Genomic DNA, 87,324 nt, shown 5'->3' on the forward strand with positions numbered 1-87,324 from the left:
TTCAATCTTCTTCTTGCAAAACGGGTGGAGTCCATAGATACGGTTTCATGCGATACGATTAACCCAGCTGTTGCGGCAGTTCTTATCTCGCCGCCACCGCCGCTGGCGCAAACTCCCACTTCTTCCACGCCGACAGCACCGCGTTCGGATACTGCGGCTTGCCGCGGCTGCCGTTGTAGCGGCCGAGCGCGAGGTACAGATTGCCGCGCTCCATGTCGATGTACATGCGCAGAATCGCGCAGCCGTAGCGCAGATTGGTCTGCATGTGGAACAGCTTGCGGCGGTCGCTGTCGCCGATCACCTTGGTCCAGAACGGCATCACCTGCATGTAGCCGCGCGCGCCGGCGATCGACACCGCGTACTTGCGGTAGGCCGACTCCACCTGGATCAGCCCCAGCACCAGCCCCGGATCGAGCCCGGCGCGGGTGGATTCGTACCAGGCCGCCTCCAGGAATTCGGTGCGCGAAATATCGTCGGGGATGCGCTTCTTCAGCCTCCCCGACATCTCGTTGAACCACCCCTGGTAGCGCAGGCGGCCCACCTCGTCGCGAAACACGGGCTTGGGCGGACGCGCGTCGTTGATGGCGTTCGACAGCGCCAGGCGCACGGAATCGGCCAGCGCCTCTTCCTTCTGGTTGCCGGCGTGCGCAGCGCCAGCCACGGCGAGCGCCGCCGCCAGCACCACGCCAGCGGCAAACGCGCGCGCCCCGCCCTGTCCCGCCATCCGCATCACTGCGCGAATTTGGCCTTGATGAAGCCGACCATCTCGTCGACCGACACGGCCGTGGCTTCGGTATCGCGGCGGCCCTGGTATTCCAGCTTGCCTTCCTTCAGACCACGCTCGCCGATCACCACGCGGTGCGGCACGCCGATCAGTTCCCAGTCCGAGAACATGGCGCCCGGGCGCAGGCCGCGGTCGTCGACGATCACGTCCACACCGGCCGCCTGCAGCTCGGCATACAGCTTCTCGGTCTGTTCCTTGACCATCTCGCTGCGGTCCATGCCCATCGGGCACAGCACGATCTGGAATGGCGCCAATGCGTCCGGCCAGACGATGCCCTTGTCGTCGAAGTTCTGCTCGATCGCCGCGCCCAGGATACGGGTCACGCCGATGCCGTAGCAGCCCATCTGCAGCGGGGCAGGCTTGCCGTTTTCGTCGAGGAAGGTCGCTTGCATGGACTTCGAGTAAGCGGTGCCGAGCTGGAACACATGGCCCACTTCGATGCCGCGCTCGATGGCCAGCACGCCCTTGCCGTCCGGCGATGCGTCGCCTTCGACCACGTTGCGCAGGTCGGCAACCACCGGTTCCGGCAGGTCGCGGCCCCAGTTCACGCCGGTCAGGTGGGCGTCGGCTTCGTTCGCGCCGCAGACGAAGTCGGCCATGTTGGCCACCGTGCGGTCGGCAACGATGGTCACCGGCTGTTTCGGCGAGACCGGACCCAGGTAGCCCGGCACGGTGCCGTAGACTGCGGCGATCTCTTCTTCGGTCGAGAAGCGGTAGCTGCCCAGGCCAGGCACCTTGTTGACCTTGACTTCGTTCAGCTCGTGGTCGCCGCGCAGCAGCAGCATGAAGTATTGCTTGCTGACCTTGCCCACTTCGTCGGTTTCAACGGTCAGCGCAATGGTTTTCACCGTTTGCGACAGCGGCAAGCCGAGTTGTTCAGCCACCATCTCGCACTTGGTCTTGCCCGGAGTCGGCACCTTGGTCATCGCCTGCGTGGCCGCGCCGCGCTCGCCGATGGCCAGCGCTTCGGCCGCTTCCATGTTGGCGGCGTAGTCGGAGCTTGGGCAGTAGACCAGCGCATCTTCGCCGGTCGAGGCGATCACGTGGAATTCGTGCGAGCCGGTGCCGCCGATGGCGCCGTTGTCGGCTGCCACCGCGCGGAATTTCAGGCCGAAGCGGTTGAAGATGCGCACGTAGGCATCGAACATGATCCCATACGACTTTTGCATGCCTTCGACGTCGCGGTCGAACGAGTACGCATCCTTCATCGTGAACTCGCGGCCGCGCATCAGGCCGAAGCGTGGGCGGCGTTCGTCGCGGAACTTGGTCTGGATGTGGTAGAAGTTCAGCGGCAGCTGGCGGTAGGACTTGATCTCGCTGCGCACGACGTCGGTAACGACTTCTTCCGAGGTCGGCTGGATGGCGTAGTCGCGGCCGTGGCGGTCTTTCACGCGCATCAGTTCCGGACCCATCTTGTCCCAGCGGCCCGTCTCTTGCCACAGTTCGGCCGGCTGCACGACCGGCATCAGCAGTTCCAGCGCGCCCGACTTGTTCATCTCTTCGCGAATGATCGCTTCGACCTTGCGAATGACGCGCAGGCCGGTCGGCATGTAGGTGTAGATGCCCGAGCCGAGACGCTTGATCATCCCCGCCCGCATCATCAGCTTGTGGCTGACGATCTCGGCATCGGAAGGCGCTTCTTTAAGAGTTGAAATAAAAAATCGTGAGGCACGCATATCGATGAATTCTTTTTAAAAAGAGAGGGTTATAATCGACCTAATTTTAAAGGATTAGCTGGCTGATGCGTCCAAACTTTGTACAAATGGGTCCGGAACACGCAGCCGCCGCCGTTTTCGTGATCGAAAGGCATGGCTGACGCAGGGATTTGTAGGTAAAAACGCAAGGGAACTGAGGCCGGCAGAAAGTTTCGAGGTGCACTTATGCTCGATCGTGAAGGGTTCCGCCCCAACGTCGGCATCATCCTGCTGAACGCCAATAACGAGGTGTGGTGGGGCAAGCGGGTGCGCGAGCACTCATGGCAATTTCCGCAAGGGGGTATCAAATACGGCGAGACGCCGGAACAGGCGATGTACCGCGAACTGGAGGAAGAAATCGGGCTGCGCCAGGAGCACGTCAAGATCGTGGGCCGTACCCGCGACTGGCTGCGCTACGAGGTGCCGGATCACTTCATCAAGCGCGAGATCCGTGGCCATTACCGCGGCCAGAAGCAGATCTGGTTCCTGCTACGCATGGTGGCGCGCGACAACGACGTGAATTTGCGTCTGACCGACCATCCCGAGTTCGACGCCTGGCGCTGGCACGACTACTGGGTGCCGCTGGACGTGGTCATCGAGTTCAAGCGCGATGTCTACCAGCGCGCCCTGCAGGAGCTGTCGCGCTTCATCAGCTGGCCGGCCAACGGCGGGCACGGCGAGCGCCGCCACAGCGCGCGCTACCTGCGCCAGCCGCGCGGCCAGGGCGGCGCGCCGGGGAGCACGAACGGCGCCAAGCCTGTACCGCGGCCGCCACGCGAAGGCGCGGCTGAACCGCAGCTGGTGCTCACACCGGAAAAATAGTTGCGCCTGTAACTCAGCAGTTACAAGAATCAGGCAGCAGCATCGAGGCAAGCACACCACGAAGGTGGTGCAGCTTGCCTTTTCTTTTTTGATTGCCAAAAGAGAAATTTTCCACGTAGAATCTTTGGCATGATGCCGCCCCTTCCTCGCGCCCGTTTCCGCTCGCTGGCCGCCCTGCTGCTGGCCCTGCCGTTATCCCTGGCGCAGGCCGCCGAAGCGCCGCGCTGCCGTTATGTCACGGCCGGGAAATTACCCCTGCAATACACCGGCCCCAGCCTGCAGGTCACGACCGAGGGCGTCATCAACGGCACGCCGGCAACCATGTTGGTCGATACCGGCGCCTACGACAGCGTCTTGACCCGCACCGGCACCGAACGCCGTGGCATGAAGCTGAGCAACCTGGGGCGGGTAGCCCGCGGCGTCGGCGGCTATTCGTCGATCTACCAGACCCGGATCAAGGAATTCGTGGCCGGCCCGGCGCGCAGCGAACGCGGCCACATGCGGGTCATTTCGGACTTCGGCTTCACGCCTTCGTTCGACGCGATCCTCGGCGCGCCTTTCCTCCTGCAAACCGACCTGGAAATTTCCCTGGCGACGAAGGAAATCAAGTTCTTCCAGCCAGTCAATTGCGGCGACACCCACCTCGCCTACTGGGATGCGGACGCGCTCGTCATTCCCTTCGACACCAGTTCCGAAACGACGCCGAACCCGTATTTCACCGTTCTCGTGAACGGCGAGAAAATGCGCGCCATCATCGATACCGGTGCGGCGGCGACCACGATGTCGCTGGCTGCGGCCAAGCGCACCGGCCTGAAACTGGACGCGCCCGGCGTCACGCGCGCCGGCCACGTCGTCGGCGTGGGCGACGACAAGGTCGCCTTCTGGCATACGGCGTTCAAGACCTTCCAGATCGGCGAAGAAGTCATCCAGAACGCCGATATCGGCGTCATCGACCGCCAGGGCAGCGACGTCGACATCCTGTTCGGCGACGACTTCCTGCGTTCGCACCGGGTGCTGATTGCAATGAGCCAGCGCAAGATCTACTTCTCGTATGTCGGCGGCCAGCCTTTCGAACAGCGCCGCAAGCTCGAATCCTGGATCCAGGAAGAAGCCGACGCCGGCAATGGCGATGCCCAGATGCGGTTGGCCAACATATACGGCAGCGGCGACGGCGTGGCGCGCGACGCGCAAGCCTCCGGCAAATGGCTGGAAAAGGCGACCGCCAGCGGTAACGCCTACGCCAACCTGTACAGCGGCCGCTCGCTGCTGCGCCAGGGCCGCGCCAGCGACGCCGCCCCGCGCCTGCGCCTGGCCCTGGACAAGCTGCCGTCGAACCGCGACGCCGCCCTCTGGCTGCATCTGGCCCGCCTGCGCACGGCCCAGGCGGAACTCGGCCGCACCGAGCTGGCCACCGCCTTTGCGCGCAGCGAGGACGACGAGTGGCCGGCGCCGCTCGCCGCTTTCTACCTCGGCAAGATCAGCGCCGAACAGGTGTTGAAGCAGGCGGGGGAAGACCGCGAGCTGGGCGCAAAGCGGCGCTGCATGGCGATCAATTCGATGTCCGAACTGTACGAGGCGCAAGGCGACAGCGCCGGCGTGCAGGCCATGGCAGCGCCGCGCAAGCAGCATTGCAGCGGCGACAAGGACGACGCGGACGAAGACTGACACGGATAGCTGGCGGCAGCGAAGTGCGCGCCATCGCGTTAAAATAGCGTCCTTCCCACCGCCTGCCAGATCCCGCCATGTTCACCCCGTCCTCGCACGACGTGCGCCGCTTTTTCTGTGAAGCCTTCCGCAAGCAACGCGCCGGCGAAGTCCTCACGCCGATGGACGCCATCGCCGCCGACTGGATCGTCCAGCATCCCGAATACCACGAGGCCATGATGGACGCCGAGGAAGCCGTCGCGCGCAACTACTCGGTCGAAGGCGGACAGGCGAATCCCTTCCTGCATTTGTCGATGCACCTGTCGATTGCCGAACAGGTATCGATCGACCAGCCACGCGGCATCAAGGCTGCGCACGACCTGCTGGTGCGCAAGATCGGCGAGCACGACGCCCACCACGAGATCATGGAATGCCTGGGCGAGATGATCTGGAAGTCGCAGCGCAACGGCGTGCCGCCGGATACCGAGGCCTACATCGAGTGCGTGCGCAGCCGCGCGATGCGCTGAATGGTATGAACCAAAACAAAAGGCGACCGAGGTCGCCTTTGTTTTTATCGCTGGGTACTGTTAACCCAGCTTGTCGTCCGCCACGCGGTAGCGCGGATCTTCCAGCACATTCACCTCGATCATGTCCTGCGCCTTGCCGAGCAATTCGCGGCAGTCCGGGCTCAGGTGACGCAGGTGCAGGCGCTTGCCCAGCGCGCGGTATTTATCGGCCAGCGCATCGATGGCCTGGATCGCCGAATGGTCGACCACGCGCGCGTTGCGGAACTCGACCACCACATCCTGCGGATCGTCTTTTGGTGCGAACAGCTCGTTGAAGTTGGCCACCGAAGCAAAGAACAGCGTGCCCTGCAGCTCATAGACTTTCCAGCCCTGCGCATCCTGCGAGGTGGTCACCGCGATCTGCTTCGCATGCTGCCAGGCGAACACCAGCGCCGAGACGATCACGCCCACCAGCACCGCAATCGCCAGGTCGAAGACCAGGGTGATCGCGGCAACCAGCACCACCACCAGCGTATCCGCACGCGGCACCTTGCCGACCATGCGGAAGGTGCCCCACTCGAAGGTCTTTTCGCAGACCACGAACATCACGCCGATCAGCGCCGCCAGCGGAATCTGCTCGATCCAGCCCGAGCCGAACAGGATGAACGACAGCAGGAACAGCGAGGCCGAGATACCCGACAGGCGGCCGTAGGCGCCGTTGTTCACGTTGATCATGCTCTGCCCGATCATGGCGCAGCCACCCATGCCGCCGAAGAAGGCGGTGACCACGTTGGCCGCGCCCTGCGCCATGCATTCGCGGTTCGGCTGGCCGCGGGTTTCGGTGATTTCGTCCACCAAAGTCAGCGTCAGCAGCGACTCGATCAGGCCCACGCCGGCCAGCACCAGCGAGTACGGGAAGACGATCTTGAACGTCTCCCAGTTGAAGGGCACATCGGGAATCGCAAAGCTCGGCAAGCCGCCGGCAATCGAACCGAGTTCGCCCACGGTCTTCGACTCGATGCCGAGCAGTGCGGCGCCGACGGTCACGACCAGGATGCCGACCAGCGTCGCCGGCACGGCCTTGGTGATGCGCGGCGTGATGTAGATGACGGCCATCGTCGCGGCCACCAGGCCGAGCATGGTGAACAGCTGCCCATCCTGCATCCACTCGCCATTGCTCTTGAAGTGCCCGAACTGGGCGATGAAGATCACCAGCGCCAGGCCGTTCACGAAACCGAGCATGACCGGATACGGCACCATGCGGATGAATTTGCCGAGCCGGGCGACAGCGAACAGGATCTGTAATAAGCCCATCAGGACGATGGCCGCGAACAGGTACTGTACGCCGTGCTCGACCACGAGGGCGACCATGACCACGGCCAGTGCGCCAGCCGCACCCGAGATCATGCCAGGCCGGCCGCCGAAGGCCGAGGTGATGAAGGAGACCAGCACTGCAGCATACAGGCCGGTAAGCGGCGACACGTGGGCGACCAGCGCAAAGGCGATCGCTTCGGGAACCAGGGCCAGGGCGACGGTGAGGCCGCTGAGCAGGTTGGTTTTCAGGTAGGCAGGTGAGACGGACTGCAAGATGACACTCCAACAAAAAACGGACGTTAGCCGGAAAAACGAAATCCCCCGGAGCGGCGTGTGGACCGCTTCGGGGGATCAAATGGTGCCGTTATTATAGTCGGAGTCGCCTCAGCTTCGTGCCGCGGCAGTTGACCAACACCACCAGCACGAAACACGTAGGGTGGGCACTCCGTGCCCACGCGGAAGCGTGCGCGGTGTTGGCAGATGCCCGTGCCATGCCGGCAGCACAGCTGCGCCAGTATCAAGTGATCAGCTGCGCATTTGTCGAAGCCGCGTTCATGCCTGCGTTTCGATGGAACAGGGCCGCAGCGATGCAAGCTTCGGCGTGGGCACGGCGTGCCCACCGTACGGTCATGAACGCCGCGTCAGAGAAACGCGATCCAGCGTGTTCTTATTTGCTCACCACCAGCTGCGATGGCAAGCTATGCAAATACGCCCCGATATCCTGCATATCCTGGTTGGTCAGCGGCTTGGCAAACCCCGCCATGATCGGGTTGCTGCGCCCGTTCGCCTTGTCGCCGCCGCGTTTATAGGCCATCAGCGCATGCGCGATGTAGTCGGCATGCTGCCCCGCCAGCTTCGGATAGCTCGGGTCGATCGGCTTGTTGTAGTCCGCCCCGTGGCAGGAGGCGCAGTTGTACTTCTTGGCCAGCTCCTCGCCGCGTTTCACGTCGGCGGCAGAAGCACTCAGGGAAACCGCGCCGAGCACCAGCGCAATGATCAGTTTTTGCATGGCGGCGGTCCTCATTTGCGGTTCTGGGCGCTCTGCTGCGCGTAGTAGGCGGCGACGTCGGCAATGTCCTGGTCGGACAGGCTGGCGGCAATGCCGCGCATCGACGGGTGCTTGCGGTCGCCCTTTTTATAGGCATGCAGCGCGGCTTCGATGTACTTGGCCGATTGACCACCGATCATCGGCACCTGGTAGACCTCGGGGAAGGCCGATTTGTAGCCGGGGATGCCATGGCAGCCGATGCACATCTCGATCTTGGCCGGTGCCGCCTTCGGATTGCCGACAACGTCCGCGGCAGACGCGGCGCCGGCGCACGCGCCCAGAACGAGTACAGCTAAAAGTTTTTTCATGGTGGGAATCGCAAAAAAATTTGATCGAATACCGCTACCGCACGAAACTGAACAGCCGATAAAGCTGGCAAATCTACTAACAAGCGTCCGATTCTAGCCCAACAAAAGATTGCAGTCTACCAACGTCGCGCACCCGGACGGCCGCGCTCGCGACCGCATTCGGCTGTGCTCGGGCTTCTGGCATATACTCAGGATTTCCTCTCTCACCACACACGCCCATGCAAGCCCAAGACCGCTTCGAAGGATCCGACAACTACGTCGCCACCGACGACCTGAAACTGGCCGTCAACGCCGCCCTCACGCTGTCGCGCCCGCTCCTGATCAAGGGCGAACCGGGCACCGGCAAGACCATGCTGGCTGAGGAAGTGGCGGCCAGCCTGAACATGCCGCTGCTGCAATGGCACGTGAAGTCCACCACCAAGGCTCAGCAGGGCCTGTACGAATACGACGCCGTCTCGCGCCTGCGCGACTCGCAATTAGGGGATGAGCGCGTGCGCGACATCCACAACTACATCGTCAAGGGCGTGCTGTGGCAGGCATTCACGGCGCCGGAACCGGTGGTGCTGCTGATCGACGAGATCGACAAGGCCGACATCGAATTCCCGAACGATTTGCTGCGTGAACTCGACCGCATGGAATTCTATGTGTACGAGACGCGCGAGATGGTGGTGGCCAGGCACCGTCCGCTGGTGATCATCACCTCGAACAACGAGAAGGAACTGCCGGACGCTTTCCTGCGCCGCTGCTTCTTCCACTACATCAAATTCCCGGACCGCGAGACGATGGCCGACATCGTCAAGGTCCACTACCCGCGCCTGAAGCAGGAGCTGCTGGCCGCCGCCCTGCAAAGTTTTTACGAAGTGCGCGACGTCGCCGGCATCAAGAAAAAGCCGTCGACCTCGGAATTCCTCGATTGGCTGAAACTCCTGATGGCCGAGGACATCCCGGCCGAAGCCTTGCGCAGCAAGGATGCCAAGGCCATCGTGCCGCCGCTGCACGGCGCCCTGCTGAAGAACGAGCAGGACGTACATTTGTTCGAACGCCTGGTCTACATGTCGAGGACGAATCGATGATCCACGTTGCGCCGCTGACGCTGGACTTCAACGGCGTGCGGCTGGAACCACTGCACCTCGACCACGTCGACGGCCTGCGCGCCGCAGCGGCCGATGGCCAGCTGTGGAACATCCGCGTGACTTCGGTACCGGAACCGCACCGCACCCAGGCCTATGTGCACGCCGCCTTGGAGATGCAGGACCGCGTCGCCTTTGCCGTGGTCGACGCGGAATCGAACCGCGTGCTCGGCTCCACCAGCTACCACGACATCGTGCCCGAACTCGACCGCGTGGAGATCGGCTACACCTGGTATGCGCAAAGCGTGCAGCGCTCGCACGTGAACACCAGCTGCAAGTTGCTGCTGCTGTCGCACGCCTTCGATACCCTCGGCTGCGCGGTGGTCGGCCTGCGCACCGATAATTTTAATTTTGCCTCGCAAGCCGCCATCGAACGCCTCGGCGCCAGGAAGGATGGCGTGATCCGCCACCACGGCCTGCGCCGCGACGGCACCGTGCGCGACACCGTCATGTACAGCATCGTGCGCGGCGAGTGGCCGGAGATCAAGGCGCAACTGCACTACCGGCTGCAACGCCACGGACACACCCCATGCTGATCGACTTCTTTTTCGCGCTGCGCAATGCCAAGGTCCCGGTCTCGATCAAGGAATTCCTGACCCTGCTCGAAGCCCTGGAAAAAAGCGTCATTGCGCCGTCGCTCGACGCCTTCTATTACCTGGCGCGCCTGACCCTGGTAAAAGACGAAGCCCACTTCGACAAGTTCGACCGCGCCTTCGGTTCCTACTTCAAGGGCATCGAGGCGGTGTTCGACACGGCGAAAGGCGAGATCCCGCTCGACTGGCTGATCAAGCGCATGGAGCGCGAGCTGACGCCCGAGCAGAAGGCGGCGCTGGAAAAATTCGGCTACGACAAGCTGATGGATCGCCTGAACGAACTGCTGAAGGAGCAGAAGGAACGCCACGAAGGCGGCAACAAATGGATCGGCAGCGGCGGCACCTCGCCTTTCGGCCATGGCGGAACGAATCCGGAAGGCATCCGCATCGGCGGCCAGGGCCGGAATCGCACGGCGGTGAAGGTCTGGGAACAGCGTTCGTACAAGGACTACGACGACGAGCGCGAACTCGGCACGCGCAACATCAAGGTGGCGCTGCGCCGCCTGCGCCGCTTCGCCCGCCACGGCGCAGCGGACGAACTGGCGCTCGACGACACCATCCGCGCCACGGCCAGCAACGCCGGCTACCTCGACATCAAGATGCAACCCGAGCGCAAGAACCGCATCAAGGTGGTGATGCTGCTGGATGTGGGCGGCAGCATGGACGACCACATCGAGCGCACCGAGGAACTGTTCTCGGCGGCGCAGAGCGAGTTCAAGAACATGGAGTTCTACTACTTCCACAACTGCGTGTACGACTACCTGTGGAAGAGTAACCGGCGCCGCCATGCGGAGCGTTTCGAGACCTGGGACGTGCTGCGCAAATACCCGGCCGATACGCGCGTGATCTTCGTCGGCGATGCGACCATGAGCCCCTACGAGGTGCTGGCGCCGGGCGGGTCGGTCGAGTACAACAACGAGGAAGCCGGGGCCGAATGGCTGGCGCGCTTCTGCAAGGCTTTCCCCAAGTTCGCGTGGCTCAATCCCGAGCCGGAGAATTTGTGGCAGTACCGGCAGTCGATTGCGATCATCCGGCAGATGATGAACAACCGCATGTTCCCGATCACGCTGGAAGGGCTGGAGCGGGCGATGCGTTTGCTGAGCAAATAGTTATTTGGGCCACCGGCGTCAACCGTACGGTGGGGTCATTGATGCTGGGGGCATCGATGACGTGCCCACGCGGACGCTGGCATCTAGTTGGCTGATGAACGCGGCGGAGACGCCGGTGGTTCGATAATGCGTTCGCGGTGCATCCGGAACGCTGCCGCTAGCCCGTAACGATTCGGGGTGGAACGGCGCCAACACGGCGCATGCTTCCGCGTGGGCACAGAGTGCCCACCCTACGGATCAGGCCGCTGGCTCTGGCTGGCGCAACGCATTGCGCACAACGTACAGCCCCACCACTTCAATCGCCACGTGCACCAGCACCGCCGCCAGCAAGCCCACATATTGATAGACGAGCCCCAGCGCGACGCTGGCCCGGAACACGCCCGCTGCCTGCACCAGCGTCGCCTTGTCCAGCTTGCGGAACTGGTACACCGGCGTATGCTGGGAAGCGATCACGCAATGGCACTGCACTTTGTTAGTGCGAGCACGGACGGCTCTGCCGCAAACCGCGATAGTGACGCAAGACCTGCGCCAAACCGCCTCCAATCGTGCGCCGTGCGCCGGCCTGTAGTATCAAGCCGACTGTATGGACAACCCATTCGCCTCATTTCCTGGAGATTGCATGACCGAGCTGTTGCCGATCCTGAACAACCTTGCGTGGCCGGTTGCGATTGCCATTGCCTGGATCGCCGGGGAATTCGGCCAGCGCTATACCAACCTCCCCCGCATCAGCTTCTATGGCCTGGTCGGCTTTGCCCTCGGCGCGCCCCAGCTCGGCGTACTGCCGGTGCCCGATGCCGGCGCCATCCCGATGCTGGCCGACGTTGCCTTTGGCCTGATCCTGTTCGAGCTCGGCTACCGCATCAACTTGCGCTGGCTGCGCAACAACCCGTGGATAGGCGTAAGCGGCCTGGTCGAATCGATTGCCACCTTCATTGCCGTCTACTTCATCGCAGTGGCCTTCGGCACGCCCCAGCTCACCTCGCTGATGCTGGCCTCGCTGTCCATGGCCACCTCGCCCGCCACCGTGGTGCGTGTGATCAACGAGCAGCGCAGCTCGGGGCAAGTCACCGAACGCGTGCTGCATTTGTCGGCGCAAAACTGCGTGCTGGCCGTGTTCGCCTTCAATGCCGTGATCGGCTTCTGGATCTTCCGCACCTTCGAAGACCTGGGCGATGCGCTCTGGAACAGCCTGGTGCTGCTGGCGGTCTCGGCCCTCACCGGCGCCGTCTTCGGCCTGGTGGTGCCGGCCCTGCTGCGCGCGATCGGTAACCCGCGCCATGACGCCACCGTCGCATTCGCCATTGCCGTGATTTTGCTGGTGGCGATTTCCTACGCCGGCGGGCTGTCGCCGGTGGTGGCCTCGCTCGCCTTCGGGCTGGTGGCGCGCCATCGCCGCGTCGCCTTCAGCCAGGCCCAGCGCAACTTCGGCGCGCTGGGCGAACTGCTGACCATTTTGCTGTTCGTGTTTGCCGCCTCGACGCTGGACTGGGAAAAGGTCGCGGCCGGGATCTGGCTGGCCATCGCGGTCGTGATTGCGCGCCTGCTGACCAAGACCGCCGGCGTGACGGCCTTTGCCCATTTGTCCGGCGTGTCCTGGCGCAAGGGTTTCCTGGCCGGGGTGGCGCTGGCGCCGCTATCCGTGTTCGTGATCCTGCTGCTGGAGCATGCGCGCCTGGCCGGCGTGGTCGTGGTCGAGGAATTGCGCTCGGTGGCGGCGGTGACCATGCTGCTCGAGATATTCGGCCCCATCATCATCCAGCGCGCCCTGATATGGGCCAGGGAGACGCCGGACGCCCGGCCGGAAATCCGCTCGGAGAACCACCATGCCGCTTGAAGCCTTTACCGAATCCCAGCCGCTCACCTTCGGCGTCGAGCTCGAACTGCAGCTGGTCAGCCTGTCCGACTTCGATTTGACGGCCGCCAGCCCCGACCTGCTGCACCTGCTGTCGCGCAAACCCTTCCCCGGCAACGTGACGCCGGAGATCACCGAGAGCATGATCGAGATTAATTCGAGCGTGCATTCGGACTACAGCGCGCTGCTGGCCGAACTGGTGGAAATCCGCGATACGCTGGTGACGGCCGGCGACACCCTGAACATCGGCATTGCCGGCGGCGGCACCCACCCGTTCCAGCACTGGTCCGAGCAAAAGATTTTCGCCAAGCCACGCTTCGAGCACTTGTCTTCGCTGTACGGCTACCTCGCCAAGCAATTCACCGTATTCGGCCAGCACGTGCACATCGGCTGCGGGAATGGCGACAACGCGATGTACCTGCTGCATGCGCTGAACCGCTACATTCCGCATTTCATTGCCTTATCGGCGTCGTCACCGTTCGTGCAGGGGCACGACAGTTTGTTCGATTCGGCGCGGCTGAACTCGGTGTTTGCCTTTCCGATGAGCGGTCGCGCGCCGTTCACGCTGAGCTGGAGCGATTTCGAACACGCGTATTACGCCAAGATGGAGCGCACCGGCATCATCAAGAGCATGAAGGATTTCTACTGGGACCTGCGGCCAAAGCCGGAGTACGGCACCATCGAACTGCGCGTGTGCGATACGCCGTTGACGGTGCAGCGGGCGGCGGCGCTGGCGGCCTACCTGCAGGCGCTGTGCAGCTACCTGTTGCAGCGGACCGAAGAGCCACCGGTCGAGGACGATTACCTGGTCTACAACTACAACCGCTTCCAGGCTTGCCGCTTCGGGCTGGACGGGTCGATCACGCATCCGAAGACCTACGAGACGGTGTCGCTGCGCGAGGATATCCTGACGACGCTGCGCAAGATGGAGCCGCATGCACAGGCGCTGGGCAGCCTGGATGGCTTGCGGCACCTGGCGGATGCGGCGGCCGGGGGCAGCGATGCGTCGCTGCTGCGCCAGCAGTACGAGCGCGAAGGCAGTGTCGAAGCGATCGTGCATTCGGCGATCAACACCTTCCGGGGCGAGCGGCGGTTCTGGCGAAGGTGATGTATCGACGCGTGGGCGGCGCGCACAGCGGCGATTGATCGTCGGCCCGGAACCACCCTGCCGCAGCCAGCGAGGTTCAGGCCGCGCTGGGCCCGAGACGGCTGCCTCGCATGATGCGTTCCATGAAGGTCGGTTTCGCTACCGGGCGCGGCATGCCGTCGTCGACCAGGCCGGCCCATTTTTCGCACAATTGTTCGCAGGTGGCGCGCAGCACCGGATCAAGCTCGGGCAGGCGCGCGAGGGCGCACAGGTGGCGCTCGATCACCGAGGCCAGGCGCACGTAGGGACGGTCGTTTTCGTCGCGCGCGGTGTAGTGCGACATGAGGTGCAGCAGCGACGCGATCATCACCGCGTCGCGGTGGCGCATGTCGGGCGCCGGCAGGATGGATGGCTCGTTTGCTTGGTCTTTCATGACAGCCCCTTGTTCGGATAGACGGTGTAGTCTTGGTCAATGAATGAGAATCATTCTCATTCAATGGTAGTGGAGGGGCGGATGGGATGCAAGCGATTTCGCAAGCGTGTGCGGGATGTTTGATGTATTTCGGAATGGGGGTGGCGGATACGTTGGCGTGGCGCGCACGGTGAGCTGGTGGGTACAAGTACCCACCCTAACCAGGTGTAGGGTGGGTTCTCGAACCCACCATTTCACCAGCCGATCATCGGCAAACCCAACCTACAACCGCGTCTCTCGCGCCGCCCGCAAGAACTCATCCAGCACCGGCGTGCAATCGAGCAGATCCGTCCCGCCGGCCCGGTGGAATTCCGGATGCCACTGCAAGCCCATCACGAAATCCGCCTTGTCGTAGCGGATCGCCTCGACGATCCCGTCCGGATACGACACCGCCTCGATGCGCACGTCGCGCCCCAGCTCCTTCACCGCCTGGTGGTGGATCGAGTTCACCACCGGCCGCCCCGCTTTCGGAAACATCTTGCCCAGCGACGAGCCCGGCGGGAACTCGATCGCATGGCGGTGCGCATCGTAGTCGGTGTGCACGTGGGCCAGCGCCTCGGGCACGTTGGTCGCCACGTCCTGGTACAGCGAGCCGCCGAAGGCCACGTTGATCAGCTGGCAGCCGCGGCACACGCCCAGCACGGGTTTGCCGGCTTCGACGAATTCGTGCAGCAGTTCGAGTTCATACAAGTCGCGCGCACGGTCGCCGCTCCATTCGGGCCGGGTCGGGCTTTCGGAATAGGTTTGCGGCGAGACGTCCGCCCCGCCCTGCAGCACCAGCCCGTCCAGGTGGCGCGCGTAGTGGCGCAACGTGATGTTGCTGGGGTGGAGCAGCCCGTTGGTATTCACCGTCGGAATCATGAACACCAGCACGTCGCGCGACATCACCCACTGGGCGATCGACTCTTCCAGGTATTGCAAATTCTTGCTGCGCAGGCCGGTGGAGCCCGGTTCGGGATGGAAGATGCGGGCCGAGACGCCGATGCGCAGGGTGCGGCGCATGAAGTCGCGGCTGAAGCGGTCGCGCAGGGCGCGCCAGCGCGAGGACAAGACCCGGCCGGCCAGCGCGAAGGGCGTGTCGTCGGGACGATGGTAGCGCGGCGGGCCATCGGCCGAGCGGCGGTCGGGAACGCGTTCGGGTGCGTCGGGTCGGGTTTCGAGCGGCGGGCCGGGCGCCTCCTCAGGCCCTTTTGGATGATCGTCTGCCATGGCTTCAATATAGCCCTGCTACGGCCGCGCACGATTTGAAGTTGTAACAAAATCACACCGATGCGGTCACCAGCAGCACTCACCCTGTCATCGAGGTCAGGCGCATCAGCATCGCCACCAGGCTGCGGTCGCCCACCGGCTGGTCGAGCAGGCCGCGCACTCCGGCAGAGTGAGCGCGCGCCGTGTCGTAGCAGAAGGCACGCCCCACCAGGAACACCACCGCCGTGCGCCCCGCCCCTTCCTGCGCCTTGATCGCCTCGCACAGCGCATACGGGTCGATGCCCGGGGTCGAGGTGTTGATCATGGCCAGCGACACCGGCGTTTCGTCGCACAGGCGCACGGCGGCCGGGGCGCTGTCGGTCCAGGCCACCGCCAGGCGCTGCGCGCCGACCAATTGCGCCAGGTGGTCGCGGAAGGCGCCGCCGCCGTCAACGATCAAGACCTTGCCGTCGTGCGGCGGCTGGCGCAGCGCCTCGCCGTCGACGGCCAGTTCGCCGATGCCACGCTGGCGCCGGCGCCGTTCCGGCAGGGGCGGTTCGCCGCAGGCGCATTGGTGTTCGAGGGCGCGGCGGCGCTCGGCCACCAACTGTGCCAGCATCGCATGCAGGGACGCCGCCTCGAGCGGACGCGCGACCCGCTTCCAGCCATTGCCGCGCTCGGCGCCGCCGACCTGCAGGGCCAGCGGCGCGCTGCGCATGCCGATCAGGCGCAGCATGGCGCAGGCATTCTCACCATCGGCCAGGTAGACATCGGGTTCCTGCAGGCTGTCCTCGTGCAGGCAGGCATAGTTTGGCCCGCAAGACGGCGCCTCAGCCAGCAGCGAAGTGATGGCAGTCGCATCCGCCGGTTGGAAGCCGAGCAGGCGCACGGCGGTCGGGGTTTTCTTTGTTTGCATGATGATCATCCGGCACCGCGCAGGCAATGCCTGTTGTACGCCGGACTGCGGCGCGGCCGGGCTCTCCCCGCCCCTTGCACTATAATACTGTATGCCTGTACAGTATCGGTCTTGGCCAGCGCTTTCTTTTCGACGATTTCTCGCAGCCCCTATATGCTGGCAGGCTTGCGTATCAATCTAGTCACGTTCCATAACGTTGACAAGGAGATTCGGCCGCACGGCTCCTATTTTTGCCTGCCGACAAGATAGAATGCGCAGGAATTTCAAAAAACACACATCAGCATGGCAACCAAGAAACCCGCATCCGATTACAGCGAATCATCCATCCGCGTCCTGAAGGGACTCGAACCCGTGAAGCAGCGTCCAGGCATGTACACCCGGACCGAAAACCCGCTGCACATCATCCAGGAGGTGATCGACAACGCTTCGGACGAGGCGCTGGGCGGTTACTGCAACAACATCGGCGTCACCCTGAACGTCGATGGTTCGGTCACGGTCGAAGACGACGGCCGCGGCATCCCGGTCGGCATCCACCCGGAAGAAGGCGTCTCCACGGTCGAGATCGTCTTCACGCGCCTGCACGCCGGCGGCAAGTTCGACAAGGGCTCGGGCGGCGCCTATGCCTTCTCGGGCGGCCTGCACGGCGTCGGCGTCTCGGTGACCAACGCGCTGTCGACTCGCCTGGAAATCAATGTGTGGCGCAAGACCGACGACGGTAACGGCGTCCATCGCCTGGTGTTTGCGAATGGCGACGTGGTCGAGCCTTTGAGCTCCGCGCCGTTCGAGCGCGGCGGCAAGAAGAACGGCACCCGCGTCACCGCCTGGCCCGACCCGAAATACTTCGATTCGCCGAACATCCCGATGGCCGAACTGGTGCGCCTGCTGCGCTCGAAGGCCGTGCTGCTGCCAGGCGTCACCGTCACGCTCACCATCGCCAAGACCGGCGACGTCCAGACCTGGCGCTACGACGAAGGCCTGCGCGGCTACCTTACCGAAGCAATGGCCCAGACCTCGAGCGGCCAGACCCTGATTCCGCTGTTCGAAGGCGCGCAGTATGCCCCGGCCGGCGACGAAAGCTTTGCCGAAGGCGAAGGCGCGGCCTGGGTCGTGGCCTGGAACGAGGAAGGCGGCGTGGTGCGCGAGTCCTACGTCAACCTGATCCCGACGCCAAGCGGCGGCTCGCACGAGTCCGGCCTGCGCGACGGCCTGTTCGGCGCCGTGAAAGGCTTCGTCGAACTGCACGGCCTGCTGCCGAAAGGCGTGAAGCTGTTGCCGGAAGACGTGTTCGCACGCGTCTCGTTCGTGCTGTCGGCCAAGGTGCTGGACCCGCAATTCCAGGGCCAGACCAAGGAACGCCTGAACTCGCGCGACGCGGTGAAACTGGTGTCCACTTTCACCAAGCCGCCGCTCGAACTCTGGCTGAACCAGCACGTCGAATACGGCAAGAAACTCGCCGATTTGGTGATCAAGCAGGCGCAGTCGCGCATGCGCTCGCTGCAAAAGGTCGAGAAGAAAAAATCCTCGGGCGTGGCCGTGTTGCCGGGTAAACTCACCGATTGCGAATCGACCGACCTGACCCGCAACGAAATCTTCCTGGTCGAGGGCGACTCGGCCGGCGGTTCCGCAAAAATGGGCCGCGACAAGGAATACCAGGCGATTTTGCCGCTGCGCGGCAAGGTGCTGAATACCTGGGAGACCGACCGCGACCGCCTGTTCGCCAACAACGAAATCCACGACATCTCGGTGGCGATCGGTGTCGACCCGCACGCGCATGGCGATTCGCCTGATTTGAGCGGTCTGCGCTACGGCAAGATCTGCATCCTGTCCGACGCCGACGTCGACGGTTCGCACATCCAGGTTCTGCTGCTGACCCTGTTCTTCAAGCACTTCCCTGCCCTGTTCAAGCATGGCCATATCTGTGTGGCGCGTCCGCCGCTGTACCGCGTCGACGTACCGGCGCGCGGCAAGAAGCCGCTGCAAAAGCTGTATGCGCTCGACGACGGCGAACTGCTGGCCATCGAAGACAAGCTCAAGAAAGAAGGCCTGAAGGAAGGTTCGTGGAGCATCTCGCGCTTCAAGGGCCTGGGCGAGATGAACGCCGAGCAGCTGTGGGAAACCACGATGAACCCGGACACGCGCCGCCTGCTGCCGGTGTCGCTGGGCGACTTCGACCACAGCGAATCGAGTGCACGTTTCAATATGTTGATGGGTAAAGGGGAGGCCGCCGCACGGCGCGCCTGGATCGAAGAACACGGTAACGAAACCGAAGCGGACATCTGATCATGATCATTGGTATTGATTTGGGCACCACAAACAGCTTGGTAGCAGCCTGGCGTGACGGGCGCGCGCAGATCATTCCAAACGCACTCGGCGAGTACCTGACGCCGTCCTGCGTCGGCATCGACGACGACGGCACGGTGCTGGTGGGCGCGGCGGCGCGCTCGCGCCTCCAGACCCATCCCGACCTCTCCACCGCGCTGTTCAAGCGCTACATGGGCAGCGAGCGCGTGACCCAGCTCGGCAGGCAGCAATTCCGTCCGGAAGAGCTGTCTTCGCTGGTGCTGCGCGCACTGAAGGAAGACGCCGAAGCCTGGCTCGGCGACAAGGTGGAAGAAGCCATCATCACCGTGCCGGCCTACTTCAGCGACGCCCAGCGCAAAGCCACGCGCGCGGCGGGCCAATTGGCCGGCTTGAAGGTCGAGCGCCTGCTGAACGAACCGACCGCGGCCGCCCTGGCCTACGGCATCCAGGACAGCCAGCAGGAAACCAGGTTCCTCGTCTTCGACCTCGGCGGCGGCACCTTCGACGTCTCCATCCTCGATTTGTTCGAGGGCGTAATGGAAGTGCGTGCCTCGGCCGGCGACAATTTCCTTGGCGGCGAAGACTTCGTCGAGGTACTGGTCAAGACCTTCTACGAACGCAGCAGCTTGCGCAACGTGCTCGGCACCGCGGTGCTCAGCCGCGCCCAGACCCAGCGCCTGCGCGACGAAGCCGAACGCGCCAAGCGCGCGCTGTCGGACGCCAGCAGCACCGAGATGCGCTTCCAGCACGAGGGCCGCGAATTCACCTGGCGCCTGGACGAAGACACCCTCGCCCAGCTGTGCGAGCCGCTGCTGCAGCGCCTGCGCAAGCCGGTCGACCGCGCGCTGCGCGACTCCACCATCAAGGCCAGCGAACTCGACGCCGTGGTGCTGGCCGGCGGCGCCACCCGCATGCCGATCGTGCGCAAACTCGTGTCGCGCATGTTCGGCCGCTTCCCATCCGTCCACCTCGACCCCGACCACGCGATCGCACTCGGCGCGGCGGTGCAGGCCGGCCTGAAAATGCGCGACGCCGCGCTCGAGGAAGTGGTGATGACCGACGTCGCGCCCTACTCGCTCGGCATCAGCATCTCGCGCCAGATCGGGCCGAACAACTACGAGCCCGGCCACTACCTGCCCATCATCGAGCGCAATGCCACGGTGCCGGTGTCGCGCGTGCAGAACATCACCACCATCCGCGACGGCCAGCGCGAACTGCGCGTGCTGGTCTACCAGGGCGAGGCGCGCCTGGTGAAGGACAACGTGTATCTCGGCGCGATCGACTTCCCGATCCTGCCGAAAAAGGCCGGCGAGATCAGCGCCGACGTGCGTTTTACGTATGACATCAGCGGCGTGCTGGAAGCCGAAATCACCGTGCATCCAACCCAGGACAAGCACAAGCTGGTGATCACCGAGAATGCCGGCGTGATGACGCCCGAGCAGGTCGCGCAGCGCCTGGCGGAACTGGCCGAGCTGAAGATCCACCCGCGCGACCAGATCGAGAACCGCACCGTGGTGGCCGAGGCCGACCGCCTGTACCAGGAACTGCTGGGCGACGCCCGCGAATACCTGGCCCAGCACATCGCCGCCTTCCAGTCGGTGCTGGAACAGCAGGACCACCATGCGGCGGCGCGGGCGCGCGCCACGCTGCAGAAGGTGCTGGCCGAACTCGGCCGCGGCGGCCTGGAATGAGCGCCTGGGCCGTCCTCGGCATCGATCCCACGCCGGATGTGCGTGCGATCAAGCGCGCCTATGCGCGCAAGCTGAAAGTCACGCGGCCGGAAGACGATGCCGCGGGCTTCCAGGCGCTGAACGACGCCTACCAGGCAGCGCTGCAGATGGCGCCATACCTGGACAGCGACGAAGAGCAGGCCGAGCCGGAAGTGCTGGTTGCGGCAGCGCCGTCCGGGGCAACCGCGCCTGCAGCTGTGCATGCACCCACTTTCCAGCCCGCGCTCGAAACGGCGCCTGAAGAGACCGAGGACGAACGCGAACCGGCCTGGGAGCGCCCAATCGCAGCCTTTCGCGAAGAAGCCTGGGAGCGCCCGGTGCCGCTGCTGCGCGAAGTCCACGACGAGCAGGCACTGCGCCAGGCCCAGGAGCAGGCGCGCCGCATCGAACGCGAGCAGGCGCGCGCCGCCGCCGAGGCAGCAAGCGCGGCTGCCTTCGAGCTCGCCGGCCTGCTGTGGCGGCAGTTCCTGGAAAAATCGGCCATCTCGCCCAAGTACCAGCTCCAGCTGATCATCGACGGCGACGACATGATGCTGCTCGAAGTGCGCGAGCATTTCGAGCTGTTCGCCATCCAGTACTGCGCCGGCGTAGCCTGCGAGGACGCGCTGCGCGAGGCCATCTTCACCGTCTTCGGCTGGGAAGAAGATGCCTCCTTCATCGAGCGCCGCCTGCCCGAGGCCGCCGGCGAAGCCATGGCGCGCCTGCGCGCCGGGCGCGACTACAACGCGCTGCTGCAGCGCGCGAGCACCGAACCGGCGATCGCCGCCCTGCTCGCCGATAGCGCCGGGCGCCGCTTTGGCCGCACGCTCAGTTCCTCCTTCACGCGCCAGATGCGCGAGCAGATCGCGCTGATCCGCGAATACCACCGCGAACTGCTGTACTTCAAGCTCAACGCCGAGGTGGTCGAGGAATGGGCACAGCGCGTCGAAGGCCGGCGCTATTTCATCGAGACCGCGCTGGTCAGCGCCGGCGCGGGCATCTCGCCGTTCGGGATCGCCAACCTGTCCGGCAAGGCAGCGGTGCTGGGTTTCGATCCGCGCCTCCTGTTGCTGTTCCTGCCGCTGGCGCTGGCCGCCGGCCTGGCCTGGGCCCACGTCGACCCGCTGGCGCGCCTGCGCGATACGCCCTGGCGCGGCTGGCTGCTGTTCGACCTGCGCTTCCGCCCCGCCGTGCAGCTGGGCTGGATTCCGGTCTTCGCGCTGCTGTCGACGCTGCTGTTCATCCCCGACCCGGCGCCCGCCTTTGCCTGGGTGCTGGGGGTGGCGATGGTCGCCTGCACGACTGTCGCCTGCTTTGCCAATTCGGTCCTGTTCGGCAAAGGGCACTACCTCGCCGTTGCCTTTGGCGCGCTGCTGATCGGCGTGTCGATGGCCGACAAGGGCTACCCCGGCTATGGTTACGTCACCTGCGCGGCCGGCGCCTATTGCGCCCTTCAACTGCTCTACCGCGGCGGCGCCGACTTGTGGAGCCGGATGCCGGACAAGGCCCGCCTGCTGCTGCCGCTGCGCTGCGCCTGGCTGGCCGGGACCGTCGCACTGGTGGCCGGCGCCGACGTCTCGCCGCTGCCGCTGCAGCTGCACGCCGCCTTGCTCTGGCTGTGGACGCTGGGCGGCATGCTGCTGTCGAATCCGACCATCAATCCCTTCGCTGCGGTGGCGGGCGGGCTGGGGATGGTGTTCCTTGTCATGACGCTGCGGCCGGACACCTCCATGCTGCGCACGTCGCCGCTGTCCATGCTCATTTCGCCGGTGTTCGGCGTCGCGGTCTTCATGATCGTGAACATGATCCGCACTAAAAAGAATCAACATCCATTTTCGTAAGCACCATGTCTACTCAAGCAAATCTGTTCGAACAAGCCAGCGAGGCGCTCGACGACGTCGAATCGCTGACCCTGTCCACCTTCGCCGAGCGCGCCTATCTCGACTACGCCGTCTCGGTCGTGAAAGGCCGCGCCCTGCCCGACGTCTCCGACGGCCAGAAGCCGGTCCAGCGCCGCATCCTGTACGCGATGAACGAACTGGGCCTGGGCGCCACCGCCAAGCCGCGCAAGTGCGCGGCCGTGGTCGGCGACGTGCTCGGCAAACTCCACCCGCACGGCGACCAGTCGGTGTACGACGCGCTGGTGCGCATGGCCCAGGACTTTTCGCTGCGCTATCCGCTGATCGACGGCCAGGGCAACTTCGGCTCGCGCGACGGCGACGGCGCCGCGGCGATGCGCTATACCGAAGCCCGCCTGACCCCGATCTCGCGCCTGCTGCTCGACGAAATCGACATGGGCACCGTCGACTTCCAGCCGAACTACGACGGCACCACCAACGAGCCGCGCGCGCTGCCGGCGCGCCTGCCGATGGTGCTGCTGAACGGCGCTTCCGGTATCGCGGTTGGCCTGGCCACCGAGATCCCGTCGCACAACCTGCGCGAAGTGGCCGAGGCGGCCGTCGCCATGATCCGCAACCCGAAGATCTCGCACGCCGAGCTGATGACCATCGTTCCGGGTCCGGATTTCCCGGGCGGCGGCCAGATCATCACCCCGGCCTCGCAAATCGCCGACATGTACGCCACCGGCCGCGGCTCGATGAAGGTGCGCGCGCGCTGGAAGATCGAGGAACTGGCCCGCGGCCAGTGGCAGGCGGTGGTCACCGAACTGCCGCCGGGCACCTCTGCGGCCAAGGTGCAGCAGGAGATCGAGGAGCTGACCAATCCGAAGGTCAAGCTGGGCAAGAAGACGCTGACGCCGGAACAGATCGCGCTCAAGCAGACCATCCTGAATTCGCTCGACACCATGCGCGACGAATCGGGCCGCGAAGCGCCGGTGCGCCTGGTGTTCGAGCCGAAGTCGAAGAACCAGGACCAGAACGAGTTCATGCTACTGCTGCTGGCGCACACCTCGCTGGAAACCTCGAGTGCGATCAACCTGGTGATGATCGGCGGCGACGGCCGTCCGCGCCAGAAGGGCCTGAACGACATCATCCAGGAGTGGATCGACTTCCGCTTCGTGACCGTGCGCCGCCGGACCGAGTTCAAGCTGGGCAAGGTGAACGACCGCATCCATATTTTGGAAGGCCGCGAGATCGTCCTGCTGAACATCGACGAGGTGATCGCCATCATCCGCAATTCGGACGATCCGAAAGCGGCGCTGATCGAGCGCTTTGCGCTGTCGGAACGCCAGGCCGAGGACATCCTGGAAATCCGCCTGCGCCAGCTGGCGCGCCTGGAAGCCATCAAGATCGAGCAGGAGCTGGCCCAGCTGCGCGGCGAAAAGGAAAAGCTGGAAGACATCCTGGCCAATCCGTCGACCATGAAGCGCACCATCATCCGCGAGATCGAGGCCGACGCCAAGCAGTTCGGCGATGCGCGCCGCACCGTGATCGAGGAAGCGCAGCGCGCCGTGGCCGAGCAGAAGGTCATCGACGAGCCGGTGACGGTGATCATTTCCGAGAAAGGCTGGGTGCGCGCGCGTACCGGCATCGGGCACGATCACGCGCAGTTCACCTTCAAGCCGGGCGATTCGCTGGGCAGCGCCTTCGAGTGCCGCACGGTGGATACCCTGCTGGGGATTGGCGACAACGGCAAGGTGTATTCGGTGCCGGTGGCGGCCCTGCCGGGAGCGCGCGGGGATGGCGTGCCGATCACCACGCTGGTCGATTTGTCGGGCGGGGTGCGCATCCTGCATTACTTCGCAGGTTCCGGTGAAACGCGCCTGCTGATCTCGACCTCGAACGGCTTCGGTTTCATGACCAAGGCCGGCGACATGATCAGCCGCCTGAAGGGTGGCAAGTCCTTCATCACGCTCGACGACAAGGCCGTGCCGCTGGCGCCGCGCGTGGTATCGGATGCGGCGGGCGCGGTGGCCTGCCTGTCGGAGAAGGGCCGCGTGCTGGTGTTCGGCATCGACGAAATGAAGGTGCTGACCAATGGCGGCCGTGGCGTGATCCTGATGGAGCTGGAGCCGAAGGAAACCCTGCTCGCGGTGCAGCCGATCAGCCAGAAAGGCGTGAACGTGATCGGCACCTGGGCCGGTTCGAAGCCGCGCGTGGTGGAACTGTACGCGTCGGGGCTGGAGCCGCACTACGGCAAGCGCGCGAAGAAGGGCAAGCCCTTGTCGGCGAAGTTGAAGGCGACGGATCTGGCGATGCGGGCGACGGGCGAGTAATCGTTCGAACGCAGCGTAAATGAACAAAGCCGACAGATGCCGGCTTTGTTGTTTGTAGGTGCAGCGCAGTGCGATAGCGGATGCGGCATACCGCATTTCGTAGGGTGGGCACTTGTGCCCACGCGGTCGTACTCATCCGGATTCGCAAACGGCGCGAACATCGAAACTGCAACAACACAAGCGAAAAATGCCGGCATCTCGCCGGCATTCCTCACACACTCACACGCGTCTTAGTGCTTGGCAGCAGCCTTATGCACATCAGCCGTCGCTTCAGCACGCACCTGTTCGGTCTTGGCAGCAGCGGTCGCACGGTCGGCGGCAGCATCAACCTGCTTCTTCAGCGATTTTTCGTCGGCCTTGATCATGGTCTTCTCGGCCTTCAGGTTCGCTTCCGAGACTTTTTCCTCGGCCTTGGCCATGGCCTTGGCGCGGTCTTCCGGGTCAGCCTTGGTGACTTTCTCGGCTGCGTCGGCGTGGGCTTTCACGGCCTTGGCGTGGGCCTTGGCTTTCTTTTCACCGGCGTCGGCGACAGCCTTGGTGGCTTTTTCGTCGGCCTTGGCAGCAGCCTTGGCTTCTTTCGCTTCGGCCTTGGCGACGTTGGCTTCAGCCTTGGCTTCGGCTTTCACGACGGCTTCGGTGTTGGCCGAATTGACGGTGGTCTGGGCGTAGGCACTGGTAGCGAAAACGCCGGCGATCAGGGTTGCGAGCAGCTTGTTCATGGTATGTCCTTTCGGTTGTATGGTGGGGTGCCGGTCTGTGCCGGCGTTTGTCTTTTTGTTAAGCACAGGTCCAGAATATGCCTCCCGGCCGGGAAGTTCTGTTCGCCACCACACACACTACTGCTGAGTTGCAACAAGGTGTTTCAGCGCCGCGCCGGCCCCGCATACAGGTCGATGATGTCGACGATCCCATCCAGGCAGACCGGGCAGAACTGCTCGCTGCGGTCGAACATGATGCATTGCATCGCCGGGCGGTAGTAGCCGCTCGCCTCATAGTTCGCACCCTCGAATGCCCCTATGTCGTGGCGGTGCGGCTGCTTCTCGAACAGGGTTTTCGTACGCGCCAGATCTTCATGGAACAGCGCATCCATTTCGGCTTCCGGACGATTGTTTTCGCGCAGCGCGGCACGCTTTTTCTGGTACGCCCGCGAGGCGTCTTCGTAGGCATTTTTCGGCCAGGGCGTCGGCAAAGGCGTGTTCGCTGTTACATGTTGTTTCCATTTGAGCGCAGCCGGATCGCGCAAGGCAGTCACGTTCGGCTCCCACGGTTCGGTGCGTATGCCGCTTGCCTGGTAAGCCACCGGCGAAGTGTAGTACTCGTCGGCCAGGCCGGCGAAGTGGTGGCCGAACTCGTGCACGAACAGGTAGTTGGCCCAGGCATTGCCCGCCGCCGCCGTGCTGAACTGGCCGAAGATGCCGCCGCCGCCGTAGGTCTCGTTGTTCACCAAAATCTCGATGAACTCGTAGGGCGCGTGCTGGGCGATGTCGCGCAGCGCGCGGTTGTCGAGCGTAAGCACGTAGCGTTCGCTCCCAAAAATGTCGTAGCGCGTGCCCAGCGGAGAAGCATGGTGCACGCCGGTCGAAGGCCGCGAGATGCCCGACTCGCCGGTCGGCACCGCCATCGCCCAGACGTTGAAGTCGTTCGCGCGCTCCTTGAACGGCGACACCGTGAACAGGTGCTGCGCCAGGCGGCGCGCGTCGGCCTCGAACTTCTTCATATCCGCCGCCGTGTAGCCATCGCCCAGGATCAGCAAATCGACCTTTTGCGGCGAGGGGCCGCTCACATGAATGGGAATCGGCTTGGCGGGGGCGACCGGCTGCTGCTTCACCACATCCGGGGCCTTGGCATCGACTTCCACGCTCCAGGCCACCGAGAAGGCATTGCGTTCGTCGCGCTTCAGGATGCGCACGCGCACCGGCTTGTCGAACTGCGGAAAGCGCACCGATTCGCTGAAGCTGCGGCTGAGCTTATTTGCTTCCTCGGTCGTGCGCCACTCGCCGAACACGGTCGAAAAGCCGCGCGAGTACAGTAAATCGCCCGTCTTCGCATCGACCACTTCGACGCGGTTCTGGCCGCGGTTGGTGTCGTCCAGGTTGCGCGCCATGTCGCCCGGCCAGGGCAGCGGTTCGATCAGCACGCGCTCGATGGCGTAGCTGTCGCTCAGGGCGTTGCCGCTGTGGGTGTAGTCGAGGCGGACGGTAGCGGGCTGGGCGGCAATAGCCGTGCCTGAGACAAGCGCCAGGGCGGCGGCAAGGAAGCGGAGCATGCGGTTTCCTGTGAGGTGGGAAAGGCATGCATTGTAATCCTGTACATGGCAAGCGCCGCCAGACGCTTGCCATGTTATCAGAGGGTTACGTGCAGGTCATGTGCGGGTCGCCGGGCAACAAGGTCGCGCCGCAACTGGTCTTATGTCCCTCGTATGCAACCGGCACGCCGCCGATTGTGTGACGGGCCTGCCCTTCCACGATCGTTCCCGGCCCATGAATAGGGCAAGTCGTCTTGTCGCCGACACAGGCAACGGGAATGCCACCCACCGTGAAATGGGTAGCGGCAACGCTCACGACCTTGCCTCCATGACTGGTGAGATCGTTCAGGCGGATTACTTTCGGCATGTTCGCTCCTTTCTATTGGTAAGCGCCGATGTCGATGGCCGGGATGCCGCGGTGTGCGAATACATCGCCACCCTTTGGATGCTTTTGGTTTTTGCGCTGCTCGTCCGAAGGCGGGCTGATGAGGATGATCGAGGCTTCATCAGGGCTGCGCAGATTGACTGCCGCGCTGACGCCGCCGTCGCGGTAGCTGCCCATGACACCGATCCCTATCTGTACGAACAAGGTCGCCGCACCGGTATTGCCGAGGCGTTTATCGGTGTCGATGAACTGGCTGGACTTGGCACTGTCGATCTCGGGGCCGCCGCTTGCTGCTTGCGCATCGAGGACGCCATGGAGTGCGATCATCTGATCGGTATTGTTCTTGGTGGCGGCGATGACACGGGCAGGCGATTTGGAACGCTGGGTCTCGGGCAAGGTCTGGAGTGCGGCTTGCCAGCCAGCCTGCAACAGCTTCTGGCGCTCGGCGCGGCGTGTGACCGGTTTGCCTTGTTCGTCGGTAAAGCGTACGAAGGTCGGGCGGTGAATATAGCCGAGCGTGGGCAAGCGGTCGAAGGTTGCCAGTTGCTCGCGGGTCCAGGGGATGGGGAACCACGGAGTGGGTTTCCAATCGCGTGGAGGGTAATGAGCGAAAGGATTGAGCTTGCCCATTACGCCGGGAACACCGGTGCCGCGCACATCGGGACGCTGCGCGAAGGCGGCAGCGGCTTCGAGCCATTCGCTGACAAGAGGTTCACGCTCGACAGTTCCACGAAGGTCCTGTCGTGTCATATCCGCGCCGACCTGCGCAGGTGTTTGCAAAGCGCTCGCACGCTCTTCGTTAGGAAGTGCAACTAGCAAATTGCAATACATCCAGCGGAATTCCCTTTGCAAGAAGGCATCATCTGGATCCTCCCAAGTAAAGGGTCGCACCGGATCAACCCGTTCGCGCCGGGCGAGTACGAAGAGTGCGGAGGCGTCGGGCATTTCGGGAATATAGTAACCATCCCTCAGCAATGCAGGTGTACCAGGAAGAATGTTGAGGTCGCGCGTTCCCATACTGTCTTCGGAATTCAAGATAACGTAGGGAACATCCGGATGCGCGTCGAAAAAAGCGAATACGTCCTCGATGATGCGGTCTGGCTGTTCGTCGAAGCGGCGAGGGCCGACAACGATAAGGTGCGATCCCATCCCTGAAACCATTACCCCTCCCGCAAGTCCAGGATCCGGCATTTCTGGCCGATCTTTTAATCTCGGATCATTAGTAGGTGCGACGGCGTTAAAGACAGGTACACCGTAGTACTCGGGTGTAAAACGTGCACCGTTCTCAAGTGTGTCTCCACCGCGCCCGCCTGATGTCCCCAATTTGTCGATCCCTGACCAGCTATACTTCTTGGGGTCTTGCTCCCGAATCGTGGTATGCGGATTACCGGCCTGTAGCGCTGCCCATAATTTGCCTTGCCGGTATTTATCCAAGGTGATACCCAGCCCAATTACCTCCAACACGTACTCGCGTTTCTGCTGCTCGGTTTGCGCTATCTGTTGCGTGTGGGACATCTCATTTTGTAATGTGCGCTGCCCTTGCTTTGAGGCCTTTACCCAATGCATCCCAAACAGCGCTGAAACGAGAACTGTCGGCCCGGCTACCCACCACAAGATTCGATTACCCATCGTCTGCTCCTGGTTGATTAAACTTTCCGGCTCAATAACCGTCATCACAAATGCTGTCCAGCACGGAATCAGGATCAAAAGCATTAGAAGAGCTCCGATCACATATTTCGCCGGATGGTTCTGCGTGGCTGTGGTCTTCGTCGTCATATTCCTGACCTCTCTCTCTTGTTCGGATGAGTTGTTGTCGGCGGGTTAGCCGTGACACGCTCCCCCGCCATCGTTTCGCAAATGACAAGGCCCGGCATTCCTGTATGCAGTGCCGGCACGCAGCGCGGCAGCTCGCCTGTACTGTAATAGGTGACATTCCCCAAGATCAGTTCTTTTCGCTCAGGCCTTTCAACGCTCCAGTAAGATTTGAATCGCTCAATGAATGTCTTCCATTGCAGGACAGATGCACGTACCGCGGCCGGATCTTTCTGCAACCGCCAATCAGCTACCGCACACAAGTACGCGTAAAACGCCGGATCACTGGATGCAAGTCCCCCACCAATTGAAAGGTCATACGCCGTTACATTGCGATGATTCTTGGCACTGCCAAAAATCGAACCATGGAAGGATTTGGGACTGACTTCGTTCTGCCAACGCTTACGGCCTTCGTTCGGGCTCTCCTGGATTTGCGCAAATACCTTTCCATTCGGATAACGCGTCGCCTTCAATACTTTGCGTTGATCTTCGGACGGTAGTTCGTCCAGCTTTTTGTCCTTGTTGTAACGAGCCTCGATTCGCTGGCAGTCGACTTGCGATAAAGCTTGCGGCTCTTTCGGACGCTGCTCTGTTCCGGAAGGGTCGGGGCACTCCTCGTCCTGCACATTGAGTCCCTTGCCACTAGTGATGGCAATTGCCGCATCGATTTGATCAACTTCTTCGCACGGTCCCTGCTCCTCCCTTGCTACGCGCGCCTGGATAGAAGTGGCCGGGATATTTTTTGGGTCTATCTGGCCAGAGCCGCGTAAGTCGGCAACGACGGCTATTTTCAAAGCCTCGCCGTTAATACTGCGTAGGCCCTCACGTTGATCGGCCTCGGAATCCATGAAATCCAGCAGTCCAGGCTTCCTTGGCCAGACAACTTCTTTGTGGTGCTTGCGCAAAGTACGGTTTGCTTCAGCCACGTGTCCATGATCGTCTTCGCCTTTCAGCCGCAGGGCGAAGTTATGTGGACCTTGCCCTACCAATACCGGTCCAAGGGCCTTTTTTGCAGGATCAACACGCTGCTTGCTGGTGAATACCCTCTGGTAAAATCCCTTCCCTAACTCGGCAAGAGGCTTGCGGCTCTGCTGTTTCGTGTTAAAACTTGCGGCGGATGTCGCACCCAACATTGCTCGCGTATCCCCTCGTGGGATTGGAGAAAGGGCCGTTCCATGCATGAAATCAGGCACGCCTTGCCAGCCTATGCCTTTCATATTGTCCAACGCTACTGTCATGTCCTCGGGACAGAAGTAGAGATACACCTTGCCACGATTATCACGATCTCCGCTCGCGCTCCATTTGGCGCCGACTACTCCATGGAATTTACTATGGTCGGTCAGGGCGGCAAGGGCTGGAGCCGAATGCTTCTTCGCAGCGACGCCTTGTACAATATTCACTAGTGTACTCAACCTTGCATCGAAGGTTTGACGTGATTTTAGGACGCCGTATCGTCCTTCCATTGCAGGATCTGTTCCGCTCTTGAGTATTTCCGAAGCGGACATCACTAAGCCTGCATCTTCTTCGAGGCTATACGGCGGATGGGTAAGAATCAGCGTATCAGCTGGCCGTTCCCCCTCCTGCAATAAGAAGGCTTGGGCTAGCAGGCTGATCAAGCAACCTTGGCTGTGCGCCACAATGTTCACTGTCTCGTTGGCGTCGTAATCGCGAATCATCGCGACCAGCGCCGCGAGCCGCTTCGCCGCCAGAACCATATACATTCGTCCTGGCGCGCTTAACAGCGGTCGAATCGAATCGCCTCCCACGTCAGCGAGCGAGCAAACGCCACGATTCCACATATCTGGCAAGCTGCTTGTGGCATTGGCGAAGGGACCGCCGCCTTTTGAATAATCCTTATCAAGACGATTGCCGAAACGATCGATAAGCTGTCCGCTTTTCGTCTTGGCCTCCTTCCGAATTTCACGAAACCCCCAGTAAAACGGAATGACCGGGCTGTGCGTGGTGTTTTCAATCGCCCGCTTGAAAAAGACAGCATCAGGATCGGCTTCGAGCACGTCCTTGTCCTTGGCAGTTGGCATCCTGTAGCGTCCCGGCACAAAGCGTCCCGGCTTGCCATGCAGGCGCATATCCAGCCCGGCACACAATCCTTCCTCAACCGCGCCGAAGCCTGTACCCACATCGTTCACGCCGTGAATCACGATAACGTTGCAGGGCAAATCCGGTTTAACATCCACCTTCTTGTCGGACTTTCGTTCGCATTGCAGGACGCTCGCGTCCTGCCCGATGCAATAGGGTTCCCGTGGATACAGCATGCGGCATCTCCTTACTGTTCGTCAGTCAAAATTCGAATGTTCGCGATATGCATCGCGTCGCGCTCGAGCAGCTCCGTCTTGCCTGCGGCATCGCTGATGCCCTTGAGCGTGCTGCCATCGCTCATCTCAATCTCGAAGCGGCGGTTCGCGGCAGGCACCGCATCCTCGTCATGGGCGCCATACTTCAGGATGAATTTCTGGTCGGGAGTGCCGTTCTCGAACGTCGGCAACTCGGCTGCCATCGTTGCCGGGCCATCTAGGGGGAAATTCGCAGCATGTTGTTTGATGTCGCCTTTGGTACCGAGCGAAATGCCGCCACCAACCTTGATGAAGGAGCCATCTTCGGCAACGATATGAATCTCCTTCGCCATCAGCACCACCTTGCCGTCAGTGGCCGTGACCCTGACGTTTTTGGCGGAATTGACTTCCGTATCATCGTGCTGGCTCTGCAGCAGGAACTTGCCGTGGTGCGCAATCGCCTTGATACCGTTATGGTGCGAGAACAGGGAGACACCCTGTCCTGCATTCAGATTGAAACGCTGACCGGCAGTCAGCTGGATATGCTGCTGCGCCACCGTGTCGGCATTGGACCCGGCATAACTGACCAGCGCTTTCGACGTAGCAAAGCTGATCCCGTCGGGCGCACTGGCGGCGATCATGGCACTGCCAGCGGTCTGCCCTTCCGGTGCGGTATTGCTGCCGTCTTCCCATTGGTTCAGCTGCGACTTGAGTTCGGCGAGTGGATTGCCATCGAGCGGCAGCGCCTGGTGCTCTGCCGCATAGCTCCCCAGGCTTTGGCATTGCTCCAGGCATTGCTCCATCAAGGACAGGAATTCGGCGCGGGCCAGCTGGTTATCGACTGCATTCAGGCGCTTCCATGCCGTCAGCAGCAAGCCTTTGGCGGCGCGTACCGCAACGTGTTCATCGCTGCGCAATTCCGCGCCTTCACCACGAGGTTCGGCTTCGCCATCACGGCGCGGATGGCGCAAGTGCCCGAGGTTGAGCTGACTGTGACCGTGTTCACTCGCCAGCTGGGCACTGATCTGGCCCGGCGTATCGTCCATGCGCAGTTGGTTGTACCGCTGGCCTTTTATCTCGCGACTCTTGATCCCGGAGAGGAAGCGGTTACCCGGCAGCTTGCCGGAATGGCTGAAATCGGGTGGCGGCGTCCGTCCGCCATGGACGCGCCCCGTGATGACGGGCTTGTCCGGATCGCCGCCAAGGAAAGTCACCAGGCATTCGTCCCCGTCACGCGGCAGCGAGATTGCGCCGGTGTGGTTCCCAGCCCAGGAACTGGCGACGCGCAGCCAGGCTGAATCGGTGTCGCTGTCCGACGCCCCAACTCCCCTGGCATGTTCGTGGTCGCTGGGGCGACACGCAGGAAAACGGACCTTCACCCGGCCATGCTGGTCGCAATGGACTTCTTCTTCGCCAGGCGTAACGACGATCACGCTTTGCGTTTGTGCGGTCGGTACGTCGACACGTGGATCAAACGCGGGCACAATAGGAATGCCGCGCCGCACGCAGCTGAACCGGTTCGTATAACGCGCTCCACGCTCGGCGCTTGCGCGCCCGAGTCCATCGTCGGGTGCGCACCATTTGTTCAACGCAAACAGGCGGGTGATCCGGTCATTCAGTGCTTTCGGGAGGTTGTTTTCCGCATCGATACGCAAACCGGTAATCACGAATTCACGATCTTCGGCGCGGTGCGTATCGATTTCGGCATGGCCCTTGATGGCGATCCACTGTCCGACGCCCAGGTCGCGCACTCCGCTCTCCGCTTCGAAGTATTTCGATTCATATTCATGCCGCTGCATGCGCAAGGTCGCCAGGGTGCGGAAATCCGCGCTGCTGTCTCCCGCATGCGGCGTGTCGACCAGATACTCATCAATATTTGATGCAAACCTGCCCCCAAAAGCCCCTTGGTCATGTTGACTCGGAATCGCTACCTCGGAACCCGATGACTGCTTGTAGTCCCAGGAGTGACGCGTGACTTGTCCAGCGGTCAGCAAGCGCGATGCGTGCCACGCTGTGATGCCATCGCGCGCTTCGGTGCCATCGTCGCGGTGGTAACGTACTGTCCCGGCCGTGCTTTGTGCGAGTGCATGCGAATTGTCGAACAGGACCAGCCGATGACCTCGAATGGCATCACGCCCCGTTGATTCGCCCGCCTCGAAGAACCAGGCCAGTCCGCGTCGCTTCCACAGGCGGCGCAGGAAGGCGGCGTCGGATTCGTTGTACTGCATGGTAAATTCCCGAATCGGATACGACGCTGCTGTCAGCAACTTGAAATCGAAGGCCCGCGCCAGGATTGGATTCTTGTGCAGCCATTCGCGCAGCAAGGTCCGTGTGATGTCGATCTCGCTGGCCTGTCGGAAAACGCGGGTATTGATGCGCGTCTCCATCAGCGAAAGCGCATCTTGAATAATCAGTTGGTAGGTTGCCAGTCCGCCATCGCTTTCGCCTTCGGATGCCTGCGCCACTATGCCGCAGATCGAATACAACTCGCCCCGGTCGGTCACGAATTGCAGTTCCGCGACCATCGCGATGAAGGTCTTGAGCGGCAGGCCCGCCGATCCTGCGATGCAAAGCAAACGGTATTCGAATCCGCCACAGATATCGGCTTGGCCTTTTACATGTTTGACCAACAAACGGTCGGTAAGCGCTCCTTGTTCGCTCGACAGACGCAGGCGAATAGGCCGGTTTGAGTCGGTGAGCTCTTGGTGCAAAAGTTGAATCTGCTGTGCATGCATAAAGAGTCCATTGGCAGGAATGAGACGCGCCTTCGACGCAAGCGAAGGCGCGAACGAAATACTCGTCTGTCAGTGCAATAGCACTGACAGAACAAGTACGTTAACCAATGGAATGGTGCAGGAGTGCGAAGGAAAACTATTGACTTGAATCAATGCTGCAGGCTTGTATGTAGCTTCTGTAACAGCCCTGCCGGATAACCCGTGGGCTTATTTATACTGGTACAGCGGCCGCTTCACGATGATCGGCCGTATATCCAGCCGCACGTTGTAGATGGAATACGCTTCGGTCGCCGCCGACATATAGCCCACGCTCTCGCCCGTGCGCGAGAACTTGAACTCGAAGCCCAAATCCGGCTGCACCGAGTTGGCGCTGTCGAGCGTGAGGCCGATGGCTTCCGGCTGGTCGCTGTCGATCAGCTTGCCCATCAAGTCCACCACCGTGCTGTTGCCGAGGATGTCAGCCGAGAACAGCGGCTCGCGGTAATAGGGCCGGGCCGGGTCGAGGCGGCCGTCGGCTTTATCGGGCGCTGGGGTAAAGGCATGGCTGGCGATGTTGAAGCGGTCGCCGTTGTCGAGGTAGCTCAGGCGCACGTTGCTGACGTTGAAGGCCCCTTCCTGCGCATTCGCCGCCGACAGATCGACCACCAGCGCGCCCTTGTAACCGATCACCTCGACGTCGCGTTGCGGCCCCACCACCATCGCCGTGTTCTCGTCGATGCCCAGGCCCAGCTTGTAGCCTTTTTGCAGCATGGCCGGCAGCATGCGCGCAAAGCGGCCGCGTACCAGCAGGTGCTGGTCGACGAACACGTCGTCGCCGATGAAGCCCAGGCCCGGCGTGATTTCCTGGCCGTCGGTGAGGCCGAGCTTGAGGGTGGCCAGTATCGGTTTCGGATGGCCGAACATGGAGGCGCTCATGATGGCGGCGCCGGCGCTGGTGCCGGCGATCACGCCGCCGCGCCGGTACATGCTCCACAGGGCGTCGAGCACCAGGCTGTTGGCGCCGTCGGGGCGGCGCAGGGCGCGCGTGATGCGGGCCTGGTCGCCGCCGGCAAAGTACGCTCCGCCCGCGGATCGTACGGTATCCGCTAATGCAGGATTGTCGGCGGCGGCCTGGTAGTCGGTGCCGGTGAGGCGCACGGCCACCGGGACAAAAAAGGCGTTGGCGCCGTAGCGGTTCAGGCGCTCGACGAGGAAGGCGCCGGATTTTTCGGGATTGGCGGAAGCGGAAGCGAAGACGGCAATGCGTGCGCCCTTGCCCCCGGCCAGCTCGACGATGCGCTCCCAGACGGCGTTGTTATCCGGCCGCAGCGCCCCGCCGATGATGACCAGCGAGCCCTTCGGCGGGATTTCCGCAGCGAGCCCGGGCTGGCCCGCCAGGCAGGTCATGATGAAGGCGACAAAGACGGCGAACCGGACCATGATGCGCTCCTTCTCGAACAGTCAAAGCGTAAGCCTGATTCCAGAAAGACGTCGCCATGTTGCGTTCTCTCAGGAGACGTATATGTTGGGGAAATAGCGCTCCATCAACGTTTCCGGCTTGCTGGGCGCGGTGAAACCGAAGCGTTCGTACAGGCCGTGGGCGTCGCCCGTAGCGAGGGTGAAGCGGCGCAGGTGCTGCAGGCTGGGGTGGCGCAACACCGCCGCGACCATCTGCTTGCCGTAGCCATGGCCGCGGTATTCCGGCACCACGAACACGTCGACCAGGTTGGCAAAGGTGGCGAAATCCGTGATCACGCGGGCAAAGGCGATTTGCCGCCCATCCAGGTAGCCGCCGAAGCACAGCGAATTCTCGATGGCGCGCTCGACGATGGGCTGCGAGATGCCAACCGCCCAGCTCGATTGCTCGCTGAGGAAGCGGTAGATCATCGGAATGTCGAGCAGCGACTGGTCGGTGCTGACCTGGAAACTGGAGTCGTTGGTAGTCATCCTGGGGCCATCTGCCAAAAAACCAATTTTAGCGCTGTTTACTAAAACGATAAGTTCCGATTGCCTCCGATTTCAGCGCGCGTCTTCGCCGCCCGGCAGGTAGCGTTCCGGTAAGGCGAGGTGGGCGTCTTCCGCGCGCCAGACCAGGTTGGCGATCCACCAGCGCTTGCCGTCGTGTACCAGCTGGATGCTGTTGATGCCGCGCATGAACGGCTTGGTGTCGTGCGGCGCGCGCAGCAGTTCATAGGTACTGAACACATGCACCAGCTGGCCGAAGGTTTCGGTGCGGCGCGCAATCTCGCGCTCATAGAAGCCGTTGGCGCTGAAGGTGCTCATGTTGCGGCTGATGTAATCTTCGACCGTCATCGGGCGCAGGGCGAAGCCGCCATGATTTTGCGGGACGATCATCGACAGTTTGGCATCCGGCACGAACAGTGCGCGCATGCGGTTCCAGTTGCGCGCCGCGCCGGCCGGGCCGGAAATGACTTCGTACAGGGCGGCGACGGTGGAGTCGACCGAGGCGCCGTCGGCTTCCCTGCTTGTCACCGGCTGGGCGGGGGCGGTATGGACCTGGGCCGGCGGCTGTGGCTGTGGCGTTTGCGCCTGTGCCTGCGTTTGCGCTTGCGGTTGGGCGTGGGCAGCGGCGCCGGCCAGCATGGCCGCCACGGCAGCCGGGATCCATCGTTGCATCATCTTTTCTCCATTGCGTCAGACTTGATAGGCGCATCATCGGGGATTTTTGCCGCCTTGTCATCCGGCCTTGCCCGGACAGCGGCCATGCGTGGCGGTTTATAATCCGGTAAATCAACCGGAACCTTCCCCATGACTTCACAATTCTCCAAGAAAGCCGAGGCCTGGTCGGCGCGCTTCTCCGAACCCGTCTCCGATCTCGTCAAGCGCTACACCGCGTCCGTGTTCTTCGACAAGCGCCTGGCCCTGTTCGACATCCAGGGTTCGCTCGCGCACGCCGAGATGCTGGCCGCGCAAGGCATCATCAGCCAGGAAGACCGTGCCGAGATCGAGCGCGGCATGGCGCAGATCCGCGGCGAGATCGAGGCCGGCAGCTTCGAGTGGCTGCTCGATCTGGAGGATGTGCACCTGAACATCGAGAAGCGCCTGACCGAACTGGTCGGCGACGCCGGCAAGCGCCTGCACACCGGCCGCTCGCGCAACGACCAGGTGGCCACCGATATCCGCCTGTACGTGCGCGCCGCCATCGACGACGTGCTGGCCCTGCTGAACGGCCTGCGCAGCGCCCTGACGGACCTGGCCGAGCGCCACTTCGACACCATCATGCCGGGCTTCACCCATTTGCAAGTGGCCCAACCCATCACCTTCGGCCACCACATGCTGGCCTACGTGGAAATGTTCGGGCGCGATGCCGAGCGCATGATCGACGCGCGCCGCCGCGTGAACCGCCTGCCGCTCGGCGCCGCCGCCCTGGCCGGCACCACCTTCCCGATCGACCGCCTGCGCGTGGCGCAGAACCTGGGCTTCGAGGACGTGTGCCACAACTCGCTGGACGCCGTCTCCGACCGCGACTTCGCAATTGAATTCACGGCTGCAAGCTCGCTGATCATGATGCACGTGTCGCGCATGTCGGAAGAACTGGTCATGTGGATGAGCCCGCGCATCGGCTTCATCGACATCGCCGACCGCTTCTGCACCGGCTCGTCGATCATGCCGCAAAAGAAAAACCCGGACGTGCCGGAACTCGCACGCGGCAAGACCGGCCGCGTGTATGGCCACCTGGCGTCCTTGCTGACCCTGATGAAAGGCCAGCCGCTGGCCTACAACAAGGACAACCAGGAAGACAAGGAACCGCTGTTCGACACCGTCGACACCGTGCTCGACACGCTGCGCATCTTCACCGACATGGCCGGTGGCATCACCGTGAAAGCCGAGAACATGCGCGCTGCCGCGCTGCAGGGGTATGCGACGGCGACCGACCTGGCCGATTACCTGGTCAAGAAGGGCCTGCCGTTCCGCGACGCGCACGAAGCCGTGGCGCATGCGGTGCGTGCCTGCGATGTGGCTGGGGTGGATTTGTCGGAGATGTCGCTGGAGACGCTGCAGGGCTTTTCGCCGCTGATCGGGGATGAGGTGTTTGCGGTGCTGACGCTGGAAGGCTCGGTGGCGGCGCGTGATCACGTGGGCGGCACGGCGCCGAACCAGGTGAAGAAGGCAATTGAGCGCGTGCGCGGGCAGTTGAAGGACTGATCACAGCTTACGGGCCGGCGACGTATTCCGTGGGTCGATGATGGGCCGGTGACGTATCCCGTACGGTGGGCACCCCGTGCCCACGCGGTGACGTGCGCATCGCTTGGACTCGTACCGGTAAACGTCGCTCGGACCGCTTCACTGTGCCGGGATTCAAAAGCATCGAATCGGATGGCGACTGGCGGATACCTCGCGAGCGACACCTTGCTGCCGCCGTCCGATTCATACGCACGTAACCGCGTGGGCACTTCGTGCCCACCGTACGAACGCGACGGCGCCGTAGTCGTTGTGGAACGATCCTTGTGCCCACGCGATCGAAGCGCGCAATCTCTGGTTGCCGCGCAATCAGTTCGGTGTCAGCATGCATGCTTGACAACAACATCAAACAAGCATGGACGCCCAGCTCTGGCTGATCTGTTTCCTTACCTTCGTCATCCACCTGATCGGCACCCTCGCCTACTCGGTGCGCATTGCCGGCGTGCGCACGCGGCGCATTGCGGTGTCGTTTGCCCTGTTCAGCATCCTGGTGCTGGTCTCGCGCACTTCGAATTCCTTCCTCGGGCCTTTCCTGGCCAAGCGGGTCGAATCGAACCTGGCCGGCACCATGGCCACGCACCTGCTGTCGGACTTCCGCTGGCTATTGGTGTCCGCCTCGCTGGCGACGATTGCCGGTGCGCTGTTGATTCCAACCTTCCAGCGCGTGTTCTGCCGCGCCGTCGAGCACTTCCAGGTGCACCGCTCGGTGCCGAAGCTTATCCTGCATGGTTTCTTCAAGGGCGGCCTCTCGTACATCCGGCACTCGGCCACGCTGCCATCCGCGCCACAGGTAAGCAAGCCAACGAAAACGGGCGCGGTATCGTGGTCCATCCTGCTGCTGAACGTCGGCGCCGCCGCGCTCTGGACCGTGGGCGTGTTCGCCGCCCTGTACGCCGGCGCGCTCGACCCGGCGGTGCGCGTCACATCGAGCACCCTGTCCTCGATCATCAACGGCGGCGCCACCATCATGATGGCCGTCTTCATCGACCCGCATTTGTCCGGCATGACCGACGATGTGGTCGAAGGCAAGCTCGACGAAGCGGAGTTCCGCCAGGGCATCGTGTGGCTGGTGGGCAGCCGCCTGGCCGGCACCTTGCTGGCGCAATTGCTGCTGGTGCCGTCGGCCATGGTCATCGTCTACGTGGCGCGGATCATTTGAAGCAAGGCAAGGCCGCGCACGCTTCTCCGGCATCTGGCTAGAATCTCTCTCAAGCCATATCGCAAGGGAATCACATGCATCGCTACAAAAACATCAGCGGCGAATCCGGTGTCGTTGCCTACGACATCGGCCGCCGTTCGATCACCGTGGAATTCCACAGCGGCGAGCGCTACCTCTACACCGACGAGAGCGCCGGCGCCGACAACATCACCGAAATGCAGCGCCTGGCCACGCTCGGCAGTGGCCTCTCGACCTACATCAGCCAGATCGTGCGCGAGCGCTATGCGCAAAAACTGAATTGAACTGGTAACCATGAAACTCGACACCCTGCCCGACCGCAGCTACGCCGTTTTCCTGTTCGACATGGACGGCACCCTGCTCACCTCGATCCGCTCCGCCGAACGCGTCTGGTCCACCTGGGCCCAGCGCCACGGCCTGGACGTGGATAAATTCCTGCCAACCCTGCACGGCAAGCGCACCCACGACACCATCAGCCAGCTGAAACTGCCCGGCGTCGACCCGATTGCCGAAGCCGCCTGGATCACCGCCGCCGAAATCGAGGACGTGGCCGACATCGAAGCCATCGAAGGCGCCGCCGCTTTCCTCTCCAGCCTGCCGCCCGAGCGCTGGGGCATCGTCACCTCGGCGCCGCGCAAGCTGGCCGAGGCGCGCCTGGCCGCGGCCGGCCTGCCCTCGCACCGGCTGCTGGTGGCGGCCGAGGACGTCGAGCACGGCAAGCCGGCGCCCGACCCTTTCCTGCTCGGCGCGCGCAAGCTCGATGCCGCCCCGGCCGACTGCCTGGTGTTCGAAGACACGCAAACCGGCCTGCGCTCGGCGGAAGCGGCCGGCATGGACGCCATCGTCGTCACCCTGACCCACGCGCATCCGATGGAAACCACCGTTCCCGCCATCCTCGACTACGCCGACCTGCAGGCGCAGACCAGCCCAGACGGCCAGCTGCGCGTGCTGCGCAAGGCTGCCTGATCACCCTTCCTGCTGCGGCGCCTCCGGCATCAGCCAGAACGCCGCCAGTACCACGTGGATCACCGCGCCGAGCGGCGCGTACCACAGCGACAGCAGGATCGCCGCCGCATACAGCCCGATCGATATCCGGTTCTTGCGGCTGCCCCAGGCCATCGCGTGGCCGCCCCCACTTACATCCAGCCGCCAGGCCAGCAGCATGAAGGAGACCGAGCAAAGCAGCAGCACCGCGCCATACAGCGCCACCGGCAGCGGCGCCATCGGATTCTCGCCGGCCCAGGCAGTTACATACGGGACCAGCGACATCCAGAACAGCAGGTGCAGGTTGGCCCACAGGATGCCGCCGTCCACCTTCTGAATCCGGTCGAACAGCGCGTGGTGGTTTACCCAGTAGATGCCCACGTAGACGAAGCTGAGCGCATAGCGCAGCCAGCCTGGCAGCACATGGGCCAGGTCGGCCACGTCGGTGCCATGCGGCGGCTTCAGCTCCAGCACCATGATCGTGATGATGATGGCGATGACGCCGTCGCTAAAGGCTTCGAGCCGGCCCTTGCTCATGGTACGGCGTGCGGTTTTGTCCTTCCCTTGGGTGACGACGGTGCTCATGGCGCCACCAGCTGCGCCGCCGGTTCCGGACGCCACACGTGGAAGGCCAGGATCGCCACCGGCAGCGCCAGCATCACGAAGCCCAGCGCCAGGTAGGCAAACGCCGCAGCGGCGCAGCCCAGGGCAAAGGCCAGCACCGGCCAGAAGAACTTGGCGCAGCGTGCGGCGGTGGCGGCGTCCGCCGCACCGCGCAGGCGGTCGACCGTATCGATGACGAGCTGGGTCACGTTCCCGGTCATCATCGAGGTCGGCGCCAGGTGGGTCAGCAGCAGCTTGCTGGCTGCGCTGTGCGCCCCCATCGCCGCCGTGCCGAGCAGCCCGGCCGCCATCGCCAGCGCACCGACGTGCTTGCCGATTGGCTCGGCCAGCATGCCGCACACCATGAAGCCGAGCAGCAGCACCAGCTGCAGCAGATACACCGGCCGCGTGGCCGCCGTGCCGCGCCCCTCGCAGCGCGCCACCAGCAGGCGGCAGGCCGCCACGCCGAGGATGAACGCCGGGAAGGCGAGCAGTTTCAGCAGCGATGGCGTTTGCGTCGGGTCGGCCAGCGACACCGCGATCAACACGAAGTTGCCGGTCACGTGGGCCGTGAACAGCCCGAACAGGGCGATGAAGCCGAAGGTGTCGACGTAGCCGGCCAAAAAGCCCATGCTGGCGCCTTGCAGGCGCTGGAATTGTGGGGTCGTCATGATCAGAACGCGAAGCAGCTGCAACCAAAGGCGCCCCAGAAGCCGCCGAAGTCCGATACCGGCACATTCGACTTGCGCGCGCGGTCGTGCGAGTGGGCGTGCACGCCGCAAGGGCCGCTGCACTGGTGCGGCATGGCGATTGCCGGCTGCTGTTGCGGCTCGGCGCGGCGCCAGTGGCCCGCCACCTTTTGTACCGGCGACCATTCCGGCAGCACCGGGATCGGCGCCGGCCCGTGGCCGGTGAACTCGGCCGCGCCATACACCACCTTGCCGCCAACGACCGTCAGCACCGACTCGATGGCCTTGATGTCGTCTTCCGGCACAGTGAAGAAATCGTTCGACAGCACAGCCAGGTCGGCCAGCATGCCTTCCTGGATGCGCCCCTTGCGGCCCTGTTCATTCGAGAACCATGCGCTGCCCGCGGTCCAGAGTTCGAGCGCGGTTTCGCGTGGCAGGTAACCATTGTCGCCATACAGCGGCAAGCCGCCGACGGTGCGCCCGGTCACCAGCCAGTACAGCGCCGTCCACGGGTTGTAGCTGGCCACGCGGGTGGCGTCGGTACCGGCGCCGACCGGCACGCCGCTTGCCAGCATCTGCTTGATTGGCGGCGTGGCGCGCGCGGCGTCCTTGCCGTAGCGGTCGACAAAATACTCGCCCTGGAAGGCCATGCGGTGCTGGATCGCGATGCCGCCGCCGAGTGCGCGTACGCGTTCTATGCTGCGCTCGCTGATGGTCTCGCAATGGTCGAACATCCAGTGCAGGCCGTCGAAGGGAATCTCGCGGTTCACCTTCTCGAAGACGTCGAGCATGCGCGTGATCGATTCCTCGTAGGTGGCGTGCAGGCGGAAAGGCCAGCGGCTGGCCACCAGGTGGCGCACCACCTTTTCCAGCTCGTCTTCCATGCCGGCCGCCAGTTCCGGGCGCGGCTCCAGGAAGTCCTCGAAGTCGGCCGCCGAGAACACCAGCATCTCGCCGGCGCCGTTGTGGCGGTAGTAGTCGCTGCCCTGCCCCGGCGTCACCATGTCGGTCCAGCGCTGGAAGTCTTCCAGTTCGCCGCCCTTGTTCTGGGTGAACAGGTTGTAGGCGATGCGGATGGTCAGCTGTTCCTCGCGGTCGAGCTGCTCGACGACGGCGTAGTCGTTGGGGAAGTTCTGGAAGCCGCCGCCGGCGTCGATGGCGCTGGTGATGCCGAGGCGGTTCAGCTCGCGCATGAACTGGCGCGTGGAGTTCACCTGCAAGTCGAGCGGCAGCGCCGGGCCCTTGGCCAGGGTGGCGTACAGGATCATCGCGTTCGGGCGCGCGATCAGCATGCCGGTGGGGTTGCCGGCGGCGTCGCGCTGGATCTCGCCGCCCGGCGGATTCGGCGTGTCCCTGGTGTAGCCGACGGCGCGCAGGGCGGCGCGGTTCAGCAGCGCGCGGTCGTACAGGTGCAGGATGAAGACCGGCGTGTCGGGCGCGGCGGCGTTGATCTCGTCCAGGGTCGGCAGGCGGCGCTCGGCAAACTGGAACTCGCTCCAGCCCCCCACCACGCGCACCCATTGCGGGTTTGGCGTGCGGTCGGCCTGGTCCTTCAGCATGCGCAGCGCGTCGCTAAGGGACGGCACGCCTTCCCAGCGCAGCTCCAGGTTGTAGTTCAGCCCACCGCGGATCAGGTGCAGGTGCGAATCGTTCAGGCCGGGGACCACGGTGCGGCCGTTCAGGTCGATCACCTGGCTGCCCGCTTCGCGATAACGCATCACGTGCTCGACATCGCCGACGGCGAGGAAGCGGCCGTCCTGCATGGCCACTGCGGTGGCTTGCGGCTGCTCGCGGTCGAGGGTGGCGAAGCGGCCGTTGATGAGGATGAGGGGCGCCGCGGCGCGTGGAGTGGACTGTGCTTGCATTGCTGCTCCTGTCGCCGGGCGCTGGCCGGCACGATGGTGGTGACGAGACGGTCCGCCCTCATGGCGGACCGGATCGGCTATGGCTTGGTATGTCGCCGCTGCGGCGTTCAGTGCGTGGCGGGGACCGGCGCCAGCACTTCGTTCTGGCCCTGGTTGCGTGCCGCAGCCTTGTGCACCATCGTGTAGGCGTAGTCGACGCCCATGCCGTAGGCGCCCGAGTGCTCGCGCACGATGTCCATCACGGCGTTGTAGGTGTCGCGGTGGGCCCAGTCGCGCTGCCATTCGAGCAGCACCTGCTGCCAGGTCACCGGGACCACGCCGGCCTGCACCATGCGCTGCATGGCGAAGTCGTGGGCTTCCTTGGTGGTGCCGCCCGAGGCGTCGGCCACCATGTAGATTTCGTAGTCGCCTTCGAGCATGGCGCACAGGGCGAAGGTGGTGTTGCAGACTTCGGTCCACAGGCCGGCCACGATGACCTTCTTGCGGCCGTTGGCCTTCAGTGCGTCGCGCACCTTCTGGTCGTCCCAGGAATTCATCGAGGTGCGTTCCAGGATCGGCTGGCCGGGGAAGACGTCCAGGATTTCCGGGTAGGTCTTGCCGGAGAAGGAATCGGTTTCCACGGTGGTGATGGTGGTCGGGATGCCGAAGGCTTTCGCTGCCTTGGCCAGGCCGACCACGTTGTTCTTCAGGGTCTGGCGGTCGATCGACTGCACGCCGAAAGCCATCTGCGGCTGGTGGTCGATGATGATCAGCTGCGAGTTTTGCGGGGTCAGGACTTCGAGTTTGGCGTTGTTCATGGTGTGCTCCTTTGGTATTGTGGTTTGCCGGGTTGTGCCGCGGCGGGTTTGGAAAATTTGGTTAGCCTTGACGGGTGTCTTCGGCTTCGGTCTTGACGTTGGCCTTGTTGCTTGCCACGCCGGTAATCTTGCTTTGGCACTCACTGGCGAACCAGGCTCGGGTGAGCGGAATGCCGTCGATCACACGCTTGGTGATCGGCACCACGTGCTCGCCGACCAGCATGCCCAGCAGGCCGATCAGGGCGATGGCGGGTGGCGCCGGGGAGCGCACATTGATCACACCGTAGAGCACGCCAGCCAGGATGCCGGCGCCGAAAGAGATCAGGTAGACCATCGTTCGCTCCTCGTTCTGCTGCGTTGATAATGCCGCTACGTTCGGTTATATCGTCGAGCGTGCCGGCTGCCGGTATTGCCTGTTTCTCCCTGCATCACCCTTTGTGTGCTGCGATGGAGTTCATTATGCGTGGCTAAAATGAAAACGAAAAACGGGAAAAATACAGTTGTAAAATCAAGTTTTTCGATGATTGTTTTTGCTGCTGGGCTCGGATTAGCTGCACCTGGTGAAAAGACTTTGACCGTGTTGATGAGATGAAGATTCCAATGACTTCCTGTCCGCTTGTTCTGCTCCCAGGGTTCATGCTGGACGAGACCCTGTGGGATGAGGTCGTGCCACTGTTGCAGTGGCAGGCGCCGGTGCACCGTTTGCCGCTGGGGCCGGGCACGACGACGGACGAGATTGCGCGCAGCATTGCGCGGGCGGCGCTGGAGCGCTTTGTGTTGATTGGCTTCTCGCTGGGCGGCTATATCGCGCGCAAGGTGGCGGAATTGTTTCCGGATCGGGTGGTGGCGTTGGTGCTGGTTGCCAGTTCGCTCGAGTCCGATACCCCCGAGCGGGCCAAGGCGAAGCAGGATGCGATCAGGGCGCTCGACCCTTCCACTTTTCGTGGCCTGAGCATGGGGTCGATTGCGCAGTCGCTGCATCCGGATCGGCGCGGCGATCGGGAATTGCTAACGCGGGTCAGGGAGATGGGGCACCGGCTCGGTTATGAGGCCCTGGTGGTGCAGTCGGGATTACAGCGCAATGGGATTGCGGCGGCGTCGTTGCAATGTCCGACGCTGGTGATTGGGGCGGATCAGGATGCCCTGCGCAGCGTGGCCGAGACCAGGGAATTGGCCGGGACGATACCTGGCGCAAGGCTGGAAATGATCAGGCATTCCGGCCACATGCTGCCATTGGAGCAGCCCCATGCATTGACCACTACCATCAAGGCATGGCTTGACTAGCTAGAAACGTTGCCATTATTGCATACATTTCATGCATGTATCATATCTCATCAATATGCAACACCCTCCGAAAATTTGACGAAATTGCGTGACAGTTGCCTTAGCGCAATTTAAGATTGCAGGCCGTTACCACATTTCGGCCGCACGCCTGCACGCGATTCTCCAATGAACAACATCACCAATATCGCCGGCTGGCGAGAGCGCATCTTTGCCTCCTTGCTGACCGTTGTCCTGGTTGTAGGCGCCATCTCCACCGCTGTTGTGATTCCCTTCCTGGTCCAGAACGGCATGTCGCTGGTCGCACTTGCCGATGGCTTGGCGCTGGTCTGGATGTTCGGGATCTGGCGCTTCAAGCGGCTGTCGTATGCCACCCGCGTCCTGAACTTCCTGGCGGTAGTCTACGTGCTGGCCATCGTCCTGATGCTGTCCGTCGGTTCCGCGAGCCTGAGCTACCTGCTCGGTCCGCCCCCTGATCGCCGCCATCCTGCTGAACCTGCGCTCCGCCATGATTGCCACCGCCCTCGGTGTTGCCGCCCTTGTCGTGGCCGGTGCGACCAGCCATATCGAATTGAGCATGCCGGGCATGAGCGATGCGCCGCTGAAATCATCAATTGTCGCCGCCATCAATTTCAGCACGGTAGGCGTCATGCTGTCGCTGACTTGCAGTACCCTCCTGCAGGGTCTGGCGCGCTCGCTGAAGGAGCTCGAACTCACGTCCGCAGCCGTGGCGCACCTGAACGACATGGTCCTGATCCTCGAAGCCGCCGATGTCCCCGGGCCGGACCAGAAGATCATCTTCGTCAACGATGCATTCCTGCACAGGATGGGCTATGCGCGCGCCGAAGTCCTCGGCAAGGGTTTGCACCTCCTGCGCGGCCAGGACACCGATGACGGCGTCTTTGCAGGCCTGTTTGGGGCGATGGCGGCGAACCGGACCGCCAAGGCCGAGATCATGGCCTACACCTGGCCCGGCGAGGCGTTTTGGCTGGAGATCGAGGTGATGCCGTTCACCCGCGACGAGGACTGCGCAAGCAACTGGGTCGTCGTCAGCCGCGACATCACGGAACGGCGCACGGCGGCAGACGCCATCCACCGCCTGGCCTTCTATGATGTGCTGACCGGACTGCCGAACCGGCGCCTGCTGATGGACCGCCTGGGCGCCACGGTGGCACGCAGCCAGGCCGAGAAGAGCGTCAGCGCGGTGCTCTACCTGGATATCGACAAGTTCAAGAACGTCAACGACGAACGCGGTCATGCCACCGGCGACGTGTTGCTCGAACATGCCGCCGCGCGCTTGAAACAGGCCGTGCGCGATACCGACATGGTGGCCCGCATCGGCGGCGACGAATTCGTCGTCCTGCTCGACGGCCGCGATCTGCATGCGGATACCGCCGCACGCCGCGCCCTGGAGGCTGCCGCCCTGGTGCGCGAGGCCCTGGCGGCGCCACTCGACCTCAAGGGCAAGCCCTACCGGATCGCGGCCAGCATCGGCATCGCACTGGCCAGGCCCGGCGGGCCGGGTGCGCACGATTTGCTGCGCGAAGCCGACACCGCCATGTACCACGCCAAGGCTGTCGGCCGCGATGGCGTGATGGTGTTCGAGGACGCCATGCTGGCCGACGCCCAGCACGCCCTCACGCTGGAGCGCGACCTGGCTGCGGCGCTTGAGAACGGCGAACTGGCCATGCACCTGCAGCTGCAGGTCGACCAGGGCGGCCTGCCGGTCGGCGCCGAACTCCTGATGCGCTGGCGCCGTGCCGACGGCAGCATGGAGCGGCCGGACGTCTTCATTCCCGTGGCCGAATCGAGCGGCCTGATCGTGCCGCTTGGGCACTGGGCCTTGCGCCAGGCCTGCGCCGCCTGGCTGACGCTCGAGGAGGCTGGATGCGCGATGCCCCTGTCGCTCAACGTCAGCCCGATCCAGTTCCGCCAGCCCGACTTCGTCGAGCAGGTGCAGAGGATTTTTGCCGAGACGGGCGCGCCGGCGCAGGAGTTCATCTTTGAAGTGACGGAAGGCCTGCTGATCGAGGATATCGACCAGACGATCAGGCGCATGCACCAGCTGGCCAGCCTGGGCATCCGCTTCTCGGTCGACGATTTCGGGACCGGTTATTCGAACCTGGCGTACCTGAAGAAGATGCCGCTCTACGAGCTGAAGATCGACAAGAGCTTCATGCGCGATACGCCCCAGGACCACAACAGCACGGCCATCGTCCAGTCGATCCTGGCGATGGCCGGGCACCTGGGACTGCGCGTGGTGGCGGAGGGCGTGGAAACCGCGGCGCAGGCCTGCTACCTCGGGCAGCACGGGTCAGCCTGTATGCAGGGCTTCCACTATCATCGGCCGATGCCGCTAGCCGATGTGATCGAGCGCCTGCGCGCCGCCGAATGCGCCTGACGGTCCCTCAGTCGTGCTGGTACACGCGCGGATCGAGCGTATGCTCCTCCACCGGCAATGGCGATGCGGCGGACGCCGGCGCCTCCCGCTTCGGATACGGCGTTCCATCCCGGTGCGTGTAGCTGTTGGTCGACCCGTCGTACATCAGATCGATGTCCGGATACGTCGCCCGGTCGGCCGGAATGTTCGGCCCCACCGCCACGAACAGCGCATTGCCCCAGCTGCGGTTCACCAGGTGATGCCCGTTCGGTTTCCCCGCCGGGAAGGCCGCGCAGTCGCCCGCGCGCATCAGGGTCTCGCCCTCGTCGGTAATCAGGGTGAGTTCGCCCGACACCACCATCACGAATTCGTCTTCATGCGTATGCCAGTGGCGCTGCGACGATGCCGCGCCCGGCTTGAGTTCAACCAGGTTGACGCCGAACTGGCTCAAGCCGCCGGCCTCGCCCAGCGACTGGCGGCTGCGGCCGTTGACGATCTCGGCGAAAGGTTCGGGATAACCGGTGCCGGTCAACACGGGGATACTGCTCAGGTCTAGCCGCGACATGCTTGCTCCTCAAGGATAAGTTGGGCGGCCGACCTGCCACAAGCCCGTGTCAGCCGCGCTTTTGTACTAACGTGAGGATATCGTAACTTGCCACCAGTTCGTCGTTCTGGTTGGTGACTTGCACATCCCAGGCCACCACGCCCTGTCCGCGTCCGGCGTCATCCGTGCGATTCCGGTCGACCTTGCGCTTGCAGGTCAGGCGTGCACGGATGGTGTCGCCGATCGCCACCGGCGCAACAAACCTCAGGTTGTCGAGTCCGTAGTTGGCCAGCACCGGCCCCGGCGCCGGCGACACGAACAGCCCTGCCGCCGCCGACAGCACGAAGTAGCCGTGCGCGATGCGCTTGCCGAACTGCGTGTCCTTGGCAGCGATCTCGTCGAAGTGCATGTAGAAGTAGTCGCCCGAGATACCGCCGAAATTGACGATATCGGCTTCGCTCACGGTCCGGCGGTGCGTCAGCAGCGAGTGGCCTATCTCCAGGTCCTCGAACCAGCGGCGGAACGGGTGGATCTCCGATTCCTTCACGGCCGCGCCGCGCACGTATTCGCCGGTTACGGCCGCCAGCATGGTCGGAGATCCCTGCACTGCCGCGCGCTGCAGGAAGTGCTTCACCGCGCGGATGCCGCCCAGCTCTTCGCCACCGCCGGCGCGGCCCGGGCCGCCGTGCTTCAGCTGCGGCAGCGGCGAGCCGTGGCCGGTGCTGTCGACTGCGGACTCGCGGTCGAGGATGTGCACGCGGCCGTGCGAGGCGGCGGCGATCGGCACGGCGTGCGCGGCGATCATCGGGTCTTTCGTCGCCAGCGTGGTCACCAGGCTGCCGCGGCCCAGCGCGGCCAGGTGCAGGGCCTCGTCGATGTCGCGGTAAGTCATCATGGTGGACACCGGGCCGAAGGCTTCGATGTCGTGCACGGCCGTGTTGATCGACGCGTTGCGGCACAGGAGCAGGGTCGGTGCGAAGAAGGCCCCATTTGCCGCGTTCTCGCCGACCGGGTTGAAGCCGTGGTGGGCGCCGAAGAGGACTTCGTTGCCGCGTGCGAGCAGTTCCACGCGTTCGCTGACGTCGCGGTGCTGGTCCATCGAGGCCAGCGCGCCCATGCGCACGCCTTCCATCTTCGGGTTGCCGACCACGGTCTTTTCCAGGCGCGCGCGCAGGCGTTCGCCCAGCGCATCGACGTGCTGCTCGGGCACGATGATGCGGCGGATGGCCGTGCACTTCTGGCCGGCCTTGCCGGTCATCTCGCGTGCGACTTCTTTTACGAAAAGGTCGAACTCGGGGTCGTCCGGGGTCACGTCGGGGGCCAGGATGGCGGCGTTCAGGGAGTCGGCTTCGGCCGTGAACGGGACCGATTCGCGGATCAGGTTGGGGTTGGCCTTCAGCTTGGCGGCAGTGTCGGCCGAGCCGGTGAAGGTGACGGTGTCGAAACCCGTCAGGCGGTCGAGCAGATCGCCGGTGGAGCCGATCACCAGTTGCAGTGCGCCTTCCGGCAGCAGGCCGGAGTCGTGGATCATCTTGACCACCGCGTGGGTCAGGTAGCTGGTGGCGGTGGCGGGCTTGCCGATGCAGGGCATGGCGGCCAGGAAGCTCGGCGCGAATTTCTCGAGCAGGCCCCAGATCGGGAAGTTGAAGGCGTTGATGTGCACTGCCAGGCCGCCTTTCGGGACCAGGATGTGGGTGCCGGCGAAGCCGCCGCGCTTGCCCAGGTTCAGGGCCGGGCCTTCGTGCAAGACGTTCGAGGATGGCAGCTCGCGCGAGCCCATGCTGGCGTAGGCGAACAGGGTGCCGATGCCGCCTTCGACGTCGACCCAGCTGTCGGGGCGGGTGGCGCCGGTCAGGTGCGAGATTTCGTAGAGTTCTTCCTTGCGCTCCATGAGGTACATGGCCAGGGCTTTCAGGCGCTGGGCGCGGGTCTGGAAGTCGAGCTGCATCAGGGCGGGGACGCCGGTCTTGCGGGCATAGGTGACGGCTTCGTCGAAGTCGAGCTTTTCGGCGTGGGTGTGGTAGACCAGTTGGCCGTCGAGGGCGCTGTGCAGGGGGGTGGCGGCTTCAGTGCCGATCCAGCGGCCGGCGATCCAGCTTTGCAGGGTGCTTGGGGTGTGCATGTTTTGTCTCCTCGGATTTCTTGCAGGCGTTTGGGCTGATCATCGGCCGGAATCCGCGTGGGCTCGAGAGGCCACCCTACGGACAGCCGGTAGCCGTTTATTCTTTGGGGGTGTGGCCGCCGTTGTTCGAGAAATCGAAGACGGGGCGGTTGGGTTCGATTTCGGTGTAGGCCTCGACTTCGCGCATGGTGTTCAGGGAGCGCGTGGTCAGCTGGTGGTACTGGCGGGTGCCGAAGCTTTTCCATGCGATTTCTTCGGGCTTCAGCTCGCGCATCACGCGTGCGGGGGTGCCCATCACCATGCTGCGCGGGGGGATGAGCATTTTGGCTTTCACGAAGCTCATGGCGGCGACGATGGATTCCTCGCCGACGACGGCGCCGTCCATCACGACGGCGTTCATGCCGACCATGGCGTTGCGGCCGACGCGGCAGCCGTGCAGCACGGCGCCGTGGCCGATGTGGCCGTCGACTTCGATCACGGTTTCGCCGTCTTCGAAGCCGTGCATGACGCAGCTGTCCTGCACGTTGGCGCCCTCTTCCAGGATCAGGCGGCCGAAGTCGCCGCGCAGCGAGGCCAGTGGGCCGATGTAGCAACGCGGGCCGACGATCACGTCGCCGATCAGTACCGCCGTCGGGTGCACGTAGGCGGTGGGATGCACCACCGGGCGCACGCCGTCGATTTCGTAGACCTTGACCATGTTCTTTATACCCGCTCGATGATGAGGGCGATGCCCTGGCCGACGCCGATGCACATCGTGCAGAGGGCATAGCGGCCGCCCGTGCGCTGCAGTTGCCAGACGGCGGTGGTGACCAGGCGTGCACCGGACGCGCCGAGCGGGTGGCCGAGGGCAATCGCGCCGCCGTTCGGGTTCACGTGCTCGGCGTCGTCGGCAACGCCGAGGTCGCGCAGCACGGCCAGGCCTTGGGAAGCAAAGGCTTCGTTCAGTTCGATCACGTCCATCTGCTCGATGGTCAAGCCCGTCTGGGCCAGCACCTTCTTCGTGGCTGGCGACGGGCCGAAGCCCATGATGCGCGGCGCCAGGCCGGCGGTGGCCATGCCGATAATGCGGGCGCGCGGGGTCAGGCCGAAGCGTTCGGCGGCGCTGGCGGAGGCAATCAGGACCGCTGCGGCGCCGTCGTTCACGCCGGATGCGTTACCGGCGGTGACGGTACCGCTTGGTTCGACCACGCCTTTCAGCTTGGCCAGCGCTTCGATGCTGGTGTCCGGACGCGGATGCTCGTCGGTGTCGAACACGCGCGACTCGCCTTTTTTCGAATGCAGGGTCACGTGGACGATTTCGTCCTTGAACAAACCGGCCGCGTTCGCGCGCGCCCAGCGCTGCTGGCTGCGGATGGCGAATGCGTCCTGGTCGGCGCGGTTGATGTTGAATTCCCTGGCCACGTTCTCGGCGGTTTCCGGCATCGAGTCGATGCCGTACTTCGCCTTCATCAACGGATTGACGAAGCGCCAGCCGATGGTGGTGTCTTCGATCTTGGCGGCGCGCGAGAAGGCGCTGTCCGCCTTGCCCATCACGAAAGGCGCACGCGTCATGCTTTCCGAGCCGCCGGCGATGATCAGATTCGCCTGGCCCGAGATGATGGCGCGGGCGCCGATGCCGATGGCGTCCAGGCTGGAGCCGCACAGGCGGTTGATGGTATTGCCGGGCACCTCGACCGGCAGGCCGGCCAGCAGGCCCGCCATGTGGCCGACGTTGCGGTTGTCTTCGCCGGCCTGGTTGGCGCAGCCCCAGTACAAATCGTCGACGGTGGCCCAGTCGACGCCCTGGTTGCGTTCGATGAGGGCGGCAATCGGCAGCGCGGCCAGGTCGTCGGCGCGCACCGAGGCGAGCGCGCCGCCGTAGCGGCCGAAGGGGGTGCGGACTGCGTCGCAGATGTAGGCGTCGATCATGATGTCTCCAGTGTGTTTTTAGGTATTCTTCGGGCGCTTGTCGACCACGCGCCGGGCCTTGCCGGTCAGCGTGCGTTCGATGCCCATCGGCGGCGTCAGGGTGACCCTGGTGCTCACGCCCACATAGGTCTTGATGCAGTGCTGCAGTTCCTTGCACAGCGCGTCGACGTCGCCCGGCGCCATGCCGTGTTCCTTCAGTTCGCCGAACACTTCCAGCGTATCGAGGTGGCCATCGCGCGCGACGACCAGCTGGTATTGCGGCGCCAGCGCCGGCATCTTCAGCACCAGTTCCTCGATCTGGCTCGGGAACACGTTCACGCCGCGGATGATCAGCATGTCGTCCGAGCGGCCGGTGATGCGGCCCATGCGGCGCATGGCACGCGAAGTCGGCGGCAAGAGTCGCGTCAGGTCGCGCGTGCGGTAGCGGATGATGGGCAGCGCTTCCTTGCTGAGCGAGGTGAACACCAGTTCGCCCTCTTCGCCGTCGGGCAGCACTTCGCCGGTGTCGGGGTCGATGATCTCGGGGTAGAAATGGTCTTCCCAGATCACCGGGCCGTCCTTGCTCTCGATGCATTCGCTGGCCACGCCCGGGCCCATCACTTCGGACAGGCCGTAGATGTCGACCGCGTCGATGCCGGCCGCTTCTTCGATCGTGGCGCGCATCGCGTTGGTCCACGGTTCGGCCCCGAAGATGCCGACCTTCAGCGAAGACTGTGCCGGGTCCAGGCCCTGGCGCTTGAACTCCTCGACGATGTTCAGCATGTACGAGGGCGTGACCATGATGACCGAGGGCTTGAAGTCGCAGATCAGCTGCACCTGCTTCTCGGTCTGCCCGCCCGACATCGGCACCACGGTGCAACCCAGACGCTCGGCGCCGTAGTGGGCGCCCAGGCCGCCGGTGAACAGGCCGTAGCCATAGGCCACGTGGACCATGTCGCCCGGGCGGCCGCCGGCGGCGCGGATCGAGCGCGCCACCACGTCGGCCCAGGTGTTGATGTCCTTCTGCGTGTAGCCGACCACGGTTGGACGGCCGGTGGTGCCGGACGAGGCATGCACGCGCACCACCTGCTCGCGCGGCACGGCAAACATGCCGAAGGGGTAGTTGTCGCGCAGGGTCTTCTTGTCGGTGAAGGGGAACCTGGCCAGGTCGCCGAGGGACTTCAAGTCACTCGGGTGCACGCCGGCTTCATCGAAGGCCTTGCGGTAGTGCGGCACCTTGTCGTAGGCGTGCTGCAGCGACCATTGCAGGCGTTCGAGCTGCAGCGCCTGCAGTTCGTCGCGGCTGGCGCGTTCGATCGGCTCCAGGTCGCCTGGTTCAGGAATGCGTTGGACCATGATGTTGTCTCCTTCCGTTCTCGTGTTGCTGTTTCAAGTTGCTGCGTCAGTCACCATGCCGCTCACGCGGTGCGACTTGCCGCGGAAAAGCGCGATGGTTTTTCCTTCGGCATTCGTCACGGTGACGTCGTAGACGCCGGTCTTCCCAAGCAGCGCCTGCTCCACCGCTTCGGCCGTCAGGATGTCGCCTTCGCGCCCAGGCGCCAGGTAGTCGATGGTGCAGCCGGCGCCGACCGTATTGAAGTTGTGCGAGTTGCAGGCAAAGGCGAATGCGCTGTCGGCCAGCGTGAAGATGAAACCGCCGTGGCAGCTGGCGTGGCCATTGAGCATGTCGGCGCGCACGCGCATGCTCATGCGTGCGTAGCCGGGGCGGATTTCCTCGAGCGTCATGCCCAGGCCCTTGCTGGCCGGGTCGCGTTCGTACATGGTTTTGCCGGCCAGTTCGGCCAGGGCTTGTGGTTCGCCAAGTGGGACGCTATGCATGGAAACGGGCTCCGTTCGGGTTGGCGGCAAGCTTGCGGCGCAGGAGGGGTGAGACGCGGTAGCGGTCTTCGCCATAGGTGGCGGCGAGGTTCGCCAGCACGGTCACGATGTGATGGATGCCGACTGCATCGGCCCAGGCCAGCGGGCCGCGCGGGTAGTGCACGCCCTTCTGCATGGCGATGTCCACCGCGCTGACGCTGCACACGCCCTGGTTCACGGCGTCGGCCGCTTCGTTGGCGAGCATGGCGACGGTGCGCATCACGGCCATGCCGGGCACGTCGTCCAGCTTGCAGACCTCGAAGCCGGTGGCCTGGAACATGCCGACGGTCGAGTAGTACGCATCAATGCTGCACTGGTCGGCGCGCGCCAGGGCGATGCGTTTGGCCGTGGCGTGATCGAGCAGCAGGTCGTAGACCACGGTGTTGGCGTGGTTGTTGGCGGCGGCGCGCTCGGTGGCGCTGCGGCCGTCGGTGAGGAAGATGGCGGCGCCGTTGCAGTGGAAAGCCGGGGCTTCGTGCTTCTCGGCGCCGTGCAGCGGTTCGCGGTGGCCGACCGTGAAGCCGGCATCAAGCAGGCGCGCTTCCATCGGGCTGAGGATGCTGTTGACCACTTCGCGGCGCACGCTGATGCCGACCGTGCTCGGGCGCGGCTGCGGGGCTTCAATCTTCGGTGTCGGCTTCGCCGCATCGTCGCCGTAGCGGTAGAAGCCGCGCCCGGATTTGCGGCCGAGGAAGCCGGCGTTCACCAGTTCCTGCTGCACCACCGAGGGCGTGTAGCGCGGGTCGCCGAAATAGGCGGCGTGCACCGATTGCGTGACCGAGAAGTTGACGTCGTGGCCGATCAGGTCCATCAGCTCGAAGGGCCCCATGCGGAAACCGCCGCAGTCGCGTAGTACGGCGTCCAGCGTGGCCGGGTCGGCGGCGCGTTCCTGCAGCAGGCGCAGGGCTTCGGCGTAGTAAGGACGGGCGACGCGGTTGACGATGAAGCCGGGCGTCGACTTGGCGTGGACCGGGTCCTTGCCCCAGGCTTGCGCGGTGGCGTAGACGGTGGCGGCGACTTCCTTGCTGGTGGCCAGGCCGCTGATCACCTCGACCAGCGCCATCAGCGGCACCGGGTTAAAGAAGTGCATGCCGACCAGGCGCTCGGGGTGGCGCAGCGGTGCGGCAATCGCCGTTACCGAGATCGACGATGTATTCGTGGCGAGGATGCAGCGCTCGCCGACGATGCCTTCCAGCTCGGTGAACAGCGTGCGCTTGGCGTCCAGGTTCTCGACGATGGCTTCGATGACGATGGCGGCGTCTTTTACGCCGGCCAGTGTATCGACGGTCTGCAGGCGCTCGCGCGCCAGGTCCGCCTCGGCGGCGCCCATGCGGCCCTTGTCGACCAGCTTGTCGAAGACCTTGCCGATATCGGCGACGGCCTTGGCGGCGGCGCCGGGGCGCGTGTCGAACAGGCGCACCCCGTGGCCGGCTGCCGCAGCAATCTGCGCGATGCCCGCACCCATGGCGCCGCTGCCGATGACGGCAACGACGTTCTCCTTGGCCAGCGCCTCCATCACTCCCCCTTGAACTGGGCCGGGCGCTTGGCGATGAAGGCGGCGACGCCCTCGCGGTAATCGTGGCTGTAGCCCAGCTCGCGCATCATCGCGCCTTCTAACTGCAGTTGTTCCGGCAGGGTGTTGGCGTAGCTGGCTTGCAGCGCTTTCTTGGTAAAGGCGAGGCCTTTCGTTGGCGCGGTAGCGAAGTGGTCGGCCATGGCCAGGGCTTCGTCCATCAGCGCTTCGTCGGGCACGCAGCGCCAGATCAGGCCCCAGTCTTCCGCCTTTTCGGCACTGAGTTTTTCGCCCAGCATGGCCAGGCCCGTGGCGCGGGCGTGGCCGATCAGGCGCGGCAAATGCCAGGTGCCGCCGGTGTCGGGGATCAGGCCCAGCTTGCAGAAGGCTTCGATGAAACTGGCCGATTTGGCGGCCAGCACGATGTCGCAGGCCAGCGCCAGGTTGGCGCCGGCGCCGGCGGCCACGCCATTCACGGCGCAGATCACGGGCATTGGCAGCGAACGCAGGGTCATGACCAGCGGCGCATAGAATTTTTCCACCGATTCGCCGAGGTCCACGCCCGGCGCGCCAGGGGCGACGGCGCGGTCGCCCAGGTCCTGGCCGGCGCAAAAGCCGCGGCCGGCGCCGGTCAGCACCAGCACGCGCACGGATTTGTCGGCTTGCAGCTTGTCGAGGGCGTCGCGCACTTCCAGGTGCATGGCCTGGGTGAAGCTGTTCAGGCGGTCGGGGCGGTTCAGCGTCAGCACTGCGACGCCGTTTTCCACCATGTACAGGATCGATTCGTAGTTCATGGTTGTCTCCTCCAGTTGTTGTTATTCGTGCTGGTCGAAATCGACGATCAATTTGTCGGTGATCGGGAAGGCCTGGCAGGACAGGACGAAGCCGCGTGCGACTTCGTAGTCTTCCAGTGCGTAGTTCACGTCCATCTCGACATTGCCCTCGACGACCTTGCAGCGGCAGGTCGAGCAGACGCCGCCCTTGCACGAGTAGCGCATGTCGATGCCGGCGCGCAGGCCGGCGTCGAGGATGGACTCCTTGTCCTTGTCCATCGTGAAGCTGGCGGCGCTGCCGTCCATGATGACGGTGACTTCGGTCTGGTGGCGTGCTCCCTCCACGACCGGACGCGGCTTGTGCTCGTGTTTTGGAATGCTGGCGGCGAACAGCTCGATGCGGATGCGTTCCTTCGGCAGGCCCGCGTCCTGCAGCGACTTCGAGACGCCGTGCATCATGTCTTCCGGGCCGCAGACAAAGGCGACGTCGATGTGATCGATGGGGATCCAGTGCTTGAGGAAGGCGCTGCATTTTTCGCCGGTGATGCGGCCGTTGAAGAGTTCGATGTCCTGCTGCTCGCGGCTCATCACGTACACGAGCTTCAGGCGGCCCATGTAGATGTCCTTCAGGTCGGTGAGTTCGTCGCGGAAGATCACCGACGACGAAGCGCGGTTGCCGTACACGAGGGTGAAGCGGCTCTTCGGCTCGGCCAGCAGCGTGGTCTTGATGATCGACAGGATAGGCGTGATGCCGCTGCCGGCGGCAAAGGCGAGATAGTGGCGTTCGCTGGTTGCGTCGAGCGGCACGTTGAAGTGGCCCATCGGCGGCATCACATCCAGCGTGGCGCCGGCTTGCAGCTGCTCGTTGGCCCAGCTCGAGAACAGGCCGCCGGGTGTGCGCTTGATGGCCACGCGCAGGGTCTCGTCCTGCACGGCGGAGCAGATCGAATAGGAGCGGCGCACATCTTCGCCGTCGATCAGCGCGCGCAGGGTCAGGTGCTGGCCCTGCTGGTAGGCGAAGGTGGTTTTGAGTTCGGGCGGGACGGCAAAGGTGACCGCGATCGCATCGCGCGTCTCGTGCTTCACCTTGGCGACAGTCAGTGGATAGAATTTGCTCATGGTGCTCGCTTTAATGGCACTTGAAGTAATCGAAGGGTTCGCGGCAATCGAGGCACTTGTACAAGGCCTTGCACGGGGTCGAACCGAACTGGCTGGTCAGCTGGGTGTGGGTCGAGCCGCAGTTGGGGCAGGCGACTTCGGGCTCCTTGAAGGCGCCGCGCTTGACGCCGCTGCGCAGTCCACTGATATCGATGGCCTGTTCGACCGGCGGCGCGATGCCGTAGCCCTTCAGGGCGGCCTTGCCGGTCTCGCTCATCCAGTCGGTGGTCCAGGCGGGCGAGAGCTGGGTGACGATGCGCAGCTTGTCGACGCCGCGTGCGCGCAGGGCTTCGCCGACGGCGTCGGAGATCACCTGCATCGCGGGGCAGCCGGAGTAGGTGGGCGTGATCGTCACCACGCACTCGTCGCCGTCGAAGGCGACGTCGCGCACGATGCCGAGATCGACCACCGAGATCACCGGGATCTCGGGATCAGGGACCTCGCCGAGCCAGGACCATACCTGGTCCAGCGTGACGCTCTGGGCGTGCATTTACCACTCCGCTCCGGGATAGGCGCGCTGCAGGAACTGCATCTCGGCCAGGATGTAGCCGAGGCGTTCGCTGTGGCGGCCCTGCTTGCCGCCGCGCTGCATGTACGCGTCGGGCGATGGCATGGTAAGGGTGGCTTCGGCGAAGATCTCGCTCACGTGTTCGAAGAAAGCGGCGCGCAGGCCGTCGACTGGCGGGGCGATGCCCTGCTCCACCATGGCGTTGTCGATGTCGTCGTAGATGAAGACTTCGCCGGTGTACATCCAGAGTTCGTCGGCGGCGGCCTGCATCTTGGCGTGGCTGACGTCGGTGCCGTCGCCCAGGCGCACCACCAGGTCGCCGCTGCGGCGCAGGTGGTAGGTCACTTCCTTCAGCGACTTCTCGGCGATCTCGGCGATGCGCTGGTCGCTGGATTTGAGCAGGCCCTGCATCAGGAAGTAGTGCCAGGTGTCGAAGAAGAACTGGCGCATCATCGTTTCGGCGTAGCTGGCGTTCGGCTGCTCGACCAGCAGCACGTTGCGGTACTGGTGGGCGTCGCGGTGGAAGGCGAGCCTGTCTTCGTCGCGGTCCTGGCCTTCGAGTTCCCCGGCGTAGGTGAGCCACATGCGCGTTTGCCCCAGCAGATCCAGGGCGACGTTGGTCAGGGCCATGTCTTCTTCCAGGGCCGGGCCTTTGCCGCAGAGCTGGGAGAGCTGCTGCGAGAGGATCAGGGCGTTGTCGCCCTGGCGCAGGAGGTATTCGAACTTGGCGTCCATTGCTGCGCTCACAGGTTCTTCACTTCTTCCGGCATCGGGAAGAAAGTGGGGTGGCGGTAGACCTTGCTGTTGGCGGGCTCGAACAGGGCTTCCTTGTCGGAAGGGCTGGACGCCACGATGTCGGCGGCGCGCACGACCCAGATCGAGACGCCTTCGTTGCGGCGCGTGTAGACGTCGCGCGCGTTGTTGACGGCCATTTCGGCGTCAGGGGCGTGCAGGCTGCCGACGTGCTTGTGGGCGAGACCGTGCTGGCTGCGGATGAAGACTTCCCACAGGGGCCATTCTTTGCTCATGATTGTCTCCGATGATGCGAGTTTATTTGTTCTGGGTGCTGCGGTTTTCGCGAGCGATGTTTCACCGCTCGTGGTGCAGGGAGGCGTGCGTACCGCGTGGGCACGGAGTGCCCACCGTACGTTCGAGCCGGAGGCGAGCACTTGCCGTGGGCGATTCTTACGCGGCGGCTTTGCGGGCGGCCTTTTTGTCGGCGTGGGCGACCAGGGCGTCGCGGAACCATTCGCCGTCGTCCCAGGCCGTGACGCGGGTGCGCAGGCGCTCGCGGTTGCAGGGGCCGTTGCCCTTCAGGACGTTGTGGAATTCGCTCCAGTCGATCTCGCCGAATTCGTAGTGGCCGGTCTCCGCGTTGAACTTGAGGTCGGGGTCGGGAACCGTCAGGCCCAGGTATTCGGCTTGCGGCACGGTCTGGTCGACCATGCGCTGGCGCAGTTCGTCGTTCGAGAACAGCTTGATGCGCCATTTGCTCGATTGCGCGCTGTTTACCGATTCGGCGTCCGATGGACCGAACATCATCAGCGATGGCCACCACCAGCGGTTCAGTGCATCCTGCGCCATGGCCTTTTGTTCGGGCGTGCCCTTGGCCAGGCTCATCATGATGTCGTAGCCCTGGCGTGCGTGGAAGGATTCTTCCTTGCAGACGCGGACCATGGCGCGGGCGTACGGACCGTACGAGCAGCGGCACAGTGGAATCTGGTTGATGATGGCCGAGCCGTCGACCAGCCAGCCGATGGCGCCCATGTCGGCCCAGCTCAGCGTCGGGTAATTGAAGATGCTCGAATACTTGGCCTTGCCCGAGTGGAGCGCGGCCAGCAGTTCGTCGCGCGACACGCCCAGGGTTTCGGCAGCGCTGTACAGGTAGAGGCCGTGCCCGGCTTCGTCCTGGATCTTGGCCAGCAGCACCGATTTACGCTTGAGCGTCGGGGCGCGCGTGACCCAGTTGCCTTCCGGCAGCTGGCCGACGATCTCGGAGTGCGCGTGCTGGGAGATCTGGCGGATCAGGGTCTTGCGGTAAGCCTCGGGCATCCAGTCCTTGGCTTCGATCTTGATGCCTTCATCGATACGCGCCTGGAACGCTTGTTCCTCGGCACTCATGTCTTGTTCGGTCTGGACCTTTTTCAGGCCGGTTTCTACCATCTGCGCGTACATGGTCTGTCTCCCATTGCAAACATCGTGAAGCCATAATACGATACAGAAAACGAGATGTACACCAAAATTTTGAATCATATTGAGAAGCAAGGTCAACCCGATTTCATGAAGCAAATGACCAGCCCTGAGTGGATCGCCCACTTCCTCGCACTCGAGCCGCCGCGCTCGAAATCCCTGGTGATGACGGTGATGGGCGATGCGATTGCGCCACACGGCGGCGCGGCCTGGCTCGGCAGTTTGATCGAGCTGCTGGCGCCATTGGGCGTGACCGACCGCCTGGTGCGCACCAGCGTGTTCCGCCTGGTGCAGGAAGGCTGGCTGACGGCCAGCCGCGAGGGGCGGCGCAGCCGCTATGCCTTCGACGCGAAATCGCTGGCGCGCTTCCAGCGCGCCGACCGCCGCATCTACGCCCCGCCCGGCCTGCACTGGGACGGGCGCTGGACGCTGCTGCTGGCGCCGAACGGCAGCATCGACGGCGACTTGCGCACGGCGGTGCGCAAGGAACTGCAGTGGGAAGGCTTTGCGATGCTGGGTCCGGGGCTGCTGGCGCATCCGGCGGGGGACATCGAGGGGCTGGCCGATGCGCTGGACCGTACCGGGGCGGCGGGCAAGGTGTTTGCCCTCAGTGCGGCCGAGTTGCCGGATGTCGGATCGCGGCCCTTGGCGGAACTTGTTGGCGAAGGCTGGAATCTGACGGCGGTGGCCCAGGGCTACCGGGATTTCATTGCGCAGTTTTCGCCGCTGCTGGCCTTGTTGCAGGATGGGGCCGAGCCGGCGCCGGAGGCGGCGTTTGCGATGCGTTCGCTGCTGATTCATGCGTACCGGCGGCTGCAGTTGCACGATCCCTTGTTGCCGGTCGAGTTGTTGCCCGATCCGTGGCCGGGGTCGGATGCGTACGAGGTGGCGCGCGCTATCTACAAGCGTGTTGCGGTGCAGGCCGAGGTGCATGTGGATGCGGTGTTGCGGCGCGAGGATGAAGCGGCGCCGGGCGCGGACGAAGCGTTTTATGGGCGGTTTGGCGGGTTGCGCGGTTAATCGACGTGTATGATCTCGGCTTTACGCCATCAACCAGGACACACCATGTCTATCAAGATCAGCAGCCAGTTCGACGCTGGCGCCATCGAGGTCGTGAACGCCACGAGCGCGAACGCCATCGACCTGAACATCCGCGAGGATTCGCACGCCGACATCACGCAGTGGTTCTACTTCCGCCTGCAGGGCGCGCAAGGCGAGCCATGCACGATCCGCCTGCTGAACGCCGGCCAGGCCGCGTATCCGGCCGGCTGGGAAGACTACAACGCGATGGCGAGCTACGACCGCATCAACTGGTTCCGCGTGCCGACTTCGTTCGATGGCCAGGTGATGACCATCGAGCATACCCCGGGCATGGACAGCGTCTACTACGCCTACTTCGAGCCCTATTCCTGGGAACGCCACCTGGAGCTGCTCGACCGCGCCCAGATGAGCGAGAACGTGCGCATGCTCGACCTGGGTTCGACGGTCGACGGCCGCGACCTGAACATGCTGGTGATCGGCGAGCCTTCGCCTGAAAAGAAAAACGTCTGGGTCATCGCACGCCAGCACCCGGGCGAAACCATGGCCGAGTGGTTCGTCGAAGGCATGCTCGACGCCCTGCTCGACCCGGCCCATCCGTTCGCGCGCCAGCTGCTGAAGGAAACCGTGTTCTACGTGGTGCCGAACATGAATCCGGACGGTTCTGTCCGCGGCAACCTGCGCACGAATGCCGCCGGCGCCAACCTGAACCGCGAGTGGCTGAACCCGACCATGGAGCGTAGCCCGGAAGTCTTCCTGGTCAAGCAGAAGATGCATGAGACCGGCGTCGATCTCTGCCTCGACGTGCACGGCGACGAAGGCCTGCCGTATGTCTTCGTGGCCGGCAGCGAATCGCTGCCGACCTTCACGCCCGAGCAGGCCGCCGCGCAGAAGCGCTTCAGCGACAACTTCATGATCGCCAGCCCCGACTTCCAGGACGTGCACGGCTACGGCGAAACGCCCTACACCGAAGAGACGCTGACCATGGGCTCGCCGCACATCACCCACGCCTTCGGCTGCCTGTCGCTGACCCTGGAACTGCCGTTCAAGGACAACGCCAACGACCCCGACCCGCAAGTGGGCTGGGACGGCGCGCGCAGCGCCCGCCTCGGCGCCGCCGTGCTGCAGCCGGTGCTGCAGGCCGTCCGCGCGCTCAAGTAATCCACTGCCCCGCTCGCCGGGGCATTTTTTCACCTTCAGGAACAACGCACATGTCCGTATTCGCAGCACCCGTATTCGACGCCACCGTCTTGTATCAAGGCGAGGAACTGTTCAAGGGCCGCGGCGCCGCCCAGGGATGGGCCGACAAGGTCGCGAGGGAACTCGAGACGACGGTCACGGTCGAGAAGGTCGGCACCGGCTGGGTCCTGCGCGCCAGCGTCGACGGCGTCGACGTCAGCTGGAGCATCCACGGCCAGCGCCTGGCGCGCCGCGACGCGGCCTGAAATGTTGGAAATTCGCACAGGACCTGCTTTGTGGACGTCAAGCAAGGTGTGCGGACCGGGCAGCTGGGCGAAGCGTTTTATAATGGCAGGATCGGTAATGCCGGTATCCGGCGACACCATCACTTTTGGTGGGCATCTGCCGCAGCGACGCGGCGCGCCTCCAGCTAAACAGGCCGTTCCATGACTACCGCAACTTCGGCGCAGAGCGCGCCTTCCACCGCCTCCGAACGCATGTCGACCGGCATTCCCGGCCTCGACGACATCCTCGGCGGCGGACTGACCCCGCAGCGGGTCTACCTGGTCGAGGGCACGCCCGGCACCGGCAAGACCACGCTCGGCCTGCAATTCCTGCTCGACGGCCTGAAGCGCGGCGAGAGCGGCCTGTACATCACCCTGTCGGAAACGGCGGACGAACTCAAGGCGGTGGCCGCCACCCACGGCTGGACCCTCGACGGCCTGGCGATCCACGAACTGGCCAGCGACGGCGACCTCGACCTGGACTCCCAGCAGTCGGTGTTCCACCCGTCGGAAGTGGAGCTGAACGAAACCACGCGCAACGTGATGAACGAAGTCGACCGCCTGAAACCGGTGCGCGTGGTCTTCGACAGCATGTCGGAGATGCGCCTGCTGGCCCAGAACCCGCTGCGCTACCGGCGCCAGATCCTGGCCCTGAAGCAGTTCTTCGCCTCGCGCGCCTGCACCGTGTTGCTGCTCGACGATAAATCCAGTTCCACCTCGGACCAGCACCTGCACAGCATCGCCCACGGCGTGATCAGCCTGGAGCAGATCGCCAAGGAATTCGGCAAGGAGCGGCGCCGCGTGAACATCGTCAAGATGCGCGGCATCCGCTTCCGCGGCGGCTTCCACGACTACGCTCTCGACACCGGCGGCATCCTCATGTACCCGCGCCTGGTGGCGTCCGAGCACATGCGCGACTTCACGCCCTCCATCAGCCCGACCGGCGCCGACAGCTTCGACGCCCTGCTCGGCGGCGGCCTGGTGCGCGGCACGAATACCCTGATGGTGGGCCCGTCCGGTATCGGGAAGACCACGCTCTCGGTGCGCTGTCTGCTGGCGGCGCTCGAGCGCGGCGAAAAGGCCTCGTTCTACCTGTTCGACGAAGGCCTGGGCACCTTCTTCGCCCGCAACAAGTCGCTCGGCATGGACCTGCGCCCGTATGCCGACAGCGGCCAGCTGCGCATTATCCACATCGACCCGGCCGAGCTCTCGCCCGGCGAATTCGCCCAGATGCTGCGCGACGCGGTCGAGCTGCACGGGGTGCGCTTCCTCGTCATCGACAGCCTGAACGCCTACCTGCAGGCGATGCCGGGCGAGCAGTACCTGACCCTGCAGATGCACGAACTGCTGTCCTACCTGAACCAGCAGGGCGTGACCACGGTGCTGGTGCTGGGCCAGCACGGCCTGATCGGCGAAGTGCGCACCGACGTCGACCTGAGCTACCTGTCCGACACCACCGTGCTGCTGCGCTTCTTCGAGGCCAACGGCCGCCTGCGCCGCGCCCTCACCGTCATCAAGAGCCGCACCGCGACCCACGCGCTGACCATCCACGAGCTGCAGCTGAGCGGCGAAGGCGTGCGCATCGGCGCGCCGCTCGAAGGCTTCGAGGGCGTGCTGACCGGCCTGCCGACCTACCGCGGCGTCACGCCGATGATGACCACGAATGTTGATGTCACTTCCTGACAAGGACGAAGAGCGGGTCCTGGTCTTCGCGCCGCGCGGGCGCGATGCCGAGGTCATGTGCTCGGTCCTGAAGGTCGACGGCTTCGGCTGCGACGTCGTGGCCGGCTTCGACGCCTTTGCCGAGCGCATCGCGGCCGGCGCCGGCGCGGCCATCGTGGCCGAGGAAGCGCTGGCCGGCGTCGACCTCGGGCGCCTGCACGACTGGCTGGGGCGCCAGCCGCCCTGGTCCGACTTCCCTTTCGTGGTCTTGCTCGGCAAGGTCATCGGCACGGCGCCGGAAGCCGCGCGCGCGCGCGTGGCGGAGCTGGGCAACGTGATCCTGCTCGAGCGTCCGCTGAACGTGCAGACCCTGCGCAGCGCGGTGGGCTCGGCCCTGCGCGCACGGCGCCGCCAGTACCAGGCGCGCGCGGTGCTGGCCGACCGCGAACGCACCGCCGCCAACCTGCGCCGCAGCCAGGACGACCTGCTGGAGCTGAACGAGACCCTGGAAGCGCGCATCGAAGAGCGCACCCGCGCCCTGGCCCAGGCCAACGATCGCCTGACCAACGAGGTGATCGAGCGCGAGCGCGTGCAGCAGACCCTGATCCAGTTCCAGAAGATGGAGGCGATCGGGCGCCTCACCGGCGGCATCGCCCACGACTTCAACAACCTGCTCAACGTGGTGCAGGGCAGCATGGACCTGATCCTGCTGAAATCGCAGGACGAGTTCACGCGCAACCGCGCCGAGGTGGCGCGGCGCGCCTGCCAGCGCGGCGGCAAGCTCACCGGCCAATTGCTCGCCTTTTCGCGCAACCAGAGCCTGGACCTGCGCCCGCTCGGCCTGGCCGCCCTGTTCGAGGGCGTGCGCGAGCTGGTGGCCACCTCGCTCGGCTCGGGCGTGCGCATGGAATTCGCGCTCGACGATCCGGATGCGGCCGTGATGGCCGACACCAACCAGATGGAAATGGCGCTCCTGAACCTGGCGATCAATGCGCGCGACGCCATGCCGGCCGGCGGCCGGCTGCGCTTCCATGCCGGCACGGCCGTGCCGCCGGAGGGCCTGCTGCCGGCCGGCGACTACGTGTGCATCGCCGTGGCCGACAGCGGCGAAGGCATGCCGCCCGAGATCATCGCGCGCGTGTTCGAGCCCTTCTTCACCACCAAGGGCGTGGGCAAGGGCACCGGCCTGGGCCTGAGCCAGGTCTATGGCATGGCCCAGCAATCGGGCGGCGCGGCGCGCATCCTCAGCGAACAGGGCGTGGGCGCCACGGTGGAGATCTGGCTGCGCGCGGCCGGCAGCGCCGCCGCCCTGCCGGCGCTGGTGCGGTCATCGGTGGCGGCCACCCGCCAGCGCGGCGCGCGCATCCTGGTGGTCGAGGACGACGCCTATGTGCGCCAGTCGGTGGTCGAGTCGCTGGAAGTGCTGGGCTATACGGTGGCGCAGGCGGCCGATGGCGAAGCCGGGCTGCGCGAACTGCAGCGCTCCAGGCCGGACCTGCTGCTGACCGACTACCTGATGCCGGGCATGACCGGGGCCGAGCTGGTGCAGCAGGCGCGCGCCATCATTCCCGGCGTGCCGATGATGATCGCCACCGGTTATGCCGACATGCGTGCGATCGAGGAAGTGGTGGGCGAAGACATGGTGCTGCGCAAGCCGTTCCAGCTGGCGGAGCTGGCGGCGAGTGTGGAGCGGGCGCTGGCAGCAGGGGTTGATTTGCGATGATCGCGCTCCCCGGCGATTTTCCATTGTTGACGTAACCCGTACGGTGGGCACTCCGTGCCCACGCGGTACGCACGTGTCTGGAGTCACGTGCAGTGAGGTGTCGCCCGCACAGCATGCGACGACCGAAAACCCGGCATGCGTTTGGTGTTTCATTCAGCTTTAGCGGGCGACAAGTTACGGCCAACACGGAAAGGATACGCACGTAACCGCGTGGGCACGGGGTGCCCACCGTACGATACTGCCAACGATGCTGGCGACTGAATACGCCAGGCAAGCCAATCAGGCCGGTTCGCCGTACCGCCGCCGCATGGCTTCAACCGCCCCTGCCACCAGCTGTTCCAGCACCGCGAGATCGACATCGGCCAGCTGGCGCAGGTTCAAACACGCCTTGCCGGTCTTGTGCCGCCCCAGCCTGGCCAGCCGCGCTGCTTCGGCTTCGTCGCCGCTCAACACATACAGACTGAGATCGCCTTTACGCGGCGAAAAACCCACCAGCGGCATGTCGCCCTCGCGTCCGCTGTCGTAGCGGTAATGCACACTGCCGAAGCCGACAATGCTGTCGCCCCACATGACAGCGGGTTCTCCGGTCACGCGGCCCATCAGGCCAGCCAGCTGTGCGCAGTCGGCGCGCCGCGCGTCATCGGCGACGGCGGCCAGGAAGGCGTCGACGCTGGCGCCGGTCGGCCGGGTCTTGTTCTCGGCCATGGATGGGATCAGAGCTGCACGCCCAGGTGCTTCTCCACCCACGCATGCGCATCTTCCAGGCTGTCGAAATGCACGGTGGCGATCACCGTCTTGTCGTGCGCCAGGCAGCTGGCGTACACGCGCTTTTCGTCGGCGGAGCTGAGCAGGTCGGATTGCGGCGCCAGCTCGACCGATGCCACCAGGTCGAGGTTCAGCAATTGCGCCTTCTTCGGGTTGTTTTCCTTGTCGATACGGACGAATTTGCTCATCGATGACTCCTCAGCTGCCCGCAATAACCATTTTTTCGATCAGGATCGACCCGATCGACTTGTTCCCGCGCGCCAGCACGTCGTTGCCGACGCCGACGATTTGCTGGAACATCTCGCGCATGTTGCCGGCAATCGTAATCTCTTCCACCGGATACTGGATGACGCCGTTCTCGACCCAGTAGCCCGAGGCGCCGCGCGAATAGTCGCCGGTCACGTAGTTCACGCCATGCCCCATCAGTTCCGTCACCAGCAGGCCCGTGCCCATCTTGCGCAGCATGCCTTCGAAGGTGTCGCCACGCTTCGTGTTGTCGGAGGTGATGGTCAGGTTGTGCGAACCGCCGGCGTTGCCCGTGGTTTGCATGCCGAGTTTACGCGCCGAGTACGAGGACAGGAAGTAACCCTGCAGCACGCCATCCTTCACCACCTCGCGGCGCACCGTACGCACGCCCTCTTCGTCGAACGGCGAGGAGCCGACTTCGCCGATCACATGCGGGTCTTCGACGATCTGGATATGCTCGGGGAAGACCTGCTTGCCCAGCGTATCGAGCAGGAAGGTGGACTTGCGGTACAGCGAGCCGCCCGATACCGCCTGCACGAAGGCGCCCAGCAGGCCGGCGGCCAGCGGCGCCTCGAACAGCACCGGGCAGGTGCGGGTATCGAGCTTGCGCGCGTTCAGGCGTGCCAGCGCGCGCTCGGCGGCGTAGCGGCCCACGGCTTCCGGTTTAGCCAATTTTTTCGGGTCGCGCGCCGAGGTGTACCAGTCGTCGCGCTGCATCTTGTTGCCCTTGCCCGCAATCGGCGCCACCGATATGGTATGGCGCGAGAACGGGTAGCCGCCGATGAAGCCGCGCGAGTTGGCGGCCACGAAATGCGACTGCTGCACGTAGACGCTGGCGCCTTCGCTGTTCGTGATGCGCGGGTCGACCTCGAACGCCGCGTTCTCGCAGCGCTGGGCCAGCTCGACGGCTTCTTCGGTGGAGATCTGCCACGGGTAGCACAGGCGCAGATCGCGCGGGTTCATTTCCAGCATGTCGGCGTCGGGCAGGCCGGCGGCTTCGTCCTCGGCGGTGAAGCGGGCGATGTCCCAGGCTGCCTGCACGGTGGCCTTCAGCGAGGCTTCCGAGAAGTCGGAGGTGCTGGCATTGCCGCGGCGCTGGCCCTTGTACACCGTGATGCCGATGCCCTTGTCGCGGTTTTGCTCGATGGTCTCGATCTCGCCGCGGCGCACCGACACCGACAATCCGCTACCCTCGCTGATTTCCACCGCGGCATCGGTGGCGCCGCCTTCGCGGGCAAACGCGAGTACGCTTTGCGCCAGTTCCCGCAACTGGTCCTGGGTGTGGGTAAAAACGGTGTCGTTCATGTGTGTTTTATGTAGCGAGCCCTAAAACAGTTATCATAGCAGCCGTTTACTGTTTTCACTGATCGGCCCAGCGCCAATCAAATCATTCATATCATGCCTAATGCAAACCGCGGCGCCGTTGGCTTCCAGTCCAGCGAGTTCGAGCAAGAATACGAACGCCCTTCCAAGTCCGAACTCAAGCGCCAGATGGACGAGCTGCAAAAGCTCGGAGCCCAGCTCGTGGCCGAGCCGCGCGACCGCGTCAAGCGCGTGCCGATGCCGGAGGACGTGAAGGACGCCATCCTCATGTGCCAGACCATCACCAACCACGAGGGCCGCCGCCGCCAGTTGCAGTTCGTCGGCAAGAAGATGCGCACCCTCACGGAAGAGGAAGTGGCCGTCATCCAGCGTACCATCGACAGCTGGAAAGGCGCCTCGAAGGCCGAAACCGCCGCCCTGCACGCGCTGGAACGCCGCCGCGAAAAGCTGCTCACCGACGACAAGGCCCTGACCGACCTGCTGACCGAACACCCGCAGCTCGACGTGCAGCACCTGCGCACGCTGATCCGCAACGCGCGCAAGGAGCAGGCAGAATCCAAGCCGCCGAAGGCCTACCGCGAGCTGTTCCAGATCCTGAAGGACCTGGCCAAGGGCGGCAAGAAGCCTGCCAGCGACGAGGAAACCGATGACGACGAGCCAGCAGACGCGTAAAGAATTGGTGATCGGATTGGTCTCGGTCTCCGACCGCGCCAGTGGCGGCGTGTACGAAGACAAGGGCATCCCGGCGCTGCAGGACTGGCTGGCCGCCGCCCTCACCACGCCGTTTCGCGTCGAGACGCGCCTGATTCCCGACGAGCGTGCGCAGATCGAGCAGACCCTGGTTGAACTCGTCGACACGGTCGGCTGCCACCTGGTGCTGACCACCGGCGGCACCGGTCCGGCGCGGCGCGACGTCACGCCCGAGGCCACGCTGGCCGTCGGCAGCAAGGAAATGCCGGGCTTCGGCGAGCAGATGCGCCAGGTCAGCCTGGCCTTTGTGCCGACCGCGATCCTGTCGCGCCAGGTGGCCGTGATCCGCGAAACCGCCGACCACGCGGCCCTCATCATGAACCTGCCGGGCCAGCCGAAAGCCATCAAGGAAACCCTGGAAGGCCTGAAGGATGCCGACGGCAAGGTGCGCGTGAACGGCATCTTTGCCGCCGTCCCCTACTGCATCGACCTGATCGGCGGCCCGTACATGGAAACCGATCCGGCCATCACCACCGCCTGGCGTCCGAAGAACGCCCAGCGCCCTGCCCCACCGCGAGAGACCGTATGAGCGACCTGCTGCAAAACATCGAAATCGAAACCGCGCCAAACCCCACGACCGCGATCATCTGGCTGCACGGCCTGGGCGCCGACGGCAACGACTTCGTGCCGCTGGTGCGCGAGCTCGACCTGAAAGGCCTGGGCGGCATCCGCTTCGTCTTCCCGCACGCGAAAACGATTCCCGTCACCGTGAACGGCGGCTACGTGATGCGCGCCTGGTACGACATCACCGGCGCCGAACTCACGCGCCGTGAAGACGAAACCGGCCTGCGCGATTCGCAGCGCGACGTGGAAGCCCTGATCGCGCGCGAAAAGGCGCGCGGCATCCCGGCCTCGAAGATCATCCTGGCCGGCTTCTCGCAAGGCTGCGCCATGACCCTGCAGACCGGCATGCGCCACCCGGAAAAGCTGGCCGGCATGCTGTGCCTGTCGGGCTACCTGCCGCTGGCCGACAAGGTCGCGCACGAGCGCAGCGAAGCGAGTATCGACACCCCGGTATTCATGGCGCATGGCCGCCAGGACCACGTGGTGCCTTTCATTCGCGCCGAGCAGTCGCGCGATGTCGTCAAGGGCCTCGGCTACGGGGTCGAGTGGCACGAGTATGCGATGCAGCACTCGCTGTGTTTCGAGGAAGTCCAGGACATCTCGGCCTGGCTGAAAAAAGTATTGGCGTAAGGCCTTAATATCGGGAGCCCTGGCTCCCGTTTTTCATTTGGAGGCCCGGAAATGGCAAAGAAAGACGAGCTGGACGAAGAAACGATGGCCTTGATTAACTGGTGCATCGAGGTGGAAGGTTTCCTCGTCGCCGGCGGGGCGACGCAGAAAGAGGCGCAGGACCATATCGAAGAGCAGGTCGAGTGGTTTACGGACTTGTTCTACGACGGCCTCACGCCGGAAGAAGCCGCAAAGGAAGCCTTGGCCTGAGAACTTACCGACGGCGCGATGTGGCGTTTGTAGGGTGGGCTCTCGAGCCCACGCGGTACGGCCGTTGCGTACAAATTGCTTCACCTACGACCCGGTCCGCGAGCATACCGATGCTCCGCGTGACCGAAGGGGTTTGTTGAGGTACGACCGCGTGGGCACAAGTGCCCACCCTACGACTGCCTGCAAACGCATGCAAGCTTCGCATAGCGTTGGTGGTTTGTTGAGGTACGAATCAACACCTTTATTCCGGCAACTGCGCCGCGCTCGACACCGGCACCTCGGTCTGCGCGGTGTTCATCACCATCGCCAGGAAGGTGTAGTAGCCCGTCAGGCCCATCAGGTCGACCACGCCCTGCTCGCCGAACAGCGCCAGCGCCTCGCCATAGGTGTGGTCCGAGACGCTCTTGTTCTGCTGCAGTTCGAGGCAGAAGTCGTGCACCACCGATTCGTCGACCAGCATGCCCTCCGGCCGGCGGCGGTGCGCAATCGCATTGATCACATCCGGCGGGACGCCGACCTGGGCCGCGATCGGCGCATGGATCGCCCACTCCACCTGCTGGTTCCACTGGCGCGCCGTGACCAGGATCGCCAGCTCCGACAGGCGCACGCCGATGGCGCTGCGGTAGCGCAGGTATTCGCCCATGCGCTGGGCGTTTTCCAATAGCTCGGGGCTGCGCAGCAGCGGCACGAAGGGTCCGTAGAGGGCGCCGCGCGGCCCCTCGATCACGGCCTGGGCGGCGCGGCGCTGCGCTTCGGTCAGCTGGTCGGGCGGGATCGGGCGGAGGCGGTCGCTCATGGCGGGCGTGGCAAACGTGTCTGATTGGAAAAATATTCGCACAGCTTCCCGTAAAGATCAAAGGAAACCGTTGGCGCGGCGCTTATTGTCAAACGTCAATCTTTCCTCGAAGGGGGTAGCCATGAGCCATATCATCCACCGCAGCCTGCGCCAGACGCCGCCGGTCGCCGTCGCCGCCAGCGGCGTGACCGTGCGCGACAGCAGCGGCAAGACCTACATCGACGCCAGCGGCGGCGCCGCCGTGTCCTCGCTCGGCCATGCCCATCCGCACGTGATCGCGGCCATGCACCGCCAGATCGACGCCTGCGCCTACGCCCACACCGCCTTCTTCACCACCGAGGTGGCCGAGGAACTGGCGGCCAAGCTGGTCTCGAAGGCGCCGGCCGGCATCGATGCGGTCTACCTGGTCTCGGGCGGCTCGGAGGCGATGGAGACGGCGCTGAAGCTGGCGCGCCAGTACTTCGTCGAGAGCGGCGAAAGCAAGCGCAGCATGTTCATCGCGCGGCGCCAGAGCTACCACGGGAATACCCTCGGCGCGCTGGCCGTGGGCGGCAACGAATGGCGCCGCAAACCCTTCGCGCCGCTGCTGATGGACGTGCCGCGCGTGGCGCCCTGCTACGAATACCGCGACCGCGCCGAGCGCCAGACCCTGGACCAGTACACCGCCGGCCTGCTCGATGAGCTGGAAACCGCGATCATGAAGGCCGGGCCGGACAAGGTGATCGCCTTTGTCGCCGAGCCGGTGGTCGGCGCCACCGGCGGCGCGATTCCGCCGACGCCCGGCTACTTCAAGGGCGTGCGCGAGATCTGCGACCGCCACGGCATCCTGTTCATCGCCGACGAGGTGATGTGCGGGATGGGCCGCACCGGCACCATGTTCGCCATCGAGCAGGATGGCGTGGCGCCGGACATCATCGCCGTGGCCAAGGGGCTGGGGGCCGGTTACCAGCCGATCGGCGCGGTGCTGGCGCAGGGGACGATCGTCGAGCGGCTGCGGCGCGGCAGCGGCAGCTTTTTGCACGGTCACACGTACATCGGGCATCCGGTGGCGGCGGCGGCGGCGCTGGCGGTGCAGGAAGTGATCGAGCGCGATGGCTTGCTGCAGCAGGTGCAGCGGCGCGGGGCGACCTTGCGGCGCATGCTGGGCGATGTGTTCGGGCAGCATCCGCACGTGGGGGATATCCGCGGGCGTGGGCTGTTCGTCGGGATCGAGCTGGTAAGGGACCGGGTGTCGAAAGAGCCGTTCGCGCCGCAGCGGCGGCTGCATGCGGCGATCAAGAACGAAGCGATGGCGCGCGGGCTGATGGTGTATCCGATGGGCGGGACCATCGATGGGCAGCGCGGCGACCATATCCTGCTGGCGCCGCCGTTCATTGCCAGCGCGTCGGATTTGTCGGAGATCGTGGCGCGCTTGGCCGAAGCCCTGGATGCGGCGCTGGTGGCGTGATCAGCAGATAGCGTCACCCGTACGGTGGGCACTCTGTGCCCACGCGGAACGATGCGCTAACGAGACGCTCCCGGATGTGTTGACCGATGATCATGTGATCCGCGTCGAAAAGAGCAGCCGCGATGCATGCATCCGCGTGGGCACGGGGTGCCCACCGTACGGTTGATGCCGCCGGCTCCGGTCGGCATCGTACCCGCACTACCTCTACTTCGGAAACGCGACCACTTCCGCCTGCTGCTCGCCCAGCCCCGCAATCCCCAGGCGCAGCGTGTCGCCTTTTTTGAGGAAGCGCTGCGGCGTGCGGCCCATGCCCACGCCCGGCGGGGTGCCGGTGGTGATGATGTCGCCCGGCTCCAGCGTCATGAAGCGCGAGATGTAGCTCACCAGTTGCGCCACCGTGAACACCATGGTCGACGTGTTCCCGGTCTGCATGCGCTTGCCGTTCAGTTCCAGGTAGAGGTCCAGGTCCTGCACGTCAAGAATTTCGTCGCGCGTGACCAGGAACGGACCGACCGGCCCGAAGGTGTCGCAGCCCTTGCCCTTGTCCCACTGCGAACCCATCTCGAACTGGTAGGCGCGCTCGCTGACGTCGTTCACCACGCAGTAGCCGGCCACGAACTTCAGCGCCTCATCTTCGCTCACGTGCTGCGCGCGGGTGCCGATGACGACGCCCAGCTCGACTTCCCAGTCGGTCTTCTTCGAGCCCTTCGGCAGCTGGATCGGATCGTCCGGGCCGTTCAGGCAGCTGGTGGCCTTGGTGAAGAACACCGGTTCGGCCGGCACCGCGGCGCCGGTTTCGGCCGCGTGGTCGGCGTAGTTCATGCCCACGCCGATGAACTTGCCCACGCGCGCCACCGGCACGCCCAGGCGCGGGTTGCCGCGCACCAGGGGCAGGGTCTTCCAGTCGACCTTGGCCAGCTTGCGCAGCGCCTTGTCGTTCAATACCGCGGCGTCGATGTCCTCGATGACGCCGGACAGGTCGCGCAGGCGCCCTTCCTCGTCGAACAAACCTGGTTTTTCCTTGCCCGGGCGGCCATAGCGCACCAATCTCATCGTCGTGTCCTGTCGTCGTGCGTCCGCGCCACCATGGCCGGACCAAAACCGCATGATAACAGTCTTACTTTTTGAGGGTCAGCAGGTAGGCACTCATGTCGAGGGCATCGCGCTCGCTCACGCCCATGGCCGGCATCGCGGTGCCGGGGTCGATGGTTTGCGGCGCGCGGATCCAGCGCACCAGGTTGGCCTGGGTGTTCGGCAGCCTGCCGCCGATGTACTGGCGGTCGCCCAGGTCGTCGAGCGTGCGGCCGACGTAGACCTCGGAGCCGGTCACGCCGGGGATCATGTGGCAGGCGCGGCAGGCATGCTGGGCCAGCGCGAGGCGCCCGCGCGCAGGGTCGCCCTGCAGGCCGGCCGGCGCTTCGTTCGGTTTGCCGCAACCGGCCAGCAGCGCCAGCGGCAGGGTCAGAAGTAGAAGGCGGCGGCTCATGGCGCATCCTCCGCCATCGGCGCGGTGACCGGCGTGGCCGTGTTCACCGGCGTGTTGGTGGCCGCGCCATAGTCGCGCGCCGACAGTGTCGGCAGCACGCCCATGAAGGCCACCACCGCCCAGGTATCGGCTTCGCTCATGTGGTATTCCCAGGCGGGCATGCCGCTCATCTTGATGCCCTTGCGCGTGATCCAGTACAGCTCGCGCTGGCCCCAGCGCTTGCCGGCGTCGATCAGGGGGCCGGGCACCGGCTGCATGCTTTGCCCGATCGGCGACTGGGCAAAGCCTGGGCCGCCGTGGCACTGGGCGCAATTGGCGGCATACAGGGCCGCACCGCGCCTGACCTGCTGCGGGTCGCCGAGCTTCGGCACCTCGACGTTGCGCGCGTAATGGCGCACCGAGTAATGCATGCCGGATTCCAGCACGGTGTACACCGGCTGCCAGTGCGAACTGATGGCGGTGATGTCGTACCAGCCGGCGCGCAGCACGATCCCGCCGATGGCGGCAGCGGCCAGCCCGGTAACGGCAAGCGTGGCGGCGATGGTTTTCAGGATCAGGCGTTGGCGGTTGGAAGGCATCGGCGAGGCATCGGCTCCGTTTCGAGGGGCGCACACAGTTGAAAATAGGATATTGCTATTCTTGTATTATAAAGAGACCCCGGTTTTTCGTTATTTCGAATTGTGCGCATGCTTCTTCTTCCTCATTCCCCGACTTCCCGATGTTGGCCCAGGGTGCCCGGTGCGCTGCTGTGTGCGCTGTTGTGTACGCTTGTGCTGGCCGGCTGCGGCAAAGACAAGCCGGCCGCGCCGGCAGTCGCCGGCGGCGATCCGAAACAGGGCCAGCACCTGATCGCGCAATACCAGTGCGCGGCCTGCCACCAGATTCCCGAAGTGCCCGGCGCGCACGGCAATGCCGGCCCGCCGCTGGACGCCTTTGGGCACAACAGCTACATCGCCGGCGGCATCCCGAACACCCCCGGGAACCTGATCCGCTGGCTCGATGATCCGCAGGCCATGAAGCCCGGCACCCTGATGCCGGACGTGGGCGTCTCGCCCGAGGAAGCGCGCCACATGGCGGCCTACCTGTATTCGCTGGAATGAGCACCGCAGTGAACCAACCAGTCAGCGCCACCGCGCAATCCGTTCTCCATCCGGCCGGCCCCGACGCCGCCATCATCGCCGACTTCGCCTGGGTGCTGTTCGGCGGAGGCGCCCTCATCTTCATCGGCGTGATGGCCTTGCTGGTGCTGGCCGTGCGGCGCCGTCCCGAACCGGTGAATGCACGGCGCTGGATCGTCGGCGCCGGCTTCGCCTTTCCGGTGGTGGTGCTGAGCATCCTGCTGGTGTGGAGCACCTGGCGCAGCGCCGAGCTCACGCCGCAAACCTCGAAAGGCGCCTTTACCGTCGGCGTGACCGCCAAGATGTGGTGGTGGGAAGTGCGCTACCACGACCCGACCAGCGGCCGCGAGATCGCCAGCGCCAACGAGATCCGGATTCCGGTCGGGCGCCCGGTCTACCTCGGCCTGACGTCCAGCGACGTGATCCACAGCCTGTGGATTCCGGCCCTGAACGGCAAGATCGACACCGTGCCCGGCCGCGTGACCGGCCTGACGCTGCAAGCCGACAAGCCCGGCGTCTACCGTGGCCAGTGCGCCGAATACTGCGGCGAGCAGCATGCGCGCATGACCCTGCACGTGGTGGCGATGCCGCAGGACGAATTCGACCGCTGGCTGGCGAACGAAGCGCGGCCGGCCGCATCGACCGCCGGCGCCGCCGACCAACAGCTGCTGGAACGCGGCCGCGCCGCCTTTCTCGAACAACGCTGCCAGGCTTGCCACACGGTGCGCGGCATCGATGGTGTGGAGGACGCACGCAAGAATGCCCTCCTCGGCCCCGACCTGACTCACGTCAGCAGCCGCCTGCACATCGCCGCCGGCCCCCTGCGCAACCACCGCGGCACCCTGGCCGGCTGGGTCGCCGACCCGCAGGCGATCAAGCCCGGCGCGCGCATGCCGGCCGCCGCCGACCTCGATGGCGAAACCCTGCACGCCCTCGCGGCCTACCTGGAACACCTGAAATGACCGATACCGCAGCGCCCGCATCTGCAGCCTCGCCGGCTTCCCTGCCGAGTTCACTCCCGCGCCCGGCGCAGGAATTCCCTCGCCTGGAAAAGACTTGGGTCACGCCCAGCAGCTTGCGCTTCCTCACCAGCGTCAACAACACGAACATCGGCCTGCTCTACATCGGCACCGCGCTGCTGTTCTTCCTGCTGGCCGGGGTGCTGGGCCTGTTGATGCGCGCCCAGCTGGCCGTGCCCGACAACGACCTGCTCTCGCCCTCGACCTACAACCAGGTCTTCACCATGCACGGCAGCGTGATGATGTTCCTGTTCGCGATTCCGATCGTCGAGGCATTGGCGGTGTACCTGCTGCCGAACATGCTGGGCGCACGCGACCTGCCCTTCCCGCGCCTCTCGGCCTATGCCTACTGGGCGTATGCCATCGGCGGCCTGGCCTTCTTCTGCACCCTGTTCGCCGGCCTGGCGCCGGACGGCGGCTGGTTCATGTACCCGCCGCTCACGGGCAAGCAGTATTCGCCTGGGCTGAACGCCGACTTCTGGCTGCTCGGGATCGGCTTCATCGAAATCTCGGCGATTGCCGGCGCCATCGAACTGATCGTCGGCATCCTGTTCACGCGCGCGCCGGGCATGACGCTCTCGCGCATGCCGGTGTATGCCTGGGCCATGCTGGTGGTCGGCATCATGATCGTGTTCGCCTTCCCGGCGGTGATCGCCGGCACCGCCCTGCTGGAACTGGAGCGCGCCTTCGAGTGGCCCTTCTTCGACGCCACGCGCGGCGGCGATCCGGTGCTGTGGCAGCATCTGTTCTGGTTCTTCGGCCACCCCGAGGTCTACATCATCTTCCTGCCGGCGGCCGGCATGGTCTCGACCATGATCCCGACCATCGCCGGCACCGCCCTGGTCGGCCGCCGCGCCATCATCGTGGCCCTGGTGGTGGTGTGCTTCTTCAGCTTCGCGCTCTGGGCCCACCACATGTTCACGGCAGGCCTGGGCATCATGACGATGAGTTTTGTGTCGGCCGCCAGCATGGCGGTGGCCGTGCCCACCGCGATCCAGGTGTTCGCCTGGATCGCCACGCTGTGGAAGGGCAAGGTGCAGATGAACGCGCCGGCCCTGTTCCTGGGCGGCTTCATGTTCATTTTTGTGCTCGGCGGGCTGACCGGCGTGATGGTGGCCCTGCTGCCCTTCGACTGGCAGGTGCACGACACCTATTTCATCGTCGCCCACTTCCATTATGTGCTGATCGGCGGGATGGTGTTCCCGGTGTTCGCGGGTTTGTACTACTGGATCCCGCTGATCAAGGGCCAGTGTTTGTCCGAGCGCGTGGCGCGCTGGGCCTTCTGGCTGATGTTCGGCGGCTTCAATGTCGCCTTCTTCCCGATGCACATCACGGGCCTCTTGGGCATGCCGCGCCGCGTGTACACCTATCCGGCCGAGATGGAGTGGCAGGTGCTGAACATGGTGTCCACGGTCGGCGCCTTCGTGTTCGCGCTGGGCGTGGTCGTGTTCACGGTGGACCTGGTCCGCACCCAGCGCCGCCCGTCCAAACCGCCGGGCAATCCGTGGAACGCCTCGACGCTGGAATGGCTGCCGTCGGAAGACTACGCCACGCGCAGTATTCCGCTGATTACCTCGACCGATCCGTTGTGGGAGCAGCCGGGCCTGTCGGAACAGGTGGAAGCAGGCCAGCACTACCTGCCCGGCACCGTCACCGGCAAGCGCGAGACCATCGCCACCAGCCCGATCGGCGCGCGCCCTACTTACCTGATGATCCTGCCCGGCGACAGCTGGCTGCCCCTGATCGCCGCCGCCGGCACCGCCGGCTTCTTCCTGCTGCTGACGGTGAAGCTGATGTGGCTGGCCTGGACCTGCGGCCTGGTGGCGGTCGGCTGCACCATGGCCTGGCTGTGGGAATCCGACGCCAAGCCGCCGATGAAGGAAGCCCTGGTCTCGGACACGCTGGTGCTGCCGGTCGGGGCGAAGGGCATGCGTTCGCACTCGTGGTGGGCCACCATCATCATGCTGATCGTCGATGCGATCATCTTTGCCTCGCTGGTGTTCGCCTACATCCACATCTCGATGCGGCTGATCGTCTGCCCGCCGCCCTCGGCCGGGCTGCCGGAGCCGGTGTGGCAGCTGCTCTCGAGCGGCCTGCTGCTGGCGGCGGCGGGCCTGATGTTCGCGGCCACGCGCGCGGTCGGCAAGCGGCGCCTGCCCTGGCTGGCGCTGGCGGCGGTGACCTGCGTGATTGCCGCCTTTGGCGCCGATTTTTATGGCTACCAGCTGGCCGGCCTGGCGCCGCGCCGCCTGGCCTGGAGCGCGACCATCGCGGCGATGCTGACCTACCAGGGCCTGCACATGGTGCTGACCGTGCTGGTCGGCCTGTATTTGGCGGTGCGCGGCTGGTGCGGGCGGATCGGCGAACACAACCGGGCCACGCTGGATAACACGGCGCTGATCGTGTACTACACCGTGCTGCAGGGGATCGTGGCGGCGGTGGTGGTGCATGGCGTGCCCATGCTGATGGATTGACGATGCGCGAACGATTTTTCAGGAAGCTGATGCGCGGGACCTTGCCGCTGCTGGTGTGGGCGGCGCACTTCGCTGCCTGTTACGTGTTCGTGGCGGCGCAGTGCAGCCCGCTGGGGTATGAGCCAGGTTATCCGCAGCGCTGGCCGCTGGCGGTGTTCACCGTGGCGGCGCTGGCGGTGTGCGGGTGGCTGGTGTGGAAGTGGCGTGGGACCTTGCGGCATGCGGATGAACATACGCCGCTGCTGGACTGGGCCGCGGCGGGGTCGGCGTTGCTGTCGTTTGTCGGGATCGTGTGGACGTCGGTGCCGATGTGGCTGGTCGAGGGATGCAAGTAGGCGGAGGCGTCAACAAATGATCATTCGTGACGCCGACGATCATCATCCCGCACGGCCATAACGCGGCCAACACCGTTCGAGCTTCCGCGTGGGCACGGAGTGCCCACCGTACGGTTGAAGCCGCAGGCCTAACGCGCGGCTGGGCGCACGCGCCACACCACATTCCCTACATCGTCCGCCACCAGCAGCGCGCCTTTTTTATCAATCGCCACGCCCACCGGCCGGCCGTACGCCTCGCCCTCCGCGTTCACGAAGCCGCTCAATATCTCGACCGGCATCCCGTTCGGCCTGCCCTGTGCGAACGGCACGTACACCACGTTGTACCCCGACAGCGGCTTGCGGTTCCACGACCCGTGCTGTCCGATGAAGGCGCCGCTGGCATACGCCGGCCCGAGATGCGCGCCTTCCGCAAAGGCCAGCCCCAGCGCCGCTACGTGCGCCCCCAGCGCGTAATCGGGCACGATGGCTTGCGCCACCAGTTCGGGGCGCTGCGGCTTCACGCGCGCGTCCACGTGCTGCCCGTAATAGCTGTACGGCCAGCCATAGAAGCCGCCATCCTTTACCGAGGTCAGGTAGTCCGGCACCAGGTCGCTGCCGATCTCGTCGCGCTCGTTCACCACGGTCCACAGGGCGCCGCTCTGCGGTTCCCAGGCCATGCCGTTCGGATTGCGCAGGCCGGAAGCGAACAGGCGCGTGGCGCCGGTTCTGATGTCCACTTCCAGGATGGCGGCGCGATTCACCTCGATCTCCAGGCCGTTCTCGCCGACGTTGCTGTTCGAGCCCACCGTGGCGTACAGCTTGCTGCCGTCGCGGCTGGCGAGAATGTTCTTGGTCCAGTGGTGGTTCAAGCCGGCCGGCAGCGGCGCCAGCGTTTGTCCGGCTTCGGTAATTGCGGTGGCGCCTTCCTTGTACGAAAAGCGCAGGATGGCGTCGGCATTTGCAACAAACAGCTGGTCGCCCACCAGCGCCATGCCGAACGGCGAATGCAGGCCCTTCAGGAATACGCTGCGGGTCTCGGCCACGCCGTCGCCGTCGGCATCGCGCAGCAGGGTGATGCGGTCGGCGCTGGGCACGCCCGCCCCTGCCTTGGCCATGACCTTGCCCATCACCCAGGCGCGCAGGCCCGACTGTTTATTCTCCGGCGTTTGCGGCTTGTTCGATTCCGCCACCAGCACGTCGCCGTTCGGCAGCACGTACAGCCAGCGCGGATGGTCGAGGCCACGGGCCAGGGCCTGCACTTCCAGCCCCTGCGCCGCCTGTGGTTTGCCACCCTCCGGCCAGCCCTTCGCGGGTGCGATGTCGACGGTGGGGATCAGGCTGCCCTTCGGCGCCGGCAGCTGCGGTGCGGGACCGACGCCGGCGCCGGCCGGCAGGGTGGATTTGTCGCCGCAGCCGGCAAGGACAAGCAGCGCCGCGGTGGCGAGGATGCTGAGCGAAGGACGGCGCATGGGAGTCTCCGGTATCGGGCGAAATGGCAGTGACCGATTGTAACCAGATCGGCCCAACCACTCCACCCGATACCGGCGCCCGCACCCTCAGGCTGGACGATGCGCCTCCTCGACCGCCGGCGCGGCGACTGGCGCCGACACCAAGCGCCCGCGCCGCAGCCAGCCAATCAACCCCGGCAGCTGCAGCAGCACCAGCACCCCGAACGCCACCCGGTAGGCCTGCGCCGGATAATGCCCGCCCGCGTCCGGCGTCCACAACCCCACCACCAGCCCGAAACCCGCCTGCACCAGGAAGGCGCCGACGAAGATCAAGAGGTTCAGGCAGGTGGCGGCGCGCCCGGTGAGTTCGCGCGGCATGCTCTGGGCCACGATGGCGTACTCGATGCCGGTAACCGTGCCCACCAGCGTGAACAGCACCGACAGCAGCTGGAAGCTCGGCGCATAGCCGATCACGAAGGCCGCCTGCACCAGCACGAACAGCACGATGCCGATGCCGGCCACCTGTATCGGCGTCACGCCGCGCTTGCCTGCCCACTCGGTGATCATGCCCACCGCGATCGCCCCGAAGATCACGGCGGCCATGCTCATGTAGAGCAGATAGGCCACCGCGTCGTCCGGGAAGTGCGCCACGTCGGACAGCCAGCGCCCGATCCACAGCCCCTGGATGCCGAAGAACACCGCATGCGGAATCAGGATCAGCGAGATCGTGCTGCGAAAGCTCGGCGTGCGGTAGACCTGGCGCAGCGATGCCAGCACCGGCACGCGCGCACCGGCGGGCTTGCTGCTGCCAGGTGCCAGCAGCCAGATCGCTGCGCCGCTAATGGCCACCAGGGCCGCCAGCGCCACGAACAGCCCGCGCCAGTCGGTGTATTCCAGCGCCAGGCGCACCGGCATGGTGCTTGACGCCGCACCGAGCCCGCCGACCGCGATCAGGTAGCCGTGCACCGAGGGCAGCTTGTTCGGTGCGATCCAGGTCGACAAGGCCTTCACCGCCGACATGAAGCAGCCGCCCAGGCCGCAGCCGAGGATGGCGCGCGCCAGCACCAGCTGGGCGAAGCTCTGGCCATACGCGAACAGCAGCGCGCCCACGGCTGCGAACAGCATCAGCGCCAGTTGCACCTTGCGCGGGCCGTAGCGGTCGAGCGCGATCCCGACCGGCAGCTGCACCAGCGCGAACGCGAAGAAGAATGCGCTGGTGAGCAGGCCGAGCTGGCCGGGCGTGAGCGCCAGTGCTTTCAGCAGGTCCGGCGCCAGTACCGCGTTCACGTTGCGCAGCATCGAGGACAAATAGTGCCCGAGTGCGAACGGCAGGAATACGGTGAAAAAAACCGCCACGCCGGACAGGCGTGGCGGGTTTTGGGTGCCTTCCATGGCGGCGAGGTTTATGCCGCGCTGGGTTGGCTGTCGCTGGCGCGGCCGTCGTGGCTGCGCGCCTGCACGATCGGGATCACCCGCCCGGCTGGTGGATGCGCGACATCGCCGGCTTCTTCCTCGAAGAAGAATTTTTTCCGCCCAAAAGCGGGCTTCAGGTGATCGAGCCAGGTGGCGTCCGGATCGTACTTGGCAAAGAAGGGCTTGCGCACCCATTCCGGATTACGCGCCTGCAGGAACTGCAGCGCGAACAGCTTTTCGCCGTTGATGGTCACCACCCCGTCGATCACGACCTTGCCCGGGAAGGCGCTCATCGACGGCCCGCGCACGGTGCGCGACAGGCCCGAGACCATCGAATACGCCTGCTGGAAGATTTCGTGGGCGCGCGCCAGCGGCAGCGCGAAGTAGTCGCTCGGGCCGGTGTCGCGCTCGACGAACATGTAGTACGGGATGGCGCCCAGGCGCACGCCGGTGGTCCAGAGTTCGGCCCAGCTCTTCGGGTCTTCGTTGATGTGGCGGATCAGCGGGCCCTGCATGCGCAGCGTGGCGCCGGTGCCGACGATGCGTTTCACGGCCTGCTGGGCAATCGGATGGCGCAGCTCTACCGCATGGTTGTAGTGGCCCATGATGGCCAGGTTCTTGCCGGCCTTGACCACGCGCTCGAACAGGCGCATCAGGTCGTCGGAATCCTTGTCCGACACGTAGCGCTGCGGCCAGTAGGCCACCGACTTGGTGCCGATGCGGATGTTCTGGATGTGGGCCAGTTCCGGCGCCAGCAGCGGCTCCAGGAATTCGGCCAGCGAGCGGGTATTCATGATCATCGGGTCGCCGCCGGTGATCAATACGTCGGTCACGTCGGGGTGGGAGGCCAGGTAGGCCACCAGTTCCGTGCACTCGCGCGCGTCGAACTTCATCTCGTCCATGCCGACGAACTGCGGCCAGCGGAAGCAGAAGGTGCAGTAGGCGTGGCAGGTCTGGCCCGAACTCGGGAAGAACAACACCGTTTCCTTGTACTTGTGCTGCAGGCCCCTCAAAGGCACATCGTTCACGCGCGGCACGTTGTGGGTCATCTGGCCGGCCGGGTGCGGGTTCATGCGCATGCGGATCTGGTGCACCAGCTTGGCAATGGCGGCGTTGTCCTTTTTATGCAGCACCAGGTCGCGCAGCTGTTCGTACTCGCGCGCCGGCAGCATGTCGCGGTGCGGGAAGGTCAGGCGGAAGATGGGGTCGTCGGGGATCTTGTCCCAGTCGATGAGCTGGTCGAGCACGTATTCGTTCACGCGAAACGGCAGCACGTGCGAGACCACCTGGACCGCTTCCTGCAGGTCGGGGCTCATCCATTGCCACTGGCGCGCAAGGGCGATGGTTTGACGCGTGTAGGGTTTGAACTTGGCGGGCGTCGAATCGAGGGTGCTCACGGCATGCTCCTGGAAAGGAAAGATGGAGGGAGGGTGGAACGGCCGTCAATTCTTGGAAAAGAAGTTGGCGACGGAGAGCCATCTTAGGAATCCTCCATGCAAATGGAATTGCATCCAATCAACTACAGCCCGCGATAGTTTCCTTAAAAACATATTCCATGCGGCAAGACAAATGCGGCGGACGCCACACTGGCCTTCACCCTTTGCGCATTCGCAAATTGCCTACAGGAAGTGACGCGTACATTTCTTAATGCACTTAAGAAAGTTTTACCTATCGCACCGTTCTGAAAGGACATGCACCATGAAGCTGCTCGCCACCGCCACCGCCCTGTGCCTCGCACTCGCTTCCACTTGCGCGCTGGCCAATGAACCGACCGAAAAAGACGCCATCGCCATGGCCGAACGCGGCGCCGCCCTGATGAAATCCAAGGGCAAGGCCGAGATGATGAAGAAGATCAACGCCAAGGACCCGGAGTTCGTCCAGGGCGAACTGTACGTCGACATGCGCGACATCAAGACCGGCATCGTGCTGGCCCATCCCTACAACCCCTCGATCGTCGGCAAGGACCTGACCGACGTGCCCGACGCCAACGGCAAGAAATACCGCCGCGAGATCATCGAGCTGGCCGCCGCCAAGGGCAAGGGCTGGGTCGACTACCAGTACAAGAACCCGACTTCCGGCAAGATCGAGCCGAAAACCACCTACATCCTGCGCGTTGACGACGTCGTGCTGGAAGCGGGCATCTATAAAAAATAAGCACCACGAGTACGGGGCGGCCACGGCCGCCCTTTTCTTTTGTCCAGGAGGTAACCATGCTAAAGAAATTGCGGATCGGGCCGAAGCTGCTGCTGGCGCCGGGACTGGTGCTGGTGCTGCTGACGCTGCTCTCCGGCGCCGCCTATTACGGCATGGTGCGCCAGCACGCTTCGCTGGAAAACATGGTGCAGGTACGCGCCGCGCGCCTGCAGGATGCGGCCGACGTCGCCGGCGACGCGAAATATGCGCACGCGAATATCTACCAGTTGCTGGCCTGGGTCAGCGGCAGCTTCGCCAAGAACCGGCTCGACGCCCTGATCGCCGACATCCACAAGAAGCACGCCAGCATCGGCGCCCAGCTGGGAGCCCTGGCGAAGGTCGCCGACCCCGAGGAACGCAAGCTGATCGACGCCTCCGCTGCGGCGCTGGCCGCCTACCGCAAGGCGGTGCTGGAGACCATCGAGATGGCCCAGGTCGACCAGTCGATCGCCACCAACTCGATGCAGAAGGCGGAAAAGGAATTCGGCGTGCTGAACACCCAATTGGCCCAACTCGCCGCGCTGGAAACCAGCCTGAGCGAACGCGCCTACGCCGCCGCCGGCGCCGAGTTCAAGACCCTGGGCGTGACGATGGCGGTGCTGGTGGTGCTGTCGATTGCCCTGTCGCTGGTCGTGACCATGCTGGTGCGGCGCGCCATGCTGGCCGACATCCGCAAGATCTCCGACGTGGTGGCCGAACTGGCCGAGGGCCGCCTGTCGGCCGGCGTGGGCAGCGACGGGCGCGACGAGATCGCCGACACCTCGCGCGCGCTGGACCACACCATCGCCAACCTGAACACGACCCTGCACTCGGTGCTGACCTCGGTGCGCTCGATCGACACGGCATCGAAAGAAATCGCCACCGGCAACCTCGATCTGTCGACCCGCACCGAACTGCAGGCCGGCTCGCTCGAGCAGACCGCCAGCGCCATGGAGACCCTGACCGTGGCCGTGAAGGACAACGCCAACAATGCGCGCCTGGCCACCGACCTGGCGGCCGAAGCGGCGCGGCTGGCGGCCAATGGCGGCCAGGCCGTGGACCGCGCCGTGAGCACCATGGAATCGATCAAGGCCAGCTCGCGCAAGATCGTCGAGATCATCGGCGTCATCGATGGCATCTCGTTCCAGACGAATATCCTGGCCCTGAACGCGGCGGTGGAAGCGGCGCGCGCCGGCGAGCAGGGACGCGGCTTCGCGGTGGTGGCCTCGGAGGTGCGCACCCTGGCCCAGCGCTCGGCGGCGGCAGCAAAAGAGATCAAGGCGCTGATCGCGGACTCGNACGCGGCTTCGCGGTGGTGGCCTCGGAGGTGCGCACCCTGGCCCAGCGCTCGGCGGCGGCAGCAAAAGAGATCAAGGCGCTGATCGCGGACTCGGTGGCGATCATCGACGGCGGCAGCGCCTCGGTGGGCGAAGCCGGCAGCAGCATGGGCCACATCGTGGCCTCGGTGCAGCAGGTGAACGACATCATCGGCCGCATCAGCATCGCCAGCACCGAGCAGGCCGACGGCATTGCGGAAGTGAACCGCGCGGTCGGGCAGATGGACGACATGACCCAGCAGAACGCGGCCCTGGTCGAGGAAGCGGCGGCGGCGGCGGAAAGCCTGCACGAGCAGACCGTGAACCTGGCGCGCGCGGTGTCGATCTTCAAGATCGAAGGCATTGCGCCGCTGACCGAAGCCGAGGCGGAGACACTTGATACGGAACCGGCCGGTTTCCACGAGCCGCTCGAACGGCGTGCTCCGGGCAGCGCGATGCGCACCAGCGCACCGCGCGCCCTGCTCGGGAGCCGTCAGCCGGCGCGCGAGCGCAGCTCCGGCAACGGCCGTCTCAGCGGAACGGACGGCTGACGAAGCGCGACCCGGCCAGCCCGAAGCGCCAGGGCACGTCCATCGCCTTCGAGATGCCGATGCGCGGGCCGGCGATCACTTCCAGCCCGGGCGGCGCGGCCCGCAGTTCGAACGGCGGCGCCGCCAGCGACATCCCGTTGAACTCGCGCGTCACTTCCAGGGCCTGGCACAGCTTGCCGGGCCCCGAACACAGCAGGCGCACATCCTCGGCATCGCGCCGCGCGCGCATCACATCCAGTCCGGCCAGGGGTTCGATCGCGCGGATCAGCACCCCGGCGCCATGCCCCTCCTCCATGCAGACGAAATTCAGGCACCAGTGGATGCCGTAGGAACGGTAGACATAGGCGTGCGCGGGCGGGCCGAACATGGCGAGGTTGCGCGGCGTGGGGCCGGAATAGGCATGCGAGGCCGGGTCCTCGCGGTCGTAGGCTTCGGTCTCGACGATGCGGCCGCCGATACCATCAACCAGCACGGTCACGCCGATCAGCTGGCGCGCCACCAGCTCGGCCGGCGCCATGAAGTCGATTCCGGCCAGGCAGGCATCAGGACCTGCGCCGGAAAGCAAAGCGGGTTTCAGGGATTCCATATGCCCATTCTAGGCATGCCTGCAACACCGCTCTGTTTGTTTTGCCACATAAGGCTGCCTGTTGCTGCAATGGAACCTAACTGTCAAGTCCCGTTTGATCGTAAACGCGTTTAACGAATAA

Annotated in this window: 81 protein-coding genes and 3 pseudogenes; 37 read left to right on the forward strand and 47 right to left on the reverse strand. The window is 64.6% G+C overall.

The window, feature by feature from the left end; translation table 11 throughout:
• Positions 1 to 82 precede the first annotated feature (82 nt).
• Both QWL29_RS16740 and QWL29_RS16745 read right to left on the reverse strand, forming a co-directional pair.
• A complete protein-coding gene (locus QWL29_RS16740; protein ID WP_305824012.1) occupies positions 83 to 724 on the reverse strand; it encodes a lytic transglycosylase domain-containing protein in 642 nt (213 codons plus the stop codon).
• A gap of 5 nt (positions 725 to 729) precedes the next feature.
• Positions 730 to 2,460 (reverse strand): proline--tRNA ligase, encoded by a 1,731-nt coding sequence (locus QWL29_RS16745; RefSeq protein ID WP_305824013.1) that lies wholly within the window; start codon positions 2,458 to 2,460, stop codon positions 730 to 732.
• 204 nt (positions 2,461 to 2,664) lie between these two features.
• On the opposite strand from QWL29_RS16745, the gene QWL29_RS16750 reads away from it, so the two are divergent.
• The 3 genes from QWL29_RS16750 (at position 2,665) to QWL29_RS16760 (ending at position 5,471) form a co-directional block, all read left to right on the forward strand.
• A complete protein-coding gene (locus QWL29_RS16750) occupies positions 2,665 to 3,300 on the forward strand; it encodes an RNA pyrophosphohydrolase (RefSeq protein ID WP_305824014.1) in 636 nt (211 codons plus the stop codon).
• A 129-nt stretch (positions 3,301 to 3,429) separates the two neighbouring features.
• On the forward strand, positions 3,430 to 4,965 hold the full coding sequence (locus tag QWL29_RS16755; RefSeq protein WP_305824015.1) for a retroviral-like aspartic protease family protein: 1,536 nt from the start codon (positions 3,430 to 3,432) through the stop codon (positions 4,963 to 4,965).
• Positions 4,966 to 5,042: 77 nt separating this feature from the next.
• On the forward strand, positions 5,043 to 5,471 hold the full coding sequence (locus QWL29_RS16760; protein ID WP_305824016.1) for a DUF1841 family protein: 429 nt from the start codon (positions 5,043 to 5,045) through the stop codon (positions 5,469 to 5,471).
• A gap of 60 nt (positions 5,472 to 5,531) precedes the next feature.
• On the opposite strand, the gene QWL29_RS16765 is transcribed toward QWL29_RS16760, so the two are convergent.
• From QWL29_RS16765 to QWL29_RS16775, 3 genes are all read right to left on the reverse strand, one after another.
• Positions 5,532 to 7,037: a SulP family inorganic anion transporter gene (locus QWL29_RS16765; RefSeq protein WP_305824017.1), complete on the reverse strand. Its 1,506-nt coding sequence runs from the start codon at positions 7,035 to 7,037 to the stop codon at positions 5,532 to 5,534.
• 394 nt (positions 7,038 to 7,431) lie between these two features.
• Entirely contained in the window at positions 7,432 to 7,773 is a 342-nt protein-coding gene (locus QWL29_RS16770) for a c-type cytochrome (protein WP_305824018.1), read from the reverse strand.
• Between the two features lie 11 nt (positions 7,774 to 7,784).
• On the reverse strand, positions 7,785 to 8,120 hold the full coding sequence (locus QWL29_RS16775) for a c-type cytochrome (protein ID WP_305824019.1): 336 nt from the start codon (positions 8,118 to 8,120) through the stop codon (positions 7,785 to 7,787).
• 218 nt (positions 8,121 to 8,338) lie between these two features.
• Between QWL29_RS16775 and QWL29_RS16780 the strand changes: the two genes are divergently transcribed.
• The 3 genes from QWL29_RS16780 to QWL29_RS16790 are packed head-to-tail and all read left to right on the forward strand — an operon-like array spanning position 8,339 to position 10,952.
• Positions 8,339 to 9,193 carry an AAA family ATPase gene (locus tag QWL29_RS16780; RefSeq protein WP_305824020.1) on the forward strand — a complete coding sequence of 285 codons (855 nt, stop codon included), beginning with the start codon at positions 8,339 to 8,341 and terminating at the stop codon, positions 9,191 to 9,193.
• The gene (locus tag QWL29_RS16785) at positions 9,190 to 9,786 is read left to right on the forward strand and encodes a GNAT family N-acetyltransferase (protein WP_305824021.1); all 597 of its coding nucleotides are present in this window, start codon (positions 9,190 to 9,192) and stop codon (positions 9,784 to 9,786) included. The genes QWL29_RS16780 and QWL29_RS16785 overlap by 4 nt, the downstream gene beginning before the upstream one ends.
• Positions 9,780 to 10,952, forward strand: a complete 1,173-nt coding sequence (locus tag QWL29_RS16790) for a vWA domain-containing protein (protein WP_305824022.1) — start codon at positions 9,780 to 9,782, stop codon at positions 10,950 to 10,952. Before QWL29_RS16785 ends, QWL29_RS16790 begins: the two co-directional genes overlap by 7 nt.
• Before the next feature lie 237 nt (positions 10,953 to 11,189).
• Here QWL29_RS16790 and QWL29_RS16795 read toward each other — a convergent pair whose 3' ends face one another.
• Positions 11,190 to 11,405, reverse strand: coding sequence for a hypothetical protein (locus QWL29_RS16795; RefSeq protein ID WP_305824023.1), 216 nt, complete (start codon positions 11,403 to 11,405; stop codon positions 11,190 to 11,192).
• Between the two features lie 166 nt (positions 11,406 to 11,571).
• Here QWL29_RS16795 and QWL29_RS16800 point away from each other — a divergent pair, with 166 nt between their 5' ends.
• Both QWL29_RS16800 and QWL29_RS16805 read left to right on the forward strand, forming a co-directional pair.
• Positions 11,572 to 12,786, forward strand: coding sequence for a cation:proton antiporter (locus QWL29_RS16800; RefSeq protein ID WP_305824024.1), 1,215 nt, complete (start codon positions 11,572 to 11,574; stop codon positions 12,784 to 12,786).
• Positions 12,776 to 13,912 carry a YbdK family carboxylate-amine ligase gene (locus QWL29_RS16805; RefSeq protein WP_305824025.1) on the forward strand — a complete coding sequence of 379 codons (1,137 nt, stop codon included), beginning with the start codon at positions 12,776 to 12,778 and terminating at the stop codon, positions 13,910 to 13,912. Before QWL29_RS16800 ends, QWL29_RS16805 begins: the two co-directional genes overlap by 11 nt.
• A gap of 76 nt (positions 13,913 to 13,988) precedes the next feature.
• On the opposite strand, the gene QWL29_RS16810 is transcribed toward QWL29_RS16805, so the two are convergent.
• The 3 genes from QWL29_RS16810 to QWL29_RS16820 all read right to left on the reverse strand — a co-directional run bounded on the left by QWL29_RS16810 (position 13,989) and on the right by QWL29_RS16820 (position 16,467).
• Positions 13,989 to 14,324 (reverse strand): hypothetical protein, encoded by a 336-nt coding sequence (locus tag QWL29_RS16810; protein WP_305824026.1) that lies wholly within the window; start codon positions 14,322 to 14,324, stop codon positions 13,989 to 13,991.
• 261 nt (positions 14,325 to 14,585) lie between these two features.
• Positions 14,586 to 15,572 carry a gamma-glutamyl-gamma-aminobutyrate hydrolase family protein gene (locus QWL29_RS16815; protein WP_305824027.1) on the reverse strand — a complete coding sequence of 329 codons (987 nt, stop codon included), beginning with the start codon at positions 15,570 to 15,572 and terminating at the stop codon, positions 14,586 to 14,588.
• A gap of 79 nt (positions 15,573 to 15,651) precedes the next feature.
• A complete protein-coding gene (locus QWL29_RS16820; RefSeq protein ID WP_305824028.1) occupies positions 15,652 to 16,467 on the reverse strand; it encodes a response regulator in 816 nt (271 codons plus the stop codon).
• A gap of 282 nt (positions 16,468 to 16,749) precedes the next feature.
• On the opposite strand from QWL29_RS16820, the gene QWL29_RS16825 reads away from it, so the two are divergent.
• The 4 genes from QWL29_RS16825 to parC are packed head-to-tail and all read left to right on the forward strand — an operon-like array spanning position 16,750 to position 24,651.
• Positions 16,750 to 18,747: a DNA topoisomerase IV subunit B gene (locus QWL29_RS16825; protein WP_305824029.1), complete on the forward strand. Its 1,998-nt coding sequence runs from the start codon at positions 16,750 to 16,752 to the stop codon at positions 18,745 to 18,747.
• A gap of 2 nt (positions 18,748 to 18,749) precedes the next feature.
• Complete coding sequence (locus QWL29_RS16830) at positions 18,750 to 20,459, forward strand: molecular chaperone HscC (RefSeq protein ID WP_305824030.1); 1,710 nt, start codon at positions 18,750 to 18,752, stop codon at positions 20,457 to 20,459.
• Complete coding sequence (locus QWL29_RS16835; protein ID WP_305824031.1) at positions 20,456 to 22,318, forward strand: J domain-containing protein; 1,863 nt, start codon at positions 20,456 to 20,458, stop codon at positions 22,316 to 22,318. Before QWL29_RS16830 ends, QWL29_RS16835 begins: the two co-directional genes overlap by 4 nt.
• A 5-nt stretch (positions 22,319 to 22,323) precedes the next feature.
• Complete coding sequence (parC, locus tag QWL29_RS16840; RefSeq protein WP_305824032.1) at positions 22,324 to 24,651, forward strand: DNA topoisomerase IV subunit A; 2,328 nt, start codon at positions 22,324 to 22,326, stop codon at positions 24,649 to 24,651.
• 230 nt (positions 24,652 to 24,881) lie between these two features.
• Here the strand turns inward: parC and QWL29_RS16845 are convergent, their stop codons facing one another.
• From QWL29_RS16845 to QWL29_RS16885, 9 genes are all read right to left on the reverse strand, one after another.
• Complete coding sequence (locus QWL29_RS16845; RefSeq protein WP_305824033.1) at positions 24,882 to 25,370, reverse strand: hypothetical protein; 489 nt, start codon at positions 25,368 to 25,370, stop codon at positions 24,882 to 24,884.
• 143 nt (positions 25,371 to 25,513) lie between these two features.
• On the reverse strand, positions 25,514 to 26,917 hold the full coding sequence (locus QWL29_RS16850) for an IgA Peptidase M64 (protein ID WP_305824034.1): 1,404 nt from the start codon (positions 26,915 to 26,917) through the stop codon (positions 25,514 to 25,516).
• Positions 26,918 to 27,002: 85 nt separating this feature from the next.
• Positions 27,003 to 27,263: a PAAR domain-containing protein gene (locus tag QWL29_RS16855; RefSeq protein ID WP_305824035.1), complete on the reverse strand. Its 261-nt coding sequence runs from the start codon at positions 27,261 to 27,263 to the stop codon at positions 27,003 to 27,005.
• Positions 27,264 to 27,275: 12 nt separating this feature from the next.
• On the reverse strand, positions 27,276 to 29,057 hold the full coding sequence (locus tag QWL29_RS16860) for a type VI lipase adapter Tla3 domain-containing protein (RefSeq protein WP_305824036.1): 1,782 nt from the start codon (positions 29,055 to 29,057) through the stop codon (positions 27,276 to 27,278).
• Positions 29,054 to 31,366, reverse strand: a complete 2,313-nt coding sequence (locus tag QWL29_RS16865; protein WP_305824037.1) for a T6SS effector phospholipase Tle3 domain-containing protein — start codon at positions 31,364 to 31,366, stop codon at positions 29,054 to 29,056. The genes QWL29_RS16860 and QWL29_RS16865 overlap by 4 nt, the downstream gene beginning before the upstream one ends.
• A gap of 11 nt (positions 31,367 to 31,377) precedes the next feature.
• The gene (locus QWL29_RS16870) at positions 31,378 to 34,119 is read right to left on the reverse strand and encodes a type VI secretion system Vgr family protein (RefSeq protein WP_305824038.1); all 2,742 of its coding nucleotides are present in this window, start codon (positions 34,117 to 34,119) and stop codon (positions 31,378 to 31,380) included.
• A 207-nt stretch (positions 34,120 to 34,326) separates the two neighbouring features.
• The gene (locus tag QWL29_RS16875; RefSeq protein ID WP_305824039.1) at positions 34,327 to 35,538 is read right to left on the reverse strand and encodes a cyanophycinase; all 1,212 of its coding nucleotides are present in this window, start codon (positions 35,536 to 35,538) and stop codon (positions 34,327 to 34,329) included.
• 69 nt (positions 35,539 to 35,607) lie between these two features.
• The gene (locus tag QWL29_RS16880; protein ID WP_305824040.1) at positions 35,608 to 36,045 is read right to left on the reverse strand and encodes a GNAT family N-acetyltransferase; all 438 of its coding nucleotides are present in this window, start codon (positions 36,043 to 36,045) and stop codon (positions 35,608 to 35,610) included.
• Between the two features lie 72 nt (positions 36,046 to 36,117).
• A complete protein-coding gene (locus QWL29_RS16885; protein ID WP_305824041.1) occupies positions 36,118 to 36,738 on the reverse strand; it encodes a hypothetical protein in 621 nt (206 codons plus the stop codon).
• Positions 36,739 to 36,867: 129 nt separating this feature from the next.
• Here QWL29_RS16885 and argH point away from each other — a divergent pair, with 129 nt between their 5' ends.
• From argH to QWL29_RS16905, 4 genes are all read left to right on the forward strand, one after another.
• A complete protein-coding gene (gene argH, locus QWL29_RS16890) occupies positions 36,868 to 38,265 on the forward strand; it encodes an argininosuccinate lyase (RefSeq protein ID WP_305824042.1) in 1,398 nt (465 codons plus the stop codon).
• A gap of 391 nt (positions 38,266 to 38,656) precedes the next feature.
• Positions 38,657 to 39,460 carry a lipid II flippase Amj family protein gene (locus QWL29_RS16895; protein ID WP_305824043.1) on the forward strand — a complete coding sequence of 268 codons (804 nt, stop codon included), beginning with the start codon at positions 38,657 to 38,659 and terminating at the stop codon, positions 39,458 to 39,460.
• Between the two features lie 74 nt (positions 39,461 to 39,534).
• Positions 39,535 to 39,762: a hypothetical protein gene (locus QWL29_RS16900; RefSeq protein WP_305824044.1), complete on the forward strand. Its 228-nt coding sequence runs from the start codon at positions 39,535 to 39,537 to the stop codon at positions 39,760 to 39,762.
• 10 nt (positions 39,763 to 39,772) lie between these two features.
• Positions 39,773 to 40,444 (forward strand): HAD-IA family hydrolase, encoded by a 672-nt coding sequence (locus QWL29_RS16905; protein WP_305824045.1) that lies wholly within the window; start codon positions 39,773 to 39,775, stop codon positions 40,442 to 40,444.
• On the opposite strand, the gene QWL29_RS16910 is transcribed toward QWL29_RS16905, so the two are convergent.
• The 5 genes from QWL29_RS16910 to QWL29_RS16930 all read right to left on the reverse strand — a co-directional run bounded on the left by QWL29_RS16910 (position 40,445) and on the right by QWL29_RS16930 (position 44,750).
• Complete coding sequence (locus QWL29_RS16910) at positions 40,445 to 41,047, reverse strand: TMEM175 family protein (protein ID WP_308635619.1); 603 nt, start codon at positions 41,045 to 41,047, stop codon at positions 40,445 to 40,447.
• The gene (locus QWL29_RS16915) at positions 41,044 to 41,736 is read right to left on the reverse strand and encodes a YoaK family protein (RefSeq protein ID WP_305824046.1); all 693 of its coding nucleotides are present in this window, start codon (positions 41,734 to 41,736) and stop codon (positions 41,044 to 41,046) included. Before QWL29_RS16915 ends, QWL29_RS16910 begins: the two co-directional genes overlap by 4 nt.
• Before the next feature lie 2 nt (positions 41,737 to 41,738).
• Entirely contained in the window at positions 41,739 to 43,619 is a 1,881-nt protein-coding gene (locus QWL29_RS16920) for an amidohydrolase (RefSeq protein ID WP_305824047.1), read from the reverse strand.
• Positions 43,620 to 43,726: 107 nt separating this feature from the next.
• A complete protein-coding gene (locus QWL29_RS16925; protein WP_229437381.1) occupies positions 43,727 to 44,416 on the reverse strand; it encodes a hydrolase in 690 nt (229 codons plus the stop codon).
• A 61-nt stretch (positions 44,417 to 44,477) separates the two neighbouring features.
• Positions 44,478 to 44,750, reverse strand: coding sequence for a XapX domain-containing protein (locus QWL29_RS16930; protein ID WP_305824048.1), 273 nt, complete (start codon positions 44,748 to 44,750; stop codon positions 44,478 to 44,480).
• A 129-nt stretch (positions 44,751 to 44,879) separates the two neighbouring features.
• Between QWL29_RS16930 and QWL29_RS16935 the strand changes: the two genes are divergently transcribed.
• The 5 genes and pseudogenes from QWL29_RS16935 to QWL29_RS16950 all read left to right on the forward strand — a co-directional run bounded on the left by QWL29_RS16935 (position 44,880) and on the right by QWL29_RS16950 (position 48,098).
• Positions 44,880 to 45,008 carry a hypothetical protein gene (locus QWL29_RS16935; RefSeq protein WP_305824049.1) on the forward strand — a complete coding sequence of 43 codons (129 nt, stop codon included), beginning with the start codon at positions 44,880 to 44,882 and terminating at the stop codon, positions 45,006 to 45,008.
• An 8-nt stretch (positions 45,009 to 45,016) separates the two neighbouring features.
• Complete coding sequence (locus QWL29_RS16940; protein WP_370663707.1) at positions 45,017 to 45,700, forward strand: alpha/beta fold hydrolase; 684 nt, start codon at positions 45,017 to 45,019, stop codon at positions 45,698 to 45,700.
• Between the two features lie 165 nt (positions 45,701 to 45,865).
• Positions 45,866 to 46,105, forward strand: a pseudogene (locus tag QWL29_RS26785) (putative bifunctional diguanylate cyclase/phosphodiesterase); the annotation flags it as partial.
• Positions 46,106 to 46,205: 100 nt separating this feature from the next.
• Positions 46,206 to 46,325: pseudogene (locus tag QWL29_RS26790) on the forward strand (hypothetical protein); the annotation flags it as partial.
• A gap of 21 nt (positions 46,326 to 46,346) precedes the next feature.
• On the forward strand, positions 46,347 to 48,098 hold the full coding sequence (locus tag QWL29_RS16950; RefSeq protein ID WP_305824052.1) for a putative bifunctional diguanylate cyclase/phosphodiesterase: 1,752 nt from the start codon (positions 46,347 to 46,349) through the stop codon (positions 48,096 to 48,098).
• Positions 48,099 to 48,105: 7 nt separating this feature from the next.
• On the opposite strand, the gene QWL29_RS16955 is transcribed toward QWL29_RS16950, so the two are convergent.
• The 13 genes from QWL29_RS16955 to paaA all read right to left on the reverse strand — a co-directional run bounded on the left by QWL29_RS16955 (position 48,106) and on the right by paaA (position 60,635).
• Positions 48,106 to 48,642 (reverse strand): cupin domain-containing protein, encoded by a 537-nt coding sequence (locus QWL29_RS16955; RefSeq protein ID WP_305824053.1) that lies wholly within the window; start codon positions 48,640 to 48,642, stop codon positions 48,106 to 48,108.
• 49 nt (positions 48,643 to 48,691) lie between these two features.
• Entirely contained in the window at positions 48,692 to 50,743 is a 2,052-nt protein-coding gene (gene paaZ, locus QWL29_RS16960) for a phenylacetic acid degradation bifunctional protein PaaZ (RefSeq protein ID WP_305824054.1), read from the reverse strand.
• A 97-nt stretch (positions 50,744 to 50,840) separates the two neighbouring features.
• Positions 50,841 to 51,440 carry a phenylacetic acid degradation protein PaaY gene (locus QWL29_RS16965; protein ID WP_305824055.1) on the reverse strand — a complete coding sequence of 200 codons (600 nt, stop codon included), beginning with the start codon at positions 51,438 to 51,440 and terminating at the stop codon, positions 50,841 to 50,843.
• A gap of 5 nt (positions 51,441 to 51,445) precedes the next feature.
• A complete protein-coding gene (pcaF, locus tag QWL29_RS16970; protein ID WP_305824056.1) occupies positions 51,446 to 52,651 on the reverse strand; it encodes a 3-oxoadipyl-CoA thiolase in 1,206 nt (401 codons plus the stop codon).
• Positions 52,652 to 52,669: 18 nt separating this feature from the next.
• The gene (gene paaK / locus QWL29_RS16975; protein ID WP_305824057.1) at positions 52,670 to 53,986 is read right to left on the reverse strand and encodes a phenylacetate--CoA ligase PaaK; all 1,317 of its coding nucleotides are present in this window, start codon (positions 53,984 to 53,986) and stop codon (positions 52,670 to 52,672) included.
• 33 nt (positions 53,987 to 54,019) lie between these two features.
• Positions 54,020 to 54,469 (reverse strand): hydroxyphenylacetyl-CoA thioesterase PaaI, encoded by a 450-nt coding sequence (gene paaI, locus QWL29_RS16980; RefSeq protein WP_305824058.1) that lies wholly within the window; start codon positions 54,467 to 54,469, stop codon positions 54,020 to 54,022.
• On the reverse strand, positions 54,462 to 56,024 hold the full coding sequence (paaH, locus tag QWL29_RS16985; RefSeq protein WP_305824059.1) for a 3-hydroxyacyl-CoA dehydrogenase PaaH: 1,563 nt from the start codon (positions 56,022 to 56,024) through the stop codon (positions 54,462 to 54,464). Before paaH ends, paaI begins: the two co-directional genes overlap by 8 nt.
• Entirely contained in the window at positions 56,024 to 56,815 is a 792-nt protein-coding gene (paaG, locus tag QWL29_RS16990) for a 2-(1,2-epoxy-1,2-dihydrophenyl)acetyl-CoA isomerase PaaG (RefSeq protein WP_305824060.1), read from the reverse strand. The genes paaH and paaG overlap by 1 nt, the downstream gene beginning before the upstream one ends.
• Before the next feature lie 21 nt (positions 56,816 to 56,836).
• Entirely contained in the window at positions 56,837 to 57,913 is a 1,077-nt protein-coding gene (paaE, locus tag QWL29_RS16995) for a 1,2-phenylacetyl-CoA epoxidase subunit PaaE (RefSeq protein WP_305824061.1), read from the reverse strand.
• A gap of 10 nt (positions 57,914 to 57,923) precedes the next feature.
• Positions 57,924 to 58,442 (reverse strand): 1,2-phenylacetyl-CoA epoxidase subunit PaaD, encoded by a 519-nt coding sequence (gene paaD, locus QWL29_RS17000; RefSeq protein ID WP_305824062.1) that lies wholly within the window; start codon positions 58,440 to 58,442, stop codon positions 57,924 to 57,926.
• Complete coding sequence (gene paaC / locus QWL29_RS17005) at positions 58,443 to 59,195, reverse strand: 1,2-phenylacetyl-CoA epoxidase subunit PaaC (protein ID WP_305824092.1); 753 nt, start codon at positions 59,193 to 59,195, stop codon at positions 58,443 to 58,445. It abuts the gene before it with no gap.
• An 8-nt stretch (positions 59,196 to 59,203) separates the two neighbouring features.
• Positions 59,204 to 59,488 (reverse strand): 1,2-phenylacetyl-CoA epoxidase subunit PaaB, encoded by a 285-nt coding sequence (gene paaB, locus QWL29_RS17010; RefSeq protein WP_305824063.1) that lies wholly within the window; start codon positions 59,486 to 59,488, stop codon positions 59,204 to 59,206.
• A 157-nt stretch (positions 59,489 to 59,645) separates the two neighbouring features.
• On the reverse strand, positions 59,646 to 60,635 hold the full coding sequence (paaA, locus tag QWL29_RS17015; RefSeq protein WP_305824064.1) for a 1,2-phenylacetyl-CoA epoxidase subunit PaaA: 990 nt from the start codon (positions 60,633 to 60,635) through the stop codon (positions 59,646 to 59,648).
• A gap of 105 nt (positions 60,636 to 60,740) precedes the next feature.
• Here paaA and paaX point away from each other — a divergent pair, with 105 nt between their 5' ends.
• The 5 genes from paaX (at position 60,741) to QWL29_RS17040 (ending at position 66,536) form a co-directional block, all read left to right on the forward strand.
• Positions 60,741 to 61,670, forward strand: a complete 930-nt coding sequence (gene paaX / locus QWL29_RS17020) for a phenylacetic acid degradation operon negative regulatory protein PaaX (protein ID WP_305824065.1) — start codon at positions 60,741 to 60,743, stop codon at positions 61,668 to 61,670.
• A gap of 45 nt (positions 61,671 to 61,715) precedes the next feature.
• Complete coding sequence (locus QWL29_RS17025; RefSeq protein ID WP_305824066.1) at positions 61,716 to 62,849, forward strand: M14 family metallopeptidase; 1,134 nt, start codon at positions 61,716 to 61,718, stop codon at positions 62,847 to 62,849.
• A 50-nt stretch (positions 62,850 to 62,899) separates the two neighbouring features.
• Entirely contained in the window at positions 62,900 to 63,133 is a 234-nt protein-coding gene (locus QWL29_RS17030) for a hypothetical protein (RefSeq protein ID WP_305824067.1), read from the forward strand.
• Positions 63,134 to 63,313: 180 nt separating this feature from the next.
• Positions 63,314 to 64,834 carry an ATPase domain-containing protein gene (locus QWL29_RS17035; protein ID WP_305824068.1) on the forward strand — a complete coding sequence of 507 codons (1,521 nt, stop codon included), beginning with the start codon at positions 63,314 to 63,316 and terminating at the stop codon, positions 64,832 to 64,834.
• Entirely contained in the window at positions 64,815 to 66,536 is a 1,722-nt protein-coding gene (locus tag QWL29_RS17040) for a response regulator (RefSeq protein ID WP_305824069.1), read from the forward strand. The genes QWL29_RS17035 and QWL29_RS17040 overlap by 20 nt, the downstream gene beginning before the upstream one ends.
• 279 nt (positions 66,537 to 66,815) lie before the next feature.
• On the opposite strand, the gene QWL29_RS17045 is transcribed toward QWL29_RS17040, so the two are convergent.
• The 3 genes from QWL29_RS17045 to pmbA are packed head-to-tail and all read right to left on the reverse strand — an operon-like array spanning position 66,816 to position 68,852.
• On the reverse strand, positions 66,816 to 67,241 hold the full coding sequence (locus QWL29_RS17045; RefSeq protein WP_305824070.1) for a DUF1801 domain-containing protein: 426 nt from the start codon (positions 67,239 to 67,241) through the stop codon (positions 66,816 to 66,818).
• Between the two features lie 8 nt (positions 67,242 to 67,249).
• Positions 67,250 to 67,489, reverse strand: coding sequence for a hypothetical protein (locus QWL29_RS17050; RefSeq protein WP_305824071.1), 240 nt, complete (start codon positions 67,487 to 67,489; stop codon positions 67,250 to 67,252).
• A 10-nt stretch (positions 67,490 to 67,499) separates the two neighbouring features.
• Complete coding sequence (gene pmbA, locus QWL29_RS17055; RefSeq protein ID WP_305824072.1) at positions 67,500 to 68,852, reverse strand: metalloprotease PmbA; 1,353 nt, start codon at positions 68,850 to 68,852, stop codon at positions 67,500 to 67,502.
• A gap of 93 nt (positions 68,853 to 68,945) precedes the next feature.
• On the opposite strand from pmbA, the gene yjgA reads away from it, so the two are divergent.
• Genes yjgA through QWL29_RS17075 form a run of 4 tightly spaced genes read left to right on the forward strand, consistent with a single transcriptional unit; the run spans position 68,946 to position 71,063 of the window.
• Positions 68,946 to 69,542, forward strand: coding sequence for a ribosome biogenesis factor YjgA (yjgA, locus tag QWL29_RS17060; protein WP_305824073.1), 597 nt, complete (start codon positions 68,946 to 68,948; stop codon positions 69,540 to 69,542).
• Positions 69,517 to 70,149 (forward strand): molybdopterin adenylyltransferase, encoded by a 633-nt coding sequence (gene mog, locus QWL29_RS17065; protein ID WP_305824074.1) that lies wholly within the window; start codon positions 69,517 to 69,519, stop codon positions 70,147 to 70,149. Before yjgA ends, mog begins: the two co-directional genes overlap by 26 nt.
• Positions 70,146 to 70,814: an alpha/beta hydrolase gene (locus QWL29_RS17070; protein WP_305824075.1), complete on the forward strand. Its 669-nt coding sequence runs from the start codon at positions 70,146 to 70,148 to the stop codon at positions 70,812 to 70,814. Before mog ends, QWL29_RS17070 begins: the two co-directional genes overlap by 4 nt.
• A gap of 51 nt (positions 70,815 to 70,865) precedes the next feature.
• The gene (locus QWL29_RS17075) at positions 70,866 to 71,063 is read left to right on the forward strand and encodes a hypothetical protein (protein WP_305824076.1); all 198 of its coding nucleotides are present in this window, start codon (positions 70,866 to 70,868) and stop codon (positions 71,061 to 71,063) included.
• 241 nt (positions 71,064 to 71,304) lie between these two features.
• Here the strand turns inward: QWL29_RS17075 and QWL29_RS17080 are convergent, their stop codons facing one another.
• Positions 71,305 to 71,859 carry a carboxymuconolactone decarboxylase family protein gene (locus tag QWL29_RS17080; protein WP_305824077.1) on the reverse strand — a complete coding sequence of 185 codons (555 nt, stop codon included), beginning with the start codon at positions 71,857 to 71,859 and terminating at the stop codon, positions 71,305 to 71,307.
• Between the two features lie 121 nt (positions 71,860 to 71,980).
• Here QWL29_RS17080 and QWL29_RS17085 point away from each other — a divergent pair, with 121 nt between their 5' ends.
• Complete coding sequence (locus QWL29_RS17085; RefSeq protein ID WP_305824078.1) at positions 71,981 to 73,306, forward strand: aspartate aminotransferase family protein; 1,326 nt, start codon at positions 71,981 to 71,983, stop codon at positions 73,304 to 73,306.
• A gap of 204 nt (positions 73,307 to 73,510) precedes the next feature.
• Here QWL29_RS17085 and QWL29_RS17090 read toward each other — a convergent pair whose 3' ends face one another.
• The 3 genes from QWL29_RS17090 to QWL29_RS17100 all read right to left on the reverse strand — a co-directional run bounded on the left by QWL29_RS17090 (position 73,511) and on the right by QWL29_RS17100 (position 75,370).
• Positions 73,511 to 74,359 (reverse strand): fumarylacetoacetate hydrolase family protein, encoded by an 849-nt coding sequence (locus QWL29_RS17090; protein WP_305824079.1) that lies wholly within the window; start codon positions 74,357 to 74,359, stop codon positions 73,511 to 73,513.
• A gap of 64 nt (positions 74,360 to 74,423) precedes the next feature.
• A complete protein-coding gene (locus QWL29_RS17095) occupies positions 74,424 to 74,792 on the reverse strand; it encodes a c-type cytochrome (protein ID WP_305824080.1) in 369 nt (122 codons plus the stop codon).
• Complete coding sequence (locus tag QWL29_RS17100) at positions 74,789 to 75,370, reverse strand: c-type cytochrome (RefSeq protein ID WP_305824081.1); 582 nt, start codon at positions 75,368 to 75,370, stop codon at positions 74,789 to 74,791. The genes QWL29_RS17095 and QWL29_RS17100 overlap by 4 nt, the downstream gene beginning before the upstream one ends.
• Before the next feature lie 180 nt (positions 75,371 to 75,550).
• On the opposite strand from QWL29_RS17100, the gene QWL29_RS17105 reads away from it, so the two are divergent.
• The 4 genes from QWL29_RS17105 to QWL29_RS17120 are packed head-to-tail and all read left to right on the forward strand — an operon-like array spanning position 75,551 to position 79,738.
• Positions 75,551 to 75,892: a c-type cytochrome gene (locus QWL29_RS17105; protein WP_305824082.1), complete on the forward strand. Its 342-nt coding sequence runs from the start codon at positions 75,551 to 75,553 to the stop codon at positions 75,890 to 75,892.
• Positions 75,893 to 75,900: 8 nt separating this feature from the next.
• Positions 75,901 to 76,872: a cytochrome c oxidase subunit II gene (gene coxB, locus QWL29_RS17110; RefSeq protein ID WP_305824083.1), complete on the forward strand. Its 972-nt coding sequence runs from the start codon at positions 75,901 to 75,903 to the stop codon at positions 76,870 to 76,872.
• Positions 76,869 to 79,403, forward strand: coding sequence for a cytochrome c oxidase subunit I (gene ctaD / locus QWL29_RS17115; protein WP_305824084.1), 2,535 nt, complete (start codon positions 76,869 to 76,871; stop codon positions 79,401 to 79,403). Before coxB ends, ctaD begins: the two co-directional genes overlap by 4 nt.
• A gap of 2 nt (positions 79,404 to 79,405) precedes the next feature.
• Positions 79,406 to 79,738: a hypothetical protein gene (locus QWL29_RS17120; protein WP_305824085.1), complete on the forward strand. Its 333-nt coding sequence runs from the start codon at positions 79,406 to 79,408 to the stop codon at positions 79,736 to 79,738.
• A 128-nt stretch (positions 79,739 to 79,866) separates the two neighbouring features.
• Here the strand turns inward: QWL29_RS17120 and QWL29_RS17125 are convergent, their stop codons facing one another.
• The 3 genes from QWL29_RS17125 to QWL29_RS17135 all read right to left on the reverse strand — a co-directional run bounded on the left by QWL29_RS17125 (position 79,867) and on the right by QWL29_RS17135 (position 83,975).
• Positions 79,867 to 81,186 (reverse strand): PQQ-dependent sugar dehydrogenase, encoded by a 1,320-nt coding sequence (locus QWL29_RS17125; RefSeq protein ID WP_305824086.1) that lies wholly within the window; start codon positions 81,184 to 81,186, stop codon positions 79,867 to 79,869.
• 87 nt (positions 81,187 to 81,273) lie between these two features.
• A complete protein-coding gene (locus QWL29_RS17130; protein ID WP_305824087.1) occupies positions 81,274 to 82,557 on the reverse strand; it encodes an MFS transporter in 1,284 nt (427 codons plus the stop codon).
• Between the two features lie 11 nt (positions 82,558 to 82,568).
• Positions 82,569 to 83,975, reverse strand: a complete 1,407-nt coding sequence (locus tag QWL29_RS17135; protein WP_305824088.1) for a KamA family radical SAM protein — start codon at positions 83,973 to 83,975, stop codon at positions 82,569 to 82,571.
• Between the two features lie 301 nt (positions 83,976 to 84,276).
• Here QWL29_RS17135 and QWL29_RS17140 point away from each other — a divergent pair, with 301 nt between their 5' ends.
• Both QWL29_RS17140 and QWL29_RS17145 read left to right on the forward strand, forming a co-directional pair.
• Positions 84,277 to 84,732 (forward strand): cache domain-containing protein, encoded by a 456-nt coding sequence (locus tag QWL29_RS17140; RefSeq protein WP_305824089.1) that lies wholly within the window; start codon positions 84,277 to 84,279, stop codon positions 84,730 to 84,732.
• A 56-nt stretch (positions 84,733 to 84,788) separates the two neighbouring features.
• Positions 84,789 to 86,617 (forward strand): annotated as a pseudogene (locus QWL29_RS17145) (methyl-accepting chemotaxis protein).
• Here QWL29_RS17145 and QWL29_RS17150 read toward each other — a convergent pair.
• Positions 86,598 to 87,203, reverse strand: a complete 606-nt coding sequence (locus QWL29_RS17150) for a DNA-3-methyladenine glycosylase (protein WP_305824090.1) — start codon at positions 87,201 to 87,203, stop codon at positions 86,598 to 86,600. The pseudogene QWL29_RS17145 and the gene QWL29_RS17150 overlap by 20 nt on opposite strands.
• Between the last annotated feature and the right edge of the window lie 121 nt (positions 87,204 to 87,324).

The sequence above is a fragment of the Massilia brevitalea genome, from assembly GCF_030711405.1.
GTDB lineage: Bacteria > Pseudomonadota > Gammaproteobacteria > Burkholderiales > Burkholderiaceae_D > Telluria > Telluria brevitalea.

Bases quoted from the DNA above. Each gene is read 5' to 3' on its own strand.
- QWL29_RS16740 (WP_305824012.1), bottom strand. From the start codon at position 724: ATGGCGGGACAGGGCGGGGCGCGCGCGTTTGCCGCTGGCGTGGTGCTG.
- QWL29_RS16745 (WP_305824013.1), bottom strand. From the start codon at position 2,460: ATGCGTGCCTCACGATTTTTTATTTCAACTCTTAAAGAAGCGCCTTCC.
- QWL29_RS16750 (WP_305824014.1), top strand. From the start codon at position 2,665: ATGCTCGATCGTGAAGGGTTCCGCCCCAACGTCGGCATCATCCTGCTG.
- QWL29_RS16755 (WP_305824015.1), top strand. From the start codon at position 3,430: ATGATGCCGCCCCTTCCTCGCGCCCGTTTCCGCTCGCTGGCCGCCCTG.
- QWL29_RS16760 (WP_305824016.1), top strand. From the start codon at position 5,043: ATGTTCACCCCGTCCTCGCACGACGTGCGCCGCTTTTTCTGTGAAGCC.
- QWL29_RS16770 (WP_305824018.1), bottom strand. From the start codon at position 7,773: ATGCAAAAACTGATCATTGCGCTGGTGCTCGGCGCGGTTTCCCTGAGT.
- QWL29_RS16775 (WP_305824019.1), bottom strand. From the start codon at position 8,120: ATGAAAAAACTTTTAGCTGTACTCGTTCTGGGCGCGTGCGCCGGCGCC.
- QWL29_RS16780 (WP_305824020.1), top strand. From the start codon at position 8,339: ATGCAAGCCCAAGACCGCTTCGAAGGATCCGACAACTACGTCGCCACC.
- QWL29_RS16785 (WP_305824021.1), top strand. From the start codon at position 9,190: ATGATCCACGTTGCGCCGCTGACGCTGGACTTCAACGGCGTGCGGCTG.
- QWL29_RS16790 (WP_305824022.1), top strand. From the start codon at position 9,780: ATGCTGATCGACTTCTTTTTCGCGCTGCGCAATGCCAAGGTCCCGGTC.
- QWL29_RS16800 (WP_305824024.1), top strand. From the start codon at position 11,572: ATGACCGAGCTGTTGCCGATCCTGAACAACCTTGCGTGGCCGGTTGCG.
- QWL29_RS16805 (WP_305824025.1), top strand. From the start codon at position 12,776: ATGCCGCTTGAAGCCTTTACCGAATCCCAGCCGCTCACCTTCGGCGTC.
- QWL29_RS16810 (WP_305824026.1), bottom strand. From the start codon at position 14,324: ATGAAAGACCAAGCAAACGAGCCATCCATCCTGCCGGCGCCCGACATG.
- QWL29_RS16815 (WP_305824027.1), bottom strand. From the start codon at position 15,572: ATGGCAGACGATCATCCAAAAGGGCCTGAGGAGGCGCCCGGCCCGCCG.
- QWL29_RS16820 (WP_305824028.1), bottom strand. From the start codon at position 16,467: ATGCAAACAAAGAAAACCCCGACCGCCGTGCGCCTGCTCGGCTTCCAA.
- QWL29_RS16825 (WP_305824029.1), top strand. From the start codon at position 16,750: ATGGCAACCAAGAAACCCGCATCCGATTACAGCGAATCATCCATCCGC.
- QWL29_RS16830 (WP_305824030.1), top strand. From the start codon at position 18,750: ATGATCATTGGTATTGATTTGGGCACCACAAACAGCTTGGTAGCAGCC.
- QWL29_RS16835 (WP_305824031.1), top strand. From the start codon at position 20,456: ATGAGCGCCTGGGCCGTCCTCGGCATCGATCCCACGCCGGATGTGCGT.
- parC (WP_305824032.1), top strand. From the start codon at position 22,324: ATGTCTACTCAAGCAAATCTGTTCGAACAAGCCAGCGAGGCGCTCGAC.
- QWL29_RS16845 (WP_305824033.1), bottom strand. From the start codon at position 25,370: ATGAACAAGCTGCTCGCAACCCTGATCGCCGGCGTTTTCGCTACCAGT.
- QWL29_RS16850 (WP_305824034.1), bottom strand. From the start codon at position 26,917: ATGCTCCGCTTCCTTGCCGCCGCCCTGGCGCTTGTCTCAGGCACGGCT.
- QWL29_RS16855 (WP_305824035.1), bottom strand. From the start codon at position 27,263: ATGCCGAAAGTAATCCGCCTGAACGATCTCACCAGTCATGGAGGCAAG.
- QWL29_RS16860 (WP_305824036.1), bottom strand. From the start codon at position 29,057: ATGACGACGAAGACCACAGCCACGCAGAACCATCCGGCGAAATATGTG.
- QWL29_RS16865 (WP_305824037.1), bottom strand. From the start codon at position 31,366: ATGCTGTATCCACGGGAACCCTATTGCATCGGGCAGGACGCGAGCGTC.
- QWL29_RS16870 (WP_305824038.1), bottom strand. From the start codon at position 34,119: ATGCATGCACAGCAGATTCAACTTTTGCACCAAGAGCTCACCGACTCA.
- QWL29_RS16875 (WP_305824039.1), bottom strand. From the start codon at position 35,538: ATGGTCCGGTTCGCCGTCTTTGTCGCCTTCATCATGACCTGCCTGGCG.
- QWL29_RS16880 (WP_305824040.1), bottom strand. From the start codon at position 36,045: ATGACTACCAACGACTCCAGTTTCCAGGTCAGCACCGACCAGTCGCTG.
- QWL29_RS16885 (WP_305824041.1), bottom strand. From the start codon at position 36,738: ATGATGCAACGATGGATCCCGGCTGCCGTGGCGGCCATGCTGGCCGGC.
- argH (WP_305824042.1), top strand. From the start codon at position 36,868: ATGACTTCACAATTCTCCAAGAAAGCCGAGGCCTGGTCGGCGCGCTTC.
- QWL29_RS16895 (WP_305824043.1), top strand. From the start codon at position 38,657: ATGGACGCCCAGCTCTGGCTGATCTGTTTCCTTACCTTCGTCATCCAC.
- QWL29_RS16900 (WP_305824044.1), top strand. From the start codon at position 39,535: ATGCATCGCTACAAAAACATCAGCGGCGAATCCGGTGTCGTTGCCTAC.
- QWL29_RS16905 (WP_305824045.1), top strand. From the start codon at position 39,773: ATGAAACTCGACACCCTGCCCGACCGCAGCTACGCCGTTTTCCTGTTC.
- QWL29_RS16910 (WP_308635619.1), bottom strand. From the start codon at position 41,047: ATGAGCACCGTCGTCACCCAAGGGAAGGACAAAACCGCACGCCGTACC.
- QWL29_RS16915 (WP_305824046.1), bottom strand. From the start codon at position 41,736: ATGACGACCCCACAATTCCAGCGCCTGCAAGGCGCCAGCATGGGCTTT.
- QWL29_RS16920 (WP_305824047.1), bottom strand. From the start codon at position 43,619: ATGCAAGCACAGTCCACTCCACGCGCCGCGGCGCCCCTCATCCTCATC.
- QWL29_RS16925 (WP_229437381.1), bottom strand. From the start codon at position 44,416: ATGAACAACGCCAAACTCGAAGTCCTGACCCCGCAAAACTCGCAGCTG.
- QWL29_RS16930 (WP_305824048.1), bottom strand. From the start codon at position 44,750: ATGGTCTACCTGATCTCTTTCGGCGCCGGCATCCTGGCTGGCGTGCTC.
- QWL29_RS16940 (WP_370663707.1), top strand. From the start codon at position 45,017: ATGACTTCCTGTCCGCTTGTTCTGCTCCCAGGGTTCATGCTGGACGAG.
- QWL29_RS16950 (WP_305824052.1), top strand. From the start codon at position 46,347: ATGCTGTCGCTGACTTGCAGTACCCTCCTGCAGGGTCTGGCGCGCTCG.
- QWL29_RS16955 (WP_305824053.1), bottom strand. From the start codon at position 48,642: ATGTCGCGGCTAGACCTGAGCAGTATCCCCGTGTTGACCGGCACCGGT.
- paaZ (WP_305824054.1), bottom strand. From the start codon at position 50,743: ATGCACACCCCAAGCACCCTGCAAAGCTGGATCGCCGGCCGCTGGATC.
- QWL29_RS16965 (WP_305824055.1), bottom strand. From the start codon at position 51,440: ATGGTCAAGGTCTACGAAATCGACGGCGTGCGCCCGGTGGTGCATCCC.
- pcaF (WP_305824056.1), bottom strand. From the start codon at position 52,651: ATGATCGACGCCTACATCTGCGACGCAGTCCGCACCCCCTTCGGCCGC.
- paaK (WP_305824057.1), bottom strand. From the start codon at position 53,986: ATGGTCCAACGCATTCCTGAACCAGGCGACCTGGAGCCGATCGAACGC.
- paaI (WP_305824058.1), bottom strand. From the start codon at position 54,469: ATGCATAGCGTCCCACTTGGCGAACCACAAGCCCTGGCCGAACTGGCC.
- paaH (WP_305824059.1), bottom strand. From the start codon at position 56,024: ATGGAGGCGCTGGCCAAGGAGAACGTCGTTGCCGTCATCGGCAGCGGC.
- paaG (WP_305824060.1), bottom strand. From the start codon at position 56,815: ATGAACTACGAATCGATCCTGTACATGGTGGAAAACGGCGTCGCAGTG.
- paaE (WP_305824061.1), bottom strand. From the start codon at position 57,913: ATGAGCAAATTCTATCCACTGACTGTCGCCAAGGTGAAGCACGAGACG.
- paaD (WP_305824062.1), bottom strand. From the start codon at position 58,442: ATGCACGCCCAGAGCGTCACGCTGGACCAGGTATGGTCCTGGCTCGGC.
- paaC (WP_305824092.1), bottom strand. From the start codon at position 59,195: ATGGACGCCAAGTTCGAATACCTCCTGCGCCAGGGCGACAACGCCCTG.
- paaB (WP_305824063.1), bottom strand. From the start codon at position 59,488: ATGAGCAAAGAATGGCCCCTGTGGGAAGTCTTCATCCGCAGCCAGCAC.
- paaA (WP_305824064.1), bottom strand. From the start codon at position 60,635: ATGTACGCGCAGATGGTAGAAACCGGCCTGAAAAAGGTCCAGACCGAA.
- paaX (WP_305824065.1), top strand. From the start codon at position 60,741: ATGAAGCAAATGACCAGCCCTGAGTGGATCGCCCACTTCCTCGCACTC.
- QWL29_RS17025 (WP_305824066.1), top strand. From the start codon at position 61,716: ATGTCTATCAAGATCAGCAGCCAGTTCGACGCTGGCGCCATCGAGGTC.
- QWL29_RS17030 (WP_305824067.1), top strand. From the start codon at position 62,900: ATGTCCGTATTCGCAGCACCCGTATTCGACGCCACCGTCTTGTATCAA.
- QWL29_RS17035 (WP_305824068.1), top strand. From the start codon at position 63,314: ATGACTACCGCAACTTCGGCGCAGAGCGCGCCTTCCACCGCCTCCGAA.
- QWL29_RS17040 (WP_305824069.1), top strand. From the start codon at position 64,815: ATGTTGATGTCACTTCCTGACAAGGACGAAGAGCGGGTCCTGGTCTTC.
- QWL29_RS17045 (WP_305824070.1), bottom strand. From the start codon at position 67,241: ATGGCCGAGAACAAGACCCGGCCGACCGGCGCCAGCGTCGACGCCTTC.
- QWL29_RS17050 (WP_305824071.1), bottom strand. From the start codon at position 67,489: ATGAGCAAATTCGTCCGTATCGACAAGGAAAACAACCCGAAGAAGGCG.
- pmbA (WP_305824072.1), bottom strand. From the start codon at position 68,852: ATGAACGACACCGTTTTTACCCACACCCAGGACCAGTTGCGGGAACTG.
- yjgA (WP_305824073.1), top strand. From the start codon at position 68,946: ATGCCTAATGCAAACCGCGGCGCCGTTGGCTTCCAGTCCAGCGAGTTC.
- mog (WP_305824074.1), top strand. From the start codon at position 69,517: ATGACGACGAGCCAGCAGACGCGTAAAGAATTGGTGATCGGATTGGTC.
- QWL29_RS17070 (WP_305824075.1), top strand. From the start codon at position 70,146: ATGAGCGACCTGCTGCAAAACATCGAAATCGAAACCGCGCCAAACCCC.
- QWL29_RS17075 (WP_305824076.1), top strand. From the start codon at position 70,866: ATGGCAAAGAAAGACGAGCTGGACGAAGAAACGATGGCCTTGATTAAC.
- QWL29_RS17080 (WP_305824077.1), bottom strand. From the start codon at position 71,859: ATGAGCGACCGCCTCCGCCCGATCCCGCCCGACCAGCTGACCGAAGCG.
- QWL29_RS17085 (WP_305824078.1), top strand. From the start codon at position 71,981: ATGAGCCATATCATCCACCGCAGCCTGCGCCAGACGCCGCCGGTCGCC.
- QWL29_RS17090 (WP_305824079.1), bottom strand. From the start codon at position 74,359: ATGAGATTGGTGCGCTATGGCCGCCCGGGCAAGGAAAAACCAGGTTTG.
- QWL29_RS17095 (WP_305824080.1), bottom strand. From the start codon at position 74,792: ATGAGCCGCCGCCTTCTACTTCTGACCCTGCCGCTGGCGCTGCTGGCC.
- QWL29_RS17100 (WP_305824081.1), bottom strand. From the start codon at position 75,370: ATGCCTTCCAACCGCCAACGCCTGATCCTGAAAACCATCGCCGCCACG.
- ctaD (WP_305824084.1), top strand. From the start codon at position 76,869: ATGACCGATACCGCAGCGCCCGCATCTGCAGCCTCGCCGGCTTCCCTG.
- QWL29_RS17120 (WP_305824085.1), top strand. From the start codon at position 79,406: ATGCGCGAACGATTTTTCAGGAAGCTGATGCGCGGGACCTTGCCGCTG.
- QWL29_RS17125 (WP_305824086.1), bottom strand. From the start codon at position 81,186: ATGCGCCGTCCTTCGCTCAGCATCCTCGCCACCGCGGCGCTGCTTGTC.
- QWL29_RS17130 (WP_305824087.1), bottom strand. From the start codon at position 82,557: ATGGAAGGCACCCAAAACCCGCCACGCCTGTCCGGCGTGGCGGTTTTT.
- QWL29_RS17140 (WP_305824089.1), top strand. From the start codon at position 84,277: ATGAAGCTGCTCGCCACCGCCACCGCCCTGTGCCTCGCACTCGCTTCC.
- QWL29_RS17150 (WP_305824090.1), bottom strand. From the start codon at position 87,203: ATGGAATCCCTGAAACCCGCTTTGCTTTCCGGCGCAGGTCCTGATGCC.